Annotated in this window: 105 protein-coding genes, 1 tRNA gene and 1 riboswitch (2 of these 107 only partly in view); of the genes, 50 read left to right on the top strand and 56 right to left on the bottom strand. The window is 67.9% G+C overall.

Annotation, left to right across the window (positions count from 1 at the left end; genetic code table 11):
- Together LZ605_RS21650 and LZ605_RS21645 are read left to right on the top strand one after the other, a co-directional pair.
- Nucleotides 1-591, top strand: partial view of a TonB-dependent receptor gene (locus tag LZ605_RS21650; RefSeq protein ID WP_249843287.1) — the end only. Its footprint begins 2,205 nt before the window's first position; the window shows 591 of its 2,796 coding nt (coding positions 2,206-2,796); its start codon lies beyond the left edge, outside the window; its stop codon occupies nt 589-591.
- A gap of 106 nt (nt 592-697) precedes the next feature.
- Nucleotides 698-2,119 carry a basic amino acid/polyamine antiporter gene (locus tag LZ605_RS21645; RefSeq protein ID WP_249843286.1) on the top strand — a complete coding sequence of 474 codons (1,422 nt, stop codon included), beginning with the start codon at nt 698-700 and terminating at the stop codon, nt 2,117-2,119.
- A gap of 88 nt (nt 2,120-2,207) precedes the next feature.
- Here LZ605_RS21645 and LZ605_RS21640 read toward each other — a convergent pair whose 3' ends face one another.
- The 8 genes from LZ605_RS21640 to leuS all read right to left on the bottom strand — a co-directional run bounded on the left by LZ605_RS21640 (nt 2,208) and on the right by leuS (nt 9,496).
- Nucleotides 2,208-3,218 carry an alpha/beta hydrolase gene (locus LZ605_RS21640; RefSeq protein ID WP_249843285.1) on the bottom strand — a complete coding sequence of 337 codons (1,011 nt, stop codon included), beginning with the start codon at nt 3,216-3,218 and terminating at the stop codon, nt 2,208-2,210.
- Nucleotides 3,219-3,307: 89 nt separating this feature from the next.
- A tRNA-Asn gene (locus LZ605_RS21635) sits at nt 3,308-3,384 on the bottom strand.
- A gap of 22 nt (nt 3,385-3,406) precedes the next feature.
- Entirely contained in the window at nt 3,407-3,877 is a 471-nt protein-coding gene (gene rlmH / locus LZ605_RS21630) for a 23S rRNA (pseudouridine(1915)-N(3))-methyltransferase RlmH (protein WP_005418108.1), read from the bottom strand.
- Between the two features lie 64 nt (nt 3,878-3,941).
- Nucleotides 3,942-4,355 carry a ribosome silencing factor gene (gene rsfS / locus LZ605_RS21625; protein ID WP_107231122.1) on the bottom strand — a complete coding sequence of 138 codons (414 nt, stop codon included), beginning with the start codon at nt 4,353-4,355 and terminating at the stop codon, nt 3,942-3,944.
- A gap of 58 nt (nt 4,356-4,413) precedes the next feature.
- Nucleotides 4,414-5,079: a nicotinate-nucleotide adenylyltransferase gene (gene nadD / locus LZ605_RS21620; RefSeq protein WP_249843284.1), complete on the bottom strand. Its 666-nt coding sequence runs from the start codon at nt 5,077-5,079 to the stop codon at nt 4,414-4,416.
- A gap of 3 nt (nt 5,080-5,082) precedes the next feature.
- Nucleotides 5,083-6,120 (bottom strand): DNA polymerase III subunit delta, encoded by a 1,038-nt coding sequence (gene holA, locus LZ605_RS21615; protein ID WP_249843283.1) that lies wholly within the window; start codon nt 6,118-6,120, stop codon nt 5,083-5,085.
- A 12-nt stretch (nt 6,121-6,132) separates the two neighbouring features.
- Nucleotides 6,133-6,717, bottom strand: coding sequence for an LPS assembly lipoprotein LptE (lptE, locus tag LZ605_RS21610; RefSeq protein ID WP_249843282.1), 585 nt, complete (start codon nt 6,715-6,717; stop codon nt 6,133-6,135).
- 136 nt (nt 6,718-6,853) lie between these two features.
- Nucleotides 6,854-9,496, bottom strand: a complete 2,643-nt coding sequence (leuS, locus tag LZ605_RS21605) for a leucine--tRNA ligase (RefSeq protein WP_249843281.1) — start codon at nt 9,494-9,496, stop codon at nt 6,854-6,856.
- Between the two features lie 314 nt (nt 9,497-9,810).
- On the opposite strand from leuS, the gene LZ605_RS21600 reads away from it, so the two are divergent.
- A complete protein-coding gene (locus tag LZ605_RS21600) occupies nt 9,811-10,047 on the top strand; it encodes a hypothetical protein (RefSeq protein ID WP_249843280.1) in 237 nt (78 codons plus the stop codon).
- 36 nt (nt 10,048-10,083) lie between these two features.
- Here LZ605_RS21600 and LZ605_RS21595 read toward each other — a convergent pair whose 3' ends face one another.
- Complete coding sequence (locus LZ605_RS21595) at nt 10,084-10,674, bottom strand: DUF998 domain-containing protein (RefSeq protein WP_249843279.1); 591 nt, start codon at nt 10,672-10,674, stop codon at nt 10,084-10,086.
- A gap of 124 nt (nt 10,675-10,798) precedes the next feature.
- Here LZ605_RS21595 and trxA point away from each other — a divergent pair, with 124 nt between their 5' ends.
- From trxA to LZ605_RS21570, 5 genes are all read left to right on the top strand, one after another.
- Nucleotides 10,799-11,656: a thioredoxin gene (gene trxA / locus LZ605_RS21590; protein WP_249843278.1), complete on the top strand. Its 858-nt coding sequence runs from the start codon at nt 10,799-10,801 to the stop codon at nt 11,654-11,656.
- 107 nt (nt 11,657-11,763) lie between these two features.
- On the top strand, nt 11,764-13,464 hold the full coding sequence (locus LZ605_RS21585) for a FecR family protein (protein ID WP_306803781.1): 1,701 nt from the start codon (nt 11,764-11,766) through the stop codon (nt 13,462-13,464).
- A complete protein-coding gene (locus LZ605_RS21580) occupies nt 13,461-15,083 on the top strand; it encodes a CHASE2 domain-containing protein (protein WP_249843276.1) in 1,623 nt (540 codons plus the stop codon). The genes LZ605_RS21585 and LZ605_RS21580 overlap by 4 nt, the downstream gene beginning before the upstream one ends.
- A gap of 390 nt (nt 15,084-15,473) precedes the next feature.
- Nucleotides 15,474-15,926 (top strand): DUF4442 domain-containing protein, encoded by a 453-nt coding sequence (locus tag LZ605_RS21575; protein WP_249843275.1) that lies wholly within the window; start codon nt 15,474-15,476, stop codon nt 15,924-15,926.
- 46 nt (nt 15,927-15,972) lie between these two features.
- Nucleotides 15,973-16,689: a hypothetical protein gene (locus tag LZ605_RS21570; protein ID WP_249843274.1), complete on the top strand. Its 717-nt coding sequence runs from the start codon at nt 15,973-15,975 to the stop codon at nt 16,687-16,689.
- 8 nt (nt 16,690-16,697) lie between these two features.
- Here the strand turns inward: LZ605_RS21570 and LZ605_RS21565 are convergent, their stop codons facing one another.
- On the bottom strand, nt 16,698-18,011 hold the full coding sequence (locus LZ605_RS21565; RefSeq protein ID WP_249843273.1) for a hypothetical protein: 1,314 nt from the start codon (nt 18,009-18,011) through the stop codon (nt 16,698-16,700).
- A 76-nt stretch (nt 18,012-18,087) separates the two neighbouring features.
- Here LZ605_RS21565 and LZ605_RS21560 point away from each other — a divergent pair, with 76 nt between their 5' ends.
- From LZ605_RS21560 to rnfB, 9 genes are all read left to right on the top strand, one after another.
- The gene (locus LZ605_RS21560) at nt 18,088-18,771 is read left to right on the top strand and encodes a DUF502 domain-containing protein (RefSeq protein WP_111204456.1); all 684 of its coding nucleotides are present in this window, start codon (nt 18,088-18,090) and stop codon (nt 18,769-18,771) included.
- Entirely contained in the window at nt 18,768-19,553 is a 786-nt protein-coding gene (locus LZ605_RS21555) for a queuosine precursor transporter (protein WP_249843272.1), read from the top strand. Before LZ605_RS21560 ends, LZ605_RS21555 begins: the two co-directional genes overlap by 4 nt.
- A gap of 94 nt (nt 19,554-19,647) precedes the next feature.
- Complete coding sequence (locus LZ605_RS21550; protein ID WP_249843271.1) at nt 19,648-21,588, top strand: DUF885 domain-containing protein; 1,941 nt, start codon at nt 19,648-19,650, stop codon at nt 21,586-21,588.
- A 16-nt stretch (nt 21,589-21,604) separates the two neighbouring features.
- Nucleotides 21,605-22,675, top strand: a complete 1,071-nt coding sequence (locus LZ605_RS21545; protein ID WP_249843270.1) for a serine hydrolase domain-containing protein — start codon at nt 21,605-21,607, stop codon at nt 22,673-22,675.
- Nucleotides 22,672-23,076 carry an SMU1112c/YaeR family gloxylase I-like metalloprotein gene (gene gloA2, locus LZ605_RS21540; protein ID WP_249843269.1) on the top strand — a complete coding sequence of 135 codons (405 nt, stop codon included), beginning with the start codon at nt 22,672-22,674 and terminating at the stop codon, nt 23,074-23,076. The genes LZ605_RS21545 and gloA2 overlap by 4 nt, the downstream gene beginning before the upstream one ends.
- A gap of 139 nt (nt 23,077-23,215) precedes the next feature.
- On the top strand, nt 23,216-23,659 hold the full coding sequence (locus LZ605_RS21535) for a DUF2147 domain-containing protein (protein WP_107231139.1): 444 nt from the start codon (nt 23,216-23,218) through the stop codon (nt 23,657-23,659).
- Between the two features lie 102 nt (nt 23,660-23,761).
- Entirely contained in the window at nt 23,762-25,828 is a 2,067-nt protein-coding gene (metG, locus tag LZ605_RS21530; protein ID WP_249843268.1) for a methionine--tRNA ligase, read from the top strand.
- A 70-nt stretch (nt 25,829-25,898) separates the two neighbouring features.
- A complete protein-coding gene (locus tag LZ605_RS21525; RefSeq protein WP_107231141.1) occupies nt 25,899-26,489 on the top strand; it encodes an HAD family hydrolase in 591 nt (196 codons plus the stop codon).
- A gap of 25 nt (nt 26,490-26,514) precedes the next feature.
- Entirely contained in the window at nt 26,515-26,928 is a 414-nt protein-coding gene (rnfB, locus tag LZ605_RS21520) for an Rnf electron transport complex subunit RnfB (RefSeq protein WP_249843267.1), read from the top strand.
- Between the two features lie 69 nt (nt 26,929-26,997).
- On the opposite strand, the gene LZ605_RS21515 is transcribed toward rnfB, so the two are convergent.
- Nucleotides 26,998-27,345 (bottom strand): RidA family protein, encoded by a 348-nt coding sequence (locus tag LZ605_RS21515; RefSeq protein WP_049426796.1) that lies wholly within the window; start codon nt 27,343-27,345, stop codon nt 26,998-27,000.
- A gap of 192 nt (nt 27,346-27,537) precedes the next feature.
- Between LZ605_RS21515 and mprF the strand changes: the two genes are divergently transcribed.
- Nucleotides 27,538-30,102, top strand: a complete 2,565-nt coding sequence (gene mprF / locus LZ605_RS21510) for a bifunctional lysylphosphatidylglycerol flippase/synthetase MprF (RefSeq protein WP_249843266.1) — start codon at nt 27,538-27,540, stop codon at nt 30,100-30,102.
- A gap of 82 nt (nt 30,103-30,184) precedes the next feature.
- On the opposite strand, the gene LZ605_RS21505 is transcribed toward mprF, so the two are convergent.
- The 4 genes from LZ605_RS21505 to LZ605_RS21490 form a co-directional block, all read right to left on the bottom strand.
- Nucleotides 30,185-31,531: a virulence factor family protein gene (locus tag LZ605_RS21505; protein ID WP_279920534.1), complete on the bottom strand. Its 1,347-nt coding sequence runs from the start codon at nt 31,529-31,531 to the stop codon at nt 30,185-30,187.
- Between the two features lie 78 nt (nt 31,532-31,609).
- A complete protein-coding gene (locus LZ605_RS21500; RefSeq protein ID WP_249843265.1) occupies nt 31,610-32,227 on the bottom strand; it encodes a DUF998 domain-containing protein in 618 nt (205 codons plus the stop codon).
- Nucleotides 32,224-32,418: an oxidoreductase-like domain-containing protein gene (locus LZ605_RS21495; protein ID WP_249843264.1), complete on the bottom strand. Its 195-nt coding sequence runs from the start codon at nt 32,416-32,418 to the stop codon at nt 32,224-32,226. Before LZ605_RS21495 ends, LZ605_RS21500 begins: the two co-directional genes overlap by 4 nt.
- A gap of 31 nt (nt 32,419-32,449) precedes the next feature.
- Entirely contained in the window at nt 32,450-33,052 is a 603-nt protein-coding gene (locus tag LZ605_RS21490; protein WP_249843263.1) for an HD domain-containing protein, read from the bottom strand.
- Between the two features lie 228 nt (nt 33,053-33,280).
- Between LZ605_RS21490 and LZ605_RS21485 the strand changes: the two genes are divergently transcribed.
- Nucleotides 33,281-34,429, top strand: a complete 1,149-nt coding sequence (locus LZ605_RS21485; protein ID WP_249843262.1) for a transglutaminase domain-containing protein — start codon at nt 33,281-33,283, stop codon at nt 34,427-34,429.
- A 6-nt stretch (nt 34,430-34,435) separates the two neighbouring features.
- On the opposite strand, the gene LZ605_RS21480 is transcribed toward LZ605_RS21485, so the two are convergent.
- Entirely contained in the window at nt 34,436-34,771 is a 336-nt protein-coding gene (locus tag LZ605_RS21480) for a zinc ribbon domain-containing protein YjdM (RefSeq protein ID WP_249843261.1), read from the bottom strand.
- A gap of 180 nt (nt 34,772-34,951) precedes the next feature.
- Here LZ605_RS21480 and LZ605_RS21475 point away from each other — a divergent pair, with 180 nt between their 5' ends.
- The 3 genes from LZ605_RS21475 to LZ605_RS21465 all read left to right on the top strand — a co-directional run bounded on the left by LZ605_RS21475 (nt 34,952) and on the right by LZ605_RS21465 (nt 37,030).
- Nucleotides 34,952-36,313: an Hsp70 family protein gene (locus LZ605_RS21475; protein WP_249843260.1), complete on the top strand. Its 1,362-nt coding sequence runs from the start codon at nt 34,952-34,954 to the stop codon at nt 36,311-36,313.
- Nucleotides 36,314-36,584: 271 nt separating this feature from the next.
- On the top strand, nt 36,585-36,836 hold the full coding sequence (locus LZ605_RS21470) for a YkgJ family cysteine cluster protein (protein WP_239504056.1): 252 nt from the start codon (nt 36,585-36,587) through the stop codon (nt 36,834-36,836).
- Nucleotides 36,837-36,847: 11 nt separating this feature from the next.
- The gene (locus LZ605_RS21465) at nt 36,848-37,030 is read left to right on the top strand and encodes a hypothetical protein (protein ID WP_005410566.1); all 183 of its coding nucleotides are present in this window, start codon (nt 36,848-36,850) and stop codon (nt 37,028-37,030) included.
- A gap of 49 nt (nt 37,031-37,079) precedes the next feature.
- Here the strand turns inward: LZ605_RS21465 and LZ605_RS21460 are convergent, their stop codons facing one another.
- Genes LZ605_RS21460 through LZ605_RS21450 form a run of 3 tightly spaced genes read right to left on the bottom strand, consistent with a single transcriptional unit; the run spans nt 37,080 to nt 39,081 of the window.
- Nucleotides 37,080-37,961, bottom strand: a complete 882-nt coding sequence (locus LZ605_RS21460; protein WP_249843259.1) for a DUF4097 family beta strand repeat-containing protein — start codon at nt 37,959-37,961, stop codon at nt 37,080-37,082.
- Between the two features lie 11 nt (nt 37,962-37,972).
- Nucleotides 37,973-38,506: a hypothetical protein gene (locus LZ605_RS21455; protein ID WP_249843258.1), complete on the bottom strand. Its 534-nt coding sequence runs from the start codon at nt 38,504-38,506 to the stop codon at nt 37,973-37,975.
- Nucleotides 38,503-39,081, bottom strand: coding sequence for an RNA polymerase sigma factor (locus tag LZ605_RS21450; protein WP_032965935.1), 579 nt, complete (start codon nt 39,079-39,081; stop codon nt 38,503-38,505). Before LZ605_RS21450 ends, LZ605_RS21455 begins: the two co-directional genes overlap by 4 nt.
- Nucleotides 39,082-39,206: 125 nt before the next feature.
- On the opposite strand from LZ605_RS21450, the gene LZ605_RS21445 reads away from it, so the two are divergent.
- On the top strand, nt 39,207-39,386 hold the full coding sequence (locus LZ605_RS21445) for a hypothetical protein (protein WP_249843257.1): 180 nt from the start codon (nt 39,207-39,209) through the stop codon (nt 39,384-39,386).
- 36 nt (nt 39,387-39,422) lie between these two features.
- Nucleotides 39,423-40,016: a mechanosensitive ion channel family protein gene (locus LZ605_RS21440; RefSeq protein ID WP_249843256.1), complete on the top strand. Its 594-nt coding sequence runs from the start codon at nt 39,423-39,425 to the stop codon at nt 40,014-40,016.
- Between the two features lie 506 nt (nt 40,017-40,522).
- On the opposite strand, the gene LZ605_RS21435 is transcribed toward LZ605_RS21440, so the two are convergent.
- Nucleotides 40,523-40,789, bottom strand: coding sequence for a DksA/TraR family C4-type zinc finger protein (locus tag LZ605_RS21435; protein ID WP_249843255.1), 267 nt, complete (start codon nt 40,787-40,789; stop codon nt 40,523-40,525).
- A 106-nt stretch (nt 40,790-40,895) separates the two neighbouring features.
- A complete protein-coding gene (locus LZ605_RS21430) occupies nt 40,896-41,453 on the bottom strand; it encodes a DUF2058 domain-containing protein (protein ID WP_249843254.1) in 558 nt (185 codons plus the stop codon).
- Between the two features lie 61 nt (nt 41,454-41,514).
- On the opposite strand from LZ605_RS21430, the gene LZ605_RS21425 reads away from it, so the two are divergent.
- The 3 genes from LZ605_RS21425 (at nt 41,515) to LZ605_RS21415 (ending at nt 44,425) form a co-directional block, all read left to right on the top strand.
- Complete coding sequence (locus tag LZ605_RS21425; protein WP_249843253.1) at nt 41,515-42,015, top strand: M48 metallopeptidase family protein; 501 nt, start codon at nt 41,515-41,517, stop codon at nt 42,013-42,015.
- 47 nt (nt 42,016-42,062) lie between these two features.
- Complete coding sequence (locus LZ605_RS21420) at nt 42,063-42,761, top strand: RNA pseudouridine synthase (RefSeq protein WP_249843252.1); 699 nt, start codon at nt 42,063-42,065, stop codon at nt 42,759-42,761.
- Nucleotides 42,762-42,835: 74 nt separating this feature from the next.
- Nucleotides 42,836-44,425 carry a phospholipase D family protein gene (locus LZ605_RS21415; RefSeq protein ID WP_249844966.1) on the top strand — a complete coding sequence of 530 codons (1,590 nt, stop codon included), beginning with the start codon at nt 42,836-42,838 and terminating at the stop codon, nt 44,423-44,425.
- A gap of 4 nt (nt 44,426-44,429) precedes the next feature.
- On the opposite strand, the gene LZ605_RS21410 is transcribed toward LZ605_RS21415, so the two are convergent.
- Nucleotides 44,430-45,506 (bottom strand): HDOD domain-containing protein, encoded by a 1,077-nt coding sequence (locus tag LZ605_RS21410; RefSeq protein ID WP_249843251.1) that lies wholly within the window; start codon nt 45,504-45,506, stop codon nt 44,430-44,432.
- A gap of 277 nt (nt 45,507-45,783) precedes the next feature.
- Here LZ605_RS21410 and LZ605_RS21405 point away from each other — a divergent pair, with 277 nt between their 5' ends.
- Nucleotides 45,784-46,881, top strand: coding sequence for a Glu/Leu/Phe/Val dehydrogenase dimerization domain-containing protein (locus LZ605_RS21405; protein WP_107231160.1), 1,098 nt, complete (start codon nt 45,784-45,786; stop codon nt 46,879-46,881).
- A 44-nt stretch (nt 46,882-46,925) separates the two neighbouring features.
- Here the strand turns inward: LZ605_RS21405 and LZ605_RS21400 are convergent, their stop codons facing one another.
- Complete coding sequence (locus tag LZ605_RS21400) at nt 46,926-49,772, bottom strand: autotransporter serine protease (protein WP_249843250.1); 2,847 nt, start codon at nt 49,770-49,772, stop codon at nt 46,926-46,928.
- 182 nt (nt 49,773-49,954) lie between these two features.
- Here LZ605_RS21400 and LZ605_RS21395 point away from each other — a divergent pair, with 182 nt between their 5' ends.
- From LZ605_RS21395 to LZ605_RS21385, 3 genes are all read left to right on the top strand, one after another.
- The gene (locus LZ605_RS21395) at nt 49,955-51,130 is read left to right on the top strand and encodes a thiolase family protein (RefSeq protein WP_249843249.1); all 1,176 of its coding nucleotides are present in this window, start codon (nt 49,955-49,957) and stop codon (nt 51,128-51,130) included.
- 122 nt (nt 51,131-51,252) lie between these two features.
- The gene (locus LZ605_RS21390; RefSeq protein ID WP_004153024.1) at nt 51,253-51,594 is read left to right on the top strand and encodes a hypothetical protein; all 342 of its coding nucleotides are present in this window, start codon (nt 51,253-51,255) and stop codon (nt 51,592-51,594) included.
- Nucleotides 51,595-51,717: 123 nt separating this feature from the next.
- Entirely contained in the window at nt 51,718-52,128 is a 411-nt protein-coding gene (locus LZ605_RS21385) for a hypothetical protein (RefSeq protein WP_249843248.1), read from the top strand.
- Nucleotides 52,129-52,410: 282 nt separating this feature from the next.
- Here the strand turns inward: LZ605_RS21385 and LZ605_RS21380 are convergent, their stop codons facing one another.
- Nucleotides 52,411-54,048: an acyl-CoA dehydrogenase family protein gene (locus LZ605_RS21380; protein WP_249843247.1), complete on the bottom strand. Its 1,638-nt coding sequence runs from the start codon at nt 54,046-54,048 to the stop codon at nt 52,411-52,413.
- Between the two features lie 113 nt (nt 54,049-54,161).
- Between LZ605_RS21380 and LZ605_RS21375 the strand changes: the two genes are divergently transcribed.
- Genes LZ605_RS21375 through pdeM form a run of 4 tightly spaced genes read left to right on the top strand, consistent with a single transcriptional unit; the run spans nt 54,162 to nt 59,848 of the window.
- Nucleotides 54,162-55,160, top strand: coding sequence for a ligase-associated DNA damage response exonuclease (locus LZ605_RS21375; protein ID WP_249843246.1), 999 nt, complete (start codon nt 54,162-54,164; stop codon nt 55,158-55,160).
- A complete protein-coding gene (locus LZ605_RS21370; RefSeq protein WP_249843245.1) occupies nt 55,157-56,764 on the top strand; it encodes an ATP-dependent DNA ligase in 1,608 nt (535 codons plus the stop codon). The genes LZ605_RS21375 and LZ605_RS21370 overlap by 4 nt, the downstream gene beginning before the upstream one ends.
- Nucleotides 56,761-59,220 (top strand): ligase-associated DNA damage response DEXH box helicase, encoded by a 2,460-nt coding sequence (locus tag LZ605_RS21365; protein WP_249843244.1) that lies wholly within the window; start codon nt 56,761-56,763, stop codon nt 59,218-59,220. Before LZ605_RS21370 ends, LZ605_RS21365 begins: the two co-directional genes overlap by 4 nt.
- Complete coding sequence (gene pdeM / locus LZ605_RS21360; protein WP_249843243.1) at nt 59,210-59,848, top strand: ligase-associated DNA damage response endonuclease PdeM; 639 nt, start codon at nt 59,210-59,212, stop codon at nt 59,846-59,848. Before LZ605_RS21365 ends, pdeM begins: the two co-directional genes overlap by 11 nt.
- Nucleotide 59,849: 1 nt before the next feature.
- Here pdeM and LZ605_RS21355 read toward each other — a convergent pair whose 3' ends face one another.
- The 9 genes from LZ605_RS21355 to rlmD all read right to left on the bottom strand — a co-directional run bounded on the left by LZ605_RS21355 (nt 59,850) and on the right by rlmD (nt 67,142).
- Nucleotides 59,850-60,119: a hypothetical protein gene (locus LZ605_RS21355; protein ID WP_107231168.1), complete on the bottom strand. Its 270-nt coding sequence runs from the start codon at nt 60,117-60,119 to the stop codon at nt 59,850-59,852.
- 182 nt (nt 60,120-60,301) lie between these two features.
- Nucleotides 60,302-61,570, bottom strand: a complete 1,269-nt coding sequence (locus LZ605_RS21350) for an FAD-dependent oxidoreductase (protein ID WP_249843242.1) — start codon at nt 61,568-61,570, stop codon at nt 60,302-60,304.
- Nucleotides 61,571-61,665: 95 nt separating this feature from the next.
- On the bottom strand, nt 61,666-61,872 hold the full coding sequence (locus tag LZ605_RS21345) for a cold-shock protein (RefSeq protein ID WP_005410590.1): 207 nt from the start codon (nt 61,870-61,872) through the stop codon (nt 61,666-61,668).
- An 88-nt stretch (nt 61,873-61,960) separates the two neighbouring features.
- The gene (locus LZ605_RS21340) at nt 61,961-62,707 is read right to left on the bottom strand and encodes an S-methyl-5'-thioinosine phosphorylase (protein ID WP_249843241.1); all 747 of its coding nucleotides are present in this window, start codon (nt 62,705-62,707) and stop codon (nt 61,961-61,963) included.
- Nucleotides 62,708-62,788: 81 nt separating this feature from the next.
- Nucleotides 62,789-63,343 (bottom strand): hypoxanthine-guanine phosphoribosyltransferase, encoded by a 555-nt coding sequence (locus LZ605_RS21335; RefSeq protein WP_005418223.1) that lies wholly within the window; start codon nt 63,341-63,343, stop codon nt 62,789-62,791.
- Nucleotides 63,343-64,350 carry a beta-N-acetylhexosaminidase gene (nagZ, locus tag LZ605_RS21330; RefSeq protein WP_249843240.1) on the bottom strand — a complete coding sequence of 336 codons (1,008 nt, stop codon included), beginning with the start codon at nt 64,348-64,350 and terminating at the stop codon, nt 63,343-63,345. Before nagZ ends, LZ605_RS21335 begins: the two co-directional genes overlap by 1 nt.
- A 129-nt stretch (nt 64,351-64,479) precedes the next feature.
- Complete coding sequence (locus tag LZ605_RS21325; protein ID WP_249843239.1) at nt 64,480-65,175, bottom strand: DsbA family oxidoreductase; 696 nt, start codon at nt 65,173-65,175, stop codon at nt 64,480-64,482.
- Between the two features lie 113 nt (nt 65,176-65,288).
- On the bottom strand, nt 65,289-65,774 hold the full coding sequence (locus LZ605_RS21320; RefSeq protein ID WP_249844965.1) for a CYTH domain-containing protein: 486 nt from the start codon (nt 65,772-65,774) through the stop codon (nt 65,289-65,291).
- 33 nt (nt 65,775-65,807) lie between these two features.
- On the bottom strand, nt 65,808-67,142 hold the full coding sequence (rlmD, locus tag LZ605_RS21315) for a 23S rRNA (uracil(1939)-C(5))-methyltransferase RlmD (RefSeq protein WP_249843238.1): 1,335 nt from the start codon (nt 67,140-67,142) through the stop codon (nt 65,808-65,810).
- 127 nt (nt 67,143-67,269) lie between these two features.
- Between rlmD and LZ605_RS21310 the strand changes: the two genes are divergently transcribed.
- A complete protein-coding gene (locus tag LZ605_RS21310) occupies nt 67,270-67,998 on the top strand; it encodes a response regulator (protein WP_249843237.1) in 729 nt (242 codons plus the stop codon).
- Between the two features lie 524 nt (nt 67,999-68,522).
- Here the strand turns inward: LZ605_RS21310 and recO are convergent.
- The 9 genes from recO to rpoE form a co-directional block, all read right to left on the bottom strand.
- The gene (gene recO / locus LZ605_RS21305; RefSeq protein ID WP_249843236.1) at nt 68,523-69,242 is read right to left on the bottom strand and encodes a DNA repair protein RecO; all 720 of its coding nucleotides are present in this window, start codon (nt 69,240-69,242) and stop codon (nt 68,523-68,525) included.
- Nucleotides 69,243-69,260: 18 nt separating this feature from the next.
- Nucleotides 69,261-70,157: a GTPase Era gene (gene era / locus LZ605_RS21300; RefSeq protein ID WP_005410599.1), complete on the bottom strand. Its 897-nt coding sequence runs from the start codon at nt 70,155-70,157 to the stop codon at nt 69,261-69,263.
- The gene (gene rnc, locus LZ605_RS21295; RefSeq protein ID WP_249843235.1) at nt 70,154-70,834 is read right to left on the bottom strand and encodes a ribonuclease III; all 681 of its coding nucleotides are present in this window, start codon (nt 70,832-70,834) and stop codon (nt 70,154-70,156) included. The genes era and rnc overlap by 4 nt, the downstream gene beginning before the upstream one ends.
- Complete coding sequence (locus LZ605_RS21290; protein ID WP_107231174.1) at nt 70,824-71,207, bottom strand: DUF4845 domain-containing protein; 384 nt, start codon at nt 71,205-71,207, stop codon at nt 70,824-70,826. Before LZ605_RS21290 ends, rnc begins: the two co-directional genes overlap by 11 nt.
- 52 nt (nt 71,208-71,259) lie before the next feature.
- Nucleotides 71,260-72,054, bottom strand: a complete 795-nt coding sequence (gene lepB, locus LZ605_RS21285; protein WP_057498572.1) for a signal peptidase I — start codon at nt 72,052-72,054, stop codon at nt 71,260-71,262.
- Between the two features lie 54 nt (nt 72,055-72,108).
- The gene (gene lepA / locus LZ605_RS21280; protein WP_074899507.1) at nt 72,109-73,902 is read right to left on the bottom strand and encodes a translation elongation factor 4; all 1,794 of its coding nucleotides are present in this window, start codon (nt 73,900-73,902) and stop codon (nt 72,109-72,111) included.
- A gap of 178 nt (nt 73,903-74,080) precedes the next feature.
- Entirely contained in the window at nt 74,081-75,613 is a 1,533-nt protein-coding gene (locus LZ605_RS21275) for a DegQ family serine endoprotease (protein WP_249843234.1), read from the bottom strand.
- A gap of 74 nt (nt 75,614-75,687) precedes the next feature.
- A complete protein-coding gene (locus LZ605_RS21270; protein ID WP_249843233.1) occupies nt 75,688-76,569 on the bottom strand; it encodes a sigma-E factor negative regulatory protein in 882 nt (293 codons plus the stop codon).
- Nucleotides 76,566-77,186, bottom strand: coding sequence for an RNA polymerase sigma factor RpoE (rpoE, locus tag LZ605_RS21265; protein WP_005418256.1), 621 nt, complete (start codon nt 77,184-77,186; stop codon nt 76,566-76,568). The genes LZ605_RS21270 and rpoE overlap by 4 nt, the downstream gene beginning before the upstream one ends.
- Before the next feature lie 235 nt (nt 77,187-77,421).
- Between rpoE and LZ605_RS21260 the strand changes: the two genes are divergently transcribed.
- From LZ605_RS21260 to LZ605_RS21245, 4 genes are all read left to right on the top strand, one after another.
- Nucleotides 77,422-79,485: a 3-hydroxyacyl-CoA dehydrogenase NAD-binding domain-containing protein gene (locus LZ605_RS21260; RefSeq protein ID WP_249843232.1), complete on the top strand. Its 2,064-nt coding sequence runs from the start codon at nt 77,422-77,424 to the stop codon at nt 79,483-79,485.
- A gap of 635 nt (nt 79,486-80,120) precedes the next feature.
- Complete coding sequence (locus LZ605_RS21255; protein WP_249843231.1) at nt 80,121-80,984, top strand: pirin family protein; 864 nt, start codon at nt 80,121-80,123, stop codon at nt 80,982-80,984.
- Between the two features lie 120 nt (nt 80,985-81,104).
- A complete protein-coding gene (gene aqpZ, locus LZ605_RS21250) occupies nt 81,105-81,824 on the top strand; it encodes an aquaporin Z (protein ID WP_317657649.1) in 720 nt (239 codons plus the stop codon).
- A gap of 197 nt (nt 81,825-82,021) precedes the next feature.
- Complete coding sequence (locus LZ605_RS21245; RefSeq protein ID WP_249843230.1) at nt 82,022-82,480, top strand: hypothetical protein; 459 nt, start codon at nt 82,022-82,024, stop codon at nt 82,478-82,480.
- A gap of 116 nt (nt 82,481-82,596) precedes the next feature.
- Here LZ605_RS21245 and LZ605_RS21240 read toward each other — a convergent pair whose 3' ends face one another.
- Nucleotides 82,597-83,448, bottom strand: a complete 852-nt coding sequence (locus tag LZ605_RS21240; RefSeq protein WP_249843229.1) for a pirin family protein — start codon at nt 83,446-83,448, stop codon at nt 82,597-82,599.
- A gap of 260 nt (nt 83,449-83,708) precedes the next feature.
- Between LZ605_RS21240 and LZ605_RS21235 the strand changes: the two genes are divergently transcribed.
- Together LZ605_RS21235 and LZ605_RS21230 are read left to right on the top strand one after the other, a co-directional pair.
- A complete protein-coding gene (locus tag LZ605_RS21235; RefSeq protein ID WP_249843228.1) occupies nt 83,709-85,790 on the top strand; it encodes a carbon starvation CstA family protein in 2,082 nt (693 codons plus the stop codon).
- Nucleotides 85,790-86,014, top strand: a complete 225-nt coding sequence (locus LZ605_RS21230; protein WP_049467479.1) for a YbdD/YjiX family protein — start codon at nt 85,790-85,792, stop codon at nt 86,012-86,014. The genes LZ605_RS21235 and LZ605_RS21230 overlap by 1 nt, the downstream gene beginning before the upstream one ends.
- 565 nt (nt 86,015-86,579) lie before the next feature.
- Here LZ605_RS21230 and LZ605_RS21225 read toward each other — a convergent pair.
- Together LZ605_RS21225 and LZ605_RS21220 are read right to left on the bottom strand one after the other, a co-directional pair.
- Nucleotides 86,580-87,725 (bottom strand): DUF3103 family protein, encoded by a 1,146-nt coding sequence (locus LZ605_RS21225; protein ID WP_249843227.1) that lies wholly within the window; start codon nt 87,723-87,725, stop codon nt 86,580-86,582.
- Between the two features lie 172 nt (nt 87,726-87,897).
- Nucleotides 87,898-89,148, bottom strand: a complete 1,251-nt coding sequence (locus tag LZ605_RS21220; protein WP_249843226.1) for a DUF819 domain-containing protein — start codon at nt 89,146-89,148, stop codon at nt 87,898-87,900.
- Nucleotides 89,149-89,275: 127 nt separating this feature from the next.
- On the opposite strand from LZ605_RS21220, the gene LZ605_RS21215 reads away from it, so the two are divergent.
- Nucleotides 89,276-89,665, top strand: a complete 390-nt coding sequence (locus LZ605_RS21215) for a VOC family protein (RefSeq protein WP_249843225.1) — start codon at nt 89,276-89,278, stop codon at nt 89,663-89,665.
- 90 nt (nt 89,666-89,755) lie between these two features.
- On the opposite strand, the gene LZ605_RS21210 is transcribed toward LZ605_RS21215, so the two are convergent.
- Nucleotides 89,756-91,042, bottom strand: coding sequence for a sensor histidine kinase (locus tag LZ605_RS21210; RefSeq protein WP_249843224.1), 1,287 nt, complete (start codon nt 91,040-91,042; stop codon nt 89,756-89,758).
- Nucleotides 91,029-91,742, bottom strand: a complete 714-nt coding sequence (locus tag LZ605_RS21205) for a response regulator transcription factor (RefSeq protein ID WP_249843223.1) — start codon at nt 91,740-91,742, stop codon at nt 91,029-91,031. Before LZ605_RS21205 ends, LZ605_RS21210 begins: the two co-directional genes overlap by 14 nt.
- Nucleotides 91,743-91,873: 131 nt before the next feature.
- Here LZ605_RS21205 and LZ605_RS21200 point away from each other — a divergent pair, with 131 nt between their 5' ends.
- The 4 genes from LZ605_RS21200 (at nt 91,874) to LZ605_RS21185 (ending at nt 98,752) form a co-directional block, all read left to right on the top strand.
- Complete coding sequence (locus LZ605_RS21200) at nt 91,874-93,577, top strand: ArnT family glycosyltransferase (protein WP_249843222.1); 1,704 nt, start codon at nt 91,874-91,876, stop codon at nt 93,575-93,577.
- 111 nt (nt 93,578-93,688) lie between these two features.
- Entirely contained in the window at nt 93,689-94,456 is a 768-nt protein-coding gene (locus tag LZ605_RS21195) for a phosphatase PAP2 family protein (RefSeq protein WP_249843221.1), read from the top strand.
- Nucleotides 94,453-96,102 (top strand): phosphoethanolamine transferase, encoded by a 1,650-nt coding sequence (locus LZ605_RS21190; RefSeq protein ID WP_249843220.1) that lies wholly within the window; start codon nt 94,453-94,455, stop codon nt 96,100-96,102. Before LZ605_RS21195 ends, LZ605_RS21190 begins: the two co-directional genes overlap by 4 nt.
- 685 nt (nt 96,103-96,787) lie before the next feature.
- Nucleotides 96,788-98,752 (top strand): M2 family metallopeptidase, encoded by a 1,965-nt coding sequence (locus LZ605_RS21185; RefSeq protein ID WP_249843219.1) that lies wholly within the window; start codon nt 96,788-96,790, stop codon nt 98,750-98,752.
- Nucleotides 98,753-98,827: 75 nt separating this feature from the next.
- On the opposite strand, the gene LZ605_RS21180 is transcribed toward LZ605_RS21185, so the two are convergent.
- The 3 genes from LZ605_RS21180 to LZ605_RS21170 all read right to left on the bottom strand — a co-directional run bounded on the left by LZ605_RS21180 (nt 98,828) and on the right by LZ605_RS21170 (nt 101,554).
- A complete protein-coding gene (locus tag LZ605_RS21180; RefSeq protein ID WP_249843218.1) occupies nt 98,828-99,220 on the bottom strand; it encodes a hypothetical protein in 393 nt (130 codons plus the stop codon).
- 69 nt (nt 99,221-99,289) lie between these two features.
- Nucleotides 99,290-100,186, bottom strand: a complete 897-nt coding sequence (locus LZ605_RS21175; protein ID WP_249843217.1) for a siderophore-interacting protein — start codon at nt 100,184-100,186, stop codon at nt 99,290-99,292.
- Between the two features lie 141 nt (nt 100,187-100,327).
- Nucleotides 100,328-101,554 carry a multidrug effflux MFS transporter gene (locus LZ605_RS21170; protein WP_249843216.1) on the bottom strand — a complete coding sequence of 409 codons (1,227 nt, stop codon included), beginning with the start codon at nt 101,552-101,554 and terminating at the stop codon, nt 100,328-100,330.
- Nucleotides 101,555-101,854: 300 nt separating this feature from the next.
- Nucleotides 101,855-101,957: riboswitch (glycine riboswitch) on the top strand.
- A 62-nt stretch (nt 101,958-102,019) separates the two neighbouring features.
- Between LZ605_RS21170 and gcvP the strand changes: the two genes are divergently transcribed.
- A complete protein-coding gene (gcvP, locus tag LZ605_RS21165; RefSeq protein ID WP_249843215.1) occupies nt 102,020-104,887 on the top strand; it encodes an aminomethyl-transferring glycine dehydrogenase in 2,868 nt (955 codons plus the stop codon).
- Nucleotides 104,888-104,979: 92 nt separating this feature from the next.
- Here gcvP and LZ605_RS21160 read toward each other — a convergent pair whose 3' ends face one another.
- The 3 genes from LZ605_RS21160 to LZ605_RS21150 form a co-directional block, all read right to left on the bottom strand.
- Complete coding sequence (locus LZ605_RS21160) at nt 104,980-105,390, bottom strand: VOC family protein (protein ID WP_249843214.1); 411 nt, start codon at nt 105,388-105,390, stop codon at nt 104,980-104,982.
- 186 nt (nt 105,391-105,576) lie between these two features.
- On the bottom strand, nt 105,577-106,944 hold the full coding sequence (locus tag LZ605_RS21155) for an amino acid permease (protein WP_249843213.1): 1,368 nt from the start codon (nt 106,942-106,944) through the stop codon (nt 105,577-105,579).
- 81 nt (nt 106,945-107,025) lie between these two features.
- The gene (locus LZ605_RS21150; RefSeq protein ID WP_107231198.1) at nt 107,026-107,748 is read right to left on the bottom strand and encodes an AraC family transcriptional regulator; all 723 of its coding nucleotides are present in this window, start codon (nt 107,746-107,748) and stop codon (nt 107,026-107,028) included.
- Nucleotides 107,749-107,863: 115 nt separating this feature from the next.
- Between LZ605_RS21150 and LZ605_RS21145 the strand changes: the two genes are divergently transcribed.
- Nucleotides 107,864-109,954 (top strand): catalase, encoded by a 2,091-nt coding sequence (locus tag LZ605_RS21145; RefSeq protein WP_249843212.1) that lies wholly within the window; start codon nt 107,864-107,866, stop codon nt 109,952-109,954.
- A 23-nt stretch (nt 109,955-109,977) separates the two neighbouring features.
- Entirely contained in the window at nt 109,978-110,160 is a 183-nt protein-coding gene (locus tag LZ605_RS21140; RefSeq protein WP_249843211.1) for a hypothetical protein, read from the top strand.
- Nucleotides 110,161-110,171: 11 nt separating this feature from the next.
- On the opposite strand, the gene LZ605_RS21135 is transcribed toward LZ605_RS21140, so the two are convergent.
- The 3 genes from LZ605_RS21135 to LZ605_RS21125 all read right to left on the bottom strand — a co-directional run.
- A complete protein-coding gene (locus LZ605_RS21135; protein ID WP_249843210.1) occupies nt 110,172-110,876 on the bottom strand; it encodes an alpha/beta fold hydrolase in 705 nt (234 codons plus the stop codon).
- On the bottom strand, nt 110,873-111,685 hold the full coding sequence (locus LZ605_RS21130) for a hypothetical protein (protein ID WP_249843209.1): 813 nt from the start codon (nt 111,683-111,685) through the stop codon (nt 110,873-110,875). The genes LZ605_RS21135 and LZ605_RS21130 overlap by 4 nt, the downstream gene beginning before the upstream one ends.
- Before the next feature lie 126 nt (nt 111,686-111,811).
- Nucleotides 111,812-112,469, bottom strand: partial view of a methyl-accepting chemotaxis protein gene (locus LZ605_RS21125; protein WP_249843208.1) — the final stretch only. The gene runs 1,469 nt beyond the window's last position; the window shows 658 of its 2,127 coding nt (coding positions 1,470-2,127); its start codon lies beyond the right edge, outside the window; it ends in the stop codon at nt 111,812-111,814.

The raw sequence follows: 112,469 nt of genomic DNA, 5'->3' as shown, positions 1-112,469 counted from the left end.
GGCGTGCCCAACTCCGGCAGCATCCTGGCCGTCAACACCGGCTATGTGAACGCCAGTTCGTCGCGGGTCCGCGGTATCGATACCGATATCCGCCAGACCTTCGATATGGGCCCGGGCCAGCTGGAGCTGGACCTGCAGTGGAGCCACATCCTGAAGTTCGAGCGCACCGAAGGCGGTGAGACCGTTGACTATGCCGGCACGCACGGCAACTGCGACGTGACCAACTGCATCGGTACGCCGAAGGACAAGATCAACTTCGGCACCACCTGGAAGCAGGGTGCGTGGAGCGTGAGCGGTGTTGCCAACTACATCAGCAAGATGGACAACACCGACAAGCGTGGCGGCGACTACCAGGCGTTCTATGAGGACGGCACGCCGGTGACGAAGATCTCTTCGTTCACCACCTTCGATCTGTCCGGCCGCTGGAACATCACCGACGCCTTCGAGCTCAATGCCTCGGTGGCCAACGTGTTCGACCGCATCGCACCGCTCGATCCGACCACCTACGGCGGCGTGAACTACAACCCGATGCACTTCTCCGGTGCACTGGGCCGTTACTTCACCGTGGGCGCCAAGTACACCTTCCGCTGATCCATCGCGGCGCGTCACCTGCAGAGGCCCGGGTTCATCCCCGGGCCTTTGCTTTTGTACACACGCGGCAACAGCGATGATGCAGTCCCTGACCGGAGCTGCGCCCATGCCCGCTTCCACCCAACGTCTCGGCCTGGCCGCACTGACCGCACTGGTAGTGGGTTCGATGGTGGGTGCGGGCATCTTCTCGCTGCCACAGAACGTGGCCCGCAGTGCCGGCCCGGCCGCTGCGATGATCGGCTGGGCGCTTAGCGGTGCCGGCATGCTGATGCTGGCTTTCGTGTTCCAGGCCCTGGCCAACCGCCGTCCGGACCTGGACACCGGCATCTATGCCTACGCCCGTGAGGGCTTCGGCAACTACATCGGCTTTTCCGCGGCCTGGGGCTACTGGGTGGCTTCGGTGCTGGGCAACGCCAGCTTCTTCGTGCTGATCTTCAGCGGGCTGGGCCATTTCCTGCCGGTCTTCGGCGAAGGCAACACGACCGCTGCGGTAGCTGCGTCGTCGGTGCTGCTGTGGACCGTGCACCTGCTGGTGCTGCGCGGCCTGCGCACCGCCGCCATCATCAACGGCCTGGTGACCGTGGCCAAGCTGCTGCCGATCGCGTTGTTCCTGGTGCTGGCCGCCGGCGCGTTCCGCATGGAAGTATTCCGTGCCGATTTCTTCGGCACGCCTGCACTCGGCGACCTCGGCCAGCAACTGCGCGGCATGATGCTGGTCACCGTGTGGGTGTTCATCGGCATCGAAGGCGCCAGCATCTATTCGCGCCGCGCGGCGCGCCGCGCCGACGTCGGCCGTGCCACGGTGATCGGCTTCCTCGGCGTCTGGCTGCTGCTGGTCCTGGTCAGCCTGTTGTCGATGGGCGTGCTGTCGCAGGCCGAACTGGCCGGGCTGCCCAACCCGTCGATGGCCTACGTGCTGCGCGCCATCGTCGGCGAATGGGGCGCGACGGTGATCATCGCCGGTTCGATCATTTCGGTGCTGGGCGCGCTGCTGGCCTGGGTGCTGCTGTGCGCCGAAGTGCTGTATGCCGCCGCTGGCGACGGCACCATGCCGGCCTTCCTGGGGCGCGAGAATGCGCGCGGCGTGCCTGCCAATGCGTTGTGGCTGAGCAACGGGCTGATCCAGCTGTTCCTGCTGCTGGTGCTGTTCAATGCGGGAAGCTATACCGGCCTGGTGCTGCTGGCCGCCTCGATGAGCCTGGTGCCCTATTTCCTGTCCGCCGCCTTCGCCGTGCAGCTGGCCTGGCGCGGGCAGGCCTACGCCGGTGAGCCGGGCGTGCGTTGGCGCGACTTCATGGTCGCGCTGCTGGCCAGCGCCTATGCGCTGTGGCTGGTGTACGCCGGCGGCCTGGACAACCTGCTGCTGTCGGTGCTGCTGTACGTCCCCGGCGTCGTACTGTTCGCGCTGACCCGGCGCCAGCGCGGCGAGCCGGTGTTCACGCGCTGGGAGTGGGTGCTGTTCGGCGCCATCGTGCTGGTGGCGATCGCCACGCTGATGGCATATGCCAAGGGCACCCTGACCCCGTAGCGTCGAGCGTGTGGCGGCCGCATGCGAATCGTAGCGTCGAGCTTGCTCGACGGATGGATCGCGGCAAAGAAGTCGAGCAAGCTCGACGCTACGGTGCCTGTTCCGGCAGCATGCCGATGTCCCGCATCCAGCGCTCGGCCAGCTGCGGCCATGCTGCGACCGGAGCATTCTTCAGGCGCAGGCCGAAAGCGTGGCCGCCACGGGCGAACAGGTGCATTTCCACCGGCACGCCTTCATCGATCAATGCCTGGTAGTAGGCCAGTGATTCGCGCACGTCATCGGTCGGGTCGTCGCTGGCCTGCACGATGAAGGTCGGCGGCACCGCCGCATCCACGACGATGTCCTTGACCAGCGACAGCCCCTTGCCATGCCCGGCCCACAGGTGCCCGGAATACATCACCATCGCGAAATCGGGGCGGCTGGGTTGTGCATCGGCGGCATCCAGCGGCACGTAGCTGCGCCGCGCATGCGTGCTCAATCCGGCCACGACATGGCCACCGGCCGAGAAACCGATCACACCGATCCGCTTCGGATTGATTGACCAGCGCTGCGCCTGCGCGCGCAGCAGGCCCATTGCACGCTGTGCATCCTGCAGCGCCATCGGCACCTTCGGAATATCGCGGCAGTTGCATTCAGGATCCCAGTTCGGGCCGGACGCGGGCACGCGGTACTTCAGCAGTGCACAGGTGACGCCCTGCGCGGTCAGCCAGTCGCAGATCTCGCTGCCTTCCAGATCCATCGCCAGCACCCGGTAGCCTCCGCCGGGCACCACCATTACCGCGGTGCCATTGGGCGGCCCCTTCGGCGCAAACACGGTGAGCGTGGGCACGGCCACGTTCTGCAGCATCATCCAGCGTTCGCCGCTGGCGTTGGAGGTCACCTCGCTGATCTGCTCGGGGCCGTTCCGTTTCGGCGGCGCCATCACCCTGCCCTGCGGCCACAACGGAAACTCGGTGGTGCCCTGCGGAGGATGCCAGGTGGGAGGTGCCGCATTCGCCGTGATGAACGGCAGCAGTGCAAGCAGCAGAGAGCCCGTGGACAGCAGTGCGCGCACGATCAGCATCCGTAGTCGATGACCCTGGATTGTAGAGTCGAGCATGCTCGACTTCGAGGATGCAGCCGAGCATGGGCTCGGCTCTACAACAAGGCAAAAAAAAACCTGCATCTCGCGATGCAGGTTTCTCAAGGTGGCGCCCGAAGTTGGACTCGAACCAACGACCCCCTGATTAACAGTCAAGTGCTCTAACCGGCTGAGCTATTCGGGCAGACGACTAGTATAACCACTCTTCACGCACGATGGTAGGGGTGATTGGCGATCATTGCGGCGGCCCGGTACAGCTGCTCAGCCACCACCAGCCGCACCAGCATGTGCGGCAGCGTCAACGGCCCGATCGACCACTTCTCATCGGCCAATGCCGAGACCTCCGGCGAATGCCCTTCCGGGCCACCGATCAGGAACGCCAGATCCCTGCCCTGCCCACGCCAATGCTCAAGGCGCTGCGCCAGCTGTTCGGAACTGAGCTGGCGGCCCGGCACGTCCAGCGCGACCACGTAGGCATTCTTCGGCAGTGCGGCGATCACCCGCTTGCCTTCGTCTTCGGTGGCGCGGCGCGGATCGCGGCCCTTGCCACGCAGGCCGGGCTCGATCTCCACCAGTTCGAACGGCAGCCAGTGCGACAGCCGCTTCTGGTACTCGGCAAACCCCTGCGCGACCCAGCTGGGCGCGCGTTCACCGGTAGCGATCAGGCGGGCTTTCATCAAGGGATCTCCAAAACGTCGACGGCGCCATCGGCGCCGTCGAAGGCATACAGCAACGTGCGGCTCAGGCCACTTCGTCGTCGTCGCGGGACGGCGGCTGGTCGCCGACGGTCCACAGGCGCTCGAGGGCGTAGAACTCGCGCACGCGCGGCAGCATCACATGGACGATCACGTCACCCAGGTCGACCAGCACCCACTCGGCTTCGCGCTCGCCTTCAACACCCAGCGGCATCACGTCGAGGTTCTTGGCAAAGCGCACGACTTCATCGGCGATCGACTTGACGTGGCGGGTCGAGGTGCCCGAAACGACGATCATGTAATCGGCAACGCTGGACCGGCCGCGCACATCGATCTCGACCAGGTCCTTGGCCTTGAGGTCTTCGGTAGCTTGGCGGACGCTTGCAAGCAGTTCCGGCACGGACGGCGGCGGGCTGGGCAGATCGACCTTGATGGTCTGGGGCTGGGTCTGGTTGCTCAAAGTGGATCGACTCGATAAACGTGGGGGCGATTATACGGGCAAGCCGGGGCGGCGGCATTCACGGCGTTGCCGGGCGGTACAGGCCGTGGGCGGCCACGTAGTCGGCCACGGCGGGGGGCAGCAGCGCGCGCCAGGGCCCAGCGGCGGCGATCTGGGCGCGTGCGACGCTGGCCGATTCCTCGCGCAGCGGATGGTGCAGGCGCAGGATCCGTCCGGCCGGGCTGGCGAACAAAGCCTGTTCATTGTCGGTCCAACGCCCGTCCAGGGCGCGGCCGAGCTCACCGTCGATCGCCCCCTGCAGCGGGCTGCCGGGACGCTCGGCCACGACAAAATGGGCCAGCCCGAACAGGGCTTCCCATTCGTGCCAGCGCGACAGGCCCAGCAGGCTGTCGGCACCGACCAGCCAGGCCAGGGGCCGGCTCGGGCCAAGCTCGCCACGCAGTTCGCGCAGCGTGTCGACGGTATACGACGGGCGTCCGGGAAAGCGCTGCGCGCGATCCAGCTCATGCCGGTCCAGCAGCAGGCCGGGCTCATCGCCGATGGCCAGCGACAACATGGTGCAGCGTTGTTCGGCTGTGGCGCCGGGGGCGGCGCGATGTGGCGGGTCGGCGGCCGGCAGCAGGCGCACCGCCACCTGCAGTTCGTCGCGGGCGGCACGGGCAATGGCAAGGTGCCCCAGGTGCACCGGATCGAAGGTGCCCCCGTAATAGATCCGCAGGCTCACGACTCAGGCCCGCGCCAGCAGGCGCACGGCACGCGGTTCGGCCACGGCCACCAGCAGGCGCTCCAGCGCCAGCCAGGCATCCCCATCGGCGCGCCCCTTGGCAATGCGGTCGACCAGCCCGGCTTCGGCCACGAAGCGCTCCCAGCGCTTGCCTTCCGGATGCCGCTGCAACGCACGCTTGTACGGCGCCTGCCGCGATTCCCAGATGCCACGCGATTTCATCTCGGCGGCCAGGTTGCCGCCACGCGCCTGCACCCGCGCCAGGCCGGCCCCGGCCAGCAGCTCGCGGATCACCATCGGCATCAGCGCAGCCACCGCTTCGCCCTCGCCACGCAGGCCAGCCAGCATGCGCAGCACCGCCGGCGGCTGGCCCGAGAACGTGGCTTCCAGCAGCCGGAACACGTCGTAGCGGGCCGCATCGGCCACCAGCGACTCCATCCGCTCCACGTCCAACGGCTGGCCATCGGCCAGCAGCGCCAGCTTGTCGATTTCCTGGGCCGCGGCCAGCAGGTTGCCTTCCACCCGCTCGGCCAGGCGCTGCACCGCGGCCGGGTCGGCACGCAGGCCCTTGCCGCGCAGGCGCCGCTCGATCCAGTCGGGCAGCTCATGCGGCTTGATCGCCCACGCCACCGACAGCACGCCGATACGGCCGACCGCCTCGGCCCACTTGCCCTGGTGGGCCTTGCTCCATTCGTTGGCGGTGATCATCAGCACCACGTCCGGCGCCGGGTCGGCGCAGAACCGGCTGATCACTTCGGCGCCGTCCTTGCCGGGCTTGCCGCTGGGCAGGCGCACCTCGACCAGGCGGCGGGCGCTGAACAGGCTGGGTGCATTGAAACTGGCGTCGAGCTGGTTCCAGTCGAAATCGCGCCCATCGGCGTCGAACACCTCGCGCTCGCCGATGCCGGCAGCACGTGCCCGCGCGCGGATGGCGTCGGCCGCCTCCAGCACGCGCAGGGTTTCCGGCCCTGCAATCAGGTACACCGGCGCCAACGCGGTATCAGCGCCCTGGCTGGCCAGCTGCTCCGGACGCAGTTCCATCGTCGCTGCAGCTCAGTGCTTGACCGCAGCGGCCGGGTCGGCCGGCACTGCCGGTTCAACCGGGGCGGCCTTCGGCGCGGTCAGGCTGCCGCCCTTCTCGAGTTCACCGCGCACCACGCTGTCGATGCGGCGGATGATCGAGGCGGACATTTCCCGGCGCAGTTCATCGGCCAGGATTTCGCGTTCGGTGGTGGTACCGGTGGCGTCGGTCGGCGGCGACACGTAGTCACGCGACAGTTCGATCACCTGCTGCGGCACCAGTTCACTGCCATCCTCGCGGCGGAAGATGAAGATCACGGCGTAACGCAGGCTGTATTCCTGTGCGCGGCCCTGCGAGTCAATGGCGATCGGCAGATCGCCCCAGCGCTCGGACAGCACCTGCAGTTGGGTGCTGGGACCAGTGGTGTCCTCATCGGCCAAGCGCGCACCGGAAGCCAGCAGGCTGCGGTTGAGCAGCTTGACCAGTTCACTGTACGGGGCGGTCGATACCACCTTCACCGGGGCGGTGTCGGTCGGCAGCATCAGCTTGTTGCGCAGATGGAAGCCGCAGCCGGCGAGGCCGAGGACAAGAACGAGGGCAAGCAGGATTCGGGTCATGGAGACAGTCTGGCGGAGCCGGGCGATCACGGCAACACACAGCCTGCCCGAAGCCGCGTGAATGCAGGGCCATCAACCACCGGACCCGCACCCGGAAAACGCACCGGCCACCGTGCGCGTGGCCGGTGCGGGTACATCAGGCGGCGACGATGTTCACGATCTTGCCCGGCACGATGATGATCTTGCGCACGGTCAGGCCTTCCATGAACTTGGCCGCATTCGGCTCGGCCAGGGCGAGCGCTTCAACCTGCTCGCGCGCGGCGTCGGCGGCGACCTCGATGGTGCCGCGCAGCTTGCCGTTGACCTGCACCGCCAGGGTGAGTGCATCGCGCACCAGCGCGCCGCTGTCGGCCTGCGGGAACGGCTGGTCTTCCAGCAGCGTCTCGCCATGGCCCAGCACCTGCCACAGGGCGTGGCTGGCATGCGGGGTGATCGGGTTGAGCAGCAGCACGATGGCCTGCAGCGCTTCCTGACGCACCGCGCGGCCCTGTGCACTGCCGTCCTCGAACTTGGCCAGCGCGTTCATCAGCTCCATCACCGCGGCAATGGCGGTGTTGAAGCTGTGGCGACGGCCGTAGTCGTCGCCGACCTTGCCGATGGTCTCGTGGGTCTTGCGGCGCAGCGCCTTCTGGTTGGCGTCCAGCGCGGCCACGTCCAGCGCCGGGGCGGCGCCATCGGCCGCGTGCTTCTGCACCTGGGCCCACAGGCGGCGCAGGAAGCGGGCCATGCCGTCCACGCCGGCCTCGTTCCACTCCAGCGACTGTTCCGGCGGCGCAGCGAACATCGAGAACAGGCGCACGGTGTCGGCACCGTACTTGTCGACCATCGCCTGCGGGTCAACACCATTGTTCTTCGACTTGGACATCTTCTCGGTGCCACCGACCACCACCGGCTGGCCATCGGCGATCAGGGTGGCGCCGGTGATGCGGCCGCGCTCGTCGCGCTGCACTTCCACATCGGCCGGGTTGATCCAGTCCTTGGAGCCGTCCGGGTTCGGGCGGTAGTAGGTTTCGGCGATCACCATGCCCTGGCACAGCAGGTTGCGTGCCGGTTCGTTGCTGTCCACCATCCGCGCGTCGCGCAGCAGCTTGTGGTAGAAGCGGAAATACATCAGGTGCAGGATCGCGTGCTCGATGCCACCGATGTACTGGTCGACCGGCAGCCAGTAGTTGCCGCGCTTGTCGACCGCATCACGGGCGCCCGGCGAGGTGTAGCGGGCGTAGTACCAGCTCGACTCCATGAAGGTGTCGAAGGTGTCGGTCTCGCGCTCGGCCGCGCCGCCACATTCCGGGCAGGTGGTCTTGCGCCATTCCGGATCGGTCTTGATCGGCGAACCGGTCCCCGAGAACGCCACGTCCTCCGGCAGCACCACCGGCAACTGCTCTTCCGGCACCGGCACCGCACCGCACTTGTCGCAGTAGATCACCGGAATCGGGCAGCCCCAGTAGCGCTGGCGGCTCACGCCCCAGTCGCGCAGGCGATAGTTGACGCGGCGCTGGCCCTGGGCCTTGCGCTCGAAACGTTCGGCCAGGGCTTCGAAGGCGCCCTGGAAATCCAGGCCATCGAACTCGGCCGAGTTGACCAGTTCGGTCTGCCGGCTCTTGTCGCTGTACCAGTCCTGCCAGCGGGCACCGTCCCAGGTGCGCTCGTCGTCGTTGCGCGGGTCCTTCAGGGCGATGACCTGCACGATCGGCAGGCCGTACTTGTTGGCCACTTCGTTGTCGCGCTGGTCATGGCCGGGAACAGCCATCACCGCACCGGTGCCGTAGCCCATCAGCACGAAATTGGCGACCCACACCGGCACCTTCTCGCCGGTGACCGGATGGATGGCACGCAGGCCGGTGTCCATGCCGCGCTTTTCCTGGGTCTCCAGCTCGGCCTCGGACACGCCGCCCTGCTTCATTTCCGACAGCAGCGCAGCCAGTTCCGGGTTGTTCTTCGCCGCGTGCAGCGCCAGCGGATGTTCGGCGGCGATCGACACGAAGGTCACGCCCATCACGGTATCCGGACGGGTGGTGAACACGCGCAGCGGATCCAGCACGCCGCCGTCGGTGTCACGCACGTCGAACTGGATTTCCAGGCCCTCCGAGCGGCCGATCCAGTTGCGCTGCATGGTCTTGACCGAGTCCGGCCAGCCGTCCAGTTCATCCAGGCCGTCCAGCAGTTCCTGGGCGTAATCGGTGATGCGCAGGAACCACTGCGGGATCTCGCGCTTCTCGACCAGCGCGCCGGAACGCCAACCACGGCCGTCGATGACCTGCTCGTTGGCCAGCACGGTCTGGTCGACCGGATCCCAGTTCACCACCGCATTGCGGCGGTAGGCCAGGCCCTTGCGCATCAGGCGGGTGAACATGCGCTGCTCGTGGACGTAGTAGTCCGGGCGGCAGGTGGCGAATTCGCGCGACCAGTCCACCGCATAGCCCATGGCCTTGAACTGGCCACGCATGTGCTCGATGTTCTTGTAGGTCCAGGCCGCCGGTGCGGTCTTGTTCTTGATTGCCGCGTTCTCCGCCGGCAGGCCGAACGCGTCCCAGCCCATCGGCTGCAGCACGTTGTGGCCGGTCATGCGCTTGTAGCGGCTGATCACGTCGCCGATCGTGTAGTTGCGCACGTGGCCCATGTGCAGTGCACCGGACGGGTACGGAAGCATCGACAGGCAGTAGTACTTCGGCTTGTCCGAGGTCTCGTCGACTTCGAAGGCGCGGGTGGCATCCCAGAACTGCTGGGCGGCGGATTCAACCTGCTGCGGGTCGTAGGCGTTGGTTTCAGCGCTGGTCATGGAACACGCGGATGCGGCGGCAAAGCGGTACAGCGTACCGCAGTGCGGCATATGGCTCCAATCCTGCCCCGCAAAGGCCGCCGGCGCGGTCCCGGCCGCCCGCGCAACACGGCCGGACGCGCGGGCCCGGGAGCGCGGGGGGGGGCGGCCCTACCCCACAACGGCAGCCGCACCTACCCCACGTGCCGGCACGGGCCTACGGCGCCCGCCGGCTCCGGCGGCGAAGCTGTAAGCCTGATCCCGCCGCCCCCGGGGTCAGGTAGTCCCAGCAACGTTCAGGGGCCTTTGCCATCCATACACAGGGAAGATCAAGCATGTCGATCCGCACCACCTGCGCCGCCAGCCTGCTCGTACTGCTTGGCGCGACCAGTGTCGCCCACGCCGCAAGCTACTCCTGTGCCTATCAGATCGGGAGTGGCGAACAGGCCGGAACCTCTGATGCCTATGTCATCGAGGCCGAGTCCGGCGTCGACGCCACCAACCAGGCGCTGTCACGGCTCAATGCCGAGTACGGCCCGGTGGCCTTCTCACTGCAGTGCACCGCCCTCTGACCCGGCACGCAGGGACGGCACTGCCGTCCCTGCAGTTCAGCGTCGGGCCGACAGCGGCAGCGCCAGTGCCAGCCACACCGCCCAGCAGGCAAAGGCCAGACGCTGCGCCAGTGGAGCCGACAGCACGCCCTGCAGGGCAAAGGCCGCCAGCGCCGCCAACACGCCGCAGGACACCGCCGCCAGCCCCTGCGCCTGGCGCAGCTGGGAGATACCCAGCAACAGGGTACCGGCGACGAAGCCCAGCACCCAGATCATCCAGGCGCTGGCGTGCAGCTGGCTGGCCGGCCCGTGCAGGTCATCCACATCCAGCGGCAGCAGGCCCATCGCGGCGAATGCGAGCCCGGCCAGCAGCAGCATCTGGCTGCCGACCCGTGGCGCCCAGCCGGCCGTGGCCGGCAGCCGGCGGCGCAGGCGCTCGGCCACCACCGCCGCCAGCAGGCCCGGCAGCACGAAGCCCAGCAGGTTGAAGGCCAGCGCGTGCGGCACGCCGTGTGCGCCCAGCAGGGCCACCGGGTGGCGGGCCTGTGCATAGCCATCCAGGCCGGCGCCGAAGCCCAGCACCGCCAGCACGAACAGCAGCGCGGCCATCAGGCCGGACAGGCGCAACAGCGGGGACAGGAACGACATGCAGACTCCGGGAACAGCGGCGGCGGGAAAGGCGCATTGTCAGGCATTTGCCGCAGTCCGGGTTGAGACCGGCAGCGATCGTCACCATAGAATCGGTCTCCAGATGCCAACCGATGCCTCCCCCATGACCGAGACGACCTACGTATTCGACGCCACCACTGCGACCTTCGAGGCCGAAGTCCTGCAGAAGTCGCTGCAGACGCCGGTGCTGGTCGATTTCTGGGCCACCTGGTGCGGCCCGTGCAAGACCCTGGGCCCGATGCTGGAAAAGCTGGCCGCCGAGTACAACGGCGCCTTCGAGCTGGCCAAGGTCGATGTCGACAAGGAACAGCAGATCGCCGCCGCCTTCCAGATCCGCTCGGTGCCCACCGTGTTCCTGGTCAAGGGCGGCCAGCTGGTGGACGGCTTCCCCGGCGCCATCCCGGAAGGCCAGCTGCGTGAATTCCTGGCCCAGCACGGCATCGTGCCGGCCGATGTCGGCGACACCGCCACCGAGGACGAGGCGCCGCTGGACCCGCAGGCGCAGGTAGACGTGCTGCGCGCCCAGATCGCCGCCGAACCGGACAAGGACGAACTGAAACTCGACCTGGCGCTGGCGCTGCTGCAGATCGGCGGGGTCGACGAAGCCGGCACCCTGATCGACGGCCTGCCGGCCAACCTGGCCACTGACGACCGCGCCGTGCGCGCCCGCGCCCGCCTGGCGTTCGCCGCTGCACTGAAGGATGCGCCGGCCGCCGACGTGCTGGAGGCGCGCATCGCCGCCGACGGCCAGGATCTCAAGGCCCGCCACCTGCGCGGCGTGCAGCTGCTGCTCGGCGGCCATGACGAGGCCGCCCTGGCTCAGTTCCTGGAAATGCTGCGGATCGACCGCGGCTTCGAGGACGGGTTGCCGCGCAAGGCGCTGATCGACGCCTTCAATGTGATCTCCGACGAGGACCTGGTCGGCCAGTACCGACGCCGGATGGCCTCCCTGCTGTTCTGAACGGGAACCCGCTTCGTTCAGAATCCCTGCACTGAGCACGGGCAATAATGCGCGCGATGGCGGCCATGCGGCCGCCACGATCCGTTCGGGGGGATGAGGTCGGGGCCATGAGGTCTTGCAGCTGCACCCCCGCTTTGCCGGGATTGCAAACTGTGACCTTCGTCCGCTCGCTGTCGTTCGCCATGCGCTTCAAGGGCGCCCTGCTGTGCGTCCTGCTTCTGCTGCCGGCCATCGCCGGCGCCCAGGACTGGAATTACCGGGTCCGTCCCGGCGATACCCTGTGGGACCTCGGCGGGCTGTACCTGAAACCCTCTGTGCGCTGGCAGCAGCTGCAGCAGCACAACCGCATCGACAATCCCTACCAGCTGCCACCGGGCCAGCTGCTGCGCTTCCCGATCCGCTGGCTGCGCACCGAGCCGGCGCCGGCGCGGGTGCTGTCGGTACGTGGCACGGTCGAGCTGGCCGGAGCCGATGGCAGCGCGACACGCGCGATCCGCGCCGGCGAGCAGCTGCATATCGGCGACACCGTGGCCACTGAAGGCGACTCCAGCGTCACCCTTGAATTCGCCGATGCCTCGCGCCTGCAGCTGCGTGAATACTCGCGCCTGCGCCTGGACCAGCTCAGCCGCTACGGCCACACCGGCATGGTCGATACCCGCCTGCGCCTGCAACAGGGCCGGGCCAGCAACCGGGTGACTCCGGCACGCGGCCCCGCCTCGCGCTACATCATCGATGCCCCCACCGCGACCAGCAGCGTGCGCGGCACCGTGTTCCGGGTCAGTGCCGGCGACAGTGGCCAGATCGCGGCCACCGAAGTCCTGCAGGGCAAGGTGCAGGTCGGCAATCCCCATGGCCAGCGCATGGTCCAGCCGGGGCAGGCCAGCCGCAGCGGCAGTGCCGATACGGCGCCGGAGGCGGTCTCCGCCCTGCTGCCGGCGCCACAGCTGCGCAGCGATGAACTGCGCTTGGCACCATTGCCGACGCTGCTGGCCTGGGAGCCGGTCAGCGGCGCCGCGCACTACCGTGTCGAAGTGGTGCAGGCGGCGACGCCGGAAATCCTGCTGTTTGCCGCCACCACCCGCGACACCCGGCTGGCGATCGGCGACCTGCCGCCCGGCCAGCTGCGCATCCTGCTGCGCGCAGTGGATGCACAGGGCGTGGAAGGCCTCGACGCCAGCGCCGATTTCGAACTCAGCGATCAGCCCGCGCCGCCGATCACGCTGTCCCCGCTGCACGGGCAGACCGTCAACAGCGACCGCCCCCGCTTCCGCTGGACCCAGGCTCCCGGCGCGCGCAGCAGCGTGCTGCAGATCGCCGCCGAGCCGACCTTCCTGCAGCCGCTGCAGGAGCAGGCCGGCCAGGGCACCGACCTGCGCCTGGCGCAACCGCTGCCGCCGGGCCAGTACTTCTGGCGCGTGGCCTCGCGCGATGGCAATGGCCACCAGGGCCGCTTCGGCCAGGCACTGCCGCTGCAGCTGAGCAACGAACCGGTCGATCCCGCCCTGCAGCCGCCGCACGCCGCACACGGTGAACTGACCCTGCGCTGGCAGGCCGGCAGCGACGGCCAGCGCTACCGGGTGCAGGTCGACCGCCGCGGCGATTTCAAGGCACCGCTGGTGGACGAAACCGTGCTCGAACCGCAGGTCAGCTTCAAGCGCCCGTGGCGCGGCACGCTGCATGTGCGCGTGCAGTACATCGATGATGATGGCCACGCCGGCGAGTTCTCCCCGGCACAGCAGGTCACCCTGCCCTGCCGCCTGTGCTACGGCGCCGGCGGCGGCGCCCTGCTGCTCTGGTTGTTGTTGTGAGGCGCTCGCCGCTGCCCTGGCCGAAACGGATCGTGCTGGCGCTGCTGGCCGGCGTGCTGACCGCGCTGGCCAGCCAGGGCCAATGGCTGTGGCGCCAGGACGAAGCGGCCTACGATGCACTGGTAGGCAGCTGGGACTACCGTCCCGACCCCAGCGTGCTGATCGTGGCCATCGACGAAGGCAGCCTGCAGCGCATCGGCCAGTGGCCCTGGCCGCGCTCGGTGCATGCGCGCCTGCTGGACCGGCTGACCGACGCCGGCGCAGAGCGTGTCGCGCTGGACCTGGTGCTGTCCGAGCCGGACCGTCGCGACAGCCGTCAGGACGATCAGCTGGCAGCGGCAATCCGTCGCAATGGCCGGGTGGTGCTGCCGGTACTGGCGGCGCCGGCGGCCGGCGACCGCATGGCCGAGGAAATGCTGCCGATCCCGCAGATCGCAGCCAGCGCGGCGGCCATCGGCCACACCGATGTTGAAATGGATGGCGACGGCGTCGCCCGCGGCGTGTACCTGCATGCGGGCATCGGCCGGGCGCACTGGCCGGCGCTGGGCCTGGCCCTGGCTGGCCTGCCGGCGGACGCGGTGCGCGGCCTGCCCGACCCCGAACCGTCGCTGGATTCCCCTTACCAGTGGCGACGCGACGACTACGTGCGCGTGCGCTACGCCGGTCCGCCGGAACGGCTGCCGCAGGTGTCCTATGCCGATGTGCTCGACGGCCATGTCGACATGGCGATGCTGCATGGCCGCCGCATCGTGGTCGGCATGACCGCCAGCGGCATCGCCCCGCGCCTGCTGACCCCGACCACCCGCGAATTCTGGATGAGTGGCAGCGAGTACCAGGCCAACATCACCTCGATGCTGTTGCAGCACAAGCAGATTGACGTCATGCCGCCGGCCTGGCAGCACGCCATCAGCGGCGTGCTGGCAGCGCTGTGCGTGATCCTGCTCGGCCTGCGCCTGCCCTGGCTTGTGGCACTGTGCTCGCTGCCGGCCGCCCCCCTGCTGAGCTGGCTGCTGCTGCGTGCCACCGATCTGTGGTGGGCGCCGGCCAGCGCGATGCTCGGCATCGTGCTGGTGCTGCTGGTCTGGGCGATCTGGCGGATCTCGGCCTGGCACCGCCAGGCCAACCGCGATGCCCTGACCGGGCTGGGTAACCGCCTGCGCCTCGAGCAGTCGCTGCAGCAGGAGTGCGATGCTGCGCGACGCAGCGGCAAGCCGCTCAGCCTGGCACTGATCGATGTCGATCACTTCAAGCGCCACAACGATCGTCACGGCCATCAGGTTGGAGACCGCGTGCTGCGCGATGTCGCGCGGCTGATCGGTGCGCATGCCCGGCGCCCACGCGACATGGCCGCACGCTACGGCGGCGATGAGTTCGCTCTGGTGCTGCCGGATACGCCCGCCGCCGGAGCGCGGCAGGTGATCGAGGACCTCATCGATTGCGTGCGTGCGCTGCCGGCCTCGGGCGCAGGCAACGACGACCAGGTCACGCTGACCGTCGGCGTGTTTACCCGCATCCCCGACAGCGAGCTGCAACCCCATCACTTCGTCGAGGGCGCCGACACCGCCCTCTACCAGGCCAAGGCCAATGGCCGCGACGGGTTCGTGATCGACGGCGCATGACCGGCGCCGAAGGCCATCGTCCACGCCGGTCGCCCGTAGCGTCGAGCTTGCTCGATTGCGCAAACCGCATCACCGCTCATTCAAGCGGCCAGCGACACCATCCCGAGATCAGCGCGTTCGCGCAGCGCACGTCGGTAAAGATGGGGCGGCGCCCAGCCGTGACGCTGGTGATGACATGGACATTGCCGATCGCTGAACACCGACCACGAAGCAGGGCTGGACTTGGCATGTATAAAGCATCGCGCGGGCGCCGAGCACTGCCCTTCAGCAACTCCTGAAATATCCCTCCGACTGCGCCGACGACGAAAGCCAAGCCAAACCGCCCCCAGGGTGCAACATACGCATGCGAATGGTTAGACTGGAGCCCTCGCCCCGCGCTTCCGGACCCGCATGAAAGCCAGCACGTTCCGCCTCGGCCTCAACCTCTGGCCGCCGTTCCTGTTCACCGGCATCCATGTCACCCGCATCACGCCGGACTATCGGCAGATCGACGTGGAACTGCGCCTGCGGCCCTGGAACCGCAATTACGTCGGCACGCATTTCGGCGGCAGCCTGTTCGCAATGACCGATCCGTTCTGGATGCTCGGCCTCATGCACACCCTGGGGCGCGACTACTACGTGTGGGACCGCGCTGGCGCCATCGACTTCCTCAAGCCCGGCCGCGGCACCGTGCGCACCTCGTTCCGCATCGACGACGCGCTGCTTGACGAGCTGCGCGCCGAGGCGGCCAGCGGTGAGAAGGTGCTGCGCTGGTTCAGCAACGATGTGGTCGATGAAAGCGGCGAGGTGGTTGCCCAGGTGCGCAAGCAGGTCTACCTCCGCCTGAAACCGCACGCACGCTGATCGCCGCGCAGGCGCTATCCTCTGCTCCCTTGCCATAGAGGCTCCGATGCGCCGTTACGCCTTTGCCGCACTGCTGGTTGCGCTGCCCTGCGCAGCGCACGCTCTGGATCTACCGCCAACGCAGTACCCGGTGCTGCCGGCACAGGCCCCCGATGCGGCCGGCTTCGTGCCCACTGGCTGGACCCTGGAATCAAGCCGCGAGGGCGATCTCGACCAGGACGGCCGCGCGGACCTGGTGCTGGTGCTGCGCCAGCAGGACCCTCGCAATGTCATCGAGCACGATGGCTTCGGTCCCTCGCCCTACGACAGCAACCCGCGCATCCTCGCCATCGCCTGGTCGCGTCCGTCCGGCTACGTGCTTGCGGCGCAGGACCACCAGCTGATTCCACGCCCGGACAACCCGGTGATGAGCGACCCGCTTGAAGACGGTGGCGTCAGCATCCAGCGCGGCACGCTGAAGGTGGCGTTGTTCTCCTTCTCCAGCGCAGGCAGCTGGTCGATGGGCACCACCGCGTTCACCTTCCGCTGGCAGGACGGTGCGTTCGTGCTGATCGGCTACGATCAGGATTCGGTGATGCGCAACTCCGGCCAGGCCACGTCGCTGAGCGTGAATTTCTCCACGCGCAAGGTGAAGCGGATCGAAGGCAGCATCGAGGACGACAAGGAACACGTGCGCTGGGAGCCGCTGCGCGGCCGCCAACGCTGGACGCTGCAGACCGTCGGCGACGGCTGGAGCTTCGATCCCATGGTTGCGGGCCGCTGAGCCCGGCCTCAGTCGGCGGCGACGGTTGAACCCGCGTCCGCCAGCAGCGGAACCGACAACCAGGCGCCCTCCTCAGCGCGATGTGCAGGGGATCGACGGGGCACCTGCAGGCGTCGGCCATCGGCCGACAGCTGCGGCGCCCGGGTCGGCGAGCGCAACTGCGCAGGCAACCGCTGCAAAGCATCCAGCGCATCGCCCGCCTGCTGCCGCAGCCAACGCTGTGCCAGCAGCAGTCGCAGCATCGCAGCGGCGTCCTGTGCGCGCGATGCATAGGCCGGATAGGCCGGCGCGGCGATCTCGGTCAGCACGCAGCCCAGCATGTTCGACAGGCAACCGAAGTCACGCTGTGGCGGTGCGGGCAGCGGCAACGGTCGATCCGCATCCAGCGCGGCCGTCGCCGCCGCACCGCAGGCCCACCCGAGGTTGCCGGCCACGCGCGCCAGGGTGCTGCTGCGATCCAGCACCAGCACGCCGCCGAATTCCCCCGCCGAGGTCTCGATGGCGGCCCGGCTCATCGCATACTCGCCCTGCATCGCCCGGCACAGGCTCTGTTCGTCGGCGCGCATCGGCTGCATCGCCCGCTCGCACTGCGCGGGCAGCGGATAGTCAGCCGGAAGCTCAACCAGCATGTCCGCCAGCAGCTGTGCATTGGCCTGCACCAGGCTGGCGCCGAGGATGCTCTCGACCAGGTAGCTGCCGCCGGGCAGCAGCCTGCGTCCCAGTTGCAGCCCCTGGCAGCTGCCACGCAAGGCCCCGTCGATGTCACCCTGCACATAGGCCAGCGCGTGAGCGCTGGTGGCGTCCACCACCAGGCCATAGGTCGGCAACGGGACGAGGATGCCATCGCCCTTGGGCGGGAACGGCGACGCGAAATGATCCGCCTCGGCCAGCTGGTCCAAGCGCGCGTGCAGCTGCTGGTGCCCGGCATGCGCGTCGATGAAGCGCTGCGGATCGGCACGCACCTGGGCCAGGCAGTTGCCGGCCATCGGCCCGCAGCTGGCGCCCGGCCGCGAGCGGACCTCGCGATGGCGGGGGGTCAGATGCGTAGCGCTGCTGCCAGCCCTCCGTGGATCGGCATTCCAGCGCCGCGCGTCCTCGGCCAGCGCCCGCTCGCGCTGGCCCGCATCCAGTCCGTCAAACGGCAGCGTCCACAACAGTGCGTAACCGTTGTGGCCATGCGCCGGCAACCGCGCCTCCAGCCGCTGCTGCGCCTGCACCCTCGATTCGGGCACCGGCCACAGGCGCGAGGCACACCACACCACGATGACCAGCACCAGCAGGGCGGCCCCGGCCCAGCCCAGTCCGCGCAGGATCTTCAACACAGCGTCCCTTCCATGTGCCATGGCCACCTTCGACATTCCAGCGTAATCGACCGGCGCTGCCCGCTACAATGCGCCCATGTCGCTCGAAGCCCCCGCCCTGGTTCCCCGCCCCTCCTTGCAGCGCCTGTTCCTGACCGGCCTGCTGACCCTGCTGCCGATCTGGCTGACCTGGGTGGTGGTCAAGTTCGTGTTCGTGCTGCTGTCGGGCATTTCCAGCCCACTGGTGGTGCCGCTGTCGGAGCAGATCGCGACCAGCTTCCCGCATTACCTCGGCTGGGTCCGCGCCGAATGGATCCAGGACACCATCGCCCTGCTGGCCACCCTGCTGGTGATCCTGGCGGTGGGCGTGGCCAGCCGCCGCGTGCTCGGCCAGCGCCTGCTGCGCTGGGTCGGCGCGGTCATCAAGCGCATTCCGCTGGCCAGCATCATCTACGACAGCGCCAAGAAGCTGCTGGACATGCTGCAGACCGAACCGGGCAGCACCCAGCGTGTGGTGCTGATCGACTTCCCGCACCGCGACATGAAGTCGGTCGGCCTGGTCACCCGCGTCATCAAGGAACACGGCACCGATCGTGAGCTGGCGGCGGTATACGTGCCGACCACGCCGAACCCGACCTCCGGCTATCTGGAAATCGTGCCGGTGGAGCTGCTGACGCCAACCGACTGGACCGTCGACCAGGCCATGAGCTTCATCATTTCCGGTGGCGCGGTGGCACCGTCCAGCGTGCCGTTCACCCGCGCCGGCGAACGCAGCGAATGACCCCCGCCCCGATCGAGCGCCCGCTGCAGGATCGCGCGGTCCTGCTGTTCATCGTGCTGGCCGCGTTCTTCTGCGGCAACGCGGTGCTGGCCGAGCTGATCGGGGTGAAGATCTTCGCCCTGGAAGACACCCTGGGCATCGACCCGCTGAACTGGAACCTGTTCGGCCAGACCGGCTCGCTCAGCTTCACCGCCGGTACCCTGCTGTGGCCGGTGGTGTTCATCATGACCGACACCATCAACGAGTTCTTCGGCAAGCGCGGTGTGCGCTTCATCTCGTGGCTGGCGGTAGTGCTGATCGCCTATGGCTTCCTGTTTGCCTTCGCGGCGATCTCACTGGCGCCGGCCAGCTGGTGGGTCACCTCGATGGACCACCATGGCGTGCCGGATTACCAGGCCGCGTTCGCGGCGGTGTTCGGCCAGGGCATGTGGACCATCGGCGGTTCACTGGTGGCCTTCCTGCTCGGCCAGCTGATCGACGTGGCGGTGTTCCATCGCATCCGCCAGGCCACCGGCGAACGCCATGTGTGGCTGCGCGCCACCGGTTCGACGGCAGTCTCGCAGGTGGTGGACAGCTTCGTGGTGATCTGGATCGCCTTCGTGCTGGGCCCGCAGCATTGGCCGACGTCGTTGTTCCTGGCGGTCAGCAGCGTCAACTACCTCTACAAGATGGGCTTTGCGATCGCCCTCATTCCCTTGCTGTACCTGATGCGGCGCGCGATCACACGCTATCTGGGGGCCGAGCGCGCCGCCGCGCTGCGTGCCGCTGCGTCGGCTGACTGAAGGCCCAGCAGCGGTAACCTGACTGCGCCTTCACGCTGGCCGTACGCGGTCGGATCGTGCAAGCTCCACGGTCTGTGTTCCACGGAAGCTCCTGATGCCGCATCCCACCCGCGCCCTGGCCGCCGCCATCGCCGCGTTGTTCCTGTTCAGTGCCGTGCCGTCGGCCGAAGCAGCGAAGAAGAAGGCCAGCCGCCCTGCCGCCGCGCAGACCCGCCAGGCGGCCAAGCCCAAAGCCAAGCCCGCCCGCGCCACCGCGCCCGCCCGTGGCAGCAGCGCGCGCCGCGCCGCCGCACGTCCGGTCGCCCCGGCCCGCGCCGTACCCAAGCAGGTGCAGCTGGAACGCCTGTATGACGAGTACTGGGATGCCTCGATGCGGTTGAACCCGCTGCAGGCCACGTTCCAGGGCGAAGCGCGCTACAACGATCAGCTGCCCAACATCCTGTCGGCCGCCTGGCGCCAGCAGTCCCATGACTTCACCACCCAATGGCTGGGCAAGGTCGAGAAGGTCGGCAGTGACGGGCTGCAGGGCCAGGATCTGCTCAGCTACGAGATCTTCGTGCGCGATGCACGCGCCTCGCTGGCAGCCGAGCGCTACCCGAGCTGGATGATGCCGATCAGCCAGTACTACAACATCGGCAGCATCATGGCGATCCTCGGTGCCGGTGCCGGCGCGCAGCCGTTCAACACGGTGCAGGACTACGACACCTGGTCGCGCCGTTCGCTGGGTATTCCCGAGCTGTTCGACCAGGCCATCGACAACATGCGCCAGGGCATGAAGGCCGGCGTCGTGCAGCCGCGCGACCTGATGGAAAAGGTTCTGCCGCAGCTGGATGCGGTGATCAAGCCGACCGCCGAAGAGAGCATCTTCTGGTCGCCGATCCGCACCATGCCCACGACCATCGCGGCCGAAGACAAGGCGCGCATCAGCGCCGAATACAAGCGCATGATCGAACTGCGCATCATGCCGGCCTACCGGGCCCTCCGCGGTTTCATCGCCACCGAATACCTGCCGGCCACGCGCGCCAGCAGCGGCCTGGGCGCACTGCCCGATGGCCAGGCCTGGTATACCAACCTGATCGTGCAGACCACTGCCAGCGATCAGACCGCCGCACAGCTGCACGCACTGGGCGAGCAGCGCGTGCAGGAACTGCAGGCGCAGATCGCTGCGGTGATGAAGGATGCCAAGCTGCGTGGCACGCCGGCCAAGCTGCTGCGCAGCATGCGCAACGACCGCCAGTTCCAGTACAGCGATGCCAACGCACTGCTCAACCGTTACCGCCAGGTGCAGCAACAGGTCAACGCGCGCCTGCCGCAGGTGCTCGATACGCTGCCCAGGTCCGCACTGGAGGTGCGTGCGGTGGAACCGGAGCGTGCATTGACCGCCGCCGCTGCCGCCTACCAGCCGTCGCCGGCGGGGCAGCCGGGCGTGCTCTACATCAACACCCGCGACCTGCCCAGCCGCAAGCGCTGGAATGTGCCGGTGCAATACCTGCATGAAGCGATCCCCGGCCACCATGTACAGCTGGGCCTGCAGCAGGAACTGGCCAAGCTGCCACGCTTCCGCCGCCTGGGCGGCGATCTTGCGTTCGTCGAAGGCTGGGGTCTGTACGCCGAAACGCTGGGCGAGGACCTGGGCGTCTACACCGATCCCTATGACCGCATCGGTTACCTGTACTCGCGCCTGCTGCGCGCCGCGCGCGTGGTGGCCGACACCGGCGTCAACGCCCAGGGCTGGAGCAAGCAGCAGGCGGTGGCCTACCTGCAGAAGACCGTGGACATGAGCAGCGATGATGCCAACGCCGAAGTCGAGCGGATCATGGCCCAGCCCGGCCAGGCGCTGTCCAACGTGGCCGGCCTGACCACCATCGTCGCCCTGCGCGACAAGGCCAAGGCCCGCCAGGGTGCCGCCTTCGATCTGCGCCGCTTCCACGCCGAACTGCTGAAGGACGGCTCGATGCCGCTGGATGTGCTGGACCGCAAGATGGAACGCTGGATGGCCGAGCCGGCCAGCGCCGCGACCGCCCCATCCCCCTGACCCTGCCGGAGCCGCCATGCGCCCTGCCGTCGCCCTGTTTGCCGCCGTGCTGGGCCTGCTGCCCCTGGCGGGTGCCGCCGCTCCGGTGCTGACCCCACCGGATGCGGGCATCGACGGCCTGATGCAGGCCTACGACGGCCAGGTACCGGGCGCCGCCGTGCTGGTGCTGCACGACGGGCAAGCGGTGTTCCGCCGCGGCTACGGCCTGGCGGTGCTGGAAGACAGCACGGCGGTGACGCCGGCCAGCAATTTCCGGCTGGCCTCGGTCAGCAAGCAGTTCACCGCCGCGGCGGTGCTGCTGCTGGTCGAGGACGGCCGGCTCGGGCTGGACCAGACCGCACGGCACTGGCTGCCCGAACTGCCGCCGGCCGCCGCAGCCATCACCCTGCGCCAGCTGCTCTCGCACACCAGCGGCCTGCTCGACTACGAAGACCTGATGGATCCAGCCGACAGCCGCCAGGTGCACGACGCCGACGTGCTGGCCCTGCTCTCACGCCAGGACCGCCTGAACTTCGCGCCCGGCACCCAGTACCGCTACAGCAACAGCGGCTACGCGCTGCTGGCACTGATCGTGGGCCGCGCATCCGGCCAGGATTTCGCCACCTTCCTGCAGCAGCGCATCTTCGTTCCGCTGGGCATGGTCCATACCGTGGCCCACCAGGACGGCGTCGATACGGTGGCCGCGCGCGCCTACGGCTACAGCCTGATCGACGGCCGCTGGCAGCGCACCGACCAGAGCACCACCAGCGCCGTGCTCGGCGATGGCGGCCTCTATTCCTCGCTCGATGACCTGGCCCGCTGGGATGCCGCGCTGTACGACGACCGCCTGTTGTCGAAGGCCTCGCGCGATGCGATGTTCAGCCCGGCTACCCGTACCCCGGAACGCGACGTACCGCATTACGGTTTCGGCTGGCGCCTGCTGGGACCGGTGCAATGGCACAGCGGCGAGAGCATCGGCTTCCGCAACGTGATCGTGCGCCATCCGGAAAAGCACCTGACCGTGATCGTGCTGACCAACCGCAACGACCCTGAACCCTATCCGTTGGCGCAGAAGATCGCCCAGCGCTGGCTGGATACCCTGCAATGACTGCCGCCCCCGACACCCTGCTGGGTTTCCACCACGCTGCGCTGATCTGCAGCGACTATGCACGTTCGAAGGACTTCTACGTGCGCATCCTCGGCCTGCGCGTGCTGGCCGAGAACCACCGCGCCGCGCGCGATTCGTGGAAACTGGACCTGGCCCTGCCCGATGGCGGCCAGCTGGAACTGTTCTCCTTCCCCTCGCCACCGCCGCGGCCCAGCCGCCCGGAGGCCCAGGGCCTGCGCCACCTCGCGTTCCGGGTGGCTGCGCTGGAGCCGTTCATCCAGCGTCTGGCGGAGCACGGCGTGGACTGCGAACCGATCCGGGTGGATGAATACACCGGCGCTCGCTTCACCTTCTTCGCCGACCCCGACGGCCTGCCGCTGGAGCTGTACGAGGCCGGTTGAGGGCCTCGCCGGCCAGCGGCCGGCACGACCGTGGGTGCAGGGCGCAGCCCTGCAACGCCCCTCTTCCCCATACTCCGCCGAATGGGTATACAGTCGGCGTGTACCGGCATCGTGCCGGAATGAACCCTGGGAGGGGACCATGCGCAAGACCTTCAAGACCCTGCTGCTGGCACTGCCGCTGTGCCTGGCCGCGCTTTCGGCACAGGCGTCCGACAGCCCGGCCGGCCGCTGGAAGACCATCGACGACAAGACCGGCAAGGTGAAGTCGATCGTCGAAATCACCCAGGCCGCCAACGGTTCGCTGTCCGGCAAGGTGCTGGACGTGCTGCAGTCGGACAAGGGTCCCAACCCGGTCTGCGACGGCTGCGAGGGCGCCAACAAGAACAAGCCGGTGAAGGGCATGACCATCCTCTGGAGCCTGAAGCCCGACGGCGCCAGCAAGTGGGCCGGCGGCCAGATCCTCGACCCGGCTACCGGCAAGGTCTACAAATCCAAGATGGAACTGCAGCCCGGCGGCAACAAGCTGGACGTGGCCGGCTGCATCGCCTTCATCTGCCGCACCCAGACCTGGATCCGCGACTAAGCCCGGCGGCCCGCGCAATCCCCCCGTGACCCGGCCCCGGCCGGGTCACCTCGTTGCGGGCATGCGATACTCTGCGGTTCCCCTCGGCTTCACCCCGCGACCATGACCCGTACCGCGCTCGTCACCACCGCCCTGCCCTACGCCAACGGCCCGCTGCATCTGGGCCACCTGGTCGGCTACATCCAGGCCGACATCTGGGTGCGTGCGCGGCGAATGAGTGGCGGCAAGGCCTGGTTCGTCTGCGCCGACGATACCCACGGCACGCCGATCATGCTGGCGGCCGAGAAGGCCGGAGTCACCCCGGAAACCTTCATCGCCAACATCCAGGCCAGCCACGAGCGTGACTTCGCCGCGTTCGGCGTCGCCTTCGATCACTACGACTCGACCAACTCGGCGTCCAACAAGGCGCTGACCGAGCAGTTCTACCTGAAGCTGGAAGCGGCCGGCCACATCAGCCGCCGTTCGGTGGCGCAGTTCTACGACCCGGCCAAGGGCATGTTCCTGCCCGACCGCTACGTCAAGGGCATCTGCCCGAACTGCGGCAGCCCCGACCAGTACGGCGACAACTGCGAAGTGTGCGGCGCCACCTATGCGCCGACCGACCTGAAGGAGCCGCGTTCGGTGATCTCCGGTGCCACGCCGGAAATGCGCGATTCGGAGCACTTCTTCTTCGAGGTCGGCCACTTCGATGCGTTCCTGCGCGAATGGCTGGCCGGCGACGTCGCGCTGCCGGGCGTGAAGGCCAAGCTCGGTGAGTGGCTCAATGCCGAAGGTGGCCTGCGCGCGTGGGACATCTCGCGCGATGCGCCGTACTTCGGCTTCCAGATTCCCGGCCAGCCGGGCAAGTACTTCTATGTCTGGCTGGACGCGCCGATCGGCTACCTGTCCAGCTTCCAGACCCTGTGCGGCAAGCTGGGCGAAGACTTCGACGCGCACCTGCGCGCCGGCACCAGCACCGAACTGCACCACTTCATCGGCAAGGACATCGTCAACTTCCACGGCCTGTTCTGGCCGGCGGTGCTGCACGGTACCGGTCACCGCGCGCCGACCCGCCTGCACGTGAACGGCTATCTGACCGTGGACGGCGCCAAGATGAGCAAGTCGCGCGGCACCTTCGTGATGGCCCGTACCTTCCTCGACGCCGGGCTGGAACCGGAAGCGCTGCGCTACTATTACGCGGCCAAGTCCGGCGGCGGCGTCGACGATCTCGACCTGAACCTGGGTGACTTCATCGCCCGCGTCAACGCCGACCTGGTCGGCAAGTTCGTCAACCTGGCCAGCCGTTGCGCCGGCTTCATCAGCAAGCGTTTCGACGGCCAGCTGGCCGCGCAGCTGCCCGATGCGGCGCAGTACCAGCGCTTCATCGATGGCCTGGCGCCGATCCGTGAAGCCTACGAGCGCAACGACCCGGCCGCGGCGATCCGCCTGACCATGACCCTGGCCGACGAAGCCAACCGCTACATCGACGACGTCAAGCCGTGGGTGATCGCCAAGCAGGACGGCGCCGACGCGCAGCTGCAGGCGGTGTGCAGCCAGGGCCTGAACCTGTTCCGCGTGCTGGTGACCGCGCTGAAGCCGGTGCTGCCGGCCACCGCCGCGCAGGCCGAGGCCTTCCTGGCCGCGCCGGTGAACGACTGGACCGAGCTGGCACAACCGCTGCTGGGCCACCGCATCACCGAGTACACCCCACTGTTCACCCGTATCGACCCGAAGAAGATTGACGCCATGATCGACGCCTCCAAGGACACCCTGCAGCCGGCCGCCGCTGCCACTCCCGCCGCCAAGCCGGCTGCCCCGGCCCCGGCCAAGGACGACGCTAAGAGCACCAACGCTCCGGCCTACATCGGCATCGATGATTTCGCCAAGCTCGACCTGCGCATCGGCAAGGTGCTGGTGTGCGAGTTCGTGGAAGGCTCGGACAAGCTGCTGCGCTTCGAACTGGACGCCGGCGAGCTGGGCAAGCGCCAGATCTTCTCCGGCATCCGCGGCAGCTACGGCGAACCGGAGCAGCTGGTCGGCCGCAGCGTGGTGTTCATCGCCAACCTGGCCCCGCGCAAGATGCGCTTCGGCCTGAGCGAAGGCATGATCCTGTCGGCCGGTTTCGACGGCGGCGCGCTGGCGCTGCTGGACGCCGACAGCGGTGCACAGCCGGGCATGCCGGTCCGCTGATGCCCACTGCGGGCGTGGCCACCGGCCGCGCCCGCCGGCACCGGAACGCACTGCGATGGGAGGGAACGGAATGGAACTGGCGCTGTTCGACTTCGACCACACCGTGACCACCTGCGATACCTATGGCCGTTTCCTGCGCCGTGTGGCTACCGCCGAACAGCTGGCGCAGGCGTGGTGGAAGGTCGGCCCGTGGCTGCTGGCGTACAAGCTGAAGCTGATCTCGGCCGAACGCATCCGTGCGCGCGTCACCCGCCTGACCTTCAGCGACCGCCACAGCGACGACATCGCCACGCTGGCCACCGGCTTTTCGCGTGAGTTCCTGCCCGAGGTGGTGCGCCCGGAAATGCTGGAGCAGATCCGCTGGCACAAGGAACAGCAGCACACCGTGGTGATCGTGTCCGGCTCGCTGGACCTGTACCTGCGGCCATGGTGCGAACAGCTGGGCCTGCAGTTGATCTGCAACCGCCTGGAAAGCCAGGACGGCCGCCTGACCGGTCGTTACGCCGGTGGCGACTGCGGCCCGCGCAAGGTCGAGCACATCCGCCGCCAGTTCGACCTGTCGCGCTACGTTCGCATCCATGCCTACGGTGACAGTTCCGAAGACAAGCCGATGCTGGCGCTGGCCCACGAGCGCTGGTTCCGCGGCAAACCCCTGAAGTGACCCCAACGCGCAGCCTTCGCCACGCATGAGCCTGATCCCGCCCCTGACCGAACGCCTCGACCGCCTGCTGCCGCAGACCCAATGCGGGCAGTGCGGCTACGACGGCTGCCGCCCGTACGCGCAGGCAATGGCGCGGGGCGAGGCCACGGTGGACCGCTGCCCGCCGGGCGGCGATGCCGGTGCGCGTGCACTGGCGCAGGTGCTGGGCGTGCCGGCGCTGCCGTATGACCGTTCGCGCGGCGAGCACAAGGCGCCGCAGGTGGCGCTGATCGTGGAAGCCGACTGCATCGGCTGCACCAAGTGCATCCAGGCCTGCCCGGTCGACGCCATCGTCGGCGGTGCCAAGTACATGCACACGGTGATCGCCGATCTGTGCACCGGCTGCGAGCTGTGCATCCCGCCGTGCCCGGTGGACTGCATTGAGATGCTGCCCCTGTAAGGGATCCGATCCCGCGGCACAGAAGGGTCAGAGCCTTTTCGCAGAAAAGGACTCTGACCCTAAACAGGATTACGGCACCGCCGCCGTCACTACGATCTCGACCTTCCATTCGGCATGGGCCAGCTTGGCCTCGACCGTGGCACGGGCCGGGGTCGCACCTTCCACCACCCACTCATCCCACGCCTTGTTCATGCCGTCGAAGTCGGCCATGTCGGCCAGGAACACTTCGGCGCGCAGCACGTGCTGGCGATCGCTGGCCACCAGCGCCAGCAGCTTGTCGATCTCGGCCAGCACCTGCCGGGTCTGCCCGGTGATGTCCTGGCTGGTGTCCTCCGGAATCTGGCCGGAGAGGTAGGCAACCTTGTTGTACACGGTCATTTCGGACATGCGCGGTCCGACGTCGTAACGCTCCATCATGGGCGTGGCTCCTGCGGGTGATCAGGCCTGCATTGTCCTCCAAACCGATCAACGGTGGGTGCAGGACACCCCTGCACACGCGGTCACTACCCGCTTCCGACACCGCCGCTGGTCAAATGCCGAAGACAGGCGCACGATGCGCCACGCCTGCATTGACACTGCCCTCGCCCTCCCTGACGCACGCTTGCGCCGATGACCGAAACCACCGACCCCGCCACCGCTCCCTCCACCCCGGCATGGAAGCGGGTCCTGACCATCGTCGTCCCGCTGCTGATCCTCGCCCTCGCGCTGCACGGCCTGGCCAACGAGTTCGACGAGAATGGCTACCGTGCCATCCGCCACGCCTTCCACCAGCTCAGCGGCACGCAGATCGCGCTCACCGTGGTGCTGGGCCTGGCCAGCTACGCCTGCCTGATCGGTTTCGATGCCATCGGCCTGCGCCGCAGCGGCATCCGCGTGCATCCGGCGCGCATCGGCATCACCGCGTTCCTGGCGCACACCCTGGGCCAGACCGTGGGCTTTGCTGCACTGACCGGTGGCGCGGTGCGCCTGCGCGGCTATCGCACGGCCGGCCTGGACCTGGCGCAGATCGGCCAGGTGGTGCTGATGAGCACGCTGGGCTTCGTGTTCGGTGCGTGGCTGCTGATCAGCGTGGCACTGTGCATGGAACCGGCGGCTGCGGCGCTGGCACTGCCGTTGGATCCCGATGCGGTGCGCGTGGTCGGCATCGTCGCCCTGCTCGCCTACGCGGCCACCCTGCTGCTGGTGGGTCGCGAGGGACGCCAGTTCAGCGTGTTCGGCCATGCGTTGTGGCTGCCCGACCGCCGCACCATGATCGGCGTCACCGTGCTGAGCGTCATCGAACTGGTGCTGGCCAGCGCCGCGTTCTACGTGCTGCTGCCCGATTCGACACCGACCGGCCTGCCCGGCTTCGTCGGCCTTTACCTGGTGGCGGTGCTGGCCGGCCTGGTGTCGACCGTGCCGGCCGGCCTGGGCGTGTTCGAATGGAGCCTGCTGAAGCTGCTGCCGCAGGTGGCGCCGGCTGCGGTGCTGGCGGCCGCGCTGATCTACCGCGTCACCTATTACGTGCTGCCGCTGCTGCTGGCCACCCTGCTGGCGCTGGCACCGGCCCTGCGCCAACCGCTGCAGGCCAGCGCCGGTGCCACCCGTGCGGGTTGGAACGCGCTTCGCCCCTGGTTGCCGCAGATCATCGCGCTGGCGGTGTTCAGTGTCGGTGCTGCGCTGGTCATCGACGGCACCCTGCCGACCCCACGCCGCCACCTGCTCAATGCGTCGCTGCCGATCCTGGAAACCTCGCACCTGATCGGCAGCCTCAGCGGCGTCGCCTTGTTGCTGATCGGCCAGGGCCTGGCCCGGCGCAGCCACGCGGCGTGGATGCTGGCGATGGCGGTGTGCGTGATCACGCCGCTGCCGCTGTGGTTGCGTGGCGGCCAACCGCTGATCGCGGTCTCGGCACTGCTGGTGGCGATGGCGCTGTGGGCCGCGCGCCGCGAGTTCTACCGCCAGGGCGCGTTGCTGGACGAAGCCTGGTCCTGGCCCTGGCTGCGCAACCTGGGCCTGGTGCTGGTGGCAGTCACCTGGCTGCTGTTCTTCACCTACAGCCATGTCGAATACCAGAACGAGCTGTGGTGGCAGTTCGCGCTGTCCGGCAACGCACCGCGCGCGCTGCGTGCGCTGCTGGTGGTGGCCATTGCGCTGGTGATGTTCGGCCTGGCGCGGCTGCTGCACAGCACGCGCAGCCCGTTGCCCGCCGCCGATGAGGCCACGTTGCAGGCGCTGGCACCGGTGCTGGCCGGCGCCACCGATACCCAGGCCTGCCTGGTGCTGACCGCCGACAAGGCGGTGCTGCGCGACGATGCGAAGCAGGGCTTTGTGATGATGCAGCGCTATGGCGGCTCGCTGATCGCGATGGGCGATCCGGTTGGACCGCCGGAGGTCGCGCGCGCGTTGATCTGGCGTTTCCGCGAGGAAGCCGATCGGCTTGGCCTGCGCCCGGTGTTCTACCAGGTGGGCGAAACCTACTGGCAGACCTATCTCGACCTCGGCCTGGGCCTGGTCAAGCTGGGCGAGGAAGCGATGGTGCCGCTGCACGACTTCGGCCTGGAAGGCCGCGAGCGCGCCGACCTGCGCCAGGCCTGGAACCGCGGCAAGCGCAGCGGGCTGTCGTTCCGGGTAGCGCCTGCCGAAGAGATTCCCAGCCTGTTGCCGCGCCTGCACGCGATCTCCAATGCATGGCTGGAAGACAAGGCCGGCGACGAGAAGGGTTTCTCGCTGGGCAGCTACGACCCGGACTACCTGGTGCGCTTCCCGGTGGCCCTGGTCGAGGCCGAAGGGCAGATCGTCGCATTCGCCAATCTGTGGCAGGCACCGGCCGGTGCCGAACTGTCGGTGGACCTGATGCGCCACGTCAACGAAGCACCGAAGGGCACGATGGACTTCCTCTTCATCGAACTGTTCCTGTGGGGGCGCGCGCAGGGCTATGCGCGTTTCTCGCTGGGCATGGCGCCGTTGTCCGGGCTGGCCCAGCATCGCCTGGCCGGGCGCTGGAACCGCCTGGCCGGCCTGCTGGCGCGGCACGGCGAACGCTTCTATGGGTTCAGTGGGCTGCGTCGCTTCAAGTCCAAGTTCGATCCGCAGTGGCGGCCGCGTTACCTCGCCGCGCCGGGCGGCATGCATCTGCCGGCGGCGCTGCTGGATGCCACGCGGTTGATCTCGCTGGATCCGCGGCGGAACTGACGCGCCGCTTGTCGCCGGGCATGGCCCGGCGCTACCGGCTCGCTCTGGTGGATGCGAACCGTTGGTTCGCACGCCCTCCGCTTTACGCGCCGCCCTTGAGGATCACGTCGGCCAGGCGGTCGTAATCGCCATTGAAGTGGTGATCGCCGGGCAGCTTCACCTTCTGCACGCCATCGTTGGCCGGCAGGCCTGGGCACAGCGCGTCATCATCATCCTGCCCATACACGCACAGGGTCTTGGCGGCCGGCAGCTTCGCCACTTCCGGTGCGATCGGCAGCCCGCCGCCGCCGCCGCCCAGCCAGTTGCTGACGTGGAATTCGAAGTCGGCCTTCTTGCCCACCGACAGCAGCACGATGCGCTCCAGCGCCTCCCGGGAAGCGGAATCGAGCTGGTTGATCGTCGCCGGCAACACATCGGCGCCCTGCGAGAAGCCGATCAGCATCACCTTGTCGCGCCGCCACTGCTGCCGGTAGTGATCGATGATCTTCTGCAGGTCGGCGGCGAATCCCTTCGGGGTGCGTTCGCTCCAGAAATAGCGCAGCGAATCGATGCCGACCACGGCCACACCATGCTCGTTGAGCGAAGATGCCACCTCCTTGTCCAGGCCGGCCCAACCGCCATCGCCGGAGACGAACACGGCCAGCGTATCGCCGTTGCCGGTGGCGGGCATTTCCACCACCGGCAGCCCCTTCAATGCCGCCGGCGGTGGCGCCAGGCTGACGCCCGCCTGCGCTCCCATCACCCGCGCCGCCGCGACCAGCCCGGGTGAGGCATCGCCGCGCGCAGTGCGCTTGAATTCGCGCGCCATTGCCACCTGCTGCACGAACCGGCTGGCCTCGCCGACCTTGCAGCCGTGGTCGCCCGCAGCACTCAGCCACGGGAAATTCAACTCGGCAGGCTGCAACGTGTTGTGCTTCACGCCGTCGCCGCAGACCATGCGCTCGTGACTGTGGTCCGGGCAGAAGCCGGTGGTCAGCAGGCCGGCAAACACCTGGGTGTCGGCCTGCGCGGCCAGCGTGTAGGCCATCTCGGCGCCTTCGCCATCACCACCGACCAGCGGCAGGTGGTAGCCCGGCAGATGCAGCGACGCCTGCAGCCAGCGCGAGAAGTTCTCGACGTCGCCGGCGCCGAACGAACAGGTCGGGTCGCCTTCGCGCTTGAGGACGCCACGCAGGTGCGCGATGTCCACCGCAGCCACCAGTGCGCCGTCGGCGCGAAGGGCTTCGATGGGCAGGCGACTGGTATCTCCGCCGATGCTGGGTTCATGGAACCAGATCACCACGCGCTGCGGTGTACCGGCCGGCATGTGCACCGGAATCTGGTCGAAACGCCCGTGGCTGAACTGCTGAACGCTGCCTGCTGCCATCGCCGGCAGCGCAGCCAGCGCCAGTACCACACCCATTGCCCTGCCCAGCCCTGCACGCTTCATGTCGCATCCCCGATGGAATGCGCACACGATACGCCGCCGCCACGTGCACGGCACGTACCGGTGCGGGCCGTTGGGGCTTCAGTGGGCCGCAGCGCGGCGGCTGCGCCGGTACAACGTCAACGCCAGGTACAGCAGCCAGCCCACGATCACCGCGATCACCGCCTTCTGCCCCAACCCGCGCGGCGGCCCGGCGCGCCACAGCACATGTAGCCACAACAGCACGAACGCCAGCCAGGCCCAGCCCCAGAGCAGGCCGGCCGCGGTCTTCCAGCCGGGCTCGCGGCGCAGGTACCAGGCCTGCAGCAGCATGCCGACGCTGGCACACAGGAACGCCGTGTTGGCCGCCAGGCCATGGATGAAGGGCGCCAGCAGCGGGGTCGCCTCAGGCAACCAGCTGTCACCGATGGCGACGGTGGCCAGGCCCAGCGCGGAAACGGTAAACAGCAGGGGGGCGGCGGCGCTGCGGCGTGGGCCGACGCTGGCGCGATACAGCGCGATGCCGAGGATCGAGATGGCCAGCGCCAGCAAGCAGTACGCCGCGCGCAACGCCAACCCCCACGGGCCATGCAGGTACAGGCTGAGCGTGGCCCGTACCCAGTCCAGGTCGGTGCGCGCGAACTGGGTCCACACCGCGGTAGCCACGAACACCAGCAGGGCCACCAGTGCCAGCAGCGCTGCCGGGCGCGCACGGCTCATGGCGCGGCCTCCGGATGTCGTGCCTGCCATTCCGCCAACGCCTTGCGGTAACGCTGCAGTTCGTCGGCATACAGATCCAGCACGCACAGCGGGCAGCCGCTGCCACAGCATTCGTTGGGACCTGGCTCTTCCGGCGGCAGCGGACGGGGATCGAGATCGGGATCGGGAACAGACACAGTGGCACGCGGCATGGGGAAACAGGCGCCAGTGTAACGGCCCCGCTCAGCCGCCCAGCTGGCGGCGCAGGTTCTCGCGGGCCGCCGCATCCAGGCGCAGGTGGAAGAAGTCGCTGAGGAAGATGCGCGGGGTACGCAACAGCCCCTGCAGGAAGCGGCGGCGCCCGGCACGGTACAGGAAGCCGGGCACCACGCCCTTGTACTCCTCGGCAACGCCACGGTCGTAGGCGCTGAACACCGGTTCGGGCGCGGCCAGGATCGCCATGTCGCAATCCAGGAACAGCGCCGCTTCGGCATCGACATCGTCGGGCCCCAGTTCGCCGTGGCGGGCGGTCAGCAGGATCAGCTGCTCCACCCGCCCGGCATCGATGCCGGCCAGGTCCGGTGCCTGCGCGATCGCGTGCAGTGCCAGCTGTGCCGAACGGGCCTCGTTGTCCTTGCGACCGGCCTGATAGATCGCATCGTGGTAGAGCACGGCCAGGTAGACCTCGGCCGGTTGCTGCCATCCGGGGCCGTCGGCCACCTCCTGGCAGTGCTGCAACACGGCGCGCACGTGGCCGAAGTGATGGTAGGCCCGGGGCGGCGTTGCATAACTGTCCTGCAATGCCTGCCACTGCGCCGGGGCAAGTGCCAGCGGTGAGAAGTCCATGCCCGGATCATCCCGCCTGCGCGGGCCCCGGGCAAGCTGGCGAGTTTTTCACCATGCACTCACAACGCTTGCCATGCGTGGCCCTGGCACGGTTGTCCACAGCTTTGTCGAGTGCTGGTCCACATACGCTGTGGATGAACGCGCGCGCCGACCAACGGTCGCTGCACCCGTGCAGCGGCGGGTCTACACTCGCCGCAGGCGGGAGCGCCGCCGCTGCCGGGAGCCGTCATGTACCGTCCTGCCGCCCGATGCCTGGTCATGGTGCTGGCCGCGCTGGCCGCAGCGCCCGCCTTCGCGCTGGACGCCCCGGCTGCCGCCTCCGCCACCCGCAGCGCCGCGGTGGTCATTCCAGCGCCGTCGCAGGTCTCGGAAATTCCGCCGGCCATGCGCGAGATGCTGCGCACCCAGGTGATCAGTCGTGGCTTCTCGCGCGAGCAGCGCCTGCAGGGGCTGGTCGAGATGATCTTCGACCGCCATGGACTGGACTTGCAGTACGACGCCGATGCCACCCTCACCGTCGCCGAAATCTGGCAGCAGCGCCGTGCCAACTGCCTGGCGTTCACGCTGATGTTCGTGGCCCTGGCACGCGAAGCCGGCATCCAGGCGCGTGTGCAGGAAGTCGGCCAGGTGGTGTCCTGGTACCAGGACCAGGACCAGGACCAGGGGTTTGTCTACAGCGTCGGCCACGTCAATGCCGGGGTCGGCTTCGGCGGTCGCTTCGCCACCGTCGACCTGGATCGCAACGTGCTGTACGACCGTCGCGGCCCGCAACCGATCAGCGCGTCGCGGGCGCTGGCGCACTTCTACAACAACCGCGGCGCCGAGCGCATGGCCAGTGGCGATCTGGAGGGCGCACGCGCGTTCTTCAACGCTGCGCTGGCGCAGGACAACACCTTCGCTGCCACCTGGAACAACCTGGGCGTGCTGGAAAACCGCAGTGGCGATACCGCTGCGGCACGCCGTGCGCTGGAAGTGGCCCTGCACCTGGACGGGCGCCAGGATGCGGCACTGAGCAACGTCAGCGCGTTGTACCGCCGGCTGGGAATGGTGGTGCAGGCACAGGCGCTGGAACAGCGCCTGCGCTCGGTGCAACGCGAGGATCCGTTCGCGCAGTACATGTTCGGCGCACAGGCCGAACGTGCCGGCCGGTTGGACGATGCCATCCGCTACTACCGCCAGGCCGTGCGCCTGTACGAGACCGCCCATCAGTTCCACTTCGGGCTGGCGCGGGTGTACTTCCTGTCCGGCCAGCTCGGGCGCGCCGATCGTGAACTGCTGCGCGCCCAGGAACTGGGCGGTGCGCAGCAGCAGGCGCGCTACCAGGCCAAACTGGACAGCCTGGCCCGCTGGCGCGCGCAGCAGCAGGTGCGGCGCTGAAGGGGCTCAGGCCTTCTTGAGGAAGCAGGTCTTGAGCACCAGCCCCTTGATCTTGTCCGAGTTGCCTTCGATGTGTTCGGCATCGTCCTCGACCAGGCGGATGTTGCGGATCACCGTGCCCTGCTTGAGCGGGATCGAAGAGCCCTTCACCTTCAGGTCCTTGATCACGGTGACGGTGTCACCGGCCTGCAGCGTGTTGCCGTTGCTGTCACGCACGACCAGGGTCGAACCGGCGCCTTCCTCGGCGGTCCATTCAAAGCCGCAGTCGGCGCAGATCCACAGCGCGCCATCGGCGTAGGTGTTTTCAAGGGTGCACTGCGGGCAGGCGGGGACGGAAGACATCGGCAAGTACCTCAAAATGAATCAACAGCTGCCATTGTAACCGCCCGGCCCGCATGCCCATTTTCCGGGCGGGGTCCAGCGGCTCGCAGGCGCGGCCAGGAACGGGGCGGCGCTGGAACTTGCAGTCGGCAGCGAACTGCCGCAGAGTGCGCGGCCCCCGCCCGCCCCCCGGAACGCCCCATGCGCCTCGGCATCGACTTCGGTACCAGCAACTCCGCCGCCGCCATTGTGCATGAGGGCAAGCTGCTGCCGATCCGTTTCGGCGATGCCGAGCAGTTCCGCACCAGCGTGTATTTCCCCGGCGTGGTGCCCGACCCGGACGACTTCCAGCTCGACGATGGGCAGGAACACCAGCTGCAGCAGATGATCGACAGCGCCGCCCGCGCAGCGCGTGCCGCCGGCCAGGAACGCACGCCGCAGGCGCTGCGCCGCGAAGCCCTGCGCGCCCTGCGCCGGGAATGGATGGAAGCGCGCGCCGGCAAGGAACGCAGCGCCAGCGACCTGCTGCAGAACGCCGTCTACGGCGATGAGGCCCTGGAAGCCTATTTCGAGGAGCACGAAGGCAACCTCGTGCAGAGCCCGAAATCAATGCTCGGCTACAACCTGCACCCGCGTGCAAAGCAGACCATTACCGGCATCGCCGCGCACATCCTCGAACACATCCGCCTGACCGCCAGCGCCCAGCTCGGCCAGCCGCTGCGCGCGGCACTGCTGGGCCGTCCGGTGCAGTTCCGCAGCTCGATCGGTGCGGCCGGCAACGACCAGGCGCTGGACATCCTGCGCGAAGCGGCCACCCAGGCCGGCTTCGATCACATCGACTTCCTCGAAGAACCCGCTGCGGCGGCCATGCATTACCACGCTGAAAGCCGCGAGCGGCACCAGGCGGTCATCGTCGACATCGGCGGCGGCACCACCGACATCGCCCACGCCGAAGTCGGCGGCGACGACGCCCCGCGCATCCATCGCGCCTGGGGCATCGCCCGCGGCGGTACCGATATCGACCTTGCGCTGAGCCTGTCCAGCTACATGCCACTGTTCGGCCGCGGCATCACCCGCGTGCCCGCCCACCACTACGTGGAAGCGGCCACCGTGCAGGACATGACCCGCCAGCGCGATTTCCGCCAGCACAAGTACGATCATGTGGACGCACCGTGGGGCGACCGCCTGCAGGCGCTGCAGGACACGGGCAACACCGCGCGCCTGTACCGCGACGTCGAGCGCGCCAAGATCGCGCTCAGCGCTGCCAGCGAACACCGCAGCACGCTGGACTACATCGCCCGCGACCTGCATGCCGACAGCAGCGCCGAGGGCCTGGCCACGGCCGCCCATGGCTACCTGGAGCAGATCCGCGAACTGCTGGCCCAGGTCCGCAGTGACATCGGTGGCGACCCGGATGCGGTGTTCCTGACCGGCGGCATGTCCCGCGCCGGCTACCTGCGCCAGGTGGTGGCGGCGGCCTTCCCGGGCGCCCGCATGGTCCACGGCGAGCCCTCGCTGGGCGTGGTGCAGGGCCTGGCGCTGGCGGCAGCCAGCCAGGATTAACAAAACGTTACGCGACCTAAGTTACTCTTGGTCGGCTAGAACTCCGCTGCACCTTCCATCGGCCACGCCGGTGTGTGTCTACCGTGCAGCCCGGCCCGCCCTGCGGGCCTAGCGGCCATGCCTTCCTGGCTCGTTCATGGTCCGCGTACCACCGGAGCCGCCATCGAGACCCGCTTTGGGCACCCGCCAGGCCCCAGAGGCCTTACAACCTGACGCAGCACCTGCACCCATCGACTGCCGCCGTTGTGACGCGGTCTGTTGCCGGCTGCCCGTGCTGCTGCAGCCCGGCGACCAGGTGCCCGGCCAGTTCCTTTCGCGCGACGCGCACGGCCGTGCCGTGATGGCGCGCAACGAGGAAGGCTGGTGCGCGGCGATCGATCCCTATCACCTGCGCTGCACGATCTATTCGCAGCGCCCGGCGATCTGCCGCCAGTTTTCGATGGGCGGCGATGACTGCCGCCGCGAGCGGCAGGACTACCTGCGCCAGGCCGATGCCTGGGCGCTTTCCTCCCCTTCCACCTGACAGGAGCAACCATGCCCCGCAAGGCAAAGACCCCCGCGAAGGCCAGCAACAGCATCCGCAGCGAACGCAAGGGCGCGGCCGCCAGCACCGTGGTCAGCAGTGATTCGATCGCTTCGGACCTGGCTGCGTTCCGCAAGGCCGGTGGCAAGATCGAAGTCCTCGGCACCACCTGGGCGCTGAAGAAAGCCAGCTGACCCCGCTCCGACCGCGGCGGCGCTGCCGCCGCGGCCTGCCCGATCGCGCTCAGCGGTCCAGGCGAACCTGCACGCTGCCCGAATGCGACTGGATGCGGATGTCGCCATCACCGCCGCCCAGCCGCGTATCCAGATGGCTGCCCGGGCCATAGCGCGGCCGCTCCACCTGGCCGGCATCGCTGTTGATCGAACCGCTGAAGCTGTTCACCGACAGCTGTGCCGACACCGTGCGCGGCAGCCGCAGATTGACCGAGGCACTCACCGATTCAACGCTGATACGGCCCCCCGGCGCCAATCCGGCCGCGGCCAGATCGATGCTGCCCGACACCGTTTCCACCGCCAGCCGCTGCACGCGACCGGCGTCGACCTCGACCCGGCCGGACACCGTCTGCGCCCCGATATCGCCCGACACGCCGCCCCCGGCCTCGATCCGGCCGCTGACGGTGTTCACGTCCAGCTTCGGCGTCTGCAACCGCGCGTTGACGCTGCCGCTGACCGTATTGAGCTTGCTGTCGCCACTGCGCCCGGATGCGGACAGGCTGCCGCTGACCGTGTCGGCCTGCAGGCGGCGTACGTCGATGCCCGCGATGTCCTGGCTGGCACTGACCGTGCTCAGCAGCAGTTCCACCGAACGCGGCACGTTCAGCACCAGCGTCGCCCCTCCATTGTTGTTGCGACGCGGGTACTCGATCTCCCAGCGCACACGGTTGGCACTCTTCTCCTGGCGCAGCTGCAGGCCGTCACTGAGCGTGCCGGTGAGCTGCACGTCATTGCGATCCCAGCCGCGCACGGTCACCTTGCCGGCCACGTTGCTCAGTTCAATGCGCCCTCCTGTGGCCAGGGTGTGGCGTTCATCGATGCGGGTGTCGGCCAGCGCCACGGCAGGCACCAGCAGCAGCGCGACGCAGCAGGACATCAGGGTTCGGGTCATGGGGGGTCTCCTCAGGTCGTCAGGCCGGACTCGACGGCATAGGCCGCCTGCCGGGTCAGTTCCAGCCGCAGCGCATAGGTGCGCTTGAGCTGGCCAAGCAGGTGCGGGGCGCGCGGATCCTGCGCCAGCGCGGCCCGGATCTGCGCCGCACTTTCATCCAGTTCATGCAGCGCCGGCTGCCATTCCGGTGCGCGCCCATCGGGCAGCGCCGCAACGGCCTGCTGGTACTGTTCGGTCATCGCCGCCGCCTGCAGCTGCAGGGGGGACGGCGCCGGCGCGTCCGGCGGCGCATGGCGCCACGGCGCCACCGCATACAGCGCCAGGCTGGCCGCCAGCGCTGCGCCCAACGGCAACCACACGCGGCGCGGTGAACGTCGCGGCAGCGCCACCACGTTGCCGGTGGTCACCGGAGCCGCCTGCGCTTGGCGTGGCGGCAGCCGGGCCGACAGGCGTGCCCAGCCATCGGCCGGCACATCGCGCTCGTTGGGCAGCGCGCGCAGCCGGGCCTGCAGGTCGGAGTCGGAATCGTGGTCGTGCGTACTCATGTCATGTCTCCCAGCCGTGCGCGCAACAGGCCGCGCGCACGATGCAACTGTGCTTTGGAACTGCCGACAGCCATCTGCAGCTGCTCGGCGATTTCCTGGTGTTTCCAGCCTTCGATATCGTGCAACACCAGTACCGCACGCGCCCGTGGTGGCAGTGTCGACAATGCGCGCTCCAGGTCACGCTCGGTGCCCGCGCAACGGTCATGCACCGCCAGTTCCTGCAGGCCGCCGTCGACATCCTCCAGACTGTCGTGGTCCTGCCCGGCGGCGCGACCGCGCAGTTCCATCAGTGCGGCGTTGACCCCCAGCCGGTGCAGCCAGGTCGACAGGCTGCTCTCGAAACGGAACCCCGGCAGCGCCTTCCACGCCTGCAGGAAGGCTTCCTGCAATGCATCCTCGGCACGTGCCTGCTGGCCGCCACACAGCCGCCACAGCACGGCGAACACGCGTGGCGCGTGGCGCCGGTACAGCAGTTCATAGGCGGCCGTATCGCCGGCGGCGGCCGCCCGCACCAAAGCGGGTTCATCGACGGCATCGTTGGCGGCAGGCGGCGCGGGCATGGTGGTGTCGAGCATATCGCTTGGATGCAACGAGCCGGGAAAAGGTTTAGAGCCGATCCTCGCGTGAAGCGATGCAACCTTTCCGGTGGTTGCTGCATCCATGGGAAGTCCCTGCTGAAAACCTCCTGTGGAGTCCTGTCATGTCCAGCCCAACCTGCGCCGCCCTGCTGGTGATCGCGGCCTGCGTCGTGCTGCAGGCCCTGGGCCTGTCGCTGCATCTGCGGAGCGACGCCGGCCGCGCCTGCCTGCACCAGCATCGCCAGGCGCTGGTCTGCCTGGCCTGGACACCAATGGTCGAAACACCGGCACGCGGCGGGTAACATCGAGGGCCGTTATCGCCACCTGTTGTCGCCCCCATGATGTTGTCGCTGAAGGATCACCTGCCGGCCTGGACCCACCCGTGGCTGAACTACGCAGGCGTCGCCCTGCAGATCGTGCTGGTGCTGCTGGTGGCCTGGCTGCTGCGGGTGCTCGCCCGTCACCTGATCCGGCGCTTCGCCGAGCACTACACACTGCCACCGGAAATGGTGATGGGCGCGCGCCGCATCATCAGCTTCGTGGTCTATTTCAGTGCCCTGCTGTACATCCTCAGCCTGCTCGGGGCATCGCCGTCAGTGCTGTGGACCGCCTTCACCGGCTTCGCCGCGGTGGGTGCGGTGGCCTTCTTCGCAGCCTGGAGCGTGCTGTCCAACATCTTCTGCACGCTGCTGATCTTCACCACCCGCCCGTTCCGCCTGCACGACTACATCGAGGTGCTGGAGAACGGCGAAAAGCCGGGCCTGAAGGGCCGGGTGATCGACGTCAACCTGATCTACACCACGCTGCAGGAGACCGGCGACGGCCACGAAGGCACGGTGCTGCAGTTGCCGAACAACCTGTTCTTCCAACGCACGGTGCGCCGCTGGCGCGACCCGGCGCAGGCCCCCGGCGGCATCCAGGGCGACGGCTGAGGGTGGGGTTTTCGGCAGGGCTGCGCCCTGCACCTGCTCGGAGCAACGGCAATGGCAAAAGCATGCCATCCGTGGGATGGCGGGGTGGGTCCGGTTGAGGGGGACGCTGCAAGTACGTCCATGTAAGCTCGGTCGCCGCATCCATGCGGCTCACGCCCCCTCAACCGGACCCACCCCGCCTTCGACAGATTTCCGCGAGCTGTCCGTTCTTCTGTAGAGCCGAGCCATGCTCGGCTCAAATCATTCCGATGTCGAAATTTTCGATTTCGATGGAAATTTATCCACGCACGGCGGGATGTACCCGATCGCGGAAATCTGTCGGAGGTGGGGCGGTGTCGGAGTGCGGGGTGTCAGCCGCATGGATGCGGCTGCCAAGCCTACAAGGACGTACTTGCGGCGTCCCCGCACTCCGACACCGCCCCGCCACCCCACGGAACGCCAGCTCTTGCCGTTGCTCTGGCTTGAAGGCTTCGGCAGGTGCAGGGCGCAGCCCTGCCGGACACCCCTTACCTCAGCTGGCTGTCCTTGCTGCCGCGGCGGTTGTAGCCGCTCTGGGCCTGTTCCGCTTCATCGTGTGCCTGCTGGCAGGCCACGCACAGGCGCACGCCGGGCACGGCCTGACGCCGCGCCAACGGGATCGGCGCGTCGCATTCCTCACAGTGTTCCAGACCCGGACCGTGGCGCAGCTGGCGCCGCGCACGGGCAATCGCATCGTCAACGGTGGCGTCGATCTGGTCCTGGACCGCGCCGTCTCCCGCCCAACCGGTGGCCATGGCCATCCTCCGCAGGTGTGTCGCCCGATATGGGGACGATACACCGCGCCGCAAATGGTAGCCCCGGGCCATGCCCGGCGGGCGTAGCGGCCGGTTCAGCCGCGCCTTACCAGACCAGGTCGTCGGGTACCTGGAACTGGGCGTAGTAGGCGTCGTCCTCGGCGTTGCCGGTGGAGATCTCGGCGCTCGAGCCCGGCTGGCCGTGGTCAACGATGATCGCCTCCGGGGCGCGCTCGCGCACCTTCTCTGCGGCGGCGCGCGGCAGCAGCGCGTAGCCGTCACCGTGGGCCACGATCACCAGCACCCCCACCGACAGCGCCTTGCGCAGCTTGGGGTCGATCAACAGGGTGCGGATCGCCGCGCCGTCGCTGAAGCGGTACTCGTCATCGCCCTTGTGAGGCACGGCGTGGGCGCTGATGATCTGCCGGGCCTGCGCCTTCTGTTCAGCCTGGCGGACCTGGGCGTTGCGCTCGGCCGCCAGCGTGCGGTCACGCTCGACCTTCTCGGCGCGGGCACGTTCAGCCTCGCGCTGGACCTCGGCCGACGCCGACTCGGTCTTGCCCTGCCGGGCCTTGGCCTGCTCGCGCGCGGCGGCGCTGGCCTGCGACTTCCTGGCCAGGCCGGCCTTGAGCAATTGTTCCTGCAGCGCGTTGGGCTTTGCCATGGTCGATGCGTACCGCGTGTAATCTGGATGCCCCATTCTACCGACGCCCCGCCGCCCCTGCATGGCAGTCCTGAAGTACCTCACCGGCTATCCCGACCCCCTGGTCGCCCAGGTCAGCGAACTGCTGGCACAGGGCAGGCTCGGCCCCTGGCTGCAGCAGCGCTACCCCGACCCGCACCAGGTGCGCAGCGATCGCCAGCTGTACGACTACACCCAGGACCTGAAGGACCGCTACCTGCGCAAATCGGTGCCGCTGAACAAGGTCTGCTACGACAACACGCTGGAGGTCATCAAGCACGCGCTGGGCACCCACACTGCCATTTCGCGCGTGCACGGCGGCCGCCTCAAGGCCAGCCGCGAAATCCGCATCGCCACCGTGTTCCGCCAGGCACCGGCCGCGTTCCTGCGCATGATCGTGGTGCACGAGCTGGCGCACCTGAAGGAAGCCGACCACAACAAGGCCTTCTACCAGCTGTGCCAGCACATGGAACCGGATTACCTGCAGCTGGAGTTCGATACCCGCCTGTACCTGACCGAGCTGGCCAACCGCGGCCAGCGCTGACCCGCCGCAGCAGCTACACTGCGCGCCCCCTGCCCGACCTGCCCGCCATGGAACCGACCCGTCTCGACAAACACCTGTCCGCCCTGCTCGGGATCCCGCGCGGCGAGGCGCGGCGCTACATCGAGGGCGGCTGGGTTTCGGTCAACGGCGAGGTGGTGGAGCAACCGCAGCGGCCGGTCGATGACAGCGCGGTGATCGTGGTGGCCGAGCAGGCCAGCGACGACAAGGCCGAACGGGTCAGCATGCTGCTGCACAAGCCGGCCGGCGTCGCCGCCGAAACGCTGTGCGCGCTGGTCAGCAGTGACAGCCGCAGCGAACTCGATGCCAGCGGCACCCGCGCATTGCAACGGCATTTCCATGGCCTGCAGCTGGCCGCCGCGCTTCCGGCCAGCGACAGCGGGCTGGTGGTGGTCAGCCAGGATCCGGCCACGCTGGCGCACCTGCAGCGCAACCTGGGCCGTACCGAGCAGGAGTACCTGATCGAAGTGGCCGAAGGCGGGCCCGAGCGCGGGCCGTGGCTGCTGGCGCGCCTGCAGCAGGAATCCGGCGGTGCCAAGGTCAGCTGGCAGAGCGAGCTGCGCCTGCGTTTTGCCGGCAAGGGGCTGACCGCCAAAGGCCTGCGCGTGGCGGTGACCGCTGCCGGCCTGCAGGTCATGGCGGTGCGCCGCCTGCGGATCGGCCGCGTGGCGCTGGGGCCGCTGCCGCCGGGACAGTGGCGTTACCTGGGCAGCGACGAGCGGTTCTGAGGCGCCGGGGTCAGAGCCCTTTCCTGCGGAAAGGGCTCTGACCCCGGATCGATCCTGCAGACATTCCTCCACGCATTGCGTGGCTCTACCATCGGGGCATGAGCCTACCCAAGCCCCTGTGGCGACGCCTGCTGCGCATCGCCGCACTCCTCCTCGCCGCACTGTTGCTGCTGGTGTTGTCCGGCCTGCTGCTGGCCGACCATCTCACGCCGCAGGCGCAGGGCGCGCCCTCGCAGGTGCTGCCGTTGCAGCCGGCGCAAACCCGCATCGACCGGGAGATCGTGCCGCTGCAGGATGCCCATCCCGGCAAGTCCGGCGTGGCCTTCCTCAGTGATGGCATGGACGCGTTCGCCGCGCGCGCGATGATCACCGCACACGCCGGCCGCAGCCTGGACCTGCAGTACTACATCTGGCACGACGACCTGATCGGCCACCTGATGGCCAAGGCGCTGTATGACGCTGCCGAGCGCGGTGTACGCGTGCGCATCCTGCTGGATGACATGAATGCCAAGGACAAGGACGCGCTGATGATGGCGCTCGATGCGCACCCCAACATCGAGATCCGCCTGTACAACCCGTTCCGCAACCGCAGCGGCATCGCCCGCACGCTGGAACTGGTGCAACGCGCCTTCAGCGTGAACCACCGCATGCACAACAAGAGCTGGATCGCCGATGGCCGCATCGCCATCGTCGGCGGCCGCAACATCGGCGAGGAATACTTCAGTGCGCGCGATGATGTGAACTTCCAGGACCTGGACCTGGTGGTGGCCGGGCCGGCGGTACAGCAGGCCAACCGGATCTTCGACGACTACTGGAACAGCCGCGCGGCGATTCCGATTTCCGCACTGGCGTCCTACACCGATGCGCAGCTGCGGCAACTGGTGCGCCAATCGGACCTGGATGCGATGCAGGCCAAGGCCCAGCCCTACCTGCAGCGCGTGGCAGCCTCGCGCCTGCTGCAGCGGCCCAGCCCGGAACCACTGCACTGGAGCGCCGAGGTCCGCATCGCCTCCGATCCGCCGATGAAGCATCGCGACGATGACCGCCGCAGCTGGCTGGTCAGCACGCTGAGCGAGGAACTGCGCAGCACCCGCCGCAGCGCGCTGCTGATCTCGCCCTACTTCGTGCCCGGCGACGATGGCGTACGTGCGCTGTCGACACTGGCCGCCACTGGCGCGCAGGTCGGTGTGGTCACCAATTCGCTGGCCGCCAACGATGTGGCCGCCGTGCATGGGGGTTACATGGGCTACCGCGTTCCGCTGCTGCAGGCCGGGGTGCAGCTGTACGAACTGAAGGCGCACGGCCGTCCCGATACCAGCCTGTTCGGCAGCAGTGGCGCCAGCCTGCATACCAAGGCATTCGTGGTCGACGACCGGCGCGGCTTCGTCGGCTCGTTCAACCTCGACCCGCGCTCGGCCTACCTCAACACCGAGATGGGCGTGCTGTTCGATGATCCGGTACTCGGGGCGCAGCTGCGCGAGGAGTACCTGCGCTTGGCCGGCCCCGCCCACAGCTGGTGGCTGGCCCTGGGCCACAACGACAGGCTGCGCTGGCTGGAACGGCAGCCGCCACCGCACTGGGTGGAGGCCGAACCCGGTGCCAGCCTGGGCAAGCGCTGGACCGCGCGGGTGATCAGCTGGCTGCCGGTGGAATCGCAGCTGTAGGGTGTCAGGGGGTTGGGCCGGCCTCTTCCTGCCCGGCTTCATCCAGCGTTTCCACGCTGCGCCCGTGCAGGCGCCGCCAGATCCAGCGCAGTGCATGCGGCGGGGCCGACGGCAGTTGCTCCAGCAGGGCCAGCATGCGGCTCTGGCTGGCGTGGCCATGGCGGCACAGCAGGCTGGCCGCTGCGGCGGCACTGGCCAGGCGCAGGCTGTCGGCCAGTGGCCCCTCGGCCTCCGGCGCCAGCGCCTGATGCACCGGTTCGGGCAGCTCCCAGGCCGCAGCCACGCGTTGTGCCAGCGGCAAGGACCATTGCTGCAGCAACTGCAGGGCCAATGCCGGCTCCACGCTTTCGCCGCGCGCCTGTGCCTCCTGCAGCAGCTGGCGCATCACCAGTGCCGAACCCAACCCCTGCACCAGGCCCAGCCATTGCGCGGCGAATGCATCGCCGAAGGTGACCGTGCGCGCGTGGTCGGCGGCGGCGCGCGAGGCCAGCAGGGCGTGCTCCCAGATGATCGCGCTGAACTGCGGGAACACCTCGCACTGCACCTGCATCACCGGCTGTACCAGCACGGCGCTGATGATCTGGCGCACGCCTTCGGTGCCGACCAGGGTCACCGCCCGCTGCAGGCTCTCCACCGGACGTTCGTGCACCTTGTAGGCCGGGCTGTTGGCGATGCGCAGCAGGTTGCCGGTCAGCACCGGGTCCTGGCCGATGATCGCCGCCATCACCCGTGCAGACGCAGCGTCATCGTTGACGGTCTGGATCAGCTGAGGCAGCAGTTGCGGCCGGCGTGGCAACTGCCGGGCCGCCCAGTCGCGGGCCTGCAGCGCGCGCGCCACCGCATCGGCCAGCCCGGCGTTCTGCGCCGGTTCCGGCTCGCCGGCCAGCCGCGGGTACAACGCCAGCGCGTGCAGGCCACGCTGCAGGTGCCCGGCGATCTCGCCCGCAGGCAAGGCCTCGCCCTGCAGGCTGGCCGCTGCGGCGGCCACCGCCTGTCGCGAAACGGCCGCCAGACGCGACGGTGCGGCCCCGGTCGAACGCGCCAGCCAGCCGCGCAGGCGTCGCCACCACGCCGTTCTCATCGCTGCCTGCCCTGTTGTTGTGGTGCCCTTGCCGTCACTGACCGCCTGCCTCTTCACGCCGATCCGGCCACCGGCCGTCGTCGCAGCATCGGCCGCACTTTCATCTTCTTTAACCGGACCGCCGCCGCTGTCGACGGCAAGTGCCGGGGGAATGGACTAGAATGGCGCCGCGCGACCCGTCCCCCTGCACCGACGACGTCGCTTTTTTTGTTTTGGGACCCTACCGTTCATTGGCCGTTCGCTGCAGTTCGCCGCTGTTCGTGCCATCGGAGACGCCATGCTATTCGAAACCCTCGCCACCACCGGCCACGAACAAGTGGTGTTCTGCCACAACCACGATGCCGGCCTGAAGGCGATCATCGCCATCCACAACACCACCCTGGGCCCGGCCCTGGGCGGCGTGCGCATGCGCCCCTACGCCAGCACCGACGAGGCGCTGGCCGACGTGCTGCGGCTGAGCCGGACGATGACCTACAAGAATGCGCTGGCCGGCCTCAACGTCGGTGGTGGCAAGGCGGTGATCATCGGCGACCCCAAGACCGACAAGACCGAAGTGCTGTTCCGCGCCTTCGGCCGCTATGTGGATTCGCTGGGCGGGCGCTACATCACCGCCGAGGACGTCGGCACCGACGTCAACGACATGGAGAACATCTACCTGGAGAGCCAGTTCGTGACCGGCGTGCACCAGGTCCACGGCGGCTCGGGTGATCCGGCACCGTTCACCGCCTACGGTGCGCTGCAGGCGCTGATGGCCTCGATGCGCTTCAAGTTCGGCCACGAGGAAGTGGGCAAGACCAGCATCGCCGTGCAGGGCCTGGGCCACATCGGCATGGAACTGGTGAAGCTGCTGCGCGACCGCGGTGCCAAGCTGTACGTGACCGACCTGGACAGCACCCTGGTCGATCGCGCGGTCAGCGATTTCGGCGCCGAAGCGGTCAAGCCCGATGAGATCCACGAAGTGAACGCCGACGTGTTCGCACCGTGTGCGCTGGAAGGCGCGATCAATGCCGACACCGTGCCGCGGATCAAGGCGAAGATCATCTGCGGCACCGCCAACAACCAGCTGTCGAGCCTGGACATCGGCGACCAGCTGCACGCACGCGGCATCCTGTATGCACCGGACTATGCGGTCAACGCCGGTGGCGTGATGAACGTGTCGCTGGAAATCGACGGCTACAACCGCGAACGCGCGATGCGCCTGATCCGCAGCATCTATCACAACCTCACCCGCATCTTCGAACTGTCGCAGCGCGAGAACATCGCACCGCAGCGCGCCGCCGACCGCATCGCCGAAAGCCGCATCCTGTCCATCGGCAAGCTGAAGATGCCGTTGGGCCGCAGCACGCCGCGCCTCGGTAACCTGCGCGGCGGCTGAGGCTGAAGGCGTCGCGCCGGGCATTACCCGGCGCGACCGTTGCATCAGAACCCGGTGCTGTAGCGCAATGCGGCCTGGCGCGCGCCCTCGCCGCCGACGCGCTGGTCGAAGCCCACACTCAGGCGGCCATTGCGGCCCCACCACGACTCCAGCGCCACGCCCAGCAGCGCACTGCCACGCGGCGCGTTGCCGCCTGCCAGCGGCGCCCAGGCATCGACGCCGACAAAGCTGGCCTGCCAATCGGCGTCACCGCCGTCCAGCCGTTGCTGCCACTCGGCATGTCCACGCAGCGTCCAGCGCCCCCAGCCACGCTCGCCACGGATGCCGGCCAGCATCTGGCTGCGCTGCACGCGGTTGGCATCACCGCGCAGACCGAAGCCGAATCCACCCAGCTCGTTGAACGCATCGGTATCCACGCGCGTGGTGCTGGCCCCCAGATACGGTGTCATCGAAGCACCGGCGCGGCCCAGGCGATAACCGCTTTCCACGCTGGCGCTGCTGAAACGACCGCCATAACGCACGGAGACCCCATAGGCGCCGGCGCCCAGCAGCAGCTGGCGATCCAGCGCGCGGGTGAACTGGCCGCTGCCGACCTGGGCCAGCGCATAGCCGCGCCCCAGGTTCCAGCCGGCATACAGCTGCGCCTGCGCCTGGCGATCACGCCCACGATCACCGCCGAAGCGGCTGCCACCGTTGCTGCGGGTCTCGCCGAAGGCCACGCCCATCAGGCCGGTGCTGCCCAGCGGCAGGTCCTGGCCGGCCATCCAGCCACGGCTGTCGGCGCTGTTACCGGCAGAACTGCCCTGCCCGGCTTCGCCCAGCGCGCTCTGCCAGCTACCGCGCAGCTGCGGCGTGGCCTGCACGCGATCGAAGCGCTCGGCAATCGCGCGCCGCGACATGTCGATGCTGTCGAACGTGGCGGCCTCGGCGCGCGCATGCGCCTGCCCGGACAGGCTTTGCAGGCTGGCTGCCAGGCCCTCACGGCCGCCACCGGTCCATTGCAACGCACCGGCGGCCGCACCGAACGGCGTCGCCTGCAGGCCGCTGTTGCCATCAAGCGTAGTGAACGCGCTGTCCAGCCGCTGCGCGGTGGCCTGCGCCGAGGCCCCCAGCCCGGAGGCGGCGGCGGTGACGCTGACCCGGGTCAGGTTCAACCAGGCGTTGGTGCTGTCATAGCCATAGCTGGTCTGCAGCAACGACAGACCCTGCAGCCCAGTGGAGGTGGCTGCGGCGCTGAACGTACCTGACAGCCCGCCCGCGGCATGGATCAGGTCCTGCCGGCTGCCATCCTGCGGCACATAGCCGGACACGAAACCATGCACGCGCACGCCGCCATCGATCGCCGCCGTGCCGGTGACCTGCAGCGCGCTGGCGCCGAGCGCGATCATCAGCTGCGCGCCGGCCTGCTGGGTGTAGTTGCCCTCGATGGTGCCGGTGGTGTTGCCGGTGGTCAGGAACACGCTGCTGCCATTGACCACGTTGCCGACCACGCGCGGCGTGCCGCCGTTGAACTGCAGGCCGGTGGAATCCGGGTCAGGCTGGCCGAGGATGGTCACGTTGGAGCGGATCACACCGCCATCGCGCAGCGACAGGATGCCGCGTTCGATGCGGGTGGCGCCGGTGTAGCCATTGTTGCCGCTCAGTACCAGCGTTCCGCCGCCGCGCTTGACCAGGCCACCGCTGCCGGCGATGTCGTTGCTCCACACCGATCCGGTCGAGGCGGTGTCCACGTCGGCCACCACGTCACCCCAGTCGAAGCGGCCGGGGCCGTTGATCGCACGGCCGATGTCCAGCAGGCCATACCCGAACACCGGATCGACACCGGCCGCGCCGATGTCCTTGGCCGTGCCCAGCAGGGTCTGCCGCACCAGGTTGTTGTCGAAGTACGGGAAGCGCTGCCAGACCAGTGCGGCCGCGCCGGAGACCAGCGGCGCCGCGAACGAGGTGCCGTAGTTCCAGTAGTAGGAGCCCCCCGAGGCATCGGGATAGACCGCACTGCCCGGTGCTGCCAGGCAGTAGCGTGCCGCCTGTCCGCAGGCATTGGCGTAGCTGGCCAGGGAGCCGGGCGAATACGGGTCCACCGCAGTCGCCACCAGCCAGCCCCGCTCCAGGTCGGCTGCCGGCAGCGAACCGGCCACACCCTGCTGGCTGGGCAGTGCGGCCAGGCTGCTCGGCTCGCTGCGGCCGTCGTTGCCGGCAGCAAATACCACCAGCCCACCGTGGTTGATCACGAACGGGCGGTACTCGGCAGCCACCTGCGCGGTGGTCGGCAGGTCGGTCCAGTACAGGCCGCCCCACGAATTGTTCATCACCTTCACGTTGTAGTTGATCAGATCCTGGTGGACCTGGGCCACGCCCAGCGGGCCGCTGAACGCGTTGCCCTTGCCGCTGCCATCATCGGCCGGCGGCTTGTCGGAGATGATCCGTGCCGAGACGATCTGCGCCCCCGGCGCGATGCCGCCCGGCCACGAACCCACGGCGGCACCCGCGGCCAGACTGGCCACAGCGGTGCCGTGGCCGACCACGTCATCGACGCCGAGATTGTTGCGGGCCGGGTCGATGTAGTTGAGGTTGCCGATCACCCGGCCGTTCAATGCAGCGGCGTTGCGCTGCACGCCCGAGTCGACGATGCCGATGCGCACGCCCTGGCCGTTCAGCCCTGCCGCCTGTGCCGGCCGTGCATTGGTAACTGCCAGATGCGCGTCGAAGGTGGGCTCCTGCGGCTTGGCCGGCGCCGGGGGTGTCGGCGTGGGTGTGGTCGGTGGCGTCGGCGTGGTCGGCGGTGGGTCGACGCGTACATTGCTGCCGCCGCCCCCGCCACCTCCACAGGCCGTGAGCGCCATCGTCAGCGCGGTTGCCAGGACAGTCTTGACCGTTGTCGTGCGTTCCATCGAATCCTTCCCATGAACGTTGGCCTGCCTTCATCCCGGCAGGTAACCGGCGCTGCCCAGCGGCAGCCCTCCCCGACCCTCTATACTTGGGCCGACCCCCACGCAGTCTGCCGGGAAACCGGGGCGCTTCCAACGTCCGCGGTCTCCTTTCCGAACTTTGCTTACGCATCAACGAGATTGCCATGTCCAACATCGTCATCGCCGCCGCCAAGCGCACCGCCATCGGCTCCTTCCTCGGCCAGTTCACCGGCGTGCCGACCCCCACCCTCGGCGCGGCCGCCATCGCTGCAGCCCTGGAACAGTCGGGTGTTCCTGCCGGCGACGTTTCTGAAGTCCTCATGGGCTGCGTGCTGCCGGCCAACCTCGGCCAGGCGCCCGCCCGCCAGGCCGCGATTGCCGCCGGCATTCCGCTGTCGGCCGGTGCCACCACGCTCAACAAGGTGTGCGGCTCGGGCATGAAGACCATCATGCTCGGCCATGACCTGATCAAGGCCGGTTCGGCCAGCATCGTGGTCGCCGGCGGCATGGAATCGATGTCCAACGCCCCGCACATGCTGCCCAATTCGCGCACCGGCAACCGCTTCGGCAACTTCCAGGCGGTCGACCACATGGCCCACGACGGCCTGGTCAATGCCTACGACGGCAAGGCGATGGGCGAATTCGCCGAATGCGCGGTGGACAAGTACCAGTTCACCCGCGAGGAACAGGACGCCTACGCCATCGAGTCGGTCAAGCGCGCACAGGCCGCGCAGGCCAATGGCGCCTTCGCCGACGAGATCGTCGCGGTGAAGGTCGCCACCCGCAAGGGTGAGGTCGAGTTCGCCACCGACGAACAGCCCGGCCGTTCGGACATCGCCAAGATTCCGACCCTGCGTCCGGCGTTCAAGAAGGATGGCAGCGTGACGGCCGCCAGCTCCTCCAGCATTTCCGACGGCGCCGCCGCCGTGGTGCTGCTGACCGAGGAAGACGCTGCTGCGCGTGGCATCACCCCGCTGGCGCGGATTGTCGGCCATGCCACCCACTCGCAGGAACCGGAGTGGTTCACCACCGCCCCGATCGGCGCGATCCACGCGCTGCTGGCCAAGACCGGCTGGTCGCTGGAGCAGATCGATCTGTTCGAAATCAACGAAGCGTTCGCCGTGGTCGCCATGGCCCCGATGCGCGAGCTGGGCATCCCGCATGACAAGCTCAACGTGAATGGCGGTGCCTGCGCACTGGGCCATCCGATCGGTGCGTCCGGTGCCCGTCTGGTGGTGACCCTGGTCAACGCCCTGCGCACGCGCGGTGGCAAGCGCGGCATTGCCACCTTGTGCATCGGTGGCGGCGAAGCGACGGCAATCGCCATCGAATTGATTTGAAAAGATTTAACGATGATTTCGCAAAAATGAATGCGGGATCGCTTGACACCCAATCTTGGCTTGTCATCATGTTGTCGGCGCGCAGTTGCGCGTTGCCTAATCTAACGACGAGGATTCACACAATGAGCATCAACAAGCTGCTGGTCGCGATGTCCCTGGCTCTGGCCCTGGCCGCCTGCTCGAAGCAGGAAGCTGCCCAGGACGCCGCTGCTTCGGCCAACGAAGCCGCCACCGAAGCCCAGGCTGCTGCCGACCAGGCCGCCGCTGCCGGCGCCCAGACCGCCGACGCTGCCCAGCAGGCCGCTGACACCGCCGCCACCGCTGCTGACGCTTCGGTCGACGCCGCTGCCCAGGCTGGCGCTGCTGCCACCGACGCTGCTGCCGGCGCTGCTGCCGACGCTGCCAAGGCTGCCGAAGGCACCGCCGAGAAGGCCAAGGACGCTGCTGAAGAAGCCAAGAAGTAATCACTTCTTTCTTCATGCTGTTCTGGAAAAGCCGCTGGTTCGCCAGCGGCTTTTTCTTTGCCCGGTCTTCACAACGGCATGAATAGGCTGGCGTCCCCATCCATTGCAGCAGCGGAGACCGCCATGAAGATTCGTCCGATCACCACCACCGTGCTGGCCGCCTCCCTGCTGCTGGCCCTGGCCGCCTGCAAGGGCCCGGAAGCCGAACAGGCCAAGCAGGACGCGCAGCAGGCCGCCGACAGCGCCGGTGCTGCCGCCCGCGACGCCGTAGACAAGGCCGCCGCTGCCACCCGCGACGCCGCCGACAAGACCGCAGCTGCCTCTGAACAGGCCGCCGCCGACACCCAGCAGGCCCTGGACAAGGCCGCTGATGCCACGGCCAATGCCGCCGACAAGGCCAAGGACGCAGCGACCGATGCCGCCGCGCACGCCAGCGACACCACCGCCAACGCCGCGCAGAAGGTTGCCGACAAGGCGCGCGATGTCGCAAACGAGGCAAAGGCGAATGCCGCCAAGGAAGAAGCCAAGCACTAAGCCCTACCGGTAGCCGAGCATGGGCTCGGCGCTACAGGAAAAGCCGCGGCACTGGCGCGGCTTTTCTGCATTCTGCTTTTCGCTTCTTCTGTTGATTCCGTGGTGGACGCGCACGGAAAGTGTCCAAGGCCGCGCGGGTAGGTTGCGCAGGGGCGTAAGCGCCATGGATGGCGCGCCCGAGCCTACACGGACGTATTCACGGCGCCCCCTGCGCAACCTACCCGCGCGGCCCATCCATACGCATCAGCGCCCACCCCGAGGGGCTCCGCCGTTGGCCGCCGGTTACGGCAACGCGCGCGCCAGCATCGTCGCCAGATCCACCCCCGCCGGCAGCGTCCCGAACGCCAGCCCATGCTCACCGTGCAGCCGGCTGCGCACGAACGCCTCGGCCATCGGGCTGCGCGCGCGCAGCAGCAACGCCGCCTGCAACAGCAGCGCGGTGCGCTCGCAGAAGATCCGCGCCTGCGATTCTTCCGGCGGCGGCGCCGCTGCCCAGCGCTGCAAGGCCGCTGCATAACGCGCATCCCGGTCGGCCACGGCCGCCAGCTCACCGCGCAATGCTGCCAGCGCCTCCGGCTCGCGCGACAGCGTGCGCAGCACGTCCAGGCACTGGATGTTGCCGCTGCCCTCCCAGATCGAGTTCAACGGTGCCTGCCGGTACAGCCGCGGCAACATCGACTCCTCCACATAACCGGCGCCGCCCAGGCATTCCTGCGCTTCGTTGACGAACACCGCCGCACGCTTGCACACCCAGTACTTGCCCAGCGCGGTCCCCAGCCGCGCCAGCGCTGCTTCATTGGCATCCACGCCGGCACGGTCGACCGCACGGGCGATGCGCATCGCCAGCACCGTGGCCGCTTCAGACTCCAGCGCCAGATCGGCCAACACGTTGGCCATCAGTGCATGTTCCACCAGCAGCTTGCCGAAGGTGCGGCGGTGCCGCGCATGGTGCAGCGCCTGCGCCAGCGCCATGCGCATCTCTGCCGCTGCGCCGAGCATGCAGTCCAGGCGGGTCATCATCACCATGCCGATGATGGTGGCCACGCCGCGTCCCTCCTCGCCCACGCGCCATGCCTGTGCCCCGCAGAACTCGACCTCGCTGGAGGCATTGGCCCAGTCGCCCAGCTTGTCCTTCAGCCGCATCAGCCGGAACGCGTTGCGGTCGCCATCGGCGAGCCGGCGTGGCATCAGCAGGCAGGTCATTCCCGCCGGCGCCTGCGCCAGCACCAGGAAGCCATCGCACATGGGGGCGGAAAAGAACCATTTGTGCCCTACCAGGCGATAGCGCTCGCCGTCGATCGGCTCGGCACGCGTGCTGTTGGCGCGAACGTCCGAGCCGCCCTGTTTCTCGGTCATGCCCATGCCCAGGGTGATGCCGGCCTTGTCCGCCACCGGCACGTCGCGCGGGTCATACACCGGCGCGGCGGCCTTGCGCGCCCAGTCGGCCAGGTGCGGCTGCGACTGCAGCACCGCCACCGCCGCATGGGTCATGGTCAACGGACAGCTGGTGCCGGCTTCGGCCTGATGGTGCAGGTAGCTCAGCGCCGCACGCGCAACATGCGCGCCAGGCTGCGGCTCGTGCCAGGACAGCCCCGCCACGCCATGCGTCTTCGCCGCGTCCATCAACTGGTGATAGGCCGGGTGGAACTCCACGGTGTCGATGCGATGGCCCTGCGCGTCATGCGTGCGCAGGCGCGGGCGGTCACGATTGGCATCAAAGCCCAGGGTGTACAGCTCATCGCCGGCCAGCGCACCGTACACGCTCAGTCGTGGCGAGAAATGCGCGGCGCCCTCGCGCTGCACCGCGTCCATCAGCGCCACGTCGTCGGTCCACAGCGGGTGGCCGGCGAACGGCGGTGGCTGGTTCAGCACCACATGGGTTTCAAACGGAACAACGCTGCTGAAACTGGGTCCACTCATCCGGTCCGTCCTGGTGGCAACAGAGGCGCGCTGCGATTGTGCCGCATCGCCCGCCAAGCCCGCGTTCAGGCCGGTTCTCACCCCGTGCACGAGGGCGCGGCCACAGTGGTGGCATGACAGGCAACGACGATCTGGTGGTGCTGCGCCCGGAGGGGCTCTACTGCGCCGCCGGCGATTTCCATATCGATCCCTGGCGGCCGGTGCCGCGCGCGGTCATCACCCACGGCCACGGCGATCACGCCCGCCCGGGCATGGGCGAGTATCACTGCAGCCAGGGCAGCCTGCCAATCCTGCGCTGGCGACTGGGCGATGTGCAGGTGCACGGCCATGCCGACGGGGTGGCCTTCGGCATGGGCCGGGTGCAGGTGTCGCTGCATCCCGCCGGCCATGTGCTGGGCTCGTCGCAGGTGCGCATCGATGACGGCGAGCAGGTCTGGGTTGCCTCCGGCGATTACAAGCGCCAGCCCGACCCGACCTGCACGCCGTTCGAAGTGGTGCCCTGCGATACCTTCATCACCGAGGCGACGTTCGCGTTGCCGATCTACCGCTGGCCGGACACCGCCACGGTGGCCGCCGAGATCGTGGCCTGGCGCCGCGAATGCGCGCAGCGCGGCGAAGCGGCCATCCTGCTGTGCTACGCGCTGGGCAAGGCGCAGCGGGTACTGGCCGAGCTGCTGCCGCTGGATGACCGGCCCGCCTGGCTGCATGGCGCCATCGCCAATGGCGTGGCGGTCTACCGGCAGGCCGGCGTGCCGATGCTGGAAACGCTGGCCGTGGCCGAACAGGGACGACAGCCCGATGCCGCCGGTCAGCTGATCCTGGCCCCGCCCTCGGCGGCCGGCACGCCCTGGATGCGCCGCTTCGGCCGCCACCAGCTGGGATTCGCCTCGGGCTGGATGCAGCTGCGTGGCAATCGCCGACGTCGCAATGTCGATCGCGGTTTCGTCATCTCCGACCACGCCGACTGGCCCGCGCTGCTGCACACCATCGAGCAGACGCGCGCCTCGCGGGTGATCGCCACCCATGGCAATACCGATGCGCTGATTCCCTTCCTGCGCGAGCGCGGCATCGCCGCCGAAGCCTTCCGCACCGATTTCGGGAGCGAGGAATGAAGGCTTTCGCCGCGCTCTACCAGCGCCTGGACCGCAGCACGGCCACCCTGGACAAGCGTGCCGCGCTGATCGACTACTTCCGCCACGCCGCGGCGCACGATGCGGCGTGGGCGCTGTTCCTGCTCAGCGGCGGCAAGGTCGGCGGCGCACGCCGCAGGATCGCCACCAGTGGCGAGCTGCGCAGCTGGATCGCCGAAGAATCCGGTCTGCCCGCCTGGCTGGTGGAAGACAGCTATGCCCAGGTCGGCGATCTGGCCGAAACACTGACCCTGCTGCTGGATGATCCATTGCATCCCGCCGCCGACCGGCCGTTGTCGGACTGGATCGAACAGCACCTGCTGGCCGTGGCCAACCGTGCCGAGGGCGAGCGCCGCGCGGCGGTCGTCGCCGGCTGGCGGCAGTTGCGCAGCGGCGAGCGCCTGGTGTTCAACAAGCTGCTGACCGGCGCCCTGCGCGTGGGTGTCTCGCAGCGGCTGGTGCAGCAGGCACTGGCCGAATGGTCCGGCCTGGACATCGCGCGCATCGCCCAGCGCATGCTCGGTGCGTGGGTACCCTCGCCCGGACTGCTGGCGCAGCTGTTGTCGGCCGACGAACTGCCGCAGGATCGGCAGCAGCCCTACCCGTTCTTCCTGGCCTCGCCGATGGAGGGCGAGCCGGGCGAACGGCTGGGTCCGATCGAAGACTGGCTGCTGGAGTGGAAATGGGATGGCATCCGTCTTCAGCTGCTGCGCCGGCGCGGCGAAGTGGCGCTATGGTCGCGCGGCGAGGAACGCCTCGATGGCCGCTTTCCCGAGATCGAACAGGCCGCCATGGCGCTGCCCGAGGGCTGCGTGCTGGATGGCGAGCTGCTGGCCTGGGATGAAACCGGCGACCTGCCGCGTGCCTTCACCGCATTGCAGACCCGCATCCAGCGCCGAAAACCCGGCGCGGCGACGCTACGCAACACGCCGGTGCGCGTACTTACCTACGACCTGCTTGAACAGGACGGCGAAGATCTGCGCGCACTGCCGCTGCAGCAACGGCGTGCGCGGTTGGCCGAGCTGATAGGCGCGCTGGATGACAAGCGCATCCAGATGTCGCCTGAGGTTGCTGCCGAGGGCTGGCAGCAGGCCGCCGCACTGCGCGATGGCGCACGCGATCGCGGCGTCGAAGGGTTGATGCTCAAGCGCCGCGCCTCCGTCTATCAATCGGGGCGACGACGTGGCGACTGGTGGAAGTGGAAGGTCGATCCCCTCACCATCGATGCGGTGCTGCTGTACGCGCAGGCCGGGCATGGACGGCGCAGCACGCTGTACACCGACTACACCTTCGGGGTGTGGGACGGCGACACGCTGGTGCCGGTGGCCAAGGCGTATTCGGGATTGGACGACAAGGAAATCCTCACGCTCGACCGCTGGATCCGCGCCAATACGCGCGAACGCTTCGGCCCGGTGCGCAGCGTGCGTGCCGAACAGGTGTTCGAACTGGGCTTCGAGGCGGTCAACCGCAGTGCGCGGCACAAGTCGGGCATTGCCGTGCGTTTTCCGCGCATCCTGCGCTGGCGCCACGACAAGCCGGCCAGCGAAGCCGACCGGCTGACCGCTCTGCAGGCGCTGGCGCGATGACGCGCAGCCAGGCGCTGCGCCGGCTGGAAGACTGGTTCGCGGCACGCGGCTGGCGCTCGCTGCCGTTCCAGCGCGCGATGTGGCGACACTACCTGGCCGGTGAGTCCGGGCTGCTGCACACGCCCACCGGCAGCGGCAAGACCCTGGCCATGTTCGGCGGCCCGCTGCTGCAGGCGATGATTGATCCGCCGCCGGCACCACGCCGTACCAGTGCGGTGCGGCCGCTGCAGGTGCTGTGGGTGACGCCGTTGCGCGCGCTGGCCAGCGACACCGCCCGTGCGCTGCAGACGGTGATCGACGGCCTGGGACTGGGTTGGCGGGTCGGCCTGCGCAGTGCTGATGCCAGCAACCGCGAGCGACGGCAGGCGCGCGAAGGCCGCGTCGATGTGCTGGTGACCACGCCCGAATCGCTGGCGCTGCTGCTGAGTTATCCCGACACGCTGCTACGCATGCGCCAGCTGCGCTGTGTGGTGGTGGACGAATGGCACGAACTGCTGGGCAACAAGCGCGGCGTGCTGTTGCAGTTGAACCTGGCCGTGCTGCGCGATGCTGCGCCTTCACTGCAGCTGTGGGGATTGTCGGCGACGCTGGGCAACCTGGCGCAGGCCCGCCAGGTGCTGCTGCCCGACCGGCCGGACGCTCCCATCGTGCAGGGCGTCCGTTCGCGCCCGATCACCGTGCGCAGCCTGCTGCCGGCGCCCGGCGAACGCTTTCCGTGGGCCGGTCACCTCGGGCTGGCGCAGCTGCCACGCGTGCTGGATGCGCTGATGGTCGCTCGCAGCAGCCTGCTGTTCACCAACACCCGCGCGCAGGCCGAGTTGTGGCACCAGGCGCTGGCGGCGGTATGGCCGGAAGACGCCGATACGCTGGCACTTCATCACGGCTCGCTGGACCCGGCGCTGCGCCAGCAGGTGGAAGACGGCCTGCGCGCAGGCGCGTTGCGCTGCGTGGTGGCGACCTCCAGCCTCGATCTCGGCGTGGATTTCCCCGAGGTTGAACAGGTACTGCAGCTGGGCAGCCCGAAAGGGGTGGCGCGCCTGCGCCAGCGCGCCGGGCGTGCACGCCATCGCCCTGGTGCCAGCGGCTCCATCCTGTGCGTCCCCAGCCACGCACTGGAACTGGCCGAATATGCGGCCGTGCGCCGTGCACTGCACGAAGGCGTGGTCGAAGCCCGCCGGCCACCCACGCTGTCGTTGGATGTGCTGGCCCAGCACGCGGCAAGCCGCGCATTGGCCGGCGGCTTCGACAGCCAGGCGCTGCTTGACCAGGTACGGCGTACCCATGCCTTCGCCGCGCTGGGCGACGCGCAATGGCAGGCCGTGCTGGAGTTCATCGTGCAGGGCGGGCAGGCGCTGGCGCAGTACCCGGACTTCCACAAGGTCGTGCGCGATGCCGATGGCAGCTACCGCATGCATGATCGCCGCCAGGCGCTGCGCCACCGCTTGTCAATCGGCACCATCAGTAGCGATGGCAGCGTGCGCGTACAGTTCCTGCGTGGTGGCGGGCTCGGTGCAGTGGAGGAACAGTTCGCCAGCCGCCTGCGCCGGGGTGATCGCTTCCAGTTCGCCGGGCGCCTGCTGGAGCTGGTGCAGCTGCGTGACATGACCGCCTTCGTGCGGCTGGCGCGCGGACGCGGTGACGGCGTCGTGCCACGCTGGCAGGGTGGGCAGCTGCCGCTGTCGATGGCCCTGGGCCGCGAACTGGAAGCGGTATTGTCCGGTGCCGATGACAGCGCCGAATCAGGCTGGCTGGCGCCGCTGCTGGCACTGCAGGCACAGTTGTCGGCGCGCCCCGGTGCCGATCATCTGCTGGTGGAAGATGTGAGGCGTCGCGAGGGCCAGTTCCTGTTCGTCTATCCCTTTGCCGGCCGCCACGTGCACGAGGCATTGGCGGCGCTGCTGGCGCTGCGTTGTGCCCGCCGGCAGCGCAACAGCATCGGCTATGCGGTGAACGATCATGGTCTGGTGCTGGCACCGGCGCAGGCCATCGAACTCGAACTGCCGCAGTGGCGCGCCTTGTTCAGCCGTGAACATCTGCTGGAAGACCTGCGTGAGGCGGTGAATCTGGGCGAGCTGGCACGCCGCCAGTTCCGCGGCATCGCGCGTGTGGCCGGCCTGCTGGTTCCCAGCCTGCCCGGCGGCATGCCGCGTTCACTGCGCCAGCTGCAGGCCTCGGCGGGATTGCTCTATGACGTCCTGCGTGAGCACGACCCAGGTCATCTGCTGCTGGCACTGGCCGAGCGCGAAGTCCTGCACGACAGCCTGGACCTGCCGGGCCTGCAGCAGATACTGGATCGGATTGGCACCCAGGCACTGTCGCTGCAGCAGCCGGCATCACTCACGCCGCTGGGTTTTCCGCTGTGGGCCGAGCGCCTGCGCGGGCAGTTCAGCAACGAAGACTGGCGCACCCGGGTGCAACGCGCCGCGCAGCAGCTGGAGCGCCGCCATGGTCGATGAGCATCTGCTGCTTGCCGGCGAGCCCATGCGATTGCTCGGTAGCCGCGCGCTGTATTGGCCGGCACGACAGGCGTTGCTGATCGCCGACCTGCACCTGGGCAAGGCCGATGTGTTCCGTCGTGCCGGCATCGCACTGCCCAGCGGCGGCACCGTTGGCGACCTTCAGCGCCTGCAGGCGCTGCTCGAGGCACATGCCTGCCGCGAACTGTGGATCCTCGGCGACATCCTGCATGGGCCGGCGCATCGCGCGGCGTGGTACCAGCACTGGCAGGGCTGGCGCGAACGCAATGCGGGGCTGGAAGTGCATGTCGTGCGTGGCAACCACGACCGGCACCTGGCCCACGCACAGCTGCAGGTCCGGATCCACGACGATGTCCCGCTCGGGCCCTTCCTGCTGCGCCATGAACCTGTGGCCGATCCGGCAAGGCATGTGATTGCAGGACATCTGCACCCACAGATCGCGCTGCCCGCGTTGCGGCGGCGCTTTCCCGCGTTCTGGCTGCGCGAGGGGATGACGATCCTGCCCGCCTTCTCCGCCTTCACCGCCGGAATCGTGCCCGTCCCCGCCCCTGGCGAGCAGATGATCGCCTGCGTGGAGGGCGGGCTGGAGGCACTGTCGACGCGCTGAATCAGGCCGGGCGCACGCCCAGCTGCGGCATCAACTGGAAATCGGCGGTGTCATCATCGCGCCGCCGTGGCAGTGCCCGGATTGCGGCGAGCATGTCCTGTGCACAGCTGCGGATGCGCGCGTGGTGCTCCGGCGATGCATGGCTGATCAGGCTGCCGACATGGAACTCGAACACGTCTTCCAGTACGTCGGGCTGGTCTTCGTGCAGCATCTGCAGCAGACCGCGCAGCTTGCAGATTTCCGAATCCAGCTCCTCGACCGCGAACAACATGGCGTCCTCCTCTTTCAACATCACGCGGCACGTCCGGGCCGCAACAGGCCGCAACGGCGGTGCCGCCCGGGCCACGCGCGATGTTGATCACGGAAAGGAAAACGGGCGACGCGACTGTCGCGTGCTCACTTCTTTTCGCATAACCGCAGTGACGCAACCGTTAATTCACGTGACGAAATGCTTCACGCACGAGCTGTTGCCGCGATGCCTGCAGGCGCCTGCTCGCGGCAGGCCATCGCAGCGATGAAAGCCGGATCCAGCGCCAGCGAACCGAACCAGCCATGCTGGGTGCCGCTGAGCACCCGCAGCATGTGGCCACGACCGCCCGGCAGCTTTCCCATCGGCCCCAGCAGCACATCACGCGCCTTCGCCCAGGCATCGCGCTCGGACTGGAACAGCGGCGTGAGCCAACGGCTCCAGCGCTGGTAAACCGCCACGTGCGCGCGCCGCTGCGCCTGGTAGGCCTGCAATGCTTCGGCGCCTGCGCCGTGCCTGCGCAGCGCATCGCGCAGCGTCACGGCATCCAGCAGCGCCATGTTCACGCCCTGCCCCAGCTGCGGGCTCATTGCATGGGCGGCATCACCGGCCAGCACCATGCGACCGTGATGCCAACGCGTCATCGCCGCATCGCGGTAGACCGCGCGCGCCAGCTGGCCGGCCTCGCGCAGATGCGCGAAGCGGGCGCTGGCCTGCGGCCACAGCGCATGCAGTTCGTCCAGCCACGGCGCCATGCCATCGGCCTGCCAACGCTCGAAATCGCTGCGTGGCAGGCTCCAGAAGAAGCTCAGTCGCGGCGTGTCGTCGCCGGGCCGGGTGCCGACCGGCAGCAGCCCGATCATCTTGCGCGCGGCTACGTAGCGCTGCCGCAGTTCCTGCATGTGCGGCCAGTCTTCGGCCGGCAGCAGGCACCACAGCGCGCCCCACGGATACACACGGTCCAGCGCAGCGCCACCGCCAAGGGTGCCGCGCAGGGTCGAGGCTGCACCGTCGGCGGCCACCACCAGATCGAACGGGCCGTGCAGGCGACCTTCGCTGTCGCGCACGCGGCCCTGCGCGCTGTCCACATCGACGATGGTGGTGCCGGCGTGCAGCTGGCCGGCACCGCCACGTGCGTGGTCCAGCAGCGAGAACAGGGCACCGCGCTGCATGCCCAGGCCATGCAGCCGCGCGTCCAGGCCGTCATAGCGCATGTCCATCACCGCACGTTCGCACGGCGTGTCGCCGTACAGGCGGTGCACCGGCGCGGCATGCGCGCGCACTGCGTCGAGCAGACCCATCTGCCACAGCACCTGCAGGCCGCTGGGCTGCAGCAGGAAGCCGGCACCGACCGGCCCCGGCGTCGGCACCCGTTCGAAGATCTCCACCTCGTGACCGTCACGGGTGAGCAGGATGGCCAATGCCTGGCCGGCGGTGCCGTAGCCGATCACGGCGATGCGCAGTCGTTCCGTCATGCCCCCATTGTGCCCGAGGCGGCAACTTCATGGCCGCAACGGCGGCGCAAAAAAAACCCCGCCGAAGCGGGGTTTTCAACGCACTGTCGAGTGGATCACTCGGCCGGCGTGATGTTCGAAGCCTGGGCACCCTTCGGGCCCTGGGTCACGTCATAGGTGACACGCTGGCCTTCCTGCAGGCTGCGGAAGCCCTTGGAGTTGATGGCGGAGAAGTGCGCGAACACGTCGGCGCTGCCATCCTCCGGCGAGATGAAGCCAAATCCCTTGGCGTCGTTGAACCACTTGACGGTACCGTTCGGCATGGTGATGCGAGACCTTATGCAATGAATGGGTGGTGTACGCTGAACCCGCGCACAAGCTGAGTATGCAAAGCTTGCTCGGGGAAGACAATCACCCCCGTGCCAATTCGCCCACCAGTTCCGGAAGTCCGTTGCTGGCGGCCTGCACATTGGCCAGCACTTCGGCCATCGTGATCTCCTCGCCCTCCCCGCAGCCGGCGGCCCAGTTGGCAATGATCGCCAGGCAGGCGTAATCCAGGCCCAGCTCCCGTGCCAGCGCGGCTTCGGGCATGCCGGTCATGCCCACCAGGTCACAGCCGTCCCGGCGCATGCGGGCGATTTCAGCGATGGTTTCCAGGCGCGGGCCCTGGGTTGCGCCGTAGCAGCCACCGTCATGGACCGTGACACCGGTCACTTTGGCCGCCGCCAGGATCTTGCTGCGCAGCATCGGCGTGTACGGATGGCCGAAGTCGACGTGAACCACGTCGGTGCCCTCTTCTTCACAGATCGTGCTGATGCGGCCCCAGGTGTAGTCGATGATCTGGTTCGGGCAGGCCAGCACGCGCGGCCCAAAGTGTTCGGTGATGCCGCCCACGGTGTTCAACGCCAGCACCCGCTGCGCGCCCAGCTGCTGCAGCGCGGCCAGGTTGGCGCGGTAGTTGATCTTGTGCGGTGGCAGCGAGTGGCCTTCACCATGGCGCGCCAGGAACGCCACGCGGTGGCCGAGCAGCGTGCCCACCCGCACCGGGCCGGACGGACGGCCGAAACGGGTGTCGACCTCGTGGGTCTGCACGTCGTCGAGCTTGGCCAGGTTGTAGACACCGGTACCGCCGATCACGGCCAGGGCGATCTGTTGCATTCGAAGCACTCCATGAAAAGACGAACGCCGGCACCCGAGGATGCCGGCGGTGGAAACGGTGCGCCGCGGGCGGCCGCGCCGTTATTCCTTCATTGCGTAGATGGCCGGCACGCAGCGCAGGGTTTCGTTGACGTCCATGCCGAAGCCGAACACGTAACGATCCGGCAGTTCGATGCCGGCGTAGTCGGCGGTCACGTCCGGCAGCGCGCGATCGTGCTTCTTCACCGTCATCGCGGCGATGCGCACGTCGGTCGCGCCCTGCTCCAGGCACCAGGTGCGCACGCCCTGCAGGGTGTAGCCCTCATCCAGGATGTCGTCGACCAGCAGCACGCGGCGGCCGAACAGCGAGGTGGCCGGCTTGTGCTTCCAGACCAGGTCGCCACCGGTGGTTTCACCGCGGTAGCGGGTGGCGTGCAGGTAATCGAACTGCACGTCCTGGCCGCGCGCGCCCAGTTCCAGCGCCAGCTGGCCGGCGAAGGGCAGCGCGCCGTGCATGATCGACAGGAACAGCGGCACCTCGCCCTTGTAATCGCGCGCAATGGCGTCGGCGATAGCGGCGATGGCCTTGTCGATGGTGGGGCGGTCGACCAGCAGGTCAGCCTGGGCCAGGGCCTGGGAAATGGTGAGGTTGGGCATCAGACGGTTCTTCCAAGGGTTTCAAGCAGACGGGATTGGGTGTCGCCATGGCGGGCATCGGCCAACAGGCCATCCCAGCCAAGCGCGCCGCGGCCGATCAGGCCCAGCAGCGCAGCGGTATTGAGGGAGCGCCCCTGCACCGCGTGCAGGGCTTCATCGACCAGCTCGGGATGGCAGACCAGCACCACGTCGCAGCCGGCGTCCAGGTGCGCGTGCACGCGCGCGGGCACACCGCCGGCGCTGTGCGAGGCGGCCATGCCGATGTCGTCGGAGAACACCACGCCACGGAAGCCGAGTTCGCCACGCAGGATGTCCTGGATCCAGCGCGGCGAATAGCCTGCCGGCTCCGGCGCCACCTGCGGATAGATCACGTGCGCCATCATCACCGCGTCGGCACCGGCGGCGATGCCGGCCTGGAACGGCACCAGGTCCTGCGCACGCAGTTCGTCCAGCGCGCGCGGATCGATCGCGGTATCGACGTGGGTATCCTCCAGCACGGTGCCGTGACCGGGGAAATGCTTGAGCGTGGCGGCCATGCCGACCGCGTGCATGCCACGCACGTAGGCGGCGGTGAAGGCGGCCACCACCTGCGGGTCTTCACTGAAGGCACGGTTGCCGATGGCGCGATTGCCGCGGCCCAGATCGACCACCGGCGCGAAGCTCAGGTCCACGCCGCTGGCTCGCACCTCGCTGGCCATGAGCCAGGCGTGCTGCTCGGCCATGGCCAGCGCCCGCTGCGGATCGGTGGCGTACATCGCGCCGATCTCCTGCAGCGGCGGCAGCGCGCTGTAGCCCTCGCGGAAGCGCTGCACGCGGCCGCCTTCCTGGTCCACGCAGATCAGCTGCGGGCGCGGCGCAGCGGCGCGGATGGCCGCGCTCAGATCGGTCACCTGCTGGCGCGAAGCAAAGTTGCGCTTGAACAGCACCACCCCGGCCACGGCATCGTGCTGCAGCCAGTCGCGTTCCTGGGCGGTCAGTTCGGTGCCGGCAACGCCGATCAGCAGCATGGTCGATCTCCACAACGCGCGCCCTCATGGCGCAGTGCCGCATTGTCGCAGAACCGGCCGACAGGCGCAGTGGTCAAGGTAAATGGGAAGCGTGGGGTCAGAGCCGCAGGGGCTCTGACCCCGATCTGCTCAGACCTTGCAGCCGTCCGCGCCGCAGGCCTCGTCGCCGTCGGCCGAAGCGGCCGGGGCGCCCTGCTCGGCGGCGATCTGGCGCAGGGCGTTGGCGAACGCCTCCGGCGGCTGCGCCCCGGAAATGGCCCATTTCCCATCGATGACGAAGGTCGGTACCGAGGAAATGCCCAGCGCATGGGCCTGCGTCAGCCTGGCCTCGACCTCGGCCAGGCCACGGTCGGAGGCCAGCATCTGCGCGATCTCGCCCGCGTCCAGGCCGGCGGCCACGCCGGCCTTGATCAGCACCGCCGGGTCAGCCAGGTTCTGGCCCTGCTCGAAGTGGGCGCGGAACAGCGCCTCGCCGACCGCCTCCTGCACCCCATGCTCCCCGGCCAGCCACAGCACCCGGTGGGCCGGCAGCGTGGTCACCCGTACCTGGCCCTGGCTGAAGTCCATCGGCAGGCCTTCGGCACGCGCAGTGGTCTGGGTCTGGCTGAGGATCTGCTCGGTGCGCTCGACGCCACCGAACTTGCGCACATAGGCCTCGCGCAGCGGAACCGGAGTGGCGTCCGCATCGGGATCCAGCTGGAACGGCTGCCAGTGGATGTCCAGATCAGGCGCGTCGGCGCCCAGCAACTGCACGCCCTGCTGGAAACGATGCTTGCCGATCCAGCACCAGGGGCAGACTACGTCGGAATAGATGTCGATTCTCATCCCCTCGACATGGGGCCCGCCTCCCTCGAAAAAAGGGGACGGAGGGGATCAAGTCGTTTTCCGCACAGGTGGGGTAAAGACGACTTGATCCCCTCCGTCCCCTTTCTGGGGTTTCACCATTGTGAATAGGGGTGACTGGCGAGGGCGACGTTGTAGTAGCGGGGGTCGTCGGTCACTTCGGCGCCCACCCAGTCCGGCAGCTCGATGGCCTGGTCGGCGCTGTCCAGTTCGACCTCGGCGACCACCAGGCCGGCGTTGTCGCCCAGGAACTCGTCCACTTCCCAGGTCAGCCCGGCGTGCTCGACCAGATGCCGGCGCTTGTCGATCAGGCCGCCCACGCACAATGCCAGCAGCGCGCGCGCGTCATCTACCGGGATCGGGTAGTCGAACTCCTGGCGGGTATGGCCGATGGTGCGCGACTTCAGGTTCAGCGCGGCGTGGTCACCCTCGATGCGCACCCGCACCGAGGCGTTCTGGGTGCCGCGATCCAGCGCGCCCATGTCGTTGATGTAGCCCTGCGCCATCGGGATCACCCGGTGCGCGGCGGCACGCCAGCCATCATTGCTGACCAGGAATTTGCGTTCGATTTCGATGCCCATCGCGCCATTATGCGCGATGGGCATGACAGCCGCTCAGCGCTTCTCGAACACCGCGATGCTTTCCACATGCGCGGTGTGCGGGAACATGTCCATGGCGCCGGCGCTGACCAGGGTGAAGCCCTGCTCGTTGACCAGATAACCGGCATCGCGTGCCAGCGAGCCCGGGTGGCAGCTGACGTAGACGATGCGCTTGAACTGCTTCAACGGCAGCTGCTGCAGCACCTCGATCGCACCCGAGCGCGGCGGGTCCAGCAGCAGCTTGTCAAAGCCCTGGCGCATCCACGCGGTGCTGCGCTGGTCCTGGGTCAGGTCGGCGCTGAAGAACTGCGCATTGGCCAGGCCGTTGCGCTCGGCATTCTCGCGGGCACGCGCCACCAGCCCGGCGTCGCCTTCCACACCCACCACTTCACGCACGCGGCGGGCCAGCGGCAGGGTGAAGTTGCCCAGGCCGCAGAACAGGTCCAGCACGCGCTCGTCCTCACCCGGCTCCAGCAGGTCCAGGGCGTGGGCAATCATCTTCTCGTTGAGCTTGGCGTTGACCTGGATGAAGTCCAGAGGACGGAACGCCAGTTCCACATCCCACGGCGCCAGCCGGAACGACAGCGGCACGCCCTGCCCGTCCAGCGGCTGCACGGTGTCCACGCCGCCGGACTGCAGGTAGATCACGAAACCATGCTGCTGGCCAAAGGCCGCCCAGGCGGCGCGGTCGGCATCGCTGAGCGGCTGCAGGTGACGCACGGTCAGCACCACGGCCTGATCGCCGGCGATGAACTCGATCTGCGGAATGTCGCGCTTGCCATCGAGCGACTCGATGAACAGGGACAGCGCCTCGACCTTGGTGCCGATTTCCGGAATCACCGTCAGGCACTGGCTGAGGTCAGCCACGAAACGGGGATCCTGTTCACGGAAGCCGACCAGGGTCTTGTCCTTCTTTTCGACCCGGCGCACCGAGAAGCGGCCCTTGCGGCGGTAGCCCCAGCTCTCGCCGACCAGCGGCGGCAGCACGGCGCCCGGCTTCACATGGCCGATGCGCTCCAGGTTGTCCATCAGCACCCGCTGCTTGGCGACGATCTGCTGGTCTTCGTCCAGATGCTGCAGCACGCAGCCGGCGCAGGTGCCGAAGTGCGGGCACTTCGGGGTCACGCGCTGCGGCGAGGCCTGCAGCACCTCGATGGTGCGGGCCTCGTCGAAATGGCGGCTGCGGGCCGTCTGTTCAGCCATCACCACCTCGCCGGGCAGGGCGCCGCTGACGAAGGTGACCTTGCCGCCCTCGCCTTCACGGCGGGCGACGCCACGACCATCATGGCTGAGGTCGAGGATCTCGGTCTGGAACGGGGTACGGTCGATGCGGGAGCGGGATCGGGCCACGTGGCAACAGGCTGCGGGCAAAAATGGGGGCGTATTGTCGCAGATCCTGACCGGCAGGGTCCGAAGCCGCTTGCGCCCGTGGCCGCCGTGCTTGATGATTGAGCCAGCTGACATGGAGGCAGCCCTGATGCAGATGACCCCGCGGGCCAGCCGGCCCCGCTTCCTGCTTGTCGAGGACGACATCATCAGCCGCGGTTTTTTCAAAGCGGCGTTGGAAACGTTACCGGCGGACGTGGATACCGCAGATTCGCTGGCCAGCGCGCTGGCCAGTGCCGAACCGGGCGCCCACGATCTGTGGCTGATCGACGTCAATCTGCCCGATGGCAATGGTGCCCAGCTGCTGCGCGAACTGCGCCGTTCACATCCGGACACCCCCGCGCTGGCGCATACCGCCGACGGCGATACCTCCATTCACGCGCGCCTGCGCGAGGCCGGCTTCAGTGACACGCTGGTCAAGCCGCTCGGCCGCGACCAGCTGCTGAAGGCGGTGCGCCGGGCGCTGGTCAACAGCCCGGCGGGTATCTTCGTGGCCCAGGCACCGGCGGCAGTCGAGCTGCAGGTGGAGGACTGGGATGAAACCGCGGCCCTGGCCGCGCTCAATGGCCAACGCAACCACCTGATCGCGCTGCGCGAGCTGTTCCTGGCCGAACTGCCGGGCGTCCGCGATGCGGTTGAGCAGGCCGTGGACCAGCATGACGAGCGCCAGCTGCGCAGCCAGCTGCACCGGTTGCAGGCCAGCTGTGGCTTCGTTGGCGCGGCGCGGTTGGGGCGCGCGGTACGCCAGCTGCATCATGCGCCGGAGTCCGGGCAGGCGCAGGACGGGTTCCGCGCCGCGGTGGCAGCCCTCCTGCACTGAGGGGTGGTTCGGCAGGGCTTGCAGCCCTGCACCCGCAGAGGCCAGGTCAACAGCCAGAGCAAAAGCTGGATTCCGAGGTTTGGCGAGGCGGTGTCGGCGTGCGGGGACGCCGTAAACCCGTCCTTGGGGGCTTGGCAGCCGCATCCATGCGGCTGACACCCCGCACGCCGACACCGCCCCGCCCCTGACAATTTCCCGGTGTCTGGTAGATCCACGCCATGCGTGGATGAATCTCTGTCAGATATCGAAATTCAAACTGGGGTCGGATCCGTTTTCCGAGGGAAAACGGATCTGACCCCGTCGGCATGTCCGACAGCTCGCAAGAATCTGTCGAAGGCGGGGTGGGTCCGGTTGCGGGAGTGTCCGCGGCATGGATGCCGCGGCCAAGCCCCCAAGGACGGGTTTACGGCGTCTCCCGCAACCGGACCCACCCCGCCTACCCACAGATAACCAGCTTTTGCTTTTGACGTTGACGTTGACGTTGATTCGGCAGGTGCAGGGCTGCAAGCCCTGCCGAACACCCCTTACCGTCGGGGGGCCAGCTGCTCCAGCAGTTCCCAGGACTTCAGGCCTTTGGCTCCAAGGTGATGGGCCAGCACCCGCCGCATCGGCAGGCGCAGGCTGGCCAGATCGGCCGCGCCGGGCTCTTCATCGGCGGCCAGCGCCAGCAGCGCCGAACCGGTTGCAGCCGCCCGGCGTTCGCCGCCGCGCTCGCTCAGCAACCGTTGCGCGCCTTCCTGCGGGTCCAGTTCATAGCGCGCCGCCGGATCGATCGGCTGGCCGTCGCTGGCGCTGTCCAGCTCGAAGCCCAGGCCCAGCGCGGACAGCAGTTCGCGCTCGAAGCGACGCAGCGTCCAGGCCAGGCCGGCCCCCACCGCCAGGCGCGCGCGCGCCTCGCCATAGGCCAGGTACAACTCCGGCAGCGGGTCCTGGCGCGGTGCCAGGCGCAGGGTCAGTTCACTCAGATAGAAGCCGGCCAGCATGGCCTGGCCGACCAGCCGCGGCGCCGCATCCAGCGCCTCGGCACCGCGCAGCTGCGCCAGTTCGCCGCGCTGCTGCGCACTGAAACGGATCCATTGCAGCGGCTGCAGCGCAGCACGCAGCACCTGCCCTTTCGCGGTGGACACACCGCGCGCCAGCAGGCCGATGCGGCCATGCTGCGCGCTCAATACCTCCACCAGCAGGCTGGTCTCGCGGTAGGCCCGTGCGTGCAGCACGAACCCGGTGTCGTCCTCGATCAGCATCGAAGCGACTGCACCGGCTTACTCGTAGCCGAAGGCCTTCAGTGCGGCCTCGTCGTCGGACCAGCCTTCACGCACGCGCACCCAGGTTTCCAGGAACACCTTGGCCCCGAACAGACGCTCCATCTGCAGGCGCGACTTGGCGCCGATCTCCTTCAGGCGGGCGCCGCCCTTGCCGATCACGATGGCCTTCTGGCCTTCGCGTTCGACCCAGATCACCGCACCGATGCGCAGCAGGTTGCCGTCCTCGGTGAAGCGCTCGATCTCCACGGTGGTGGCGTACGGCAGTTCCTCGCCGAGCTGGCGCATCAGCTGCTCGCGCACCAGCTCGCCGGCCAGGAAACGCTGGCTGCGGTCGGTGATCTCGTCTTCGCCGAACATCGGCGGCGCTTCCGGCAGCAGCTTCAGCACATCGCGCACCAGCGCCTCCAGACCATTGCGCTTCTGCGCCGAGATCGGATGCACGGCGGCGAAATCGCGGCCTTCGGTCACCTGCTGCAGGAACGGCAGCAGCGCGCCCTTTTCCTTCAGGCGGTCGATCTTGTTGACCACCAGCACCACCGGGATGCCGGCGTCGCGCAGCACGTTGAAGGCCAGGCTGTCCTCTTCGTCCCAGCGGCCGGCTTCAATCACCAGCAGGCCGGCGTCGACGCCTTCCAGCGAGCCGCGCGCGGCGCGGTTCATCACCCGGTTCATCGCCCGCTTCTGCACCTTGTGCAGGCCGGGGGTGTCGACCAGCACCAGCTGGCCTTCCGGGTAGGTGGCGATGCCCAGCAGGCGATGACGCGTGGTCTGCGGGCGGTTGGAAACGATGCTGACCTTGGCGCCGACCAGCGCATTGGTCAGGGTCGACTTGCCCACGTTCGGGCGACCGATGACGGCCACGCTGCCGCAGTGATGGGGAGTTTGTTCGCTCACTTGGAATCCAGTTGTTCAAGGACGGCCGCAGCCGCCTGTTGTTCGGCAATCCGCCGCGAGGCGCCTTCGCCCTCGATGCTGGCGGCGGGGTCGGCTACGTTGCAGCGTACCCGGAAGTGCTTGGCGTGGTCGTCACCGGATTCTGACACCAGTTCATACTGCGGCAACGCCTTCTGTCGGGCCTGCAGCCATTCCTGCAGGCGGGTCTTGGGGTCCTTCTCCGGCCGGCCGGTGGCCGGCAGCGCGTCCATCGAGGCACCGAACCAGGGCAGCACCACTGCCCGGCAGGTCTCGAAGCCGGCATCCAGATAGATCGCGGCCACCACCGCTTCCACCGCATCGGCCAGGATCGAATCACGGCGATGGCCGCCGGATTTCATCTCGCCCGCGCCCAGGATCAGCCGATCACCCAGTTCCAGGGTGCGGGCGATCACCGCCAGCGCGCCTTCACGCACCAGCTCGGCGCGGGCGCGGGTCATCGCGCCTTCGTCGGCCTTCGGCCAGCGCTGGTACAGGGCCTGGGCCACCATCATGTTGACGATGCTGTCGCCCAGGAATTCCAGCCGCTCGTTGTGCGGCGCACCGGCACTGCGATGGGTCAACGCCTGCTTCAGCAGCGCCGGGTCGCGGAAGGGATGACCGATCAGGTCGCCACGTTGGAAAGGTTTATTCGGCACCGCTTCGGGTCAGGTCCTGGGTTGAATCGAATTTGCCAACCACATCAAGGTTGCCGACCAGCGGACGGCGCACTTCGTAGTTGACCTTGAGGGTCCAGCCATTGTCGCGCCGATCAAACTTCACGTTGGCCGGCTTCACGTTGTCCGAGTAGTTGATGTACAGGCGTTTGAAGAACAGCTCCTGGATCCGCGCCGGCTCCATGCTGCCCACGCCCGGCTCGTTGGCCAGGCTCTTCATCGCCGAGCGCACCGCGTAGTACTCCTGGTACATCGGGAACAGCTTCATGCCGATGTAGAGGAAGAAGCCGACCACGATCAGGACGATCAGGAACGAGGTCAGGGTCATGCCACGCTGCGTGTTCATCGTCTTCATTGCGTTCTCCCCAGATACGCGTTGGATGTGAAAATACTCGGTTGACGCCCGCTCAGTTGATGCTCGAGCCGATCCGCGACGGCTCGAAGCCATCCTTGCAGAACCAGCCCTGGCAGTTCAGCCAGATCAGGAATGCCTTGCCGCGCAGGTTCTCTTCCGGCAGCAGGCCCCAGAATCGGCCGTCGTCGCTGTTGTCGCGATTGTCGCCCATCACCAGGTACTTGCCGGCCGGCACGGTCCACTGGCCCTGGCCGCGCGGGTAATCGGTCTCCAGCACGGTGTGGGTGCGGCCCGGCAGGTGCTCGACCAGCAGGTTGGCGCCCTCGCCTTGGCCCTTGTGGCCGGCGTAGATGCCCTTGTTGTCGTACTTCAGCGGCTCGCCGTTGAGGACCACACCGTCGCCCTCGAAGACCACGGTATCACCGGGCACGCCGATGACGCGCTTGATGAAGTTCTCGCCCTTGGCCGGATCGTTGTCGCCGTGGCCGGGGAAGTGGAACACCACCACGTCGCCCCGCGAGGGCTCGCCGAACGGCACGATCTTGGTGTTGCTGATCGGCAGGCGCAGGCCGTAGGAGAACTTGTTGACCAGGATGAAATCGCCAATCAGCAGGTTCGGCATCATCGAGCTGGACGGGATCTTGTACGGCTCGGCGATGAAGCTGCGCACGATCAGCACGATCGCAAGCACCGGGAAGAAGGCGCGCGAGTAGTCCACCAGCACCGGCTCGGAATCGAGCAGGCCGGCGCGCTGGGCGCGGCGCTTGGCCAGGTACAGCTTGTCGGCAAGCAGGATCAGGCCCGAGGCCAGGGTCAGCACGACCAGGAGGATCTCAAACAGTTTCATTCAGGGTCCTTTGCAACGTCACCAGACGACCGGCCGCGCAGGGCCGGTGCGGGCTTACTTGTTGTCCATCTGCAGCACGGCCAGGAACGCTTCCTGCGGAATCTCCACGCGGCCGACCTGCTTCATGCGCTTCTTGCCTTCCTTCTGCTTTTCCAGAAGCTTCTTCTTGCGCGAAACGTCGCCACCATAGCACTTGGCCAGCACGTTCTTGCGCATGGCCTTGACCGTGGTGCGGGCGATGATCTGCGAGCCGACGGCGGCCTGGATGGCCACGTCGAACATCTGGCGCGGGATCAGGTCCTTCATCTTCTCGCACAGTTCGCGGCCGCGGCGGTCGGCATGGCTGCGGTGCACGATCAGCGACAGCGCGTCGACCTTGTCGCCGTTGATCAGCACATCCACGCGCACGAACGGGCCGGCGTCGAAGCGCACGAAGTGGTAGTCCAGCGAGGCATAGCCACGGCTGACCGACTTCAGCTTGTCGAAGAAGTCCAGCACCACTTCGGCCATCGGCAGCTCGTAGCTGATCTGCACCTGGCTGCCCAGGTAGTTGATGCCGATCTGGCTGCCGCGCTTTTCTTCGCACAGCTTGATGATGTTGCCGATGTACTCCTCGGGGGTGAGCACGTTGGCACGGATGATCGGCTCGCGGATCTCCTCGACCTGGTTCACCGCCGGCAGCTTGGCCGGGTTGTCCATGTTGATGATCGAGCCGTCGGTCTTCAGGACCTCGTACACCACCGTCGGCGCGGTGCTGATCAGGTCCAGGTTGTATTCGCGCTCCAGGCGCTCCTGCACGATTTCCATGTGCAGCATGCCCAGGAAGCCGCAGCGGAAGCCGAAGCCCATGGCTTCGGAGCTTTCCGGCTCGAAACGCAGCGCGGCATCGTTCAGGCGCAGCTTGTCCAGCGCTTCGCGCAGGTCTGGGTAGTCTTCGGCATCGACCGGGAACAGGCCGGCGAACACGCGCGGCTGCATTTCCTGGAAGCCCGGCAGCGGCTTCGGTGCCGGGTCGCCGGCCAGGGTCAGGGTGTCGCCGACCGGGGCGCCGTGCACGTCCTTGATGCTGGCCGTCACCCAGCCCACTTCACCGGCCCGCAGGGCCGGCAGCACTTTCCGCTTCGGCGTGAACACGCCGACGTTGTCGACCTGGTGGTTGCGGCCGGTGGACATCACCTGCAGCTTGTCGCCGGCCTTGATCTCGCCCTGCATCACGCGCACCAGCGAGACCACGCCCAGGTAGTTGTCGAACCAGGAGTCGATGATCAGCGCCTGCAGCTTGTCGGTATCGCGCGGCTGCGGCGGCGGAATGCGGTGCACGATCGCTTCCAGCACGTCCTGCACGTTCAGGCCGGTCTTGGCACTGACCGGCACCGCGTCGGCGGCGTCGATGCCGATCACGGCCTCGATCTCGGCCTTGGCGCGCTCGATGTCGGCGGTGGGCAGGTCGATCTTGTTGATCACCGGCACCACTTCCAGGCCCTGTTCGACGGCGGTGTAGCAGTTGGCCACCGACTGCGCTTCCACGCCCTGGGCCGCATCGACCACCAGCAGCGCGCCTTCACAGGCGGCCAGCGAACGGCTGACCTCATAGGAGAAGTCGACATGGCCGGGGGTGTCGATGAAGTTCAGATGGTAGGTCTGCCCGTCCTTGGCCAGGTACGGCAGTGACACCGACTGCGCCTTGATCGTGATGCCACGCTCGCGCTCGATCGGGTTGGAGTCGAGCACCTGCGCTTCCATCTCGCGGGCCTGCAGGCCACCACAAAGCTGGATGATGCGGTCGGCCAGCGTGGACTTGCCGTGGTCGACATGGGCGATGATGGAGAAGTTGCGGATGTTCCGCATCGAATCAGAAGACATAGGTGGCGGCGGCGCGCGGCGTCGTCAGGGTAACGGTCGATTATCGCATGCCCGGCGCCCGGCCGCGAAAATGGCCTCATCGGACCGGCCCGGAATGGCCGAAGCCCCGCCAGGGCGGGGCTTCGGGGGCACCACGGAGCCGCCCCGGCGGCCCGTGCCGGCCTTACTGGCCGGCCTTCACCGCCACGAAGGCGCTGTTGCCGTTGCCGGTACGCACCAGCAGCATCACCACATCGTCCTTCCTGAAGCTGGACAGCGCACGGTTGAGGGCGTCCACGCTGCCAACCGGGGTGCGGCCGACCTGCAGGATCACCATGCCCGGAGACAGGCCGGCGTCACGCGCGGCCTGGCCCTTGACCCCGGTGATGCGCACGCCTTCGTTGCCGTCCAGACCGAACTGCTTGCGCTGCGGCGCGGTCAGGTCGCTGACGTCCAGGCCCAGCAGGGCCACCGCACCGGTCTGCGGCGCGGCATCGGCATTGGCCGTGGCCGGACCACGGGCGTTGCCCGGTCCGTCTTCGCTCAGCGCGGTCAGGGTCGCCCCCAGTTCACGCGGCTTGCCGTCGCGGTAGACGACCAGGTTCACCTTGCTGCCCGGCGCCATCGCACCGATCAGCGGCGGCAGATCGGACCAGCTGTTGACCGCGTTGCCGTTGACCGAGCGGATGACATCGCCCACCTGCACGCCGGCCTTGGCCGCCGCACTGCCCGGCACGATCTGGTTGACCAGCGCACCACGGCTGTCCGGCAGACCCAGGCCCTGCGCCTTCAGCGAATCGATCGGTTCGACCACCGCGCCAAGCTGGCCACGGGTGACCTTGCCACTCTTCTTGATCTGCTCGACCGCGCTCATCGCCAGGTCGATCGGGATCGCGAAGCTGATGCCCATGTAGCCGCCGGACGCGGAGAAGATCTGCGAATTGATGCCGACCACCTCACCGCGGGTGTTCAGCAGCGGGCCACCGGAGTTGCCCTGGTTGATCGCCACGTCGGTCTGGATGAACGGCACGTAGCGCTGGTCGGCGCCCCCGGTGCTGCGGCCCAGCGCACTGACGATGCCGGCGGTGACCGAGTGATCGAGGCCGAACGGCGAGCCGATCGCGACAACCCACTGGCCCGGCTTGAGCGTGTTGGAATCGCCCACGCGCACGGTCGGCAGGTTCTTGCCGTCGATCTTCAACAGGGCAACGTCGTACTGCTGGTCACTGCCCACCACCTTGGCGGTGAACTCGCGGCTGTCGCCCAGCTTGACCTTCACATCGCTGGCGTCGGCCACCACATGGTAGTTGGTCAGCACGTAGCCATCAGGCGAAATGATGAAGCCCGAGCCCATGCCACGGCCCTTGATGCTGGGGCCGCCATCCTGCCCGCCCGGGCCCTGCCCCGGCATCGGGAAGTCCGGCCCGAAGAAGCGGCGGAAGAACTCCGGCATGTCATCGTCGCCCATCGGGCCGCGCGCGGCCTGGCGGTTGTTGCGGACGATGGTGGTGTCGACGTTGACCACGCCCGGCCCGACCTGTTCGACAAGGTTGGTGAAATCGGGCAGGCCACTGACCAGCGGCTGTGCCGGCGCCCTCGGCGCGGCGGCCGGCGCAGGCTGGGCCGGGGCGGCAGGCGCCGGGGCCTGTGCGCAGGCCATCAGGGGAAGGGTCAGGGCCAGCAGGCCGATCGCCTGCGTGCGGAGTCGGGGAGTCATCGGACGGCAACCTCCGGGTCGGATGGAAAGAGGAATACGGGCCCCGCCGACGGCGGGGCGTGAAGGCGCCCGGCTCAGTCGCGCGGGCGCGGCGGCACCGGCAGGTCATCCTGCAGGCGCGGCTCGAACGGGTAGAACGCAGCGCCTCCGGCGTGGGCCGGGAAGCTGGCGTTGAGCACGCCGCCTGCGGCCGGGGCCAGGCTGGAGCGCGGCCACGGCCGGGCCTGCAGCCCACTGACCTCACCGAACGGCAGGTTGCGGTTGGCATTGGCGGGCACGGTCGGGGTCAACGGCGCCTGCGCGGCGGCGATGGCGCGTTGCGGGGCGTCGTCGCGCTGGGCAGCACGGGCGGCCTGCTGGCTGCGGGTCGCACTGGCCCGACGGGTCTCCTGGCGGCGGCTGGCAGCGGCCATCGCCACGGCCGGCGCGGCTGCCACGGCCATCGCCGCGGTATCCACCGAGGCTTCGGTGACCGTGGCCGGGTTGCCCGGTGCCGGCGGCAGTTCGGCCTGGCTGGCGATCACCTGCGGTGCCAGCGGCTCGCCGGGGGGGGCTTCGCTGAGCTTCTCGGCGCCCATGAACAGGGCCACCGCGGCCACCGATGCCGCCAACGCGGCACCGCCGCCCCAAGCCCGCCAGCCACTGCGGCGCACCTGCCGGCGCGGCTCGGCCTGCGGTGCGGGTTCGCTGGCAATGGCGGCGGCGACGGCAGCACTGAAGCCGGCGGGCGCCAGTAGCGAGGCCTGGCCGCGCATCACATCGCCCAGCAGTTGCCAGCGTTCCTGGCAGCCGGCCAGCTCGGGGTCGTGTTCCATCCGGCGCAGCAGGAAGCGCGCTTCATCGGCGCCCAGCTCGCCATCGACCAGGGCCGACAGCTGCTCGCGGTGGCGCTGGTCCAGACGCTGCCCGGCCGGTGATTGATGGTTCTGCGATTCGTTGAACGGTTTGCTGGTCATACGCGGCTCTTCTCACGGGTGGCGCTGCCGATGTCCAACAGCGGCCGGAGTTCGGTGTCGATCGCCTCGCGCGCCCGGAAGATCCGTGAACGCACGGTGCCGATCGGGCACCCCATCTTCTGCGCGATATCCTCGTAGCTCAGGCCTTCCACCTCGCGCAGGGTGATCGCTGACCGGAGTTCTTCCGGCAGCGCGTTGACGGCTTTCATCACCGTCTGTTCCAGCTCCTGGCGCATCAACTCGCGTTCGGGCGTGTCGGTGTCGCGCAGGCGCGTACCGCTGTCGAACTGTTCGGCATCACCGATGTCGATGTCATCGGTCGGCGGCCGTCGATTGTGTGAAGCCAGGTAGTTTTTGGCGGTATTCACGGCGATTCGATGCAACCAGGTTGAGAACTGGGCGTCGCCACGGAAACTTCCGATCGCGCGGTAGGCGCGGATGAAAGTGTCCTGGGCAACGTCCTGACATTCACTCCAGTCGGCGATGTAGCGACCGACAAGGGCCACCACGCGATGCTGGTACTTGCGCACCAGGACATCGAACGCGGCGCTCTCGCCGTGCTGCACGCGCCGGACCAGCTCCAGGTCCAGCTCCTGTGGTGTATCAACCTCGGCCATGAGGGGCCGCACTCCTGTCAGCCCAACCGACGTCGGGCAATGAGACTGCCAATCCCGGGAAAAGTTCAGTCGCCGATCACCTGGCGCCGCACCAGCTTTTAACCACCGTTCCGTTAGCGTCCCGGTCCACGGCCATGGATCCGGGGGCGCCACTCCCCTGCTATTGGGATTTGACGCGGGGGAAACAACCTCTGGATCATAGCTGCTTCTCCATACACAACCGGATGGAACGTCCATGCTCTCAGGCTTCGATGGTCTCCGCTTCAGCCACTGGCACCCCGAGATCCGCGACGACGGCGTGGTGGTTCTCTCCCTGGATCGTCAGGACAGCAGCGTCAACGCGATGTCGCAGGATGTGCTGCTGGAACTGGGGGACCTGCTGGAACGCATCGCGCTGGACCCGCCCAGGGGCGTGGTGATCCAGTCGCTGAAGAAGGCCGGCTTCATTGCCGGCGCCGACCTGAAGGAGTTCCAGGAGTTCGACCGCCGCGGTACCGTCAACGACGCCATCCGCCGTGGCCAGTCCACCTATCAGAAGCTGGCCGAGCTGCCCTGCCCCACCGTGGCGGCCATCCACGGCCACTGCCTGGGCGGCGGCACCGAGCTGGCGCTGGCCTGCCGCTACCGCGTGGCTTCCAATGACAGCAGCACCCGCATCGGCCTGCCGGAGACCCAGCTGGGCATCTTCCCGGGCTGGGGCGGCAGCGCGCGCCTGCCGCAGCTGGTGGGCGCCCCGGCGGCGATGGACATGATGCTGACCGGCCGCACCCTCTCCGCTTCGGCGGCGCGTGGCATCGGCCTGGTGGACAAGGTGGTGGCACCGGCGGTGGTGCTCGACACCGCCGTGGCACTGGCCCTGTCCGGCACCACCCGCCCGTTCAAGCAACGCGCAACGGCCTGGGCGACCAACACCTGGCTGGCGCGCACGCTGTTGGCGCCGCAGATGGTCAAGCAGGTGGCGCGCAAGGCCAAGAAGGACCAGTACCCGGCGCCGTACGCACTGATCAGCACCTGGCAGCGCAGCGGCGGCAAGCCGATCCAGGCCCGCCTGGATGCCGAGCGGCGTGCGGTGGTGAAGCTGGCCAGCACGCCGACCGCACGCAACCTGATCCGCATCTTCTTCCTCACCGAGCGCCTGAAGGGCCTGGGCGGCGGTGACTCGGGCATCCGCCACGTGCACGTGGTCGGCGCCGGCGTGATGGGTGGCGACATCGCCGCCTGGGCCGCCTACAAGGGCTTCGAGGTGACCCTGCAGGACCGCGAGCAGCGCTTCATCGACCCGGCCTTGGAACGCGCGCAGGCGCTGTTCGCCAAGAAGGTGCGCGACGAGAGCAAGCGCCCGGCGGTGGCCGCACGCCTGCGTGCCGACCTGGAAGGCAACGGCGTGGCCGAGGCCGACCTGGTGATCGAAGCGATCATCGAGAACCCGGAAGCCAAGCGTGCGCTGTACCAGACGCTGGAACCGAAGATGAAGGTGGACGCACTGCTGACGACCAACACCTCGTCGATTCCGCTGGTGGAACTGCGTGACCACATCCAGCGCCCGGCGCAGTTCGCCGGCCTGCACTACTTCAACCCGGTGGCACAGATGCCGCTGGTGGAAATCATCCACCACGACGGCATGGCGCCGGAGACCGAGCGCCGCCTGGCCGCGTTCTGCAAGGCACTGGGCAAGTTCCCGGTTCCAGTGGCGGGCAGCCCGGGCTTCCTGGTCAACCGCGTGCTGTTCCCATACATGCTGGAGGCCGCCACCGCCTATGCCGAAGGCATTCCGGGCCCGGTGATCGACAAGGCGGCGGTGAAGTTCGGCATGCCGATGGGGCCGATTGAACTGATCGATACCGTGGGCCTGGACGTGGCCGCCGGCGTCGGCCGCGAGCTGGCGCCGTTCCTGGGCCTGCAGATTCCGGCCGCGCTGCAGACGGTGGAACCGGACAAGCGCGGCAAGAAGGATGGCCAGGGCATCTACACCTGGGAGAACGGCAAGCCGAAGAAGCCGGACGTGGCCCGCGATTACCAGGCCCCGGCCGACCTGGAGGATCGTCTGATCCTGCCGCTGCTGAACGAAGCGGTGGCCTGCCTGCACGAAGGCGTGGTGGCCGATGCGGACCTGCTGGATGCCGGCGTGATCTTCGGCACCGGCTTTGCCCCGTTCCGTGGCGGCCCGATCCAGCACATCCGTGCGGTCGGTGCCGACGCCATCGTCGAACGATTGAAGGCACTGCAGCAGCGCCACGGCGACCGCTTCGCCCCGCGCCCGGGCTGGGACAACCCGGCCCTGCGCGAACCGGTGGTGTGAGTTTGTCGGCCGGGCCTGCGGCCCGGCACCCGCAGAGGCAACTGCCGAAGCAAAAGCCAGAGCCAGAGCCAGAGCCGGAGCAACAGCCGGCTCTGGCTTTTCTGTTTGTTGGGCGGGGCGGTGTCGGGTTGCGGGGACGCCGTAAACCCGTCCTTGGGGGCTTGGCAGCCGCATCCATGCCGCGGACACCCCGCAACCCGACACCGCCCCGCCCCTGACAGCTTCCCGGTGACGGTGGGTGAACGGCGATGACTGGCAGGTGTCGACCTTGGTCGACACGCTTGATCCACGCCATGCGTGGATGCGAGCGAAGCGACCGGCGTTTGATTTTGATTTTGATTTTCTTCTCCGTGGCTGGATGCACACGGAAACCGTCAGAGGCCGGGCGGGTGGGTTGCGCAGGACCGTTGGCGCCATGGATGGCGCCATCGAGCCCCCATGGATGGGTTTACGGCGTGTCCTGCGCAATCCACCCGCCCGGCCAAGCGCGGCTTTCCGCTTTACGCGACCAACCAACCAACAGCCACGAGGGGCTGCGCCGTTGGCTGGAACAACCTGTTACCCATACGGGGCATGTCCCCGTCACAGCTGCATGCGATGCTGATCGCCTGATCCCTGCCAGCGAGAACGCCCGCATGACCACCATCATCGCCCCGCGCGTGCACGACATCGGCGGCCTGGAAGTCCGTCGCGCCGTCCCTACCCTGCAGGCCCGCAGCATCGGCTCGTTCGTGTTCGTCGACCAGATGGGCCCGGCCCTGATGCACCCCGGTACGGCCATCGACGTGCGCCCGCATCCGCATATCGGCCTGGCCACCGTCACCTACCTGTGGTCCGGTGCGATCGGCCACCGCGATACGCTCGGCTCGGACCAGGTGATCCGCCCCGGCGATGTGAACTGGATGACCGCCGGCCGTGGCATCGCCCATTCCGAGCGCACCCCGCAGCCGGACCGCGACCATGACAACCCGATCCACGGCATGCAGACCTGGGTGGCGCTGCCGAAATCGCACGAGGAAATCGAACCGGCGTTCTACCACCACGCCGCCGCCACCCTGCCCGAGCAGCGCCGCAATGGCGCATGGCTGCGGGTGATCGCCGGCCGTGCCTATGGCGAGGAATCGCCGGTGAAGGTGTTCGCCGACACCCTCAACGTGGCGATCGACCTCGACCCGGATGCGGAGATCGACATCGACAACGGTCATCGCGAGCGTGCGCTGTACATCCTCGAAGGCCAGGCGCAGCTGGATGGCGTGGATGTGCCCGCCCAGCATCTGATCATTCCCGAAGCCGGCGCGGTCGGCCGCCTGCGCGCGAAGACGCCGGTGAAGGCGATGCTGTTCGGCGGCGAGCCGCTGGATGGCCCGCGTCACCTGTGGTGGAACTTCGTGTCCAGCTCGAAAGAGCGCATCGAGCAGGCCAAGCACGACTGGGAAGCCGGCCGCTTCGGCACCATCCCCGGCGACGACAAGGAGTTCATCCCGCTGCCGCAGTACTGAACATCGCGTGTTGCACACATCCGAAGGTGTATCCCTGCACCCGGCGTTGACGCTACAGTCACCCGCTGATCACTGAAATGTGACATAAATCACACTTTCACCGTCAAAGGAGTGCAACACATGAGCATGGGTAAACGCTTGTCCGCCGAGTTCCTCGGCACGTTCTGGCTGGTTCTGGGCGGTTGTGGCAGCGCGGTGCTGGCCGCCAAGTTCGGCGGTGACAGCAATCCCCTGGGTATTGGTTTTCTCGGCGTGGCGCTGGCCTTCGGTCTGACCGTGGTCACCGGCGCCTACGCGTTCGGCCATATCTCCGGCGCCCACTTCAACCCGGCGGTCAGCGTCGGCCTGTGGGCCGGCGGCCGTTTCCCGACCAAGGACCTGGTGCCGTACATCATTGCCCAGGTCGCCGGCGGCCTGCTGGCCGGCTTCATCCTGCTGCAGATCGCGTCGGGGGCCAGTGGTTTTGCCATCGACGGCAGCCAGGCCGGCGCGTTCGCCAGCAACGGCTATGGCGCCCTGTCGCCCGGTGGCTACAGCGTGGCCGCGGCCTTCCTGTGCGAAGTGGTGCTGACCGCGGTGTTCCTGATCGTGATCATGGGCGCTACCCATGGCAAGGCGCCGGCGGGCTTCGCACCGCTGGCCATCGGCCTGTCGCTGACACTGATCCACCTGATCAGCATCCCGGTGACCAACACCTCGGTGAACCCGGCCCGCTCCACCGCCGTGGCCTTCTTCGCCGGCAGCGGCGCGGTCAGCCAGCTGTGGCTGTTCTGGGTCGCCCCGCTGCTGGGCGGCGCGATCGGCGGCATCATCTACAAGTGGATCGGCAACGACCGCTGATCTGCAACCTGACCATTGCGGCCGACCTCGGCCGCAATGGTTACGTCTGTAACCGCGAATTGTGCGATCGCTCACGTTCCGTTAAGGTTGAGTTGACCGTCCGTGCACATGCCGGGCGGGGCGGCATCCGGGGATGGGATGCCATGGCCGCCGGTCTCAGGGGGCCGAGCCAACCTACTCGTCACCTTGGGGGATGCATGAAGTTCGTGCCTGTCGTGTTGTCGAGCCTGCTGTTCGCTGCGGCCCAGGCCGCCGCCCAGGCGCCCACCGAATGCCCTTCGCTGCCGGCCAGCAGCGGCCTGCAATGGCAGCAGCAGGCGCAGGCCGATTTCCTGGTCTGCCGCGCCGCCACCGCAGAGGGCCGTGAAGTGCTGAGCCTGATGCTCAGTTCACGTGACCCGGCCATTCCACTGAACCGTTCGCTGCGCCAGGAAAAAGGCAGCTTCGGCGGTGAATCGCTGTACTGGTATCAGCCCGATCTGGGCGGCCAGCAGCCGCCCGGCTACGCCGAGCGCCGCATCAGCGTGGTCAAGCTCGACAAAGGGCGTTACGCGCAGATTTCGCTGTATCCGGACAGCGCGCAGGAACTGGGCTCGCTGCAGCAGCTGGCGCAGGGCATGAGCCTGACCCCGTCGGCCGTGGCCGCCGGTCGCTGAAGGTGGCGGGGATGACTGCCTGGCAGCGTCCCCGCAGCCTCCAACCCGCGGGACGTCCGCCGGGCATAGCCCGGCGCTACCGGTTTCTTTCGCCGGGCATGGCCCGGCGCAATCCCTCAGAATCTGCCTTCCTGGAAATCAACGAAGGCCTGCATCAGTTCCTGCCGCGTGTTCATCACGAACGGACCGTGCCGCATCACCGGCTCGCGCAACGGACGGCCAGCCACCAGGATCAGCCTCGCGCCGTCGCTGCCGGCCGACAGATGCAGCTGCTCGCCGCCGCCGAGCACCGCCAGCTCCTGGCGGGCGACATCACGCGCGGCATCCTGCTCACCCACCGTCAGTGCCCCTTCGAACACATAGGCGAACGCGTTGTGGCCGTCCGGCAACGGGTACGTCCAGGCGCGATCGGGCGCCAGCGTGATGTCCAGGTACAACGGATCGGTGGCCGGCTGCACGATCGGCCCACGGGTGCCGTCGACCGTGCCGGCGATCTCCTTCACTTCCACGCCGGTTTCCGGCCGTACCACCGGAATGCGCTCGGGCGCGAATTCCTGGTACTTCGGGTCGGTCATCTTTTCCTTCGCCGGCAGGTTCACCCACAGCTGGAAACCGCGCATCTGCCCGCTTTCCTGCTCGGGCATCTCCGAATGCACCAGGCCGCGGCCGGCGGTCATCCACTGCACGCTGCCCGGAGTCAACAGCCCTTCGTTGCCGTGGTTGTCGCGATGGCGCATGCGCCCGTCGAGCATGTAGGTGACTGTCTCAAAGCCCCGGTGCGGATGTTCCGGGAAGCCGGCGATGTAGTCCTCGGCGCGGTCGGTGCCGAACTCGTCGAGCAGCAGGAACGGGTCCAGGTCGGGCAGCGACGGGCCGCCGATGACACGGGTCAGGCGCACGCCGGCACCGTCGGAGGTGGGCATGCCACGGATGGTGCGCAGCACGCGCGCCGGTTCGGGAAGGCTCATGGCGACTCCTGTTGGATGGATGCCAGTGAAGATGGACGCCATACCGCGTCTGGCCAATGGACGGCGCCGCAACCGATTGTTCCATTGCCGGTGTTCGCCGCGCGTCATGTCCGGCGCACGCAGGGCGCACGCCCGCACCGGCGCACACATCCACGCAACCTGCGTACGACCAAAGTACTACCGCAGAATGGTCCCGTGCACATTGACCCTGCCAGGGGCACGCGGGACTCTTTGCCTGTCTTTCCGGGAGAGAGCACCTCATGAAAGGGTTTTCCAAAATAGGCTGGGCCGCACTCGCGCTGCTCGGCGCGTTCTGTCTGGGCACCGTGGCCCTGCGCCGTGGCGAACACATCAATGCGCTGTGGATCGTCGTCGCCGCGGTGTCGTTGTATCTGGTGGCCTACCGCTTCTACAGCCTGTTCATCGCCAACAAGGTGATGCAGCTCGATCCGACCCGGGCCACCCCGGCGGTGATCAACAATGATGGCCTGGACTACGTGCCCACCAACAAGCACGTGCTGTTCGGCCACCACTTCGCCGCCATCGCCGGCGCTGGCCCGCTGGTCGGGCCGGTGCTGGCCGCGCAGATGGGCTACCTGCCCGGCCTGCTGTGGCTGGTGGTGGGCGTGGTGCTGGCCGGTGCGGTGCAGGACTTCGTGGTCCTGTTCCTGTCCAGCCGCCGCAACGGCCGCTCGCTGGGTGACCTGGTGCGCGAGGAGATGGGCCAGGTGCCCGGAACGATCGCATTGTTCGGCGCATTCCTGATCATGATCATCATCCTGGCGGTGCTGGCGATGGTGGTGGTCAAGGCGCTGGCCGAAAGCCCGTGGGGCATGTTCACGGTGATCGCGACGATGCCCATCGCGATCCTGATGGGCGTGTACATGCGTTACATCCGCCCCGGCAAGATCGGCGAGATCTCGGTGGTCGGCCTGATCCTGCTGCTGGCTGCGATCTGGTACGGCGGCAAGGTCGCCGCCGATCCGGTGTGGGGCCCGGCGTTCACCTTCACCGGCACCCAGATCACCTGGATGCTGATCGGCTACGGCTTCGTCGCCTCGGTGCTGCCGGTGTGGCTGCTGCTGGCCCCGCGCGACTACCTGTCGACCTTCCTGAAGATCGGCACCATCATCGCCCTGGCCATCGGCATCCTGGTGGTGATGCCGGAACTGAAGATGCCGGCACTGACCCAGTTCGCCGCCAGTGGCGATGGCCCGGTGTGGAAAGGCGGCATGTTCCCGTTCCTGTTCATCACCATCGCCTGTGGTGCGGTGTCGGGTTTCCACGCATTGATTTCCTCGGGCACCACGCCCAAGTTGCTGGCCAATGAAGCGCACATGCGCTACATCGGCTACGGCGGCATGCTGATGGAATCGTTCGTGGCGGTGATGGCACTGGTGGCGGCCTCGATCATCGATCCGGGCATCTACTTCGCGATGAACAGCCCGGCAGCGGTGATCGGTGCCGATGCCGCATCGGCCGCGCACTACATCACCAACACCTGGGGCTTCACCATCACCCCCGAGCAGTTGACTGCAACGGCAGCGGCGATTGGTGAACCGACCATCCTGCATCGTGCCGGTGGTGCGCCCACGCTGGCGGTCGGCATCGCGCAGATCCTGCATGAAGCGATTCCCAGTGGCAGCGACGCGATGATGGCATTCTGGTACCACTTCGCGATCCTGTTCGAAGCGCTGTTCATCCTGACCGCGGTGGATGCCGGCACCCGCGCTGGCCGCTTCATGCTGCAGGACCTGCTGGGCAACTTCGTGCCGGCCCTGAAGAAGACCGAATCGTGGACGGCCAACATCATCGGCACGGCCGGCTGCGTGGCCTTGTGGGGCTACCTGCTGTACACCGGCGTGGTCGATCCGTTCGGTGGCATCCAGACGCTGTGGCCGCTGTTCGGCATTTCCAACCAGATGCTGGCCGGTATCGCGCTGATGCTCGGTACCGTGGTGCTGTTCAAGATGAAGCGTGACCGCTACGCGTGGGTGACTGCCGTGCCGGCCGTGTGGCTGCTGATCTGCACCACGTATGCGGGCTTCATCAAGATCTTCGACAGCAACCCGGCGCAGGGTTTCCTGGCACAGGCGCACAAGTTCCAGGCCGCCATCGCCAGCGACACCATCACCGCGCCGGCCAAGTCGGTGGCACAGATGCAGCAGATCGTGGTCAACGCCTACGTCAACACCGGCCTGACCGCGCTGTTCCTGCTGGTGGTGGCCTCGGTGCTGGTGTATGCAATCAAGACCATCCTGGCCGCTCGCCGCAACCCGCAGCGCAGCGACCGCGAGACCCCGTACGTGGCGCTGAAGCCGCATGAAATGGTGGATCTGTGATGAGTACGCAACTGGTTCCCGTTGGGCAGTACCAGGCGCACCGCCGTATCTGGCGGCGCCTGGTGCAGACCGCACGGCTGTGCTGTGGCATTCCTGATTACGACAACTATGTCCGGCACATGCTGGAGAAGCATCCGGATCAGGAGCCGATGGACTACAAGACGTTCTTCCGCGAGCGCCAGGAAGCGCGCTACGGCGGACGCAACGGCGGCCGCTGCTGTTGAGGTTCTGTGTGGGTGCCGGGCTTGCAGCCCGGCGCCCGCAGAGGCCGGAGCAACTGCAACTGCGGGAGCGTCTGCTCTGGCTTTCTGTGGGTTTGGCGGGGCGGTGTGGGCTTGCAGGACACGCCGTAAACCCCTCCATGGGGGCTCGATGGCGCCATCCATGGCGCCAACGGTCCTGCAAGCCCACACCGCCCCACCTTCGACAGATTGCCGGTGACGGCGACACACATGCGGGGTCAGATCCATTTTCCGAAGGAAAACGGATCTGACCCCATTCTGTTTATCGATATCTGACAGAAAAATCGTGTCGACCAAGGTCGACACCTACCCAAAGCCGCGCGTACCAGCAGTCGCCGTTACCCACAGCCGCGTGAACCTGTCGAAGGCGGGGTGGGTCCGGTTGCGGGGGCGTGAGCCGCATGGATGCGGCGACCGAGGCTACATGGACGTACTTGCGCCGTCCCCCGCAACCGGACCCACCCCGCCATCCCGCGGAATGCCGCTCTGATCTTGCTTCGGCTTCGGCTTCAGCCTCTGCAGGTGCAGGGCTGCAAGCCCTGCTGACCTACTCCACCAGTGTGATCGGCGTCAGCGTGACCCTGGCGTTGTTCGCCGCGCCCATGCGATCGGTGTACGCCTGGCCGCGCTGCACCAGATAGAAGCTGTCCACGTAATCAATGTCATTGGAGAACCACGATGTCGGCATCGCCTTCAGAATCGCACCGGCGATATCGGCGATGACCGCGTACTCCGGTGCGAACGCGCCCAGTGCCGCCTTCACACCATTGCTCAGCGCCACCAGCAGGTCCTGATAGTTGGTGTCACCGTCATCCTCGAACAGCTGAACATTGGCAGCGTTGAAGCGGTAGTTGCCCCACAGGATCAGCGCCTGCTGCGGGGTGTAATCGGTCTTGTCGTAGTCCAGGTAGGGCATGTCGACGGTGGCCATCTCCGGTTCGGCCTTGCCGATCTGCAGTCCGGACACCACCGCGAACACCTCGGCCGCACCCAATGCCCACGGCTCCTGGTCATCGGCCAGTCGAATGCGGTCCAGACGGGTGATATCCAGCGACGCACGCGCGCCATCGGCCGAAAGCTGGATCCGCTCGGGCGACTGCAGGCCGCGTGCACGCAACCCGGCGTTGACCAGCGCCATGCCCTCGCGCACCGAACGACGGGTATCGACATCGACGATCAGCACCGGGAATGAGGGCGCATGCTTCGCATCCAGCACATGCGCGCGGCCCTGGGCGTCGTAGGCCGTCAACGTGGTCCAGTGGCGGTCATCACCGCGCGGCAGGCTGGCCACCCACAACTGGCGCGGAGCGGGATCGGCCAATGATTGGCCTTCAGGTACGTAGGCACGCAGCTGCAGCAGGCCCTCGCCCTGCTCCGGCAGGCCCTTGGCCTGGCGCAGCCGTTGATCGTTGCTGGCCAAGGCAGCACTGGCCCGGGTACGCGCCCCCGGGTCGAAGCGCTCGATCACCGCCTCCAGCGCCACCTCGTGCCCGGGCGATGCTGCCAGCGTGCGTTGCACGGCTTCGGCGAAGCCCGGCTGCGCGATCAGCACCGCCACCTCGCGCGCACTGGCCTCGGTCACGGCCTGCACCTGGTCAGCCCGCGCGGCGACACCGCCCTGTGCAGCCGCAGCCGCGCTGACCAGCAGCAGTGCCAGCAGTGCAGCCCCTCGAATCAACGGTTGTTGCCTCATCCCAGCCCCCAGGCCAACGTCGCTGCGGATGAGCGACAGGAGCTGCCTACGCTACGACGCGGAAACCATACGATCCGGTATGTACCGCACAGTTCCACCTGCGGCCGGCAAAAAAAAGAGCCGAGCGTGGGCTCGGCTCTACACGGACTGCGATTCCGCGAAGGCGACGGCCTCAGGCGCCGGCCATCCACTTCAGGATCAGGCCGGTGACATAGGCCAGCCCGGTGCCGGTGGCATAGCCCACTGTGCCGAGCAGTACGCCCACCGGCGCCAGCGTCGGATGGAACGCCGCCGCCACCACCGGTGCCGACGCCGCCGCACCGATGTTGCCCTGCGAACCGATCGCGAAGAAGAACAGCGGCGCACGCAGCAGCTTGGCGACGATCCACAGCACCAGCACGTGGGTGGCCATCCAGATCGCACCGAGCAGGAACAGCCACGGCCGATCCAGCAGCGACAACAGATTCATCTGCATGCCGATGCAGGCGATCAGGAAGTACAGGAACACCGTGCCCAGCCGCGAGGCACCGGCCGCTTCCAGCCGGCGCGCGCGGGTGAAGCTCAGGCCCAGGCCCATCGCGGTGGACAGCAGGATCACCCACACGAACTGGCTGTCCAGGCTGAACTGGCTGGCCCAGCTGATGTTGGCCTTGAACCAGCCCGACAGCGGCGCGGCGATCGCATGCGCCAGACCGACACCGCCCAGGGCCACGCCGACGATCACCATCAGGTCGGTCATGCTGGGGATGCGTGCGTTCTGCGCCTCGTAGGCACTGATGCGCGCCTTCATCTCGTCGATGGCACGGGTGTCGGCCCCGTTGCGGGTATCGATCTGCTGCGCGCGGTTGGCCAGGAACAGCAGGATCGCCATCCACAGGCTGGCGCAGGCCACATCGACCACGGCGAACTGGCCGAAGGTGGTCGCATCGGTACCGAACACTTCGCGCATCGCGACCATGTTGGCGCCACCCCCGATCCAGCTGCCGGCCAATGCGGCCATGCCGGCCCAGGTGTCACCGGCCACGGTTTCCGGGTGGATCAGCTTCATCAGCTGGAACGAGACAATGGCGCCGAGCATGATGCCGGCGGTACCGGCGCAGAACACGATCAGCAGCTTCGGGCCGAGCTTGATGACCCCTTTGAGGTCGATCGACAGGGTCAGCAGGACCAGCGCGGCCGGCAGCAGCACGTCGCGTGCAACCGGGTTGTAGAGCGAGGTGTTGTGGCCATCGATGACACCGGCGGTGTTGTAGATGGCTGGGATGAAGTAGCACAGCAGCAGCGCCGGCACCCAGGCAAAGATCTTCTTCAGCAAGGGGGTCGGGCCACTGGCGGCCCAGAAGATCAGGGCCAAGGTGGCGGCAATCAGGCCCAGGCCAACGATGTCGTTGCTGATCAGGGCGGTAGCGGGTTCGGTCGGCATGGGATCCTCTGTCGATCGAAAGAGCGGAGAAAAAAAAGCGCCGCTTAAAGCGGCGCATCCCGAGATTAACATTGTCTTCACGCCGGGTCATGCTGCAGTGCCGGCTGTCCTTCCTGGAGCCCGTCCCATGCAGCTTGGTGCCTTCTCGGTCAGTCTCTCGGTCAAGGACCTCCAGGCCTCCCGTGACTTCTACGAAGCCCTCGGGTTTTCGGTGACCGGTGGCGAGCCGGCACAGAACTGGCTGGTGATGCGCAACAACGGCATCGTCATCGGCCTGTTCCAGGGCATGTTTGAAGGCAACCTTCTGACCTTCAACCCGGGCTGGGACCAGCACAAGCAGGAACTGCCCCAGTTCCAGGACGTGCGTGAGCTGCAGGCCGAACTCGATGCCCGGGGCATCGAGCTGGCGGTGCGCACCGACCCTGACGGCCACAGCCCCGGGTATGTGCAGCTGGCCGATCCGGATGGCAATGTGATCCTGATCGACCAGCATGTGGCACGACCCAACGGGCAGTGACGCGTTCGGCATGCCAAGCAAGCTGGCCATCTACCGGTAGGCGTCGACCTTGGTCGACGGGCAGCGTTCCAGGCAGGGGTGGCGGCCGGATCAGGCCGGTCGTGAAGCACCGAAGTCGAGGGTAACGCGCGTGCCGCGCGGCTCGCAGGGATCCAGCTGCAGGGTCCAGCCCAGGTGTTCGCACAGCCGCGCGATCAGGTCCAGGCCGATGCCGCCGCCACGGTCGGCGCGCTCGCCGCGGGCCATCCGCGCGTGGATTGCGGCGATCTCCTCCGGGCTCATGCCATGCCCAGGATCCTGCAGGGTCAGCACCGCCGACGCGCTCAGCCGCAGTTCGATATGGCCACGCCCGCTGTTCTCGATGGCATTGCGCAGCAGGTTGCCGATGGCCGCCTGCACCACCGCCAGCGGTGCGACGATATCCACCGGCGCGGCGTGGATGCCGATGCTCAGGTCCTTGTCGCCGAGCAGGTGGCGATGGTCGTCGACGATCTCCGGCAGCAGCTGGTCCAGTGCGATGCGCTCGGCGCGTGCGGCCAGCCGCGCCGGATCACGTGCCAGCACCAGCAGCAGCTCGATCAGCTGCTCCACGTTCTGCGCGGTACGCAGCACCCGCTGCACCTGCTGGCGCGCGCGCTCGGGCAGGCCCGGCTGTTCCAGTGCCAGCTCGGCCGCACCGGTCATCACCGCGATCGGCGTACGCAGTTCGTGACTGGCGGTGCTGATGAACACCCGCTCGCGCTCGACAAACTGCTCGTTGCGATCCAGATAGTCGTTCAGCGCATCGGCGATGGTATGCAGCTCGGAACTGCCACGCGGATCGACCTCGATGCGCTGCCCCTGCACGCCGGGGCGCAGCGCCCCAATGCGCTGTGCCAGCAGGCTCAACGGGCGCACCATGCGTTCCATGCCGAAGGACGCCATCAGCACGGTGACGAAGATCATGATCACCCCGGCCAGCATCACCCAGCGCGTGGCAAACTGCTCCAGATCATGGAAGTCGGAGATGTCCAGCGCCAGCGCGACGCGGCCCATGGACCGGGTCTCGCGCACCATCACCGCCGTCTCCCGTCCCTTGATCATCACCCCGTCATGCAGCCCCGGGTGCAGCGTGCGCAGGCTGTCAGGCAGATTGACTGCATCGAAGCGGTACAGGCTGAGCGTGTCCGAATCCTGCCAGCGGTAGTGCGGCTCGTGTTCGACGTGCTCAACGATGCTGTCCAGCTCGGAATTGAGCAGCGCGCGCCAGGCGGCGTGTTCGGCGTGCTCGTGCACATAGTTGCCGACACTGAACACGGCCAGCGAAATCAGCGCCAGGTAGCCCAGCAACCACCACACCACGCGCCGATACAGCGGCCCCGGCTTACGCGCCTTCATCATCGTCCTTGCCGGCACCGCCGGGGGTGGCCTCGGCCAGGCGATAGCCGACCCGCGGCAGGGTATGGATCAGCTTTTCGCCGAACGGACCGTCGACACTGCGGCGCAGCTCGTAGACATGCGAACGCAGCAGATCGCCGTCCGGCGGTTCGTCGCCCCACAGGGCGAATTCCAGCTGCTGGCGGGTGACCGCGCCGGGGCTGGCGCGCATCAGCACTTCCAGCAACTTGCGGCAGGCCGGGTACAGGTGCAGCACCTGGCCGCCCCGCTGGGCTTCCAGGGTTGCCAGGTCCAGCACCAGGTCGCCCACCTGCAGGCGCTTGCGCGGGTTGCGGCCCTGCGCGCGCAACAGCAGCGCCTCCAGCCGCACTTCCAGTTCCGGCAGGGCGAACGGCTTGGTCAGATAGTCATCGGCGCCGGCGCGGAAACCGGCGATCTTGTCCGGCAGTTCGTCGCGCGCGGTGAGCATGATCACCGGCACCTCCGAGGCATGCTCGGCGCGCAGCCGGCGCAGCACCTCCGGGCCCTCCATGCGCGGCAGCATCCAGTCCAGGATCACCGCATCGTATGGATGACTGCCGGCCAGGTGCAGGCCGGTGATGCCATCCGGGGCCACGTCCAGCACATGCCCGCGCGACTCGAAATAGTCGAACAGGTTGGCCACCAGCTGGCGGTTGTCCTCGATCACCAACAGACGCATGCACGAAACATCCACGGAAGTTCGTACCATGGTAGCGCTGCGCATGTCGGAATGCGGTCGCCCTGCGCCGGTTCCGACGCCTTTCCTACCCCTGCCACGTCAGAGTGGCCGTTTTGCTCCCGGAGCCTGCCGTGCCCGTAGCCCTGCCCCACCGCTGGCGCCTGCCCCTGTTGTGGCTGCTGATCATCGCTGCGTTGGCAGCCGGTATCGGCCTGCGCCAACCGCAGCCGCCGGACGAGCCGCGTTTCGTGCTGGCCGCCCGCACCATGGTCGAAAGCGGGCAATGGCTGCTGCCGCACCGGGGCATCGAGCTGTATGCGGAGAAGCCGCCGGTGTTCATGTGGCTGCAGGCCGCCGCCTACGAGGTGGTGGGCAGCTGGCAATGGTCGTTCCTGCTGCCCTCGCTGCTGGGCGCCCTGCTCAGCCTGTGGCTGGTATCGGACCTGGCGCGCCGGCTGTGGTCGCCACGACACGCGGTCTATGCCCTGGCCGCACTGTTCTGCACCCTGCAGTTCGGGCTGATGGCCAAGCGTGCGCAGATCGACATGGTGCTGGTGGGCATGACCACCGTGGCCCTGTGGGGACTGTTGCGACACCTGTGCGAGCGTCGCAACCTGCCGGCCCTGTGGTTGGCCGGCTTCGCCGCCGGCCTCGGCACGGTCACCAAGGGCGTGGGCTTCCTGCCGCTGCTGATGGTGCTGCCCTGGTTCGGCTGGTGGCTGTACCAGCGCCGTCGCGGCTACACGGTGGCGGGCCCGCATCCAGCCACCCTGTTGTGGCTGATCCCGGCCTTCCTGCTCGGCGTAGGTGTGTGGCTGGCGCCGCTGGGCTGGGCCCTGCTGCACTCGCCCAGCGCCGAACTGCAGGCCTACGCGCATGAACTGCTGTTCAAGCAGACCGGCACCCGTTATGCCAACGCCTGGCATCACCGGCAACCGGTCTGGTACTACCTGCAGGTGGTCCTCACGCTGTGGCTGCCGGGCAGCCTGCTGCTGCCGATGCTGTTCAGGCCCTGGTGGCGCCGCCTGCGCCGTGGCGACCGCCGCCAGTGGCTGCTGCTGGGCTGGGCGCTGCTGGTGCTGGTGTTCTTCAGCGCCAGCCCGGGCAAGCGCGAGGTGTACCTGCTGCCGATGCTGCCGGCGATGGCGTTGGCCGTGGCGCCGCTGCTGCCCGGACTGCTGCGCCGGCTGTGCGTACGCCGCTACCTGTTCGGCTACAGCGTGATGCTGATGCTGGCCACCGGCACACTGGGCGTGATGCTGTTGACCGAGCACCCCTGGGCGCTGGCGCAGCTGGAGCGGCGGGCGATGCCTGACACGCTGCTGCCGGTGCTGGGCGATGGGCTGCTGACCTTCGCCATCGCCCTGGCCACCCTGATCGTCTGGCTGCGGGTGCGTCGTGCGGCGACGCTGGTGCTGCTGACCCACGGCCTGCTGTGGATGCTCTACGGCCTGGTGCTGATCCCGGCGCTGGACCCCTATGCCTCGGCCTCGGCGTTGATGCGCCGGGTCGGTGCGCGGATCGGCCCGGACGCCGAGCTGGCGCTGGTCGCCTGGCGTGAGCAGAACCTGCTGCAGGCCGACCGCCCGGCACGCGAGTTCGGTTTCAAGCGGCCCTGGGCCGAGCAATGGCACGACGCCGGCCCGTGGCTGGCCGAGGCGCCTGACAAGCGCTGGCTGCTGGTGCTGGACGAGGCAATGAGCCCCTGCGTGGATCCGACCAAGGTGATCGATATCGGTGTTGCCAACAGGAATCGTTGGCAACTGCTTCCCGGTACGGCCTGGGACGCGCAGTGCCACGCCGAACGGGCCGGTGCGAACGCCGAAGAAGACTGAACGTTGGCACGCGCCGGGCAATCCTTAACCCGGCGCGAACGCGTGTCCGACCCTTCTCCGACATGCCGGTGACGAGCATGGGCGCGGATTCCCGAACCGCCCCTGCCCAGCATGCCCGTCCGTCCCATTGATTCGGTAGCGCCACTTGCAACATCGCCACTGGCGTCAAAATTTGCCGTAACTCACCTCTGGCTGCCTGTCGCGATCGCCCTGCCGGTGTTCACCCTGCTGATGGGTTTCGGCGGCGACCAATGGGTGGCCGATCACCTGTTCCGCCTCGAAGGGGGCCGCTGGGCGCTGCAGGATGCGTGGCTCACCCGCACGGTGGTGCACAAGGCCGGCAAGTGGCTCAGCACCGCCGCCGCACTGGTGGCGATCCTGCTGTGCTTCCATCACTGGCGGAAGGGGCGCGATCCCACGCTGCGCTGGGCGCTGCTTTATGTCGTGATTGCCATGGCCCTGGGCACCGGCGTGATCTCCCTGCTGAAGTCGCTGGTGCCGATGGAATGCCCCTGGGACCTGCTGCGCTACGGCGGGCATCAGCCTTTCATCGGTCTGTTCACCGCACGTCCTGCCGGCATGCAGGCACAGGCCTGCTTCCCGGCCGGCCATGCCAGTGCCGGTTACGCCTGGCTCTGCCTGTACTTCTTCGCGCTGCTGTGGCGGCCGTCCTGGCGCTGGGTCGGGCTGTGTATCGGCCTGGGCACCGGCCTGGTGTTCGGCATCAGCCAGCAGCTGCGGGGCGCCCATTTCCTTTCGCATGACGTTGCCACCGTGTTGATATGTTGGCTGCTGTCGCTGGGCCTGTACCTGATCGTCAAACGCGTCCTGATCCACCGTCAGCCAGACCGTCCTCACCGCCAGGAGGCAAACGCATGAGTGCATCGGTCCAACGTCCCGCGCGTTTTCCTGCGCTGGCCAACCTCCGCCACTGGCGGCCGCAGTTGTCCACCGAAGCGCTGATCGCGCTGACCAGCCTGTTCTTTGCGGTGGCCGGCAACGGTCTGTTCTGGCACAGCGCGATGGCCAGCCATCCGGGCAGCCTGCGCTACGCGCTGTCGCTGCTGTTGCTGCTGCTGGGCGCGCACGGCGTGCTGCTCGGCATCCTGGTCTGGCGCTGGAATGCCAAGGTGGTGATCAGTCTGTTGCTGCTGGTGACCGCATTCGCTGCGCACTACATGAGCCGCTACCACATCTATCTGGATGCGGACATGCTGCGCAATGTGCTGGCGACCGACCCCAAGGAAAGCCGCGAGCTGATGACCGTGTCGCTGGTATGGCCGGTGCTGCTTGTGGCGGTACTGCCGATGGCGGTGCTGTGGCGGGTGCAGCTGCGCCGCCGCAGCTGGGGCCGTAGTCTGCTGTGGCGCCTCGGCTTCCTGGTGGTGGCCGCAGTAACCGCACTGGGGGGTGCGCTGATCTCGTTCCAGGACGTCTCGGCGCTGATGCGCAATCAGCGCGAAGTGCGTTATCTGGCTACACCGGCCAACGTGCTGCTGGGCATGCCGCGCGCACTGCGTGGCGACAACCCGGTGCAGCGCGCGCCGAAGCTCCCGATCGGCATCGATGCCAAGGCCACCCCGCGTGCGCCGGCCAGCAAGCCGCGCCTGCTGGTGATCGTGATGGGCGAGACCGTGCGTGCGCAGAACTGGGGCCTCAATGGCGGCCGCAACACCACGCCGGAGCTGGCCCAGGCCAGCGTGATCAATTTCCCGGACATGCATTCCTGCGGCACCAGCACCGAGGTCTCGCTGCCGTGCCTGTTCTCACCGTGGGGCCGCCACGACTACGACGAGAAGAAGATCCGTGCGCACCAGTCGCTGCTGCACGTACTGAACCGCGCCGGCATCGTGCCGCTGTGGCGTGACAACCAGTCCGGCTGCAAGGGCGTGTGCGAGAACCTGGATTTCCAGTCACTGTCCGATGCGACCACGCCGGGCCTGTGCGCGGACGGTCGTTGCATGGACGAGATCCTGCTGCAGGATCTGGCCACCCAGGTGCGCGCCCGGCCCGGTGACCGCGTGGTGGTGCTGCACCAGCTGGGCAACCACGGCCCGGCCTATTTCGAGCGCTATCCGGCTGCCTTCGCCCGCTTCAAGCCAACCTGCGACACCCGTGACATCGGCCGCTGCTCGCGCGAAGAGATCACCAACAGCTACGACAACGCGGTGCTGTATACCGATCACTTCCTGACCAAGACCATCGGCACGCTGCAGGGTATGCAGGATTACGACACGGCGATGATCTACCTGTCCGACCACGGCGAGTCGCTGGGCGAGAAGGGCCTGTTCCTGCACGGTGTGCCGTATGCGATCGCCCCGGCCGAGCAGACCCGGGTGCCGATGACGATGTGGTTCTCGCCGGGCTTCGCCAGCAGTCGCGGGCTGGATCTGCAGTGCGTGCGCAAGCGCTCGGCGGCGTATACCGACCACGACAACCTGTTCCCGTCGGTGCTGGGGCTGATGGAGGTGAAGACGGCGCTGTACGAACGCGACCGCGACGTGTTCGCCAACTGCGAGCGTTGAGGGTTGTTCGGCAGGGCTTGCAGCCCTGCACCTGCAGAGGCAACGGCCGAAGCAACGGCCGAAGCAACAGCAGAAGCTGGCTTCCTGTGGGTAGACGGGGTGGGTCCGGTGGCGGGAGACGCCGTAAACCCATCCATGGGGGCTTGGCCGCGGCATCCATGCCGCGGACACTCCCGCCACCGGACCCACCCCGCCTTCGACGGTTTTCCGCGAGCGGTTGGAATGACCTTGGGGTCAGATCCGTTTTCCGGAGGAAAACGGATCTGACCCCATTTTGATTGTCGATACCTGACAGATGTGTCGACCAAGGTCGACACCTACCCACAGCACACGGAATCTGTCGGAGGTGGGGCGGTGTGGGTTTGCAGGACCGTTGGCGCCATGGGCCCGAGGCATGCCTCGGGCGGGTTGGGCAGGACGCCCCAACCCCGGTCTTGCCGTGTGCGCAGGACAGCGCACACGAGCAAGGCGCCATCGAGCCCCCATGGATGGGTTTACGGCGTGTCCTGCAAGCCCACACCGCCCCGCCATCCCACGGATAGCCCGCTGTTGCTGTTGCTTCGGCCTTTGCCCTTGCTTGAAGGCCTCTGCGGGTGCCGGGCGCGGCCCGGCCGACTTCCGCCACTTGCGGTGGCAGCGCCTGCCCACTAGCCTTCGGCCGTCGTTCACCACCCAAGGATCGCCCGTGAAACACCGTCATCTCCTGCTGGCCTCGGCAATCGCCGCCGCCACGCTGGCCCTGGCCGCCTGCAAGAAGGAACCCAGCCCAGGCACCGACACCGCCAGCAGCAGCACCCCGGCCGGCGAAACCGCCGACCAGTTCGTGGCCCGCATCAATGCCGAATTCAAGGCCGCCTACCCGGAGATGACCTCGGCCCAGTGGCTGTCCTCCACCTACATCAACAGTGATTCGGAACGCATCGCGGCCAAGGCCAACGAGCGCTCGCTGACCCAGCTCAACAGCTGGATCGAACAGGCCGCCAGGTTCGATGGCAAGCCGATGAGCGAGGACAGCAAGCGAGCGATCCACCTGCTGAAGCTGATGTCCTCGATGCCGGCGCCGCGCGACCCGGCCAAGCTGGCCCAGCTGACCCAGATCGCCACCCGCATGGAAGGCAGCTACGGTGCCGGCAAGTACTGCACCGACGCCAACGATCCGAGCTCCTGCCGACAGCTGGGCGAACTGGAGCAGGTGCTGGCGCGCAGCCGCGACTACGACAAGCAGCTCGATGCCTGGCAGGGCTGGCACAGCACCACCAAGAGCATGCGCGGCGACTACCAGACCTTCGTCAGCCTGGTGAACGAAGGCGCCAAGGGCATGGGCTTCACCGATGCCGGGCAGATGTGGCGCAGTGGCTACGACATGCCGCCGGAGCAGATCGGTCCGGAAACCGACCGCCTGTGGGATCAGGTCAAGCCGATGTACGAGCAGCTGCACTGCTACGCACGCGGCAAGCTGGACAAGACCTACGGCAAGGACAAGGCCGAAGTGGGCAACGGCCTGATCGCCGCGCACCTGCTCGGCAACATGTGGCAGCAGGACTGGTCGAACCTGTGGGACCAGCTGGAACCGTACCCGGGTGCCGGCAGCCTGGACATCACCGCCGCACTTGAGAAGCAGTACCAGACCAACTTGAGCGCCGCGCTGGCCAAGGCCGGCAAGGACGCCAACGTCGCCGCGCAGTACAAGGCGCAGCGCGAGGCCGAACTGCGTACCGCCAAGCAGATGACCGAGCGCGCGCAGGACTTCTACGTGTCGCTGGGCATGCCGTCGCTGCCGCAGTCGTACTGGGACAAGACCCAGTTCATCAAGCCCGATGACCGCGACGTGGTCTGCCACGCCAGCGCCTGGGACATGAACATGGAAGGCGACGTGCGCACCAAGATGTGCATCAAGCCGAACGAAGAAAACTTCACCACCATCTACCACGAGCTGGGCCACATCTATTACGACCTGGCCTACAACCCGCTGCCGCCGCTGTTCCAGGGCGGTGCCAACGATGGCTTCCACGAAGCGATCGGCGACACCATCGTGCTGGCGATGACGCCCAAGTACCTCAGCTCGATCGGTCTGGTCGACGCACCGACCGAAAGCCGTGAGGCGGTGATCAACAACCAGATGCGCATGGCGCTGTCGGGCGTGTCGTTCCTGCCGTTCGGGCTGATGATCGATCGCTGGCGCTGGGGCGTGTTCGACGGTTCGATCACCGCCGACAACTACAACAAGGCCTGGTGGGACCTGAAGGCCAAGTACCAGGGCGTGGCCCCGGCCAGCACCCGTGGCGAAGAATTCTTCGACCCGGGCGCGAAGTACCACGTGCCGGGCAACACCCCGTACACCCGCTACTTCCTGGCGCGCATCCTGCAGTTCCAGTTCTACAAGGGCCTGTGCGACGCGTCCGGCTACAAGGGCCCGCTGCATGAGTGCACCTTCTACGGCAACAAGGAAGCCGGCCAGAAGTACTGGGCGATGCTGAGCAAGGGTGCCAGCCAGCCGTGGCAGGCGACGCTGAAGGAACTGACCGGCACCGACAAGCTCGATGCCGGCCCGATGATCGAGTACTTCACCCCGGTCAATGAGTGGCTGAAGCAGCAGAACGAAGGCCAGATGTGCGGCTGGCAGGCCAACGCGGCGCCGGCGGCGAAATGAAAGAAGGGGCGGATCCGCAAGGATCCGCCCCTTTCCGATAGTGCCGGCCGCTGGCCGGCACTACCGCGAGGTGGATCAGCTGTTCTTCTTCGCCCCCATCGCCGCGGCCAGCTCGGCCTTGAATTCCTCGAAGGTCTGGCCCTTCTCCTTGGCTTCGGCCTGTGCGGCATCGCGCAACGCGTCCGAATACATCAGGCGCACCGGCGTGCCATTGCGTTCGTGCAGCTCACCGGCCTGCATGATCAGCGCCAGTACCTGCGCAGCGCTCCCGCTGTGGCCGGCAATGCGCCCATCCATTCCCAGCACCCATTCACCGTCGCGGCGCACGACACCGGCCAGCAGGGTGCGCTGCGCGTCGCGCAGTTCGGCATGCGGTTCAACCGGCGACGCCTGCGCAGCGGCCTTGTTGGCGGCCTGCTTTTCCTGGCGACGGCGTTGGTCGCGGCGGGTCTTGGAGCTGGTGGACATGGTGCGGTACCGCTGCGAAAGGGGGGCGCAAGGATAGCGCACCCCGCCCGCCACGCCGCTTCACACCCCTCAGTCCAGCACTTTGCCGTGCCGCCAATAGCCCATGAAGGTGATCGCACGACGGTCCAGGCCGCAGTCGCGGACCAGATGGCGACGGATCGCCATCACCGCCCCGGCCTCGCCTGCCACCCAGGCATACAGCGGCCCGGCGACGCTGGCATCAGCCTGCTCCCACAGGATCTGCGCGTCGACATCGATCTCCTCCAGTTGGTCATCGGCGGACACCGCCGAGGCCGCCGCCAGCCGCGCCTGCACCGCCTGCAACAGCGGCTGACCGTGGGCCGCCTGACCACGCGGCAACCAGACCAGCTCGGCCGTGGCCGGCGCCTTCAACGGCACCGCATCGCCGGCCTGGGCGACCTCCAGCAGCGCCAGCGTGCGCGGCGGATCGGCCAGCGCGGCCAGTTCCTCGAGGATGCCGGCCACTGCCGGCAGCGCGGTTTCATCGGCCACCAGCAGCACTTGGCCGACACCGGCCGGCGGCTTCCATTCCCAGCCTTCGCTGCTTTCGGCGCAATCGGCATCGGGCGCCAGCAGCACCACGCGGTCGCCTGGCCGCGCATGAATGGCCCAGCGCGAGGCCGGCCCGGTCTCGCCATGAATGACGAAATCGACGTCGACCTCGCCCTGCTCGGCGCGCAGCTGGCGGATGGTGTAGGTGCGCATCGGCGGGCGCTGGTCGTCCGGCAGGGCCCGATAGCGCGGGTACCAGTCTTCGCCGCTGGGCACCTGCGGTACGTCCTGGCCGGGCAAGGGGAAGAACACCTTGATGCGCTGGTCCGGGCCTTCGGTCTTCATCCGCGCCACGTCGGCACCGGTGAACACCATGCGGTCCAGGGAAGGGGAAAGAACGCGGCGCTCCTTCAGCGCCACCTCGAACAGGCGGTAGGTCTGCTGCGCAGCCATGGGGGAACCTCATGCGACGACATCGGATCGGCTGGCGGTCGTGCACCCACGCACTGGCTGGCTGGAGTCTCCAGCCTAGTCCGGTCGTTCCCCGTCGCAAGCGATCCGGGCAGCGCGGCCTGCCCTACCCCTGCGCGCTGCTCAATGGCCCGTGCAGGCCGCCTGTGCCGCGCGCTCACGCTGGTGTTCCCAGAACCAGAACACGAAGCCGGCGGCGAAGAACGCGGCCTGGCCCAATGCCAGGTGCAGCGGGCTGGCACTGAGCAGCGGCGACACCACGCCGGCCACCACGGTGCTGATCATCAGCTGCACGAAGGCCTGCAGCGACGAGGCCAGGCCACGCTGGTGCGGGTACATGTCCAGCACCGCCAGCGCCAGGATCGGGAAGATCAACGCCATGCCCATGCCGCCCAGGAAGATCGGCAGTACCGCCCACGGCAGCACGAACTGCGGCGCCAGCGCCACGTAGCCGACGTTGAGCAGCACCGACAGCGCGCACAGGCCGAAACCGATGGCGACCTGGCGCGTCGGCGTGGTGTGGCCGGCCATGCGCCCGGACAGGAACGAGCCGGTGGTCATGCCACCAATGGTGGGAATGAACAGCCAGGCGAAACCGCCCTCGCCCAGATGCAGGTGCTGCATCACGAACACCGGCGCCGAGGAGATGTACAGGAAGATGCCGCCGAAGCCGATGCTGCCGGCCAGCGCCAGGCGCAGGAAGCGCGGGTTGAAACCGATGCGCACGTAGTCGCGCAGCAGGGTGCGCGGCGACAACGGCACCCGCGCGTGCTCGGGATGGGTTTCCGGAAGGAAGCGCGCGGTGGCCGCCAGCAGCACCAGCCCGAACACCACCAGGAACCAGAAGATCAGCGGCCAGCCGGCACCGCTGAGCAGGATCCAGCCACCGATGATCGGCGCGATCGCCGGCGCGATGCCGAACAACATCGACACCTGGCTCATCAGTCGCTGCGCGTCGTGGCCGTGGTACAGGTCGCGGATCACCGCGCGGCCGACGATCATGCCCACGCCCGCCGACAGGCCCTGCAGCGCGCGGAAGGCCAGCAGCGTGCTCAGGTCGGTGGACAGCGCGCAACCGACCGAGGCGCCGACAAACACCACCAGGCCACCGAGGATCACCCGCTTGCGCCCCCAGGCGTCGGACAGCGGGCCGTGCGCCAGGCTCATCAGGCCGTAGAACAACAGGTACACGCTGATGGTCTGCTGCACCGCCACCTCGTCCACCGCCAGGCGCTGGGCCAGCTGCGGGAAGGCCGGGAAGATGGTGTCGATCGAGAACGGACCGAACATGGCCAGGCCGGCGAGCAGCAGGGCCATGCGGCGGGTGGAAGGAGCAACAGCGGCGGTCATGGAAAAGGTGTCCGGCAGGGCCATGCGCGGCACGCACGGCCGGCGCCGGTCCCCTTGCGGCAGGGACGGCGCCAGATGAATACGAGAATCCGGCCATCATAGGTGGGGATTGCACGCGATGCCATGCAGCGCTGCACAAAACGCACGACCGGGCCATCGGCCATTCAGGCACGGCGGCACCGACCGGCGGCCGCCGGCGGGCCCGCAACGGGCTATAATCGCCGGGCAACACGGTGGGAGAAGCGGAACACCGCTGCCGAAGGCGCAACGCCCGTAATCGCTCAGGCCCGATACCACCCGTAACACAACTCTGGAGAGACCGGTTCGATCCGGCGCCGAAGGGGCACGAAGCTGCGGTTTTCTGCGCTTTTAAACTCTCAGGCAAAAGGACAGAGGGGCGCCCCGCAGACCGCCGACCGGCGGCTTGTGCCCGTGCGTGTGCCCTTTCCTGACGGATCCTTCGCCATGTCCCAGAACACCCCTTCCCTGCGTGAGCTCGAGCATCATTCCGCGTTCGTCGAGCGCCACATCGGCCCCAACGATGCCGAGATCGCGCAGATGCTCGACGTCGTCGGCCACGCGTCGCTGGATGCGATGACCGATGCCATCGTGCCGGCCAAGATCAAGTCACCGGCGCCGCTGGCGCTGCCGCAGTCGATGACCGAAGTGCAGGCACTGGCCAGGATCCGTGCGATCGCTGACAAGAACACCGTGCTGCGCAGCTTCATCGGCCAGGGCTACTACGGTACCCACACGCCGAACGTGATCCTGCGCAACATCCTGGAAAACCCGGCCTGGTACACCGCCTACACCCCGTACCAGGCGGAAATCTCGCAGGGCCGCATGGAAGCGCTGATCAACTTCCAGACCCTGTGCGCCGACCTGACCGGCATGGAGATCGCCAACGCCTCGCTGCTGGACGAAGCCACCGCCGCCGCCGAAGCGATGACCCTGGCCAAGCGTTCGGCCAAGTCGAAGTCGGACACCTTCTTCGTGCACGATGCCGTGCACCCGCAGACCCTGGAACTGCTGCGCACGCGCGCCGAGCCCATGGGCATCGTGCTGCGCGTCGGCACCCCGGCCGAGGCCCTGGAAGCCGAAGCGTTCGGCCTGCTGCTGCAGTACCCGGATACCTTCGGCCAGGTCGGCGACTACAAGGCGCTGGTCGATGCCGTGCACGCACGCGGCGGCCTGGTGGCCGTGGCCACCGACCTGCTGGCCCTGACCCTGCTGGCCGCCCCGGGCGAATGGGGCGCGGACATCGTGGTCGGCAACAGCCAGCGTTTCGGCGTGCCGTTCGGCTTCGGTGGCCCGCACGCCGCCTTCATGGCCTGCCGTGACGCCTACAAGCGCTCGATGCCCGGCCGCCTGATCGGCGTGTCCATCGATGCGCAGGGCAACCCGGCCTACCGCCTGACCCTGCAGACCCGCGAGCAGCACATCCGCCGCGAGAAGGCCACCTCCAACATCTGCACCGCGCAGGTGCTGCTGGCGGTGATGGCCTCGATGTACGCCGTCTACCACGGCCCGGACGGCCTGACCCGCATCGCCCGCCGCACCCACCGCCTGGCCTCGATCCTGGCCGCAGCGCTGCGCAATGCCGGTGTGCAGGTCGGTGGCGACTTCTTCGACACCCTGCACATCACCGGCGTGCACGCCGATGAGATCCACGCCAAGGCGCGCGCCGCCGGCTACAACCTGCGTGCGATCGACAGCGACTCGGTGGGCATCAGCCTGGACGAGACCACCACCCGCGCCGACGTGGTTGCGCTGGCTGCGGTGTTCGGTGCCCAGGCCGACGTCGACGCGCTCGATGCCAGCACCGTCGATGCACTGCCGGCCGGCCTGCTGCGCCAGTCCGCGTTCCTGACCCACCCGGTGTTCAACACCCACCACAGCGAACACGAACTGCTGCGCTACCTGCGTTCGCTGGCCGACAAGGACCTGGCGATGGACCGCACGATGATCCCGCTGGGTTCGTGCACCATGAAGCTCAACGCCACCGCCGAGATGATCCCGGTGACCTGGCCGGAGTTCTCGCAGATCCATCCGCTGGTGCCGGCCGACCAGGCGCTGGGTTACAAGGAACTGATCGACACGCTGGAAGCGATGCTGGTCGAATGCACCGGCTACGACGCGGTGAGCCTGCAGCCGAACTCCGGCGCGCAGGGCGAGTACGCCGGCCTGCTGGCGATCCGCGCCTACCACCGCTCGCGCGGCGAAGGCCACCGCGACATCTGTCTGATTCCCGATTCGGCGCACGGCACCAACCCGGCTTCGGCACAGATGTGCGGCATGAAGGTGGTGGTGACCAAGACCGATGCCAACGGCAACGTCGACGTCGAAGACATCCGCGTCAATGCCGAGAAGTACAGCGACCGTCTGGCCGCGATCATGATCACCTACCCGTCCACGCACGGCGTGTTCGAGGAAGAAGTGGTCGAGATCTGCGAGATTATCCACCAGCACGGCGGCCAGGTGTACACCGACGGCGCCAACATGAACGCCCTGGTCGGCGTGGCCAAGCCGGGCAAATGGGGTTCGGACGTTTCGCACCTGAACCTGCACAAGACCTTCTGCATTCCGCACGGCGGCGGCGGTCCGGGCGTGGGCCCGTGCGCGGTCAAGGAGCACCTGGCACCGTTCCTGCCGGGCAAGCTGGGCGACAACGGCCCCGTCGGCATGGTCAGTGCGGCCAGCTTCGGCAGCGCCTCGATCCTGCCGATCAGCTGGATGTACATCGCCATGATGGGCAGCGAAGGCCTGCGCAAGGCCACCCAGGTCGCGCAGCTCAATGCCAACTACATCGCCAAGCGCCTGGCCCCGCACTTCAAGACCCTGTACACCGGCCGCAACGGTCTGGTCGCGCATGAGTGCATCCTGGACGTGCGCCCGCTGGAGAAGACCAGCGGCATCGGCGCCGAAGACGTGGCCAAGCGCCTGATCGACTTCGGCTTCCACGCCCCGACCCTGAGCTTCCCGGTGGCCGGCACGCTGATGGTCGAGCCGACCGAGAGCGAATCGCTGCACGAGCTGGACCGCTTCATCGACGCGATGATCCAGATCCGCGAGGAAATCAGCGCGATCGAAGACGGCCGCCTGGACCGCGAGGACAACCCGCTGAAGAACGCGCCGCACACTGCTACCGCAGTGACCGCCAGCGAGTGGACCCACGCTTACCCGCGCGAACTGGCCGCCTTCCCGCTGGCCAGCCTGAAGCAGAGCAAGTACTGGCCGCCGGTGGCACGCGTGGACAACGTGTACGGCGACAAGAATGTGATGTGCGCCTGCATCCCGGTCGATGCCTACAAGGATGATGAAGTCGAGGCGTAATCCTTCGACCCATCGGAAATGAAAACGGCCCGCGCGAGCGGGCCGTTTTCATAAGGGCGTGTGGACCAAGGTCCACACCCACAACAGGTCGATCACGGGTCCGGCATCTGTCCCAGGCTCAACTGCCACGACACGCCGTAGCGGTCCTGCACCCAGCCATAGCGGTTGCTGAAATCGTAGTCGCCCACCGGCATCAGCCAGTGCCCGCCCTCGCCCAGCACGCGCGCGGCGCGTTCGAACTGTTCGGCGCCGGAGCACTCGACGAACAACGAGATCGACGGGCTGAAAGTGAAGTCGTGCACATCCAGGCTGTCGAAGCACAGGTAGTGGGTGCCACCGAGCAGGAAGATGGCCTGGCGCACCTGCCCGGGTACGCCGGCACCGAGCCCCTCCGGGTGCCGTTGCAGGGCCAGCAGGCGGAAATCGGCAAAGGCCTCGGCGTACAGGGCCAGAGCGGCCTCGGCCTGGCCGGTGAACATCAGGAACGGACGGCTGCGCAGCATGCGGTACTCCCGGTCGACGGGCCGATGACGGCCTACGCGATCAGCATCGCACGGCCCATGTATGCCTGCTGTAGAGCCGAGCCCATGCTCGGCTGGCGACCACGCAAACAGCAGCCGACCATAGGGTCGGCTCTACAGGAAATTCGGCGACCGCAGCCGACCGTGGGGTCGGCTCTACAACGGCAATCACGCCTCGCGCATGCGCCGTGCGATGGCACTGCCAGCGGCGATCGTGGCCGTCAGCGCCACCATCGACAGGAACTGCAGGCGGGTATGCGCCTCGCTCAGCAGCAGGCCGAAGATCAGCGCCAGGATGCCCAGCGCGCACACCGTCAGCCACGGGAAACCGGCCATGCGGAACGGCAGGCGGGTGCCAAGGCGGTCGGCACGGCGACGCAGCACCAGCTGCGAGACCAGCGACAGCGTCCACACCAGCAGGCAGGTGGAACCGACGATGTTGAGCAGGACCGGCAGCACCCGGTCCGGGAACAACAGTTCCATCACGGTGGCGGCGAAACCGAACAGCACGCTGGCCAGCACGGCGATCACCGGCACCTGGCGCGGATCGGTCCAGCCCAGCACCGCCGGCGCTTCGCGGCGCTGGGCCAGCGAGTACATCATCCGCGAGGCGCCGTAGAGGTTGGCGTTGAGCGCCGACAGCAGCGCGATCACCGCAATCAGCGTGATGGCGGTACCGGCGCCCGGGATGCGGGCGATATCCAGCACCGCGGCGAACGGCGACTTCAGCGCCTCGCTGGTCCACGGCACCACCGCGATGATCACGCTCAGCGAGCCGATGTAGAACACCAGGATGCGCCAGGCCACAGTGCGGATGGCACGGGCGATGCTGCGTTCGGGATCTTCGGTCTCGGCTGCCGCCACCGCCACGATCTCGGTGCCGCCGAAGGCGAACACCACCACCAGCAGCGCCGCGCCGATACCGGCCAGGCCCTTCGGCGCGAAACCGCCGTGTTCGGTGAAGTTGCTCAGGCCCGGTGAGGTGACCTGCGGCAGCCAGCCCATCAGCAGCGCCACGCCGATGGCAATGAAGGCCAGGATCGCCGCCACCTTGAGGATGGCGAACCAGAATTCGAACTCGCCGAAGTTCTTCACCCCGAGCAGGTTGATGGCGGTGAAGAACAGCATGAAGGCCAACGCCGCCATCGGCACCGGTATGGCCGGCCAGACGGTGGCCAGCAGCCCGGCCGCCCCCACCGCCTCGGCGGCGATCACGATCACCAGTTGCACCCACCACAACCAGCCGACGGTAGCGCCCGCAGTGGCGCCCATGGCATCGGCGGCATACACCGAGAACGCGCCGCTGGTGGGTTTGGCCGCCGCCATCTCGCCCAGGGCGTTCATCACGATGATCACCAGCGCGCCGGCGACCAGATAGGAGACCAATACCGCCGGACCGGCCGCCTGCACACCCACGCCCGAGCCGAGAAACAGGCCGGCGCCGATGGCGCTGCCCAGCCCCATCATGATCAGCTGGCGCGGCTTGAGCGAATGCCCGAGGCGGGACGATGAAGCGGACGGAGTCGAATTGGGCATCGGCGGGGCTGGCGGCGGCTACAGGGGCGACACCTTACCCTGTCCCACGCCTGCACGGATAGGCGCAGCGCAGCAGGTGGCTCAGGCCAGCGCAGGCTCGCCGACGTTGCCACCGATACGGGCCCGGTAGGCACGGGGCGAGAAACCGGTTTCAGCCTTGAACTTACGGGTGAAGGCGCTCTGGTCACTGAAACCGCAGGCCTGGCCGATGCAGGCGATGCTGTCGTCGCCATGCAGCAGGTGCATCGCCATCTGGATCCGCAGCCGGGTCAGCACCTGCTGCGGGGTCATCTGGAACACCTTGCGGAAGCTGCGCTCAAGCTTGGACAGCGAAAAGCCGGTGATGTCCAGCAGGGTCTGCATCCGCACGTTCTCGGCGTAGTGCGCGTTGAGATGGGCCAGCGCCAGCCGCAGCTGCTCGTACTGGCTGCCCAGGCTGTCCTTCTGGCCGAGGTCGCGGGAAATGCCGATCAAGCCCTCGATGGCCCCATCGACCACCAGCGGGCGCTTGCAGGTCAGGCACCAGCCCGGTTCGCGGTTGGCGAACAGATGCAGTTCCATCAGGTTCTCGATGACCTCGCCGGACAACACGCGGGCGTCCTGGTCCACGTAGTCCGCGCTCAACCCGGTCGGGTAGATCTCTGCCGCAGTGCGCCCGATCACGTCCTTGCGCGCGCGCAGGCCCAGCCGCCGCAGCATGGTCTGGTTGACGTGGGTGTAACGCCCCTGGCGGTCCTTCATGAAGAACAGCACGTCCGGGATGGCGTCGAACAGGGCTTCGATGTCGGTGGGCTCGACTCGCATGCGGCAAGCATACCCGAGCCTGCTTTTGCCCGTACGTTCACCCGCGGCGGACCCTGGGTTAACGGCCATGGGGCGACTGTCAGTCTTTCTTTGTCCTTCGATCCCGGAGCTCCCGATGGCCGCCAGCAAGCAGACCGGCAAGCGTGCACCCACCCCGTCCCCCAGCCAGCGCCGCGGCGAAGGCGACGAACTGCATCTGCACGCCGGCGGCACGCACCCGCCCATGACCACCGCCCAGGGCATCCCGGTTGCCGACAACCAGAATTCGCTGCGCCAGGGGCCACGCGGCCCCACCCTGCTGGAAGATTTCATCCTGCGCGAGAAGATCACCCACTTCGACCATGAGCGCATTCCCGAGCGCATCGTGCACGCGCGCGGCAGCGCCGCCCATGGCTACTTTCAGTTGACCCGGTCGCTGGGCAAGTACACCCGCGCCCGCGTGCTCACCGAGGTGGGCACGAAGACGCCTGTGTTCACCCGCTTTTCCACCGTGGCCGGCGGCGCCGGTTCGGTCGACACCCCGCGTGACGTGCGCGGCTTCGCGGTGAAGTTCTACACGCCGGAAGGCAACTGGGACCTGGTGGGCAACAACATCCCGGTGTTCTTCATCCAGGACGCGATGAAATTCCCCGACCTGGTGCACGCGGTGAAGATGGAACCGGACCGCGCCTTCCCCCAAGCGGCCAGCGCGCACGACACGTTCTGGGATTTCATTTCGCTGATGCCCGAATCGATGCACATGATCATGTGGGCGATGAGCGACCGCGCCATTCCGCGGTCCCTGCGCATGATAGAAGGCTTCGGCGTGCACAGCTTCCGCCTGTTGAACGAGGCCGGCGATTCCACCTTCGTCAAGTTCCACTGGCGGCCGAAACTGGGCATCCAGTCCACCGTCTGGGACGAAGCGCTGAAGCTGCAGGCCGCCGACAATGACTTCCACCGTCGCGACCTGTTCGAGGCCATCCAGCGCGGCGACTTCCCCGAATGGGAACTGGCCGTGCAGCTGTTCAGCGAGGAAGACGCCGAAGCGTTCCCGTTCGACCACCTGGACCCGACCAAGATCATTCCCGAATCGCTGGTGCCGCTGCAGGTGATCGGCAGGATGGTGCTGGACCGCTGGCCGGACAATTTCTTCGCCGAAACCGAGCAGGTGGCATTCTGCCCGGCCAACGTGCCGCCGGGCATCGACTTCAGCAACGACCCGCTGCTGCAGGGGCGCCTGTTCTCGTATCTGGATACGCAGCTGATCCGGCTGGGCGGCCCGAACTTCCACCAGATTCCGGTCAATGCGCCCAAGTGCCCCTTCGCCAACCACCAGCGCGATGGGCACATGCAGATGCAGGTGCCGAAGGGGCGCGTGGCATATGACCCCAGTTCGTTGGAAGACGACAGCCCGCGCGAGACGCAGGCTGGTTTCCGCAGCCACGCCACGGCCGACGACGGACGCAAGGGGCGCACCCGTGCAGAGAGCTTCGCCGACCATTACAGCCAGGCGCGCGCGTTCTTCCGCAGCCTGGAAAAGCCCGAGCAGGCACACCTCGCCTCGGCGCTGGTGTTCGAATTGTCGAAGGTGGAAACGCTGAAGGTGCGCGTGCGTACGATCAGCCATCTGCGCAACATCGATGAATCGCTGGCCAAGCGCGTGGCCGACGGACTGGCGCTGGCAGACCTGCCCGAACCCGCGCCGACCGCAACGCCGGCACGCGACATGCCCGCCATTCCCGAAGTGCGCATCATCGGCCGTACCAAGGACACGCTGCAGGGGCGCTGCATCGGCATCCTGTTCGACGAAGGCTCGGATGCGGGGTTGATCGCCAGCCTGCGCAAGGCCGCGCAGAAGGCCGGCGCCGAGGTGAAGCTGGTCGCGCCGAAGGTGGGCGGCGCGCGCCTGAGCGATGGCAAGGTGCAGGCCGCCGACGGCCAGTTGGCCGGCACGCCGTCGGTGCTGTTCGATGCGGTGGCGGTGGTGCTCAGCGCAGACGCCGCCAAAGGGCTGGTCAAGGAAGCGGCCGCGGTGGAGTTCGTCAGCCATGCCTGGGCCCATCTCAAGGCGATCGCCTGCGATGCGGGTGGCCAGGCGCTGTTGAAGGCCGCGCGCGTGGGCAACGATGCCGGCATCGTCGAGGCCGAGGACGCCAAGGGTTTCCTGGCTGCCGCGGCCACCCGCCAGTGGGCGCGCGAACCCAAGCTGCGCCTGCTGGCCTGAATCATCCTTCCCGGAGAAACGACATGTCCCAGGGTGATAAATCTGCCTACACCGACAAGCAGAAGCGCCAGGCCGAACATATCGAGGAAAGCGAGCGCGCGCGCGGCGCGAGTGAAAGCACCGCCGAGCGCATCGCCTGGGCCACCGTCAACAAGCAGGATGGCGGTGGCAAGCGCAGTGGCAGTGGCCGCAAGAGCAAACGCTAGCCAACGGCGCGTCAGCCCGGCAGCGCCCTCACCCAGCTGGACACCACGGTGGCGGCCGCGTCGGTGCGCGCCTGCAACAGGAAGTGCGGCCCTTCCAGGGTGACATGCCGGGCGTCCGGCAGCAGCGCCTGCAGTTCGGCCACACTGGGCGGCCACAGCAGGCGGTCCTGGCGGGCCTGCAGACACAACGTCGGCACCGCGATGCGTGGCAGCGCCTGGCGCGCATCCACGCGCAGGGTGGCTGCGGCGCGCTGGCGCAGTGTGGCTGCAGGCACCTGGGCCAGCGCGAGGCGCAGCTCACGCAGGGTCTGCCGGCTGCGCCAGCGCCCCAGCAGCAGCTGCGACAGCAGCAGCAACGGTGGCATCGGCCAGGCGGGCGCGAGCAACGCCGCACCTGCAGCCGGAACCGGCAAAGGCCTGCGCGCGAACGTGGTGCACAGCGCCAGTCCGCGCAGCGCGGGTGGCGCCTCGGCCGCCAACTGCATGGCCAGCGGGCCGGCGAACGATTCACCCAGCAGCACGAACGGCTGGCTGGGCAGCTGCGGGCGCAGCAGTTGCAGCAGGCTGGCGTAGTCCTGCGGGCCGTTGCTGGGCAAGGCCAGCGCGCGGGTGGGCACACCGTGCGCCCGCACGGCGGCCAGGAAGGCGACAGACAGCTGGCCGGTGCCGTCCAGCCCCGGCAGCATGACCAGGCAGGGCGGCACCGCGCCGGTCAACGTGGCGCCCCAGACGCGGGTGCGGCCGGCGCGGGCGTGCGCACCGCCACCGGCAGCGCCTGCAGCGTGCGCACCGCTGCGATTGGAATGGCTTCGGCACGCCGCTGCTGCGGCCACCAGACGAACAGGAAAGCGCTGCTGGAGCCCAGAAGGCGGGCACTGCCCGGCAGCGGCGCCGGGTCGCCGTTGAGTTGCAGGCGGATCACCTCGCCCTTGCCATGACTTCGGATCTGCTGCCCGCGCACCTGCACGTAGTTGGCCGCGCCGATGGCCATGAAAGCGGCCACGGCCAGGGTCATCGCCGTCAGGGGCCGCAGCCCGATGCCCTCCCAGCTGGTCAGGAACGAACGCCGGAGCAGCACCCTCCAGATCCAGCTGCGTCCACGCAGCTGCTCCAGCTTGGCGGCATTGCGCATGCGCAGCGTTTCCGGCCAGCTCGCCACCAGCACCACCAGCACCACCAGCAGCCCCAGCGCCAGCAGCAGCACATAGGCGGGGTCGCGGATACCGGCAACCAGGAAATCACTGGGCTGCATGTAGTCCAGGATCGACAGCTCGAACCCGCGGTAGAACCAGAAGCTGCACCACAGGCCCAGTGCTGACACCAGCAGATAGGCCACGCTGAACAGCAGCGCCGGTTCGCGGCGCATGCGGCGCACCATCTGCATCACCGCCGAATCATCATCGCCGCCGGTCAGCGGCAGCATCGACCAGTCGGTCGGTCCTTCCGGTGGCGCGACGGCGGCCACCTCCATGCCCTGCACCCTCGGCACGTCGCCATAGGCGCCTTCTGGTTCCCTGCTGTCCATGCCACCCCCTTTTTCCTGCGAGCATCGCCGAAAAAGGGGGCGTGCGGTAGAGTCGAGCTCGCTCGACTGCTCTCGATCTCCGTACACAGGCAGTCGAGCAAGCTCGACTCTACCGTTGCCTACCGGTCAGGCCGCGCGCGCCACCGCGGCGCGTGCAGCAGCGCCCTGCTCCAGCTGAAACACCGACACCGAGGTGGTCAGCGCATGCGCCTGCTCTTCCAGCGCGCGGCTGGCGGCGGTGGCTTCTTCCACCAGCGCAGCGTTCTGCTGGGTCACCTGATCCATCTGCACCACCACCTGGTTGACCTGCTCGATGCCAGCCGCCTGTTCCTTGCTGGCCGCGGCGATATCGCTCATCAGCTGGGTAGTGCGCGAACTGGCCTGGGCCACGCGGGCGATCGCCGCTTCGGATTCAACGGTCACCGCCAGGCCACTTTTCACCTTCGCAGCGGCATCTTCGATCAGTTCCTTGATCTCCTTGGCGGCCACACCGGCACGTTGTGCGAGCGTGCGCACTTCGCTGGCAACCACGGCAAAGCCACGGCCCTGCTCACCGGCACGTGCGGCTTCCACTGCGGCGTTCAGCGCCAGGATGTTGGTCTGGAACGCAATGCCGTCGATCACCGTGGAGATTTCCGAGATGCGTGCCGAGGACTGATCGATCTCACCCATGACCGAGGCCATCTGTGACATCGCCTGCTCGGTCTCGCGCACCGCGGCACCGGCCGCATGCGCTTCGCTGTCAGCCTGGCGGGCCAGCTCGGCATTCTGGCGCACGGTGGAG

The organism is Stenotrophomonas maltophilia (assembly GCF_023518235.1).
In the GTDB taxonomy this organism is placed as follows: Bacteria; Pseudomonadota; Gammaproteobacteria; order Xanthomonadales; family Xanthomonadaceae; genus Stenotrophomonas.
Note: the sequence above shows the minus strand (reverse complement) of the source record. Positions and strands in the feature narration are given on the sequence as shown.

What these genes read in the sequence shown, in the direction of transcription:
- LZ605_RS21480 (WP_249843261.1), bottom strand. Translation starts at nt 34,771, where the DNA reads ATGTCTTCCGTCCCCGCCTGCCCGCAGTGCACCCTTGAAAACACCTAC.
- LZ605_RS21190 (WP_249843220.1), top strand. Translation starts at nt 94,453, where the DNA reads ATGAGTGCATCGGTCCAACGTCCCGCGCGTTTTCCTGCGCTGGCCAAC.
- gloA2 (WP_249843269.1), top strand. Translation starts at nt 22,672, where the DNA reads ATGACTGCCGCCCCCGACACCCTGCTGGGTTTCCACCACGCTGCGCTG.
- LZ605_RS21380 (WP_249843247.1), bottom strand. Translation starts at nt 54,048, where the DNA reads ATGAGTGGACCCAGTTTCAGCAGCGTTGTTCCGTTTGAAACCCATGTG.
- rlmH (WP_005418108.1), bottom strand. Translation starts at nt 3,877, where the DNA reads ATGAAAGCCCGCCTGATCGCTACCGGTGAACGCGCGCCCAGCTGGGTC.
- LZ605_RS21595 (WP_249843279.1), bottom strand. Translation starts at nt 10,674, where the DNA reads ATGTCGTTCCTGTCCCCGCTGTTGCGCCTGTCCGGCCTGATGGCCGCG.
- gcvP (WP_249843215.1), top strand. Translation starts at nt 102,020, where the DNA reads ATGTCCCAGAACACCCCTTCCCTGCGTGAGCTCGAGCATCATTCCGCG.
- LZ605_RS21180 (WP_249843218.1), bottom strand. Translation starts at nt 99,220, where the DNA reads ATGTCCACCAGCTCCAAGACCCGCCGCGACCAACGCCGTCGCCAGGAA.
- LZ605_RS21210 (WP_249843224.1), bottom strand. Translation starts at nt 91,042, where the DNA reads ATGAAGGCGCGTAAGCCGGGGCCGCTGTATCGGCGCGTGGTGTGGTGG.
- LZ605_RS21465 (WP_005410566.1), top strand. Translation starts at nt 36,848, where the DNA reads ATGCCCCGCAAGGCAAAGACCCCCGCGAAGGCCAGCAACAGCATCCGC.
- LZ605_RS21575 (WP_249843275.1), top strand. Translation starts at nt 15,474, where the DNA reads ATGAAAGCCAGCACGTTCCGCCTCGGCCTCAACCTCTGGCCGCCGTTC.
- nagZ (WP_249843240.1), bottom strand. Translation starts at nt 64,350, where the DNA reads ATGCTGCTGATCGGCGTTGCCGGCACCGAACTGACCGCCCAGGAACGC.
- LZ605_RS21555 (WP_249843272.1), top strand. Translation starts at nt 18,768, where the DNA reads ATGACCCCCGCCCCGATCGAGCGCCCGCTGCAGGATCGCGCGGTCCTG.
- LZ605_RS21585 (WP_306803781.1), top strand. Translation starts at nt 11,764, where the DNA reads ATGAGGTCTTGCAGCTGCACCCCCGCTTTGCCGGGATTGCAAACTGTG.
- rpoE (WP_005418256.1), bottom strand. Translation starts at nt 77,186, where the DNA reads ATGGCCGAGGTTGATACACCACAGGAGCTGGACCTGGAGCTGGTCCGG.
- LZ605_RS21275 (WP_249843234.1), bottom strand. Translation starts at nt 75,613, where the DNA reads ATGACTCCCCGACTCCGCACGCAGGCGATCGGCCTGCTGGCCCTGACC.
- LZ605_RS21410 (WP_249843251.1), bottom strand. Translation starts at nt 45,506, where the DNA reads ATGAGAACGGCGTGGTGGCGACGCCTGCGCGGCTGGCTGGCGCGTTCG.
- LZ605_RS21645 (WP_249843286.1), top strand. Translation starts at nt 698, where the DNA reads ATGCCCGCTTCCACCCAACGTCTCGGCCTGGCCGCACTGACCGCACTG.
- LZ605_RS21155 (WP_249843213.1), bottom strand. Translation starts at nt 106,944, where the DNA reads ATGCCCAATTCGACTCCGTCCGCTTCATCGTCCCGCCTCGGGCATTCG.
- LZ605_RS21240 (WP_249843229.1), bottom strand. Translation starts at nt 83,448, where the DNA reads ATGAGCCTTCCCGAACCGGCGCGCGTGCTGCGCACCATCCGTGGCATG.
- rnfB (WP_249843267.1), top strand. Translation starts at nt 26,515, where the DNA reads ATGAGCCTGATCCCGCCCCTGACCGAACGCCTCGACCGCCTGCTGCCG.
- LZ605_RS21505 (WP_279920534.1), bottom strand. Translation starts at nt 31,531, where the DNA reads ATGAAGCGTGCAGGGCTGGGCAGGGCAATGGGTGTGGTACTGGCGCTG.
- LZ605_RS21170 (WP_249843216.1), bottom strand. Translation starts at nt 101,554, where the DNA reads ATGACCGCCGCTGTTGCTCCTTCCACCCGCCGCATGGCCCTGCTGCTC.
- LZ605_RS21230 (WP_049467479.1), top strand. Translation starts at nt 85,790, where the DNA reads ATGAGTACGCAACTGGTTCCCGTTGGGCAGTACCAGGCGCACCGCCGT.
- LZ605_RS21255 (WP_249843231.1), top strand. Translation starts at nt 80,121, where the DNA reads ATGACCACCATCATCGCCCCGCGCGTGCACGACATCGGCGGCCTGGAA.
- LZ605_RS21535 (WP_107231139.1), top strand. Translation starts at nt 23,216, where the DNA reads ATGCGCAAGACCTTCAAGACCCTGCTGCTGGCACTGCCGCTGTGCCTG.
- LZ605_RS21345 (WP_005410590.1), bottom strand. Translation starts at nt 61,872, where the DNA reads ATGCCGAACGGTACCGTCAAGTGGTTCAACGACGCCAAGGGATTTGGC.
- LZ605_RS21365 (WP_249843244.1), top strand. Translation starts at nt 56,761, where the DNA reads ATGACGCGCAGCCAGGCGCTGCGCCGGCTGGAAGACTGGTTCGCGGCA.
- LZ605_RS21425 (WP_249843253.1), top strand. Translation starts at nt 41,515, where the DNA reads ATGGCAGTCCTGAAGTACCTCACCGGCTATCCCGACCCCCTGGTCGCC.
- LZ605_RS21495 (WP_249843264.1), bottom strand. Translation starts at nt 32,418, where the DNA reads ATGCCGCGTGCCACTGTGTCTGTTCCCGATCCCGATCTCGATCCCCGT.
- trxA (WP_249843278.1), top strand. Translation starts at nt 10,799, where the DNA reads ATGACCGAGACGACCTACGTATTCGACGCCACCACTGCGACCTTCGAG.
- LZ605_RS21160 (WP_249843214.1), bottom strand. Translation starts at nt 105,390, where the DNA reads ATGCTGCGCAGCCGTCCGTTCCTGATGTTCACCGGCCAGGCCGAGGCC.
- LZ605_RS21375 (WP_249843246.1), top strand. Translation starts at nt 54,162, where the DNA reads ATGACAGGCAACGACGATCTGGTGGTGCTGCGCCCGGAGGGGCTCTAC.
- LZ605_RS21145 (WP_249843212.1), top strand. Translation starts at nt 107,864, where the DNA reads ATGGCCGCCAGCAAGCAGACCGGCAAGCGTGCACCCACCCCGTCCCCC.
- lepA (WP_074899507.1), bottom strand. Translation starts at nt 73,902, where the DNA reads ATGCGGAACATCCGCAACTTCTCCATCATCGCCCATGTCGACCACGGC.
- LZ605_RS21500 (WP_249843265.1), bottom strand. Translation starts at nt 32,227, where the DNA reads ATGAGCCGTGCGCGCCCGGCAGCGCTGCTGGCACTGGTGGCCCTGCTG.
- LZ605_RS21215 (WP_249843225.1), top strand. Translation starts at nt 89,276, where the DNA reads ATGCAGCTTGGTGCCTTCTCGGTCAGTCTCTCGGTCAAGGACCTCCAG.
- lptE (WP_249843282.1), bottom strand. Translation starts at nt 6,717, where the DNA reads ATGACCCGAATCCTGCTTGCCCTCGTTCTTGTCCTCGGCCTCGCCGGC.
- aqpZ (WP_317657649.1), top strand. Translation starts at nt 81,105, where the DNA reads ATGAGCATGGGTAAACGCTTGTCCGCCGAGTTCCTCGGCACGTTCTGG.
- LZ605_RS21430 (WP_249843254.1), bottom strand. Translation starts at nt 41,453, where the DNA reads ATGGCAAAGCCCAACGCGCTGCAGGAACAATTGCTCAAGGCCGGCCTG.
- LZ605_RS21445 (WP_249843257.1), top strand. Translation starts at nt 39,207, where the DNA reads ATGTCCAGCCCAACCTGCGCCGCCCTGCTGGTGATCGCGGCCTGCGTC.
- LZ605_RS21450 (WP_032965935.1), bottom strand. Translation starts at nt 39,081, where the DNA reads ATGCTCGACACCACCATGCCCGCGCCGCCTGCCGCCAACGATGCCGTC.
- LZ605_RS21335 (WP_005418223.1), bottom strand. Translation starts at nt 63,343, where the DNA reads ATGCCCAACCTCACCATTTCCCAGGCCCTGGCCCAGGCTGACCTGCTG.
- LZ605_RS21560 (WP_111204456.1), top strand. Translation starts at nt 18,088, where the DNA reads ATGTCGCTCGAAGCCCCCGCCCTGGTTCCCCGCCCCTCCTTGCAGCGC.
- LZ605_RS21640 (WP_249843285.1), bottom strand. Translation starts at nt 3,218, where the DNA reads ATGCTCGACTCTACAATCCAGGGTCATCGACTACGGATGCTGATCGTG.
- LZ605_RS21460 (WP_249843259.1), bottom strand. Translation starts at nt 37,961, where the DNA reads ATGACCCGAACCCTGATGTCCTGCTGCGTCGCGCTGCTGCTGGTGCCT.
- LZ605_RS21205 (WP_249843223.1), bottom strand. Translation starts at nt 91,742, where the DNA reads ATGCGTCTGTTGGTGATCGAGGACAACCGCCAGCTGGTGGCCAACCTG.
- holA (WP_249843283.1), bottom strand. Translation starts at nt 6,120, where the DNA reads ATGGAACTGCGTCCGGAGCAGCTGGCCAGCCAGGGCGCTGATACCGCG.
- LZ605_RS21385 (WP_249843248.1), top strand. Translation starts at nt 51,718, where the DNA reads ATGAAGATTCGTCCGATCACCACCACCGTGCTGGCCGCCTCCCTGCTG.
- LZ605_RS21440 (WP_249843256.1), top strand. Translation starts at nt 39,423, where the DNA reads ATGATGTTGTCGCTGAAGGATCACCTGCCGGCCTGGACCCACCCGTGG.
- LZ605_RS21600 (WP_249843280.1), top strand. Translation starts at nt 9,811, where the DNA reads ATGTCGATCCGCACCACCTGCGCCGCCAGCCTGCTCGTACTGCTTGGC.
- LZ605_RS21485 (WP_249843262.1), top strand. Translation starts at nt 33,281, where the DNA reads ATGTACCGTCCTGCCGCCCGATGCCTGGTCATGGTGCTGGCCGCGCTG.
- LZ605_RS21150 (WP_107231198.1), bottom strand. Translation starts at nt 107,748, where the DNA reads ATGCGAGTCGAGCCCACCGACATCGAAGCCCTGTTCGACGCCATCCCG.
- LZ605_RS21325 (WP_249843239.1), bottom strand. Translation starts at nt 65,175, where the DNA reads ATGAGAATCGACATCTATTCCGACGTAGTCTGCCCCTGGTGCTGGATC.
- recO (WP_249843236.1), bottom strand. Translation starts at nt 69,242, where the DNA reads ATGCTGATCGAGGACGACACCGGGTTCGTGCTGCACGCACGGGCCTAC.
- leuS (WP_249843281.1), bottom strand. Translation starts at nt 9,496, where the DNA reads ATGACCAGCGCTGAAACCAACGCCTACGACCCGCAGCAGGTTGAATCC.
- pdeM (WP_249843243.1), top strand. Translation starts at nt 59,210, where the DNA reads ATGGTCGATGAGCATCTGCTGCTTGCCGGCGAGCCCATGCGATTGCTC.
- LZ605_RS21395 (WP_249843249.1), top strand. Translation starts at nt 49,955, where the DNA reads ATGTCCAACATCGTCATCGCCGCCGCCAAGCGCACCGCCATCGGCTCC.
- LZ605_RS21140 (WP_249843211.1), top strand. Translation starts at nt 109,978, where the DNA reads ATGTCCCAGGGTGATAAATCTGCCTACACCGACAAGCAGAAGCGCCAG.
- LZ605_RS21570 (WP_249843274.1), top strand. Translation starts at nt 15,973, where the DNA reads ATGCGCCGTTACGCCTTTGCCGCACTGCTGGTTGCGCTGCCCTGCGCA.
- LZ605_RS21235 (WP_249843228.1), top strand. Translation starts at nt 83,709, where the DNA reads ATGAAAGGGTTTTCCAAAATAGGCTGGGCCGCACTCGCGCTGCTCGGC.
- LZ605_RS21220 (WP_249843226.1), bottom strand. Translation starts at nt 89,148, where the DNA reads ATGCCGACCGAACCCGCTACCGCCCTGATCAGCAACGACATCGTTGGC.
- LZ605_RS21350 (WP_249843242.1), bottom strand. Translation starts at nt 61,570, where the DNA reads ATGACGGAACGACTGCGCATCGCCGTGATCGGCTACGGCACCGCCGGC.
- lepB (WP_057498572.1), bottom strand. Translation starts at nt 72,054, where the DNA reads ATGAAACTGTTTGAGATCCTCCTGGTCGTGCTGACCCTGGCCTCGGGC.
- LZ605_RS21370 (WP_249843245.1), top strand. Translation starts at nt 55,157, where the DNA reads ATGAAGGCTTTCGCCGCGCTCTACCAGCGCCTGGACCGCAGCACGGCC.
- LZ605_RS21545 (WP_249843270.1), top strand. Translation starts at nt 21,605, where the DNA reads ATGCGCCCTGCCGTCGCCCTGTTTGCCGCCGTGCTGGGCCTGCTGCCC.
- LZ605_RS21420 (WP_249843252.1), top strand. Translation starts at nt 42,063, where the DNA reads ATGGAACCGACCCGTCTCGACAAACACCTGTCCGCCCTGCTCGGGATC.
- LZ605_RS21195 (WP_249843221.1), top strand. Translation starts at nt 93,689, where the DNA reads ATGCCCGTCCGTCCCATTGATTCGGTAGCGCCACTTGCAACATCGCCA.
- LZ605_RS21310 (WP_249843237.1), top strand. Translation starts at nt 67,270, where the DNA reads ATGCAGATGACCCCGCGGGCCAGCCGGCCCCGCTTCCTGCTTGTCGAG.
- LZ605_RS21270 (WP_249843233.1), bottom strand. Translation starts at nt 76,569, where the DNA reads ATGACCAGCAAACCGTTCAACGAATCGCAGAACCATCAATCACCGGCC.
- LZ605_RS21320 (WP_249844965.1), bottom strand. Translation starts at nt 65,774, where the DNA reads ATGGGCATCGAAATCGAACGCAAATTCCTGGTCAGCAATGATGGCTGG.
- LZ605_RS21340 (WP_249843241.1), bottom strand. Translation starts at nt 62,707, where the DNA reads ATGCAACAGATCGCCCTGGCCGTGATCGGCGGTACCGGTGTCTACAAC.
- LZ605_RS21435 (WP_249843255.1), bottom strand. Translation starts at nt 40,789, where the DNA reads ATGGCCACCGGTTGGGCGGGAGACGGCGCGGTCCAGGACCAGATCGAC.
- LZ605_RS21390 (WP_004153024.1), top strand. Translation starts at nt 51,253, where the DNA reads ATGAGCATCAACAAGCTGCTGGTCGCGATGTCCCTGGCTCTGGCCCTG.
- LZ605_RS21355 (WP_107231168.1), bottom strand. Translation starts at nt 60,119, where the DNA reads ATGTTGTTCGCGGTCGAGGAGCTGGATTCGGAAATCTGCAAGCTGCGC.
- LZ605_RS21525 (WP_107231141.1), top strand. Translation starts at nt 25,899, where the DNA reads ATGGAACTGGCGCTGTTCGACTTCGACCACACCGTGACCACCTGCGAT.
- LZ605_RS21245 (WP_249843230.1), top strand. Translation starts at nt 82,022, where the DNA reads ATGAAGTTCGTGCCTGTCGTGTTGTCGAGCCTGCTGTTCGCTGCGGCC.
- LZ605_RS21400 (WP_249843250.1), bottom strand. Translation starts at nt 49,772, where the DNA reads ATGGAACGCACGACAACGGTCAAGACTGTCCTGGCAACCGCGCTGACG.
- mprF (WP_249843266.1), top strand. Translation starts at nt 27,538, where the DNA reads ATGACCGAAACCACCGACCCCGCCACCGCTCCCTCCACCCCGGCATGG.
- LZ605_RS21130 (WP_249843209.1), bottom strand. Translation starts at nt 111,685, where the DNA reads ATGGACAGCAGGGAACCAGAAGGCGCCTATGGCGACGTGCCGAGGGTG.
- LZ605_RS21225 (WP_249843227.1), bottom strand. Translation starts at nt 87,725, where the DNA reads ATGAGGCAACAACCGTTGATTCGAGGGGCTGCACTGCTGGCACTGCTG.
- LZ605_RS21290 (WP_107231174.1), bottom strand. Translation starts at nt 71,207, where the DNA reads ATGAAGACGATGAACACGCAGCGTGGCATGACCCTGACCTCGTTCCTG.
- LZ605_RS21475 (WP_249843260.1), top strand. Translation starts at nt 34,952, where the DNA reads ATGCGCCTCGGCATCGACTTCGGTACCAGCAACTCCGCCGCCGCCATT.
- metG (WP_249843268.1), top strand. Translation starts at nt 23,762, where the DNA reads ATGACCCGTACCGCGCTCGTCACCACCGCCCTGCCCTACGCCAACGGC.
- LZ605_RS21405 (WP_107231160.1), top strand. Translation starts at nt 45,784, where the DNA reads ATGCTATTCGAAACCCTCGCCACCACCGGCCACGAACAAGTGGTGTTC.
- LZ605_RS21550 (WP_249843271.1), top strand. Translation starts at nt 19,648, where the DNA reads ATGCCGCATCCCACCCGCGCCCTGGCCGCCGCCATCGCCGCGTTGTTC.
- LZ605_RS21490 (WP_249843263.1), bottom strand. Translation starts at nt 33,052, where the DNA reads ATGGACTTCTCACCGCTGGCACTTGCCCCGGCGCAGTGGCAGGCATTG.
- LZ605_RS21175 (WP_249843217.1), bottom strand. Translation starts at nt 100,186, where the DNA reads ATGGCTGCGCAGCAGACCTACCGCCTGTTCGAGGTGGCGCTGAAGGAG.
- LZ605_RS21515 (WP_049426796.1), bottom strand. Translation starts at nt 27,345, where the DNA reads ATGATGGAGCGTTACGACGTCGGACCGCGCATGTCCGAAATGACCGTG.
- LZ605_RS21455 (WP_249843258.1), bottom strand. Translation starts at nt 38,506, where the DNA reads ATGAGTACGCACGACCACGATTCCGACTCCGACCTGCAGGCCCGGCTG.
- LZ605_RS21260 (WP_249843232.1), top strand. Translation starts at nt 77,422, where the DNA reads ATGCTCTCAGGCTTCGATGGTCTCCGCTTCAGCCACTGGCACCCCGAG.